Source organism: Micromonospora musae (genome assembly GCF_003626545.1).
In the GTDB taxonomy this organism is placed as follows: Bacteria; Actinomycetota; Actinomycetes; order Mycobacteriales; family Micromonosporaceae; genus Micromonospora; species Micromonospora musae.
On record NZ_RAZS01000001.1, the window covers coordinates 284,761 to 400,103 of the forward strand.

Sequence of the window (115,343 nt, forward strand, 5' to 3'; positions counted from 1 at the left end):
CGACCCGGTGGAGATCGCCCTTCCCGCCGGCACCGGTTTCACGCTGCGCGCGTACCGGTCGGCGCGGGACCTGACCCCGACCGACGTCGCCGAGCGGGACCAGGACGACCCGTTCCTCGCCCGCCGCCAGGTGATCGAGGAGGAGGAGGACGACGAGACCGTCGTGATCCTCGACGAGGAGCTGGCCGACGAGTTCGCGGCGAGCGACGAGGAGGACGAGCGCGGCCGGCGCGAGGCCGACGGCGAGGACGCCGACACCGCCGAGGAGGAGGCCGCCGAGGAGGCGGGCGACGAGGAGGTCCCGGTCTTCCTCTCCCACAAGGGGAAGCTGCTGCTCTTCAAGACCCCGGAGTCGCTGGTCAGTTTCATCCGATCCGGTGCGCCCAACGACCTGTCTCAACTGGACAGTTGGCAAGAACTGTCCGAACGGGTCGAGCCGGCCGACATCGCCCCGCTGGACGAGGACACCTACGAGCTCGACCTGGTGGTGGAGAACCTCCGCGGCGGGCACGACACCTGGGACCCGACGCTGCTGATCGAGGCCGGCGAGGCCGCCCGTGACCTGTCGTACGCCCTGCGCCTACCGGCCGTACTCGACATGCTCTCCGCCGGCTCCAGCCTCGATGACCTGGACGAGGCGCTCCGGGCCTCGGTCAACGGCGGGGTAGGCGGATTCCTCGGTCGACGCCGACTCAAGAAAATCGGGGCACAAACCGCAAGCCTCGGTTGGCGCACCATTGTCGGCAAGATCTCTGCCGTCGTGGACTGGCGCGACTGACCCTTACCGGGGAGCATCAGTCTCTGGCAGAGGAACACCTGTCCCGGGAGGAGGACGACGCCGTGGCGCTCGTGCGCGTGTACTGCGGTCTGGCCTCGGCAGATCCGGCCGACCGACCGGCCTCGGCCGGCTCGGCGCTGACGTCCGCTGTGGTGGATGACGCGGGCCGTCTGCTGCATGTCTGCGAGATCAGCGACGACCCGGCCGGCTACGCCCAGCTGGTCGCGCTGCTCGTGGAGCGGTCGGGCGGGCCGAGCGGTGCCGCGATCGCCGCCGACAGCGACGACCACACCGTCACCTCACTGCTCAGCGCGGCCGGCCGTCCCCTCGCGATCGCGGACGACGACTCGGTGGACGACTTCGCCGAGCGATTCGCCGACGACGACTCGTTGGAGGAGATGCAGTCGCCACCGGCCGAGCGCCGCGCGGTCGGCCTGGCCCGGGCGCTGCAGGCCGGCGCGCTCTCCGCGGTGACCCTCCCCGCCCCTCGGGACCTCGCCGGCTACAAGCAGGTCCTCGCCGCGCACGCCGCGCTGGCCAGCGGACGCCACTCGGCCGCCGCGGCGCTGCGCGAAGTGCTCCGGGAGCTCTACCCGGCCGCGCTGCGCGCGTACCCCGATCCGGCCGAGCCGGTGCCGCTGGCCGTGCTCGACGCCCTGCCCGAGCCGAGCATGCTCGCCGGCACGGTCGGGCAGGGCCGGGAGATGTCGGTCGCCGCGGACGCCATCACCGCACACCTGGCGGCCGACGGCGTCGCCGACGAGGGCGAGATCGACGAGGCGGTGACCGCGCTGCGGGTCGCCATCTCCGAGACGCCCCGGCGGGCCACGGTGAACCGGGCCCTCACCGCCGCGGTGGCGGAGACGATCCGACAGGCGGTGGCCTCGGTCCGGGCCTGCGACGCGGGCTGCGACGCGCTCGTCGACGCGCTCAACGCCCGGGTCACCACGCCCGCCCCGGCCGCCGGCCGACGCGCCGCGGCCCGCCGCACCGAGCTGCCCGGCCTGACCGGCAACACCAGTGGCCTGCGCGCGATCCGCCCGACCACCACCGAGCCCACGCCCTCCGGCGGCGGCCGGCGAAGCCGTCCCGAGCCGATCTCCGCGGGCAGCACCCCGCTGCCGCCCCGACCGCTCGGGCCGCCACCGGTCGCGCCGGAACCGGTCGCGCCTCCGCCGGTCGCCCCGGCGCCGGTCACGCCGGCCGCGCTGGCCGGGCCGCCGGTCTCCGCGCCGCCCGCGTTCACTGAGCCCGCGGCGAGCCAGATCGACGCGCCCACCAACCGGCCCGTCTCCGCACCGCCTCCCCCGCCGCCCGGGATCACGCCGATCGCGCCCGCGCAGCGCGGCAAGGTGCCACCCGCCGAGGCCGGCGAGCCGTTCCGACCGACGTTGACCACCGCGGCGATCCAGAGCGCCCGGGCGGAGCGGCAGCGCACGGTGATTCCGCCGCGGCCGAAGACCAACGGGGGGGACGCCGCGCCGCCGACGGGCGGGTTCAGCGCCACCGACCTGAGTGTCCCGGTGCCCGCTCCCCGACCCGAGCAGGAATCCGCCCCACCCGGCTCGCGGGCCAACTGGCCGCTGGTCAACAACCCGGAGGACCCGTCCGACGGCCCGGCGGAGAACCCGGTCGCCTACCCGTACGGGGGTGGTCGTGGCGTCGACGCGCCGACCGACCCCGGCGCGGGCGAGGGCCGGGTCACCCCGCCGTGGCTCGCCGACGACCTGCCTCAGGAACCGCCGATGCTGCGGCTCGTCGAGCCGCCGCCGCTGGCCGACCGGGCGCTGCGCGAGAACACCGACCCGCAGCTGGAGCTGCCGTCGCTGCGCCTGGTGGACGGCGCGGACTCCGGCCGCAACGGACGCCCCGCCGCCCGGGCGGAACGCCCGCCCGTCGAGCACCGGCAGCCGCCGGCCGCCGAGCATCGGCCGACCCCGCCGCTCGAACAGCGACCGACCCCGCCGCTCGAACAGCGACCGACCCCGTCGCTCGAACGCCGACCGACTCCGCCGCTCGAACGCCGGTCGGCCCCGCCGCTCGAACAGCGACCGACCCCGCCGGTCGAGCACCGGCCGCCGCCGGTGGCCGACGAGAGCGGCGACGGCGATCTGCTGATCTTCGCCCAGGCCAGGTCCGCCTGGTTCGTGGGGCACGACGACGAGGTGGACCTGGACTGGGCCAGCCTGGCCGACACCGGCTGGCAGGCCGCCGAGCAGGCCGCCCAGCCCGCCGTCGGCTCCGAGACCAGGGCCGGGCTGCCCAAGCGGGTGCCGCAGGCCAACCTGGTTCCGGGGTCGCCGCTGCGGGAGGAGCGACCGCTGCGGATCGTCCGGGACGCGGCGAGCCTCGCCGAGAACACCACCGGTTACTTCCGTGGCTGGCGTCGAGGTCAGGAGATCGGCGGTTTCGCGGTGGGTGGCCGCCCGGGCCGAGAGGCCGCCGGCGGCTGGGACTTCAGCCGTGACCACGGTGACCGCGACGACGATCGGGAGTACGAGTACCGCTCGGCCGGGTACCGCTCCTAGATCCGCTGACGCAGCAGAGCCCCTGTTCCGACCCTCCGGGTTGGCACAGGGGCTCTTCGCTTGCCAGCGGCCCGCTCAGGGCGCCTGCCGGGGCCAGCGCGCGGGGCCGAACCGCGTGCCCGAGCACGACCAGGGCCGAACCGCGTGCCTGAGCACGAGCGTCGGTTCGCTCGCGAGATCAGCGGTGGTCGGCCGAGAAGCGACGAGCGCCCCGGCGCGGCCTCAGCCGCACCGGGGCGCGTCGACGGGTTGGTTGCCGGTCAGGCCGGCGTGACCGCGCGGGACCGCCGCATGGTGAGCACGTACTCGACGAGCGAGATCAGCACGTGCTTGGTCGACTCCCGGTTCCGGGCGTCACAGGCCACCACCGGGACGTCGCTCGAGATCGCCAGCGCGTCCCGGACGTCCTGCGGGTCGTGGTACTGCATCCCGTCGAAGCAGTTGATGGCCACCAGGTACGGCAGCCGCCGGTGCTCGAAGAAGTCGATCGCCGCGAAGCAGTCGGCGAGCCGCCGCGTGTCCACCAGCACGACGGCACCGATGGCGCCACGGACCAGCTCGTCCCACATGAACCAGAACCGGGTCTGACCCGGCGTACCGAACAGGTACAGGATCAGGTCACGGTCGATGGTGATGCGGCCGAAGTCCATGGCCACCGTGGTCGTCGCCTTACCCGGCACCTGCCGGGTGTCGTCGACACCCACGCCGGCGGAGGTCATGATCGCCTCCGTGGTCAGCGGCGTGATCTCCGAGACCGAACCGACCAGCGTCGTCTTGCCGACGCCGAATCCACCGGCGATAACGATCTTCGCCGACGTCACGCGCCCGCTTTGGGTCGGCGGGCGGTGCGACATGTCAGAGCCTGCGAAGTCCACTCAGCACCCTCTCCAGCAGTTCAGTGCCCACCGCGTCGTCCGAGTCGTCCAGGATGGTCGGCTCGTGGACTGCGACCAGGCCGTCCGTCGCCATGTCGGCGATGAGCACCCGGGCCACACCGAGCGGGAGCTGCATCCGCGCCGCGATCTCGGCGAGCGACTGGACGCGTCCGTCACACAGCGCGGCAATGTACTGGTGCTCGCGGCCCTGGCCACCACTGCCGTTCGCAGCGGCGGCCCGGCCGCGCACCGTCGTCTCGACGAGCGCCTCCAGCGCGATGTCGAGTCGGGGGCGGGTACGACCACGGGTCACGGCGTAAGGACGGACCAACGCTCCGGTCGGTTCGTCACGATCGGCCATGTCGCCGCTCACCTCCTTCGTACCCGGCACCGGCTCCACCCGGTGCAGCCCCACTTGTCGTCGTTGCTGCCCCGCCGACTTCGGTCAGCAGGTGTCAGCCCAGCATTCCCGCGGCAGCGCGCGGAGCCGGGGTGAGCGCGTCGCCCACCCGGTCGACGAGCAGTGCCATCTCGTAGCCGACCTGCCCCACGTCGGAGCTGCGGGCCGCCAGCACGGCGAAGGACGAGCCGTCCGAGATGGACATCAGGAACAGGAAGCCGTTGTCCATCTCCACGACTGTCTGCAGCACCGCGCCTCCCTCGAAGCAGCGGGCCGCCCCCTGGGTCAGGCTGACCAGACCGGACGAGATCGCGGCCAGCTGGTCGGCGCGGTCACGCGGAAGATCCCGTGACCCCGCGAGGAGCAGTCCGTCCGCGGAGACGGCGACCGCGTGCGCGACCCCCGGCACCCGGTCGGCGAAGTTGGCGAGGAGCCAACCGAGATCCTGCGTAGTAGTCATCGTTATTGCTCCTTCTGCCCGCTCCCGGCCACTGGGCCTGAGTCAGACTGCGAGGATTGCTGCCCACCCGGAGCCGCCTCCGGGTTGGTCGGGTTGCCCTCCGAGGGGTTGCTACGCCCCCGCTGCACGCCCCGATGGTAGGCCGAGAGCAGACCGCGGACGGCCTCCGGCGAGCGCCGTTGGACGGACGTGGTCGGCTTCTCCACCGCGCCGGGCACCAGCTGCGCCATCGGCGTGCGCTTCGGCAACCCGGTCGGGGTGGTCGAGCGTACCGGCACGTCGGTGGCGGCGGTGGCGGCCCGCCAGCCGTCGTCGGCAGCGGTCTCCCAACTGTTGCCCTGCTGAGTCGGCCGGCGGTTGGGCAGGCTCTCGGCGGCGGTCGGACGGCTGCCCCCGTTCGCGCCCAACCCGTTCTCCCGCGGCGTCGGTGTGTCTGCCATCGGTGCGTTACCTGTCGTCCCGGGTGTGGTCGTCTGAACGGCCGGACCGCTGGCGTCGACCGCGGCGAACTGCTGGGTCGGTGCCCCGCTCGTCGCCGCCGGTTTCGCGGCCCCGGCCGTCTCCTCCGGCCCCGGTCGGCGGGTACGGAACCAGGCCGATTCGAGCTCCCGGAAGATCGGCAGCTCCATCGTCTCGTCCGCGTACCGCTGCTGAGGCTGGGGCTGGGGCTGGGCCTGCGGGGCCGGCGCGGGCCGGTTGGGTGCCGGCGGCGCGGCCGGCGCGGGGGCCGGCTGGCTCTCCGGCCGGGGCACCCGCGGCAGTTCGGTCGTCATGTCCAGCGCGGCGGCGAGGCGCTCGGGCACCGGCGGCGTGGCCGCCTCTCGCTCCGTCTCGGCCACCGGCGGCCAGGCCGGCGGCGCCGACGGGCCGGAGTCCGGCCGGGACGGCAGTGGGTTGGCCGGAGCCGGCTGGCCGGCGAAGGGCGGCGCGGAGTACGGCTGCGGCATGGCCGGCGGCGCCGAGTAGGGCTGCGTCGAGTACGGCTGCCCGGAGGCCGGCGGCGCGGAGTACGGCTGCCCGGAGACGGGCGGCGCCGAGTACGGCTGTGCCGAGACCGGCGGACTCGTGTAGGGCGAGGCCGAGGTCGGCGGACCCGCGTACGGCGAGGACGAGACCGGAGCGCCCGAGTACGGCTGCGCGGAGACCGGCGAGCCGGAGACCGGGCCGCCGGAGACCGGCGGCGAGTAGGGGTTCACCTCGGGGCTGCTCGGCAGCTGCCGCGGGATCGCCGGAGGCTGGCCGCCGGACTGGTCGGCCTCGCCCCGACGCTGCGGCAGCGGGTCGATCGGCTGCCCGTTGGCGGCACGCGGGGTGAACGCGCCCGCACCGTTGGCCGGGGCGGCGCCGGTGAGATCCGACCAGGCGGGCATGCCGCGCCCGGGAGCGGCCGGCATCGGCGAACCCGAACCGTTCTGCGACGGCGGGTCGAAGGCGCGGCCGCCGAGGGTCACCTGGTTGCCGGACTCGCTCTGCCGGACGCCCAGCGCGGGCAGCGCGCCGAAGCTCGGCGTCGGGGCGGTCGGTGCCGGGGCACCGGCCGGGGCGGGCAGCGCCGGGGGCTGCTGCACCCGCCCGGAGAGCGCGCGAGGCACCAGCACCGAGGCGGGCAGCACGACCTCCGCCACGGTGCCCCGATCGGTGCCCGGACGCAGCTCCACCCGGACGCCGTGCCGGGACGCCAGGCGGGCGACCACGACCAGGCCCATCATCCGGGAGACGGCCACGTCCACCTGCGGCGGCGTGGCGAGCCGCTCGTTGAGTTCCTGGAGCTGGTCGGCGCTGATGCCGATGCCGCGGTCCTCGACGTAGAGCGAGGAGCGGTCACCGACCCGGCGGGCCTCGACCTGCACCTGGGAGTCTGGCGGCGAGAACGCGGTGGCGTTGTCGAAGAGCTCGGCGACCAGGTGGACCAGGTCGTTGACGGCGTGCGCGGCGATCTCGATGTCGCGGTCGATGACGCCGAACTCGATGCGGGTGTAGTGCTCGACCTCGGACTGCGCGGCGCGCAGCACGTCGATGAGGGCGGCGGGTTCCCGCTGCACGCGGGTGGAGTCGGCACCGGCGAGCACCAGCAGGTTCTCGTCGTTGCGCCGCATCCGGGTGGCGAGGTGGTCGAGCTGGAAGAGCTCGGCGAGCCGGTCCGGGTCCTCCTCGCCGCGTTCGAGCCGGTCGAGGTGCCCGATCAGGCGGTCGACCAGGATCTGCGACCGGCGGGCGAGGTTGACGAACATCGTCGCGACCGAGGCGCGCAGCGCCGCCTGCTCGGCCGCGGTGCGGACCGCCTCCAGGTGGACGGCGTTGAACGCCTCGGTCACCTGACCGAACTCGTCCTTGCTGCGCACCGGGAGCGGTTCGGCGATCTGGTTCGCCAGCTGGGACGGGGAGAGCTGACCGGTCACCTGCGGGTCGCGCAGTCGGGCCACCGCCTGCGGCAGGCCGTACTGGGCCACGGCGAGGGCGCCCTGCCGCAGCTCGCGCAGCGAACGGGCCATCGAGCGGGCGACCAGGTAGGCGAAGAGGATGGCCAGCAGGAGCATGCTCAGCAGGAGGCCGGTCTCCAGGAACACCTGTCGCTGCACGTCGGAGCGGATGCCCTCGGCCAGGCCGACCACGTCGCCGTCGAGCTTCGTCTCCACCGACCGGATCAGCTTCGCGTTGGCGACCATGGCCGCGTCCCACTGGTCGGGCCCGAAGGGGGCCCCGACCATGCTGCCGCTGGTGTTGCCGTTGATCCAGCCGATGTAGCGCTCGGCCTCGCGCCGGTCGCCGCCCGCGATGGTCTGGTCGTGGAAGCGGGCCTCGTCCTCGGTGGCCACCGCCTTGAAGTTCTGCGCGGCCTGGTCCTGGCCGGTGCCGCTGGCGATGTACTCGGTGCGCAGGGCCGGGGTCAGTTGCCGCTGTGCCAGCGCCTGGTGCACCACCACCCGGCGCAGGGAGAGGAACTCCTTCTCCCGCGCCACCGCGGCGGCGGCCCGCATCCGGTCGCTCAGGTTGTTGTCACCGGCGAGCTGCGTGGCCGAGTCGCGGATGGCGAGCAGGTCGGTGATCACACCCTCGTACGCCTGCGTCGCCTCGACCGGCCGGAGCTTGCCGTTGTAGACCTGGCTGCGGATGCCGGGCAGGTCGGTGAGGCTCCGGTCGATCTTGTCGAGCAGGGTCTCGAGCCGGCCCGGGAGCCCCTCGATCGAGGCGCGCTGCCGCAGGTAGGGGGCCTTCGACTGGTCGACCCGGGTGTTCACCCGGTTGTACGCCTCCTGGTACTGCGCTCTCGCCTGCCCCGGAGGTGACACCAGCAGCAGCACGGCGGTGGTCCGCTCGTCCTGCACGGTGTTGATCAGGTCACCCGAGTAGCCGGAGAGGTTGGCAAGGTCGCCGGCCCGGTTGGCATTGTTGAGTGTCTCCAGGTGGTCGACCAGACCGTTGGTTCCCACCACGACCGTGGCGATGGTCGGCACGATCATGATGAGACCGAGCTTGGACCAGATCGGCATGTCCCGAAGTCGACTGGCTGGCTGACGCAGCCGCGACAGGAAGGAGCCCGCCGTCTTCGGCCGTTTGCTCACGTCACCGTCCTCGCGATTTACAGCTTCAGCGCGTTGCCCCGGGCAACGCCCAGCGACCGACCCGGCGGGTCGGACCCCCGAGATTCCATCACGCCGCTCGACAAGAAGAAAGCCCAGGTTGGCTGGTGCCCATGGTGTGGTGAGATGTTGAAGGTTTTTGATAGCACACTGTCTGGCCGGAGTCACTCAAAGTAATGGATCATCCGCACCGCGTCGTACTGTTGGCCGGCCCGTCCGGCTCCGGAAAGTCGTATATAGCGCAGCGAACCGGGCTTCCGGTGCTGTGCCTGGACGAGTTCTACAAGGACGGTGATGACCCTACGTTGCCACGGCGAAACGGGCAGGTGGACTGGGAGTCACCAGAGTCCTGGGACACCGAGGGCGCGGTGGAAACGATCGTGCGATTGGCGCGCGACGGCCGGGCAGAAGTGCCCGTCTATGCGATAGGCGCGGATCGCCGGGTGTCCACCCGGACATTTGACCTAGCCGGATCGCCACTTTTTGTGGCCGAAGGGATTTTCGCCGCCGAGATCGTCAGGGAGTGCCGACGTCGCGGAGTGCTCGCCGGGGCGTACGCACTGCGCCGGCCCCGCGGCGCCACCTTCCTGCGCCGGCTCGCCCGCGACCTGTCCGAGCAGCGCAAAGCGCCGCGGGTGCTGGTCCAACGGGGGCTGGCGCTGCTCCGCAGCGAACCGACGGTGCTGCGCCGACAGACGAACCTGGGCGCGGAGGCGGCCCGGGGCCGCGAGGTGCTGCACCGGGTGGCCGGCCTGCTCGCCGGCCACCCGAGCCACCCGGATCAGTCCCGCAGCAGCGGCGCGTAGGCCGGCTTGATCACCTCGTCGATGATCTTCAGGCGCTCGTCGAACGGAATGAAAGCGCTCTTCATCGCATTGATCGTCAACCACCGCAGCTCGGCCCACCCGTAGCCGAACGCGTCGACCAGCAGCGCCATCTCCCGCGACATCGAGGTGCCGCTCATCAACCGGTTGTCGGTGTTCAGCGTCACCCGGAACCGGAGGTCACGTAGCAGGCCGATCGGGTGCTCGGCGATCGACGCGGCCGCGCCGGTCTGCACGTTCGAGGACGGGCAGAGCTCGAGCGGGATGCGCTTGTCCCGCACGTACGCGGCCAGCCGGCCGAGCACCGGCTCCGGCCCCTCGGTGCTGATGTCGTCCACGATCCGTACGCCGTGGCCGAGCCGGTCCGCCCCGCACCACTGGATCGCCTGCCAGATCGACGGGAGCCCGAACGCCTCGCCGGCGTGGATGGTGAAGTGGAAGTTCTCCCGCTGGAGGTACTCGAACGCGTCCAGGTGCCGGGTGGGCGGGAAGCCCGCCTCCGCGCCGGCGATGTCGAAGCCCACCACACCCGCGTCCCGGTGCCGGACCGCCAGCTCGGCGATCTCCTGCGAGCGGGCCGCGTGCCGCATCGCGGTGAGCAGCGTGCCCACCCGGATCGGGTTGCCGGCCTCGGCGGCCTCGGCGCTGCCCTCGGCGAAGCCGCCGAGCACCGACTCGACGACCTCGTCCAGGGTGAGGTCCCGCTCCAGGTGCTGTTCGGGAGCGAACCGCACCTCCGCGTAGACGACCCCGTCGGCGGCCAGGTCGAGCGCGCACTCGCGGGCCACCCGGCGCAGCCCGGACGCGGTCTGCATCACGGCCACGGTGTGCGCGAACGTCTCCAGGTAGCGCTCCAGCGAACCCGAGTCGGCCGCCCCGACGAACCAGCGCCCCAGCTCCTCGGGATCGGTGGCGGGCAGCTCGTGCCCCACCTCCGCGGCCAACTCGACTATCGTCGCCGGCCGCAGACCGCCGTCGAGATGATCGTGCAGCAACGCCTTCGGGACCTTGACGATGTCCTCGTACCGGATGTTCGCGACCATGCCAAGACCCTAGTGCGGCGTCCGGAGAACGGTCACCGGACCGCGCCGGACCCGGCCGGGTACGGACCGGCGCACCGACGGGTGGGCCTACCGTAGTCGACGTGGAGCTGCCCGATCGCGATCGCCGAGGCTCCGCGGTTGCCCTTCCGCCCCACCGCCACGACGGTGACCTCCGGGCACCCGCGGCGCCGACCAACCTGGACGCCTGACATGGACCCCCGCATCCTCCAGCGGCTCGTCTGTCCGGTCTGCGGCGAGCCGCTGAGCGAGACGCCCGCCGGCACCACCCGAGCGCTGCGCTGCCCCCGCGGGCACAGCTTCGACGTGGCCCGGCAGGGCTACGTGAACCTGCTCGCCGGCCGCGCGCCGCACCCGGGGGACACCGCCGAGATGGTGGCCGCCCGGGCCGATTTCCTGGCCGCCGGGCACTACGACCTGATCTCGGCGGCGCTCGCCGACGCGGCGGAGGCGGCGGTCGGGCCGACCGCCGGGGCGTACCCCCTGGTGGTGGACGCCGGCGCCGGGACCGGCCGGCACCTCGCCGCGGTGCTGGCGGCGCTGCCGGACGCCGTGGGGCTGGCGCTCGACGTGTCGAAGCCGGCGCTGCGCCGCGCCGCCCGGGCCCACCCACGGGTCGCGGCCGCGCTGGCCGACACCTGGCAGCGCCTCCCCGTCGCCGACGCGAGCGTCGCCCTGCTGCTGAACGTCTTCGCGCCGCGCAACGGCGCCGAGTTCCACCGGGTGCTCGACCCGGCCGGGGCGCTTCTCGTGGTGACACCCGCGGCGGACCACCTCGCGGAGCTGATCGGCCCGCTCGGGCTGCTCCGGGTCGACCCGGCGAAACAGGACCGGGTGGCCGGCAGTCTCGGCGGGCACTTCACCTGCTCCGAGGAGACGGTGCACCGCCGGGAGTTGACGCTCACCCGGCCCGAGGTGGCCACCCTGGTGGGTATGGGTCCGAGCGCCTGGCACACCGATCCGGCCGGACTGGCCGCGCGGGTCGCCGCGGTGGCCGAGCCGGTCCGGGTGACCGCGGCGATCCGGCTCGCCGTGTGGCGCCCGGTGCCGCGCTGACCGCGACCGGCCCGGCTCAGAGACCGTCGGAAAACCCCGGGTTCCCGGCGGTGTATCAGGTGGAGAGGTCGACCTCTTCCCAGCCGGGCGGCTCGTCGTGGTACGGCCCGCGCAGCACCACCGCCCACTCCAACGCCCACCGCCGCTGACCGATCGCGTTCGCGTCGACCAGCCCGGGCGGCCGGTGGCCGGCCCGCTCCAGCTCCAGGTACGCCCAGTCCAGGCAGTAGTGCAGGTCGAGCAGGGCGGCCGCGTCGGCGGGGTGCTGCGGCGCGGCGAGGATGCGGGAACGCCACTGGGTGAAGCTCTCCCCACGGGCGATGTCCGGCATCCGCTCGATCAGCCGCTCGTCCACCGGCAGCGTCGGGTCGAGCAGCTTGGTCAGGCCGAGCACCCACGCCAGCGAGAAGAGCGCGTCGTGGTGCAGCACGAAGGAGCGGTGATCACCCTTGCTGCCGGTGACGAACTGCCACTCGGGCGGGGTGACCATCTCCACCAGGTGGGAGGCGAGCAGCCAGCTCATCGCGTCCTGCGGCGGCATCCCGAAACAGCGGGCCAGGATCAGGTGCAGCACCGCGATCCGTGCCTCGATCTCGGTCGTGGGCCGCAGCTCGATCAGGTCGCCGGGCTCCCAGACCAGCGGGAACTGCGGCGGTGGCAGGGGGAGGCCGAGCCGGGACAACTCGTCCAGGCTCGCCTCACGCACCTCACGTGGGTCGGGGGCAGGTACGGTCACGGCGATTCCCTTGCTTGCAACGGCTCAGCGCCGGTTGTCCCCCCTGGCCAGGGAGAATAGCGATCCCAGCTGGGCTGCACCATGCCGCCCCGCCCGATGCCGGGTCAGCCGATCCGCTCGATGACGAGGGGCCGGTCGACCGGTGGCGTCGACGAGATCCGCACCGCACCGGCGGCCTCGGCCATCGCCGGGGGGATCCGCTCGGCCTGCTCGGCCCGCAGCTCGTAGAGCACCTCACCGGCCCGCACCGAGTCGCCGGGACGCTTGCGCAGCAGCACCCCGGCCGGGGCGCTCACCGGGTCCTCCTTGCGCGCGCGACCCGCGCCGAGTCGCCACGCCGCCACCCCCATCGCGTACGCGTCGATCGCCTCGACGTAGCCGTCGGACTCCGCCCGGACCGTCTCGATCTCCGGCGCGGTCGGCAGTGCCGCGTCCGGGTCGCCGCCCTGGGCGCGGATCATCGCCCGCCACACGTCCATGGCGCGGCCGTCGCGGAGCGCCACCTGCGGATCCATGTCTTCGAGGCCGGCGGCGTCGAGCATCTCCCGGGCGAGGGCCAGGGTCAGCTCCAGGACGTCGGTCGGGCCGCCGCCGTCCAGCACCTCCAAGGACTCGGCCACCTCGATCCCGTTGCCGATCGCCAGGCCGAGCGGGGTGGACATGTCGGTGAGCAGCGCGACCGTACGCACCCCGTGCGCCCCGCCCAGCTCGACCATGGTGTGGGCCAGCTCGCGGGCCTGCTCGACGGACTTCATGAAGGCACCCGAGCCGACCTTGACGTCGAGCACCAGCGCGCCGGTCCCCTCGGCGATCTTCTTGCTCATGATCGAACTCGCGATCAGCGGGATCGCCTCGACGGTGCCGGTCACGTCACGCAGCGCGTACAGCTTCCGGTCGGCGGGCGCGAGCCCGGCGCCGGCCGCGCAGATCGCCGCGCCCACGTCGCGCAGCTGACCGATGAACTCGTCGTTGGTCAGCGTCGCCCGCCAGCCCGGGATCGACTCGAGCTTGTCCAGCGTCCCGCCGGTGTGCCCGAGCCCCCGGCCGGAGAGCTGCGGCACCGCGGCCCCGCACGCCGCCACCAGCGGGGTCAGCGGCAGAGTGATCTTGTCGCCGACGCCGCCGGTGGAGTGCTTGTCCACGGTCGGCCGGTCGACGGCGGAGAGGTCCAACCGCTCGCCGCTCGCGATCATCGCGGCGGTCCACCGGGCGATCTCCGGACCGGTCATGCCCCGCAGCAGGATCGCCATGGCCAGCGCGGACATCTGCTCGTCGGCGACCCGCCCCCGGGTGTACGCGTCCATCACCCAGTCGATCTGGTCGTCCGACAGCACGCCCCCGTCCCGCTTGGTCCGGATGACGTCAACCGCAGTAAAAGCGCCACTCATCAAAGATCTCTTTCCAGTCGTTGCAGATACCGCCCCGCGGCCGGTGACCACGACGGGCCGGGGCCGACCGCGCCCGGCGGAGGGATCAAGCCTGACCGCCCGGAGCCGGGCGCGGTCGGCCCCGGCTCTCAAGCTGAACCACGATCAACCCCAGCGGACCGGTATCTCCATCGGTGGCTCACCCTCGCCGGCCCAGAAGATGGTGCCGCTCGCGTCGACCACCACCACCCGGGGCGTACGGGCCAGCCCCCAGGTGATCGCCTCGGCCGGGTCGTCCCAGCTCGGCCCCTCCTCCAGCACACCGGTCTCGGCGCCCGCGTCGTCCCCCGCCGACCGCTCCCAGTACGCCGTCCAGACCTGCTGGCCGGCGGAGAGGTCCGGATGGACGAAGACGGTGCCCCGACCCCGCCAGGCGGCCAGCCGCTCCGGCACCACCGGCAGCGGGGTCTCCCCGACCACCGACTCCAGGTCCTCGACGCCGAACGCGTGCGGCAGCAGCTCGGCCATCCGCAGCGGGCGCCCCTTCGTCTCGATCAGGCACTCCGGGCCACCGTTCTCCCAGAGCAGCTGCCGGCACCGGCCGCAGGGCATCAGCGGCTCCCCCGTCGCGTCGACGCAGGAGAGCGCCACGAGCCGGCCACCGCCGGTGGCGTGCAGCGAGGAGACGACGCCGCACTCGGCGCAGAGCACCACACCGTACGCGGCGTTCTCCACGTTGCACCCGACCACCACCCGGCCGTCGTCGACCAGGCCGGCCGCGCCGACCGGGAACTTCGAATACGGGGCGTACGCGTGCCGCATCACCTCGGTGGCGGCGGCCCGCAGCCCCGTCCAGTCGATCTCCGTCACCCCTACATTGTGCCGAACCGCTGGTCGGAGGCGGCGAGGACCACCCGGGCCGGCCGGTTCAGCCGAGAAGTGCGGCCAGCTCCCGCGGCGACACCTCGACCAGCTGCCCGGCGGCCGCCGCGACGTCCAGGTCGGGTACGTCGACACCGGGGCTGACCAGCACCAGCGCGTCCCCGCGGCGGAGCAGGTGGACGGGGTGACCGTTCTCGCTGCGGAGCCAGTGGTCGGCCGCGAACCGCTGACACGGCCCGTTCGAGGGCGGCAACGAGACGGTGCCCCGCAGCGACACCTCGACCGCGCTCGGCCCGCACCGCTGCGGCGGGGCGAAGTCCGCTGGCACGCGGATCGTGTCGACGGAGAGCCGGAGTGGGCCGTCCGCCAGCACCAGCGAGAGCTGACCGCCGGCCGGGTCGGCTCGGGCCGCCACCACCCGGTACGCCCCGACCTCGGGCACCAGCAGCGGCAGGCCCAGCCGGGCGAAGTTCTCGACCCGTCGGTCCCGCGTGCTGCTCTCCTTGATCGTGGGGAAGAGGACCACCGGAACCGCCAGGAGCACGGCGAGCGCGGCGCGGAGCGCGACCGGCATCCGGAGGCCGGCCACGACGACGCCGACGGTGAACCCGAACGCGGCGAAGAGCGCGGCGAGCGGAACCGAGGGTGGCCTCCAGCCGCTCTGCCCGGCCTGGTGCAGCAGCGTCACGCCCGCCGTGGCGAGGACGCCCAGCGACGTGGCGAGCAGCGGTCGGGCGGCCCCGGCGGCCCGCAGCACCAGCCAGCTGCCGACGGCCACGACGACCGGCCCGAGAAGCAGCACCGGGATCCGCCAGCTCAGGCAGGCGCCGATCGTCTCCGGCCGGCACCCCGACTGGAAGGTCAGCTCCGCGCGCCAGAGGCCGGCCAGCACGGCGCCTCCGATGGTGGCGGGGACGACGGCGGCGACGCCGCGTGGTTCGGTCATTGCCGCTCACCCGCCTTCCGGTAAGGCCCCGCGGGGCCCGACCGCCGGCCGGGCCCCGCGGGAGGTTCTACCACCGATAGCCGTACACATTCATGTACGTGTTGACGATCCGCGCGTAGGCCCGGCTCCCGTCCTTGTTGGGATGCAACGACTCCATGCTGAACAGCTGCTTCGGGTCACCGTCGTCGCCCACCACGGCGTCGCCGGCCTTCAACCCGTTGAGATAGAGGTCGTCGCCGCAGAGGCTGTGCCCGGTGAACTCGCTGCGCGGATCCATGCCGTGCACGCCGTGCGCCGCGTCCGACGGCAGCGCCTCGTTGACCAGCAGGTCACCCAGCTCGTTCAGGAAGATCGTCTCGTCCCACGAGATGCCGACCGTGATGCCCGGCAGCACGGCGCCGTACTCGCACGGCGTCTCGAACAGGTGCGGGTAGCCCATCACGAAGATCCGGGCGTTCGGAGCCCGCACCCTGATCTGCCGGACCACCTCCTGCAGCGACGACTTGACCGGGCCGGTGATCAGATCCCGCTCGGCGTCCCGCAGCGGCTTGCTGTCGCCCTCCATGTAGTAGTCGGGGGCGCTGCAGTCGTACCCGAACCCACAGGACTTGCCCACGTCGGTGAAGCGGGCGTCGTTCCCGCCGATCGAGAACATCACGGCTGTGGTGTTCTCGTTCAGCGAGCCCTGGTCCAGCTGGGCGATCTCGCCGTACTGGCCCTGCGGCGCCTTACCGAGCCACTTGCCGTCGGGCAACAGGGCCGGGCTGAGCATGTTGAGGGTGGTCGCGCCGCTGCACGCCACGAACTGTGCGTCGATCTCCTCGTTGTTCCCCTCGGCCAGCGCGGCGATCGTGCCCGGCGCGTCGGGGATGGTGGCCTGCTGCGACCAGGCGTTCGGGCTGCGCCGGCAGGAGTTCCGCGAGGCGGCGTCGTCGCCGTACTGGTTGCTGACGCGGGTGTAGTCCCCGGTCCCCTCGCCCGAGGAGTACGAGTCGCCGAGCGCCACCACGAAGTGCCGGGGCTTCTGGGTCAGCGGCTGGACGGCGAGGGCGTCCCAGGCGATGTCCTGCACCCCGGTGCCGTCGAGGGTGAAGTTGCTCAGCTCCACCTTGGGCGTCCCCGCGCCGGTGAAGTCGAAGACCCCCAGGTTGACCCAGCTGTTCGACTCCAGTTGGGTGGGGATGATCCGCCTCTCCGTCGCCCCGTTCGGCCGGCGGATCACGTACGTCGCCTGGCGGGTGTGCGCGCCGTGGTCGGGCAGGTGCACCCAGACCCGGGTCCAGGCGTTGGTCGGATCGATCGTCCACGTGCCGGTGACCCGATAGCTGGGTTCCTCCGCCTGCTTGTAGGTGTGGGTGAACCAGAAGTGACCGCCGAAGCCCGCGCCGATCTGGTGCAGGTCCACCTTGCCCGGCGTGACCACGTCACCGTCCGGCTGGGTGTGGGTGGCGAAGTTCAGCGCGAATCCGCCTCCCCTGGTGAATTTCGGCGTACAGCCCTCCGCACCGAGCGGCACCGAGGTGCGGATGTCGTCGATGATCCGTACGTCGTCCGGCAGGCCGGAGACGCGGCAACTGCCGTCGCCGTTCACCGGGGTCGGGTGGATGTTGTCCCCGTCCTCGGCGTAGGGCCGCGGCTCGACCGAGGTGTACTTGCGGCTCTCGAGACCGCAGTGGGTCGCACAATCGGTCCAGGTCACCGGGCCGTGCCACCAGCACCTGAGGTCGTCGCGCTGGCAGGCGCCCGGCTTCGTGTCCGGGAAGTCGCGCGGCACCTTCGGCGGCAGCTTCTCGTCGCAGTCGTTGACCTGCGGTTCACAGAAGGTGTAGCGGGCGGCGTGGGCGATGTCCGGGTTCCGTGCGGTGGCCGTCGCGTAGGTCCTCGAGTACGCCCCGGCCCGGTAGTTGTACCGGATCAACGAGGTGTACGCGAAGCCGATCACGCACTCCGGGTACGACCAGTGGTTCGGGTGCTTGGCGTTGTCGTAGCCGACCACGTCGTCGATGTCGTCGTCGGTGCCCGGGAGGTCGACGTCGAGCGGAGCGGTCAGGAACCGCTTCCGGTCCGCCGGGTAGTCGGTGTTCGCCGGGTTGTTGGCCCACCCGACCCCCCACGGCTCCGACGGGTTCTGCGGATTCTGCGCGTAGAACCCGGTGTTGTACGCCCAGACGGCGAACCACCAGTTCTCCAGGTACCGCGGGTCGCCGTCGTTGGCGATCAGGCCGGCGCCGCGGGTCTGGTTCCACTTGTCCTGCAGGATCCGCAGCCCGGCCGCCACGTTCGTGGCGTAGTCGGTGGCGACCGCCTTCTGCTTCGTGTAGTTCCAGGTCACCCCGGCGATGGTCTTGCCCCGGTCGGAGACCCGCATCCCGGAGGTCACCTGACCGGCCCCGTAGCCGCAGTCCGGGTGCGGGTCGACGTCCTCGTCGAAGTTGATGTCGTTGAAGTCGGGATCGAGGAGGTCCAGGCCGTAGTAACCGAGGCTGGTCAGCGGATTGCCGACCGAGGCGTCGACGGCGTGCCGGCTGGCCTGCCAGAGGTTCGACTCCTGGGCGAGGATGCCCAGGAAGATCTGCGCGGGCACGTTACCGCCGCCGGAGAGCGCCGCCGAGGGGAAGAAGCCCTGCGGTGAGTAGGCCGCCATGCCGTTGTTGTTCCAGTTCGCCGGGCGCTGGAACGTCAACTGGTTCCGTACCGCCAGATCGGCCGCCCACTCCATCTGCGCCACCGTCGGCTGGTAGACCTGCAGCTCCGGGTCGTTACGGGACACTCCGCAGGCCGCGTCCGGCTCCCACGACAGGTCCGGATCGGCCGGGTTCTTGGCGGTGCGTGCGCCCGGCGACCGGGTGGACGCCGCACGCCGGGCGACGGTCGGCGACGGCGCACGTCCGGCGTCGTCGACCTGCGGTGCCACCGAGAACGTCAACTCCTGGCCGCCGGCCGTCCGGTTGGACCGGATCTCCACCTGGTCGGGCAGGCCGTCCGTCGGGCGCTCGGCCAGCTGCCCGGCCGCCTCCCGGCCCGTGGTCGCCCGCTGCACCACCAGCGCGCCGGTGGTCGAGACGTCCGCGTCGGGCAGCCCGTCGACGGCCCGCCAACCACCCGGCAGCCGCGCCGTCAGCGTGGACTCGGCGCGACCGCCCACGGCGAACACCCGGCCGCCCGCGCCGGGGCGCAGCTTGACCTGTCCCAGCGGGACCGATCCGTGGTCGGAGACCCTGCCCGCGGCGAACCGCTTGAACTCGGTCCGCCCATCGCGAGCGATCTGGAACGCCACCGCGTCCCGGCCGTCGGCGAGCATCCGGAAGGGAGTGCCGGGCGTCTGCGCCAGCCGGGTCAACCCGCCACCGGCGCCGACGCGTACCAGGCTGTTGCCCTTCGCACCGATCAGGTCGTCGCCCACCGGCAGCACCGAGGAGACCTGACCGGCGGCGCGGACCGTCCGTACCGCCGCGGCCGGCCGGCTCGTGTCGACCGTGCCGAGCCAGGTGTGTGCCACCTGGCCGGGCTGCGCCGCCACCTCCAGGCGGGACAGCACGACCTTCTCGCCGCTGCCGCAGCCCGGGTTGTGGTACGCCAACGAGACCCGCTCGGGCAGCTTCGTCACCGCGCCGGTCTTCAGGTCCACCACTGCGGCGAAGCCGCCGCGCTGCATGAGCACTTCCCGGTTGGTGAAGGTTCTGGGGGCGTAGACCACCACCGCGCGCCGCCCCGACCCGGTCACGCACGCCTGGCCGATCCACTGGTCGGTGTCGAAGCCGGGCTCGGCGAGGGTCGCCGCGGTCCGCCAGGCGTAGGCGGCCGACTCGTCGGCGACGAGGACGTGCAGGCCGGTGGCGTCACCGGAGGTGGTGACGGCACGGTCGGTCGAGGTACGCCAGGCGGGGCCGAGCCGGGCGTCGGGATCCGTCACCCGATCGGGCCCCCGGCGCGGCTCGTCATTGTCGGCGGTGGCGGCCGGCGGATCGCTGGCCGACGGAGTTCGTCCGGGGGCCGGTCCGGCGGTGGCCACGGACGGGGACAGGAGGATCACGGCGAGCAGTGCCGCGAGCGCGGCCAGAGGCCGTTTCATGGGTCACCTCACGCAGACGGGGGAGAACTGCGTGGAGCGTGACCATCGTCGTCATCGGCGGGTCATCGCAGGATCATCGGGTCGGCACGACGGAGGATCATCGGGTCGGCACGACGGAGGATCATCGGGTCGGCACGACGGAGGATCATCGGGTCGGCACGACGGAGGATCATCGGGTCGGCACGACGGAGGATCATCGGGTCGGCACGACGGAGGATCATCGGGTCGGCACGACGGATGAGGCCCGGGACGATCCGCGGATCGTCCCGGGCCTCCTGGCGCCGACGGGCTGTCAGCCCTTGACGTACGGCTTGCCGTCCGCGGCCGGTGCGCGTACCCGGCCGACCAGCCCGGCGACGGCCAGGATCGTCGCCAGGTAGGGCAGCATGGCCAGGAACTGGCTCGGGATCACGCTGTTGATCGCGCCCAGGTAGGTGGCGAGCTGGTCGGCGAAGCCGAAGAAGAGCGCGGCGAGCAGCGCGCCCGTCGGGTTCCACCGCCCGAAGATCAGTGCGGCCAGGGCGATGAAGCCCTTACCGCCGATCATGTTCTTGGTGAAGGAGTAGAGCGCCAGCGTGTAGGAGGCGCCACCGATGCCGGCGACCACCCCGGCCAGCAGCACGTTGCGGTAGCGCACCCGCAGCACGCGTACGCCGAGGGTGTCGGCGGCGGTCGGGTGCTCGCCGACGGAGCGGGTACGCAGCCCCCACCGGGTACGGAAGAGCCCGATGTGGATCACCAGGACGAGCAGCAGCCCGAGGTAGAGGAAGATGTTGCTGCGGAACAGCGCCGGACCGAGCACCGGGATGTCCTTGAGCAGCGGGATCTCCCAGTTACTGAACCGGGGTGCGCTGTTGTAGCGCTCCGCGTTGGTCTGCATCAGCCGCTCGTAGAGGAAGCCGGTGACGCCCACCGCGAGCAGGTTCAGCACGATCCCCATGACCGTCTGGTCCACCAGGTAGCGGATGGAGAAGACGGCCAGCAGCAGGGAGATGAACGCGCCGCCGATGGCGGCGGCGACCAGGCCGACCCAGACGTTGCCGGAGATGCTGCCGAAGAGGGCGCCGCTGAACGCGCCCATCAGCAGCTGCCCCTCGATCGCCACGTTGACCACGCCGGAGCGCTCGCAGAGCACGCCGGCGAGAGCACCGAAGATCAGCGGCAGGGCCAGGATGAAGGTACCCCGGATGATGTTGACCAGCGGCATGAAGTTCTGCCCGGCCGGGGCCGCGGAGACCTGCCAGCAGAGGAACGACAGCACGAAGGCGACCAGCCCGACGCCGAGCACCAGGAGGAACCAGCGCTTCGGCACCGCGGCGAGCAGCGCCGCGCCGGCGGCGAGCGCGATGACGCCGAAGAGGATCGCGCCGAAGGTTCCGTTGATCTCCAGCGCGGTCCCGGCGGCGTCCTCGCTGAGGGTGAACCGGGCCTGCTGGTCGGTGGCGAGCGCGCCGAAGAGCACCGCGGCCAGCAGGCCGAGCACCAGCAGCACGAGGCCGACCTTGCGGTTACGGGTCCAGAAGCCCTGGTCGACCGCGGCGACCGCCACGTCGGGGACAGCCATGGTGGACATGAGTTACCAGCCCTTCGCCAGGCTCGTCTGCAACCGGGCGGCGCGCGCGGCCCGGAGCTGGAAGATCGCCTTCACCAGGGCCGGCGCGGCGATGAAGATGACGATCAGCGCCTGGAGCACGGTCACCAGCTCCAACGAGATCCCCGAGTAGGACTGCATGCGGTTGCCGCCGGCCTGCAGCGCGCCGAAGAGCAGCGCGGCGAGCGCGACCCCCCACGGCTTCAGGCGGCCGAGCAGCGCCACCAGGATGCCGTCGAAGCCGATCTGCGCCACCACCAGCGGCGTGAGCGCACTGGCGGTCGAGCCGAGCACCATGTTCGCGCCGCCCAAGCCCGCGAGGAGCCCGGCGAAGACCATGATGAGGACGAAGGTCCGGGCGACGCTGATGCCGGCGGTACGGGCCGCGTCGGGGTTGGCGCCCACGGCCCGCAGCTCGAAGCCGAGCGTGGAGCGGTTGAGCAGCCACGCCACCGCCCAGGTGGCCAGCACGGCGAGCAGGATGCCGGCGTGCACCCGCAGGTTGTCACCGAGCAGCCGGGGCAGCTGGGCCGACGGGTCCACGGCCTTGCTGATCGCGTCCGTGCGGTTCGGGTCCTGCACCCCGTTCTGGACGATCAGCCAGGTGAGCAGGTAGGTCCCGATGTAGTTGAGCATGATCGTGATGATCACTTCGTGGGCGCCGGTACGCGCCTTGAGGATGCCCGGGATGAAGCCCCAGATCGCGCCGCCGAGGGCACCGGCGAGCACCGCGACGAGCAGGTGCAGGCCGGGCGGGAGCGGCAGCGCGAAGCCGGCCAGCGCGGCGAGCACCACGCCGACGGTGGCCTGGCCCTGACCGCCGATGTTGAAGAGGCCGCCGCGGAAGGCGAGCGCCACCGAGAGGCCGGTGAAGACCAGCGGCGCGGTGTAGGTGAGCGTCTCGGAGATCGGGGCGAGGACGGCCTGCCAACCGTTGCTGCCGTTCAGCCACCCGCTGAACGCCTCCGGGTCGAAGACCGAACCCTTGAAGAGGTTCGCGTACGCCTCACTCACCAGCGTCCAGCTGGCGTTCAGCGCGTCCGACGGGCGAGCGGTGATGTACGAGTAGGTCGAGAGGACCTCGGGATCAGAAATGATCATGAGGATCGCGCCGACCACGATCGCGAGCACCAGCGAGAGCACGGTGACCGTGACCGTGTTCGCGGCCCAGAGGTTCGCCACGAAGAGTCGCCCGAGGCTGGGCTTCGGCTCCGCCGCGTCACCGGGCGTCGCCGTGGCCGATCCCGCCTGCGGCGTGGTGGCATCCTCGGCCCGCTCGGTGTTGTCGAGCGATTCCTGCGCCGCCTGCGCCTCGCTCGCCGGTTCCTTGTCCGGCGACCCCGACTGCGGATTGGGGGAGCTCATGCCGTCACCTCGCTGCGCTCGGCACCAGCATGAGGCACCACGCAGCTGTACCGATGATTCGCTCGCTGGCGCTCGCTCATGCCGTCACCTCGCTGACGCTCGCTCATTCCTCTTCCTCGCTGGTCGGCGCGTCGCCATCGGTCGCCGGCCGCGCCTCGGCCTGCTCGGTCGCCGCCTCCGGGGTGATACCGGCCATCAGGAGGCCGATCTCCTCGCGGGGGGTGTCCGGGCCGACGATGCCGATGATGCGGCCGCGGTACATCACCGCGACCCGGTCGGCCAGCCCGAGCACCTCGTCGAGTTCGCTGGAGACCAGCAGCACGGCGGTGCCGATGTCCCGCTCGTGGATGACCTGGCTGTGGATGAACTCGATCGACCCCACGTCGACCCCACGGGTCGGCTGGGCGGCGATGAAGAGCTTCAGCGGCCGGGACAGCTCCCGCGCCACGATGACCTTCTGCTGGTTACCGCCGGAGAGGGTGCCCACCGGCATGGCCGCCGAGGAGGTCCGGACGTCGAACTGCTCGATCCGCTCCTTCGCCGAGGCCGCGATGGCGTCCCGCTTCAACGCGAGCCCACCGGCGAACGGCGGACGGTCGTAGATGTCCAACACCAGGTTCTCGGCGACGCTGAACTCCTTGACCAGCCCGTCGACGCTGCGGTCCTCGGGAACGTAGCCGACGCCGGCGCGGAGCACCCGCTTCGTCGACCAGCCGTCGATCTGCTCCCCGTCGAGGGTCACCGAACCGGCGAGCGTCGGGCGCAGGCCCATGATCGCCTCGATCAGCTCGGTCTGGCCGTTGCCCTGCACACCCGCCACGCCGAGCACCTCGCCCGCGTGCACGGTCAGGTCCATCCCGTCGACCGCGCGGATCTGCCGGTCGTCGTCGACGACCAGGCCGGCGACCTCGAGCACCGGCTTGCCCGGCTTCGCCGCGGCCTTTTCCACCGTGAGCCGGACGTTGCGGCCGACCATCAGCGCGGCCAGCTCGTCCCGGCTGGCCTCCGGGGAGGCGGTGCCGACAGTCTTGCCACGGCGGATCACGGTGATCCGGTCGGCGATCGCCTTGACCTCGCCGAGCTTGTGGGTGATGAACACGATCGACTTGCCGGCCGCCTTGAGCGACCGCATGACCGTGAGCAGCTCCTCGGTCTCCTGCGGGGTGAGCACCGCGGTCGGCTCGTCCAGGATGAGCAGGTCGACGTCCCGGGTCAGCGCCTTGACGATCTCGACCCGCTGCTGGATGCCGACCGGCAGGTCCTCGATCACCGCGTCCGGGTCGACGCGCAGGCCGTACCGCTCGGAGACCTCGACGACCTCCCGGCGGGCGCGCCGACGGTCCAGGAAACCGGCGAGGCCACCGCGGGTCCGCTCCGCGCCGAGCATGATGTTCTCGGTGACCGTGAAGACGGGGACCAGCATGAAGTGCTGGTGCACCATGCCGATCCCGGCCGAGATGGCGTCGGACGGCCCGCGCAGCTTCAGCGGCTCGCCGTCGACCAGGATCTCGCCCTCGTCGGGCTGGTAGAGCCCGTAGAGCACGTTCATCAGGGTCGACTTGCCCGCGCCGTTCTCGCCGAGCAGGGCGTGAATCTCACCAGGCTCCACCGTCAGGTCGATGTGGTCGTTGGCGACCAGATCACCGAACCGCTTGGTGATGCCGCGCAGTTCGAGTCTCAGCGCAACCTCCCGGGAGTGCGAGCGATGGTGCAGCCTAGCGGGCGGCCGGCTGCCGGACGACCCGGCCGGGGACGGCGGTCTCCGTGGTGCGCGATCGGCCGCCCCGGCCCGGCGGGAGGTTCCGCGGAGCCGGAGCGGCCGGATCGGTCGTGCGTGTTGCCCGCCGGCCCCCCGATGTTCTCACCAGGGGGAACGGCCGGTCGTCACTTGGTCGGCTGAGCCTTCGAGGTGACGGTGATGGTGCCGGCGGCGATGTCCGTCTTGATCTTCTCGACCTCGGCCTTGAGCTCGGCCGGGACCTTGCTCTCGAAGTCGTGGAACGGGGCGATGGAGACGCCGGTGTTGGCCAGGTCGCCGACGAAGCCCGGCTTGGCCTGGAGCTTCTCGCCACCGGCGGCCTTCAGCACGGCCTCCTTGACGGCCTCCGGGATGTTCTTGACCACGGTGGTCAGGATCGCCGAGCAGTCCGGGGTGCTCTCGCAGCCGTCGACGTCGACCCAGATGACGCTGTACTTGCCGTTCGAGGCCTTGGCCGCGGCGGTGGTGCCGAGGCCGGAGCCGCCGGCGACCGGCATGATGATGTCCGCGCCCTGGGCGACCAGGGTGTCGGAGACCTTCTTGCCCTCGTCCTGCTTGGCGAAGTCGTTGGTGAAGGAGCCCTTCTGGCTCGCCTTGTCCCAACCCAGCGCCTGGACGTTCTTGCCCTTGACCTGGTTGTAGTAGGCCACGCCGTCGACGAAGCCGTCCATGAAGATGGTCACCGGCGGGATCGGCAGACCACCGTAGGTGCCGACCTTGCCGCTCTTGCTCATCCCGGCGGCCAGGTAGCCGGCCTGGAACGCGGCCTGCGCGGTGTCGAACTGCATCGGGTAGATGTTGTCCACAGCCGGGTCGGCGTCGACGATGCCGAACTGCTGGTTCGGGTTCGCCTGCGCGATCTTCTTCGTCGCGTCGCCCATCAGGCCACCGACGGCCAGGATGAAGTCGCACTTCTGGTTCACGAACTGCGTCAGGTTCGGCTCGTAGTCGGCCTCGGCCTTCGACGCCACGAACTTCGGGTCGATGTTGCTGTTGGCCGCCTGCGCGTCCTTCAGGCCCTGCCAGGCAGAGGTGTTGAACGACTTGTCGTCGATGCCGCCGACGTCGGTCACCATGCAGGCGCTGAACTTCTTGCCGCCGTCACCGGCGCCGTTGTTCTCGTCCGGCGCCTCACCACACGCGGCGGCGCTCAGTACGAGCCCACCCGCCGCCACGATCGAGGCGATCCGCATCCCACGCACCGAGCGCAAGACGTCTCCTTCCCATCGCACACCGCGCCTTGTGCGGTGGCTGCCCTTGAGCCGGCCTGCGATGTCGCGGCCGGCGTCCCACGTTACGGACGGGAGCGTACGCCCGCGCCCACCCACCGGCCGCCAATCGTGCACGACTGTTGAGTGCCTGTTACCCCTACGTAACCGTCCCGTGGGGGAAATCACTCTTAGTGCAGGTAGAGCTGCACCCCGGCGTCGTGAAAGTCCGATTTTCGAGCGCCTTCAAGGCTGACGTTACCGCCAGAAGACCGCTACTGCGGCGTTGACCAGGGTCAACCCCACAATTGCCAGGAAATGGCCGCGGTTGACCGTTTCCCGCTTCCGGGAGAAGAACACCATTACGAAGATCAGCAGCGCGATGACGCCCTTGGTCGCGAGCTTGGCCGGGGCCGGCTCGTCGCCGTCCCGAAGCGGCGCGGCGAGCCCGATACCGGTCACGAGCTGGATCACGGACCCCCAGAGCATGGCTCCGTTGATGCGTATCCGCCCGCTGATGTACTGGGCCAACGAACCGCCCAGCAGCAACGCGAACCCGATCAGATGGACGTAGAGAAGGATCAGCCTCAGAGCTTCCACGCGCCCCATCCTGCCCCATCAACGACAGTTCGTAGTAGGGGGACTCGCCCGACCGGTCGCTCCTGCGAGCCGACCCGTTCGAGTACCTGATACCTCTGGGGCATGTGGACGCCCCAGAGGTATCAGGTTTCTCCCCGACCGTCTCACGGCCGCGCCGCGGCGACCCGAGCCCCGCCAGGACCGCGGTCACGCGAGGCGCCAGACCTGGAAGGTCGGGCCGTCGCCGGGCAGCGCGACCGCGCCGCCCCCGTCGGGCCGCAGCGCGGGCGCGCCACCGTAGAGGTTCTCCCCGGCCGGCAGGCCGACGAGCCGCAGCGGCCTCCCGGCGGCCCGACGGGCCAGCACCAGCACGGTGCCGGCCGGCGACTCCCGCAGGAAGACCAGCGTCTCCGGGTCGTGGTGCACCCAGCGCAGGCCGCCGTGCCGCAGCGCCGGCTCGTCGCGTCGCAGCCTGAGCAGCGCCCGGTACGCGGCGAACGTGCCCCCGTCCCAGCGCTCCGGCCGGTGCCACGGCATCGGCGTACGCGAGTCCTCCCCGTTGATGCCGGTCAGACCCAGCTCGTCCCCCGCGAAGATCATCGGGAGGCCCGGCATGGTGGCGAGCAGTCCGACGGCCACCTCGTGCCGGGCCGCGTCGCCCACCACCGTGCGGATCCGGGCCGAGTCGTGCGAGCCGAGCAGCTGCCACGAATGGGTGTACGAGCGCCACGAGACCAGGCTGCGATAGGTGTCCATGGTCGCCAGCACCGCTGCGGCGTCCCGACGTCGGACCCCACCCGGCGTCCCGAGGAAGTTCGGCACCGGCTGCTCGCCGTGGCGCAGCCAGGACCAGACGGGGTCGGTGAAGCCGACGTAGTTCATGGTGCCGTGCCAGCCGTCGCGGTCCAGGTCGCCGGTGTGGTCGTGCCCGTGCTCCGCCATCAGCAGGGCGTCCGGCCGGGTCTGCGTCACGACGGTTCGCAGCAGCGCCGCCACCTCATGGGTGTACGCGTCCGCGCCCCGCCGGCCGGTCATGTTCGCCACGTCGACCCGCCAGCCGGCCAACCCGTACGGCTCGCGCAGCCAGCGCCGCAGCACCGAGTCGGGCGCGGTGGCGAAGCGGCGACGCAGCTCCGCGCTGCCCCAGTTCAGCTTCGGCAGCGACCTGACCCCGTTCCACGATTCGTACGACGGCTCGATTTCGCAGCGCGGCGAGCCGGAGTTGTCGCGGCCGGTCAGCTCGTCGAAGTAGTACAGCCCCCGCTCCGGCGCGTCGACGTCGGCGACGGCCGCCGCGAACCAGCGGTGCGCGTCCCCGGTGTGGTTGCTCGTGATGTCGCCGAGCAGTCGCCAGCCACGGGCGCGTACCGCGTCGGCGAGCCGGGCCAGCGCGGCGTCCCCGCCGAGCAGCGGATCCACCCGGTCGAAGTCCGCCGCGTCGTAGCGGTGGTTGGAGCGGGCCGGGAAGATCGGCGTCAGGTAGACGGTGTTCACCCCCAGCCGGTCCAGGTGGTCCAGCCGCTCGGCGATCCCGTCCAGGTCGCCGCCGTAGAACTGGTACGGCGTCTCGGGCCCGCGGCCGACGACCGGGGTGTCCCAGTCGCAGGGGATCGCCCAGTCCGGCAGCGCCCGCCCGTCGGCCCCGGCCGAGCGGGCGAACCGGTCCGGGAAGATCTGGTAGATCACCGCGTCCCGGGCCCAGGCCGGCGGCGGGGCGTGGCTGACGAGCTTGAAGTCGCCGTGATCCGGCACGTCGTGCCCGACCGTTCCGGCGGCGTTGAGCCAGCGCTGGTCGCTCGCCCCGGTGAGCAGGAACCGGTAGTTGCTCACCGGATTGCGGACCTCGACCGGGGCCCGCCACCAGACGTCGTCGCCGTCGACCCGGTCGACCACCGCCTCGGTGAACCGGGGCTCGCCGTCACCGGTGGTACGCACGTGCACCTGGCGTACGTCCGCACCGGCCGGCACCCGGACGAAGACGTCGACGGTGTCGCCGAGCGAGGGGGCCTGCTCGGGGACGTAGCGGGCGGAGCCGTCGTGGTGCGGTTGCAGCGGCATGCGCCCGCTATCCCTTCACCGCCCCGGCGGTGAGGCCGGAGACGATGTAGCGCTGGAGGAACTGGAAGACCACCACCGTGGGGATCGCGGTGAGCAGGGTGGCGGCCGCGAAGATGCCGAAGTTGTTGTTCCGCTCGTCGCCCTGCAGCAGGCCGTACATGCCGACCGCGAGGGTCTTCGACTCGGTGTCGGTCAGGAAGACGTTCGCCATCAGGAACTCGTTGACAGTGCCGATGAAGGCGAGCAGGCCGGTCACCGCGAGGATCGGCGCCACCAGCGGCAGCATGATCCGGAAGAAGATCTGGGTGTGCGTGGCGCCGTCCATCGTGGCCGACTCGTCGAGCTCCCTCGGCAGCGTGTCGAAGAAGCCCTTCATCAGCCAGGTGTTCACGCCGAGCGCGCCGCCCAGGTAGAGCAGGAGGAGCCCCCACGGGGTGTTGAAGCCGATCGCCGGCCACAGGTCGGTGATGGTGGCGAAGATCAGGAAGATCGCCACGATCGCCAGGAACTGCGGGAACATCTGGATCAGCAGCAGCGAGAGCAGCCCGACCCGCCGGCCACGGAACCGCATCCGGGAGAAGGCGTACGCCGCCAGCGCCGAGAGGATGATCGAGGCGAGCGCGGCGAGACCGGCGATGAGCAGGGAGTTGACGAACCACCGCTCGAAGGCGGTCCGGCCGAACAGTTCGGTGAAGTTCCCGAACGACACTCCGGAGCTCGGCACCAGCGCCGTCGAGGAGAGGGTGCCCAGCGGATTGAGCGCGGCCGAGAGCACGAAGACGATCGGGAAGAGGCTGAAGAGCACGGCGAGCACCGCCACCCCGTGCCGCCAGCCCACCCGCACGAGCCAACGGCGACTTCGCCCGTTTCCGTTCCGGTCGGCGGGCAGGGCGCCGGCCGTGCCGCCGGTGACCGGGGTCCCGGTGAGCGCGGTCATGCGTACACCTCCTCCTGCTTGCGGGTGCGTCGGAAGCTGACCGCCGAGACGACCGCGACGATGGCGAAGATGAAGAGCGAGATGGCCGCGGCGAACCCGAACTCGGCGCCCTGCCCGCCGAACGCCAACCGGTAGGTGTAGGTGATCAGCAGGTCGGTCGCGCCGTTACTCGGGTTGTCGGCCGGGAACGGGCCGCCCTCGGTGGTCAGGTAGATGGCGTTGAAGTTGTTGAAGTTGTACGCGAACGACGAGATCAGCAGCGGCGAGAGCGCGACCAGCAGCAGCGGCAGGGTGACCGCGCGGAACGACTGCCACGGCGACGCGCCGTCCACCGAGGTCGCCTCGGTCAGCTCGCGTGGGATGGCCTGGAGCGCGCCGGTGGCCACCAGGAACATGTACGGATAGCCGAGCCAGAGCTGGACCAGCAGCACCGCGGCGCGCGCGGACCACTGCTCGCCGAACCAGTTGACGCCGAGCCCGAAGAGGTTGTTGATCAGGCCGAAGTCGGTGTTGAACATGTCCCGCCAGACCAGCAGCATCGCGAACGACGGCATGGCGTACGGCAGGATGAGCAGCACCCGGTAGAGGTTCGTGCCGCGCATCCGGGGCGAGTGCAGGGCGAGCGCCACGAACGTGCCCAGCATAAACGTGCCGCCGGTGGAGCCGACGGCGAAGGCGAAGTTCCAGACGAGCGTGCCGAGGAAGGGCCCGGAGATGTTCGGGTCGGTGAGCACCCGGGTGAAGTTGCGCAGTCCGACGCCGACCTTCCACCCCTGGGCGAGGCGCTCGCCGTCGTCGGCCACGAAGGATCCGGTGGACTCGTCCGCGGTCCACGTCCGGCCGGTCTCGCTGTCCCGCACGCAGTCGCAGGCGGCGTCGTACGCCCGAACCGCCTTGCCCTCGTAGGCGCGCGACAGGCCCGAGGAGCGCAGCGCGCCACCGGCGGTCGGCACCACCAGGTCGATGATCTCCTGGCTGCGGGCGCTCGCCTGGCCGAAGTTCAACACGGTGTAACCGCCGGCGGCGCTGACCTTTCCGCCGGGCGCCACGGTGACCTCGTCGGCGTCGAGCCGGCGCAGTCCGGTGGCGTCGCCGATCGAGACGGCGCCGTCGGCCGGGTCGGTGACCAGGAAGACCAGCGGGCCGGTGGCGGGGTCGCCCTCGGTGGCGACGGAGAGCGCGTACTCGGTGGAGCCGGGCACCTGCTCGACCGAGGCGGTCTGGATGGCGACGATCGCGCCCTGCTTGTCGCCGCGGTGCCCGTCGCCGAAGTTGGTGAAGGCCGTGCTGGCCGTGTAGAGCACCGGGACGATCTGGAACGCGATCAGGAAGAGCGTGCCCGGCACCAGGTACTTGGCCGGCACGTGCCGACGGGTGAGGTAGAGGTAGAAGAGCCCGGCCGTGGTGGCGACCAGCAGCGCCAGCCCGACCCACTGCTCCGCCTCGACCAGCGGGAAGGCCGCCCAGATCGCGATCCCGGCCACGAGGCCGAGCAGGATCACCTTGGCCCCGAGGCCGGTCAGGGTGATCGGCGTGTGCTCACCCGCGGTACGACTCTTCGCGGGCCGGGAGCCGACCGGCTCCCGGCCCGGGGCCCGCGTGGACCCCGGGCCGGACGACGGCGTGCTCATTACTTGATCTGGCCCGCGATGGTCTGGCCTGCGGAGGTGATGGTCCTGGCCGGGTCGGCGCCGCCGATGACGGCCGCCTCGGCCTTGCCGAACGGGTCCCAGATCGCGGCCATCGCCGGGATCGCCGGGAGCACCTGGCCGTTCCGGCCGGCCTCGGTGAACTTGGCGAGGTCCGGGTCGCTGCCCTTCACCTGGTCGAGTGCGGCGGTCAGCGCGGGCGGCCGAGGTTCGGCCTGGTACAGCGCCACGGCCAGGTCCGGCTTGGTCACGTGGTTGGCCACGAACTCCTGCGCCAGCGCCTTGTTCTTGCCCTTCGACGCGACGTAGAAGGCCTGCACGCCGACGAACGGTTGGGCCTCCTTGCCACCGGCGAAGCCGGGCACCGGCGTGATGTCGTACGAGATGCCGGCCTTCTTGACGTCCGCCACCGCCCACGGGCCGGAGACGAGGAAGGCGCACTTCTTGCCGGTGAAGGTGGCGATCGAGTTCTCCGGCGTGATGGAGCGCTTCAACGCACCCTCGCCCTTCTCGCCCAGCGCGCCGATCTTCTTGAACGCCTCGATCGACTCGGGCTTGCCGACGCCCAGGTCCTTCGGGTCGTAGTCGCCGTTGGCGGTGGTGCCGAAGAGGTAGCCGCCGGCCGAGGTGTAGAGCGGGTAGATGTGGTACGCGTCGCCGTTCTGGCCGGACTGGAGGCAGAGGATCTCGCTGGCCTTCTTCTCCGCCTTGAGCCGCTTGCCGGTGGCGACGAGCTCCTCGACGGTCTTCGGTGCCTCGGGGGCCAGCGCGGTGTTGCGGATCAGCGCGAGGTTCTCCATGGCGTACGGCACGCCGTAGAGCTGCCCGTTGAAGGTCACGGCCTTGATCGCGGTCTGGTTGAAGGCGCTCTTCTGGTCGGCGGTGAGCTGCACCGGGTCGATGGCGCCGTTCTGCACCATGTTGCCGATCCAGTCGTGCGCGCCGACGACGACGTCCGGTCCGCTGCCCTGCTGCGACGCGGTGACGAAGTTCGTCTGCAGGTCCTTCGAGACGGCCTGCACCTCGACGGTGACGCCGTTCTCCCGGCCGAAGGTCTCGGCGAACGGCTTCAGGGCGGCGGTCCGCTTGTCGTCGGCCCAGATCACCAGCTTGCCGCCGGCCGCCTTGGGGGATTCGTCGGTGGCCGGCTCGTCGCTGCCGCCGCCACAACCCGAGGCGGCGAGCGCCAGGGTGAAGACGGCGATCACACCCGCGGTACGGATGCGCATCGGTACTCCTGTCGTCGTGGCGGTGCGCCGGGGGAAGGGCGTCGTCCGCAAAGGGGGGAAGGTCGGAGGTTCGTGCCGAGCCGGCGCACGGATGCCGCGCCGCTGCGCTCCTGTGTTGCGGGGACGCTAGCAAGACGTTTCAAGGAATGGAAGAGTTTGCAACGTCGTACGCAAGAACTTGCCCTTGAGCTAGAGTGCCCGCCATGCGCGCTCGACTGTCCGACATCGCCCAACAGGCCGAAGTCAGCGAGGCCACGGTGTCGCGGGTGCTCAACGACCGCCCCGGCGTGGCCCCGGAGACCCGGCAGGCCGTGCTCACCGCCCTCGACGTGCTCGGCTACGAGCGCCCCGCCCGGCTGCGCAAGCGCAGCGCCGGCCTGGTGGGCCTGGTGGTGCCGGAGCTGGACAACCCGATCTTCCCCGCGTTCGCCCAGGTCATCGAGTCCACCCTGGCGCAGAGCGGGTTCACCCCCGTGCTCTGCACCCAGACCCCGGGCGGGGTCACCGAGGACGAGTACGTCGAGATGCTGCTGGACCGCCAGGTCTCCGGGATCGCCTTCGTCTCCGGCCTGCACGCCGACACCGCGGCGAACCACGACCGGTACCGGGCGCTGCTCTCCCGGCCACTGCCGATCGTGATGATCAACGGCTACGTGCCGGACGTGCCCGCACCCTTCGTCTCCTGCGACGACGGCGAGGCCGCCGAGCTGGCCGTCGCGCACCTGGTGGCGCTCGGGCACCGCCGGATCGGCCTGATCACCGGACCGGACCGCTTCGTGCCGGTACGCCGCAAGGTCGCCGGCTGGCGCGCCGCGATGACCCGGCTCGCCGGCCTCGCCGGGTCCGAACTGGACGAGCTCGCCGAGCTGAGCCTCTTCGGCGTCGAGGGTGGCGAGGCGGCCGCCGGACGGCTGCTCGACCGGGGCGTCACCGGCGTCGTCTGCGGCTCGGACCTGATGGCGCTGGGCGCGGTCCGGGCGGCCCGGCAGCGCGGCCTCTCCGTACCGACCGACCTCTCCGTGGTCGGCTACGACGACTCACCGCTGATGGCCTTCACCGACCCGCCGCTGACCACCATGCGGCAGCCGGTCACCGCGATGTCGGTGGCCGCCGTCCGGGCACTGGTCGACGAGATCAACGGGCACGGCGCCCCGCACTCCGAGTACCTCTTCCGCCCCGAGCTGGTGGTCCGGGGCTCCACCGCGGTCGCACCGACCCGGCCGCACGCGGCCGCCCGACCGGCCCCGGCCACGCTCGCCGCCACTGCCTGACGGCGGCCCGTTCTCGGCCGGGGAGCAGCCGCAAGCCTTACGCAAGGCCTGCTTGACTCTTGCAACACCCGACCGGCATTCTGCTCCCGCCCGCGCCCACCGGTGTGCCGGGTGCCGCCCTACCGCGCCTGAGAACGGGGATCGCACCGATGACCGCCAGCCACCCCACCCCGCCGACCGCCGACCCCGACTGGTGGCGGTCGGCGGTCGTCTACCAGGTCTACGTGCGCAGCTTCGCCGACGCCAACGGCGACGGCGTCGGCGACCTCCCCGGGATCCGGCAGCGCCTGCCGTACCTGCGGGACCTCGGAGTCGACGCGCTCTGGCTGACGCCCTTCTACACCTCGCCGATGGTCGACGGCGGTTACGACGTGGCCGATTACCGCGACGTCGACCCGAGCTTCGGTACGCTCGCCGACTTCGAGGCGATGGTCGGCGACGCCCACGCCCTCGGGCTGCGGATCATCGTCGACCTCGTGCCCAACCACACGTCGAGCGCGCACCCCTGGTTCGTCGCCGCGCTCGCCGCCGGACCCGGCTCGCCGGAGCGCGCCCGGTACCTCTTCGCCGAGGGCCGGGGCGAGCACGGCGAGGAGCCACCGAACGACTGGGAGAGCATCTTCGGCGGGCCGGCCTGGACGCGCGTCGCGGACGGCCAGTGGTACCTGCACCTCTTCGACCCGGCCCAACCCGACCTCGACTGGCGACACCCCGAGGTCCGCGCCGAGTTCGAGGAGATCCTGCGGTTCTGGCTGGACCGCGGCGTGGACGGCTTCCGCATCGACGTGGCCCACGGAATGATCAAGGCGGCGGGGCTGCCCGATGTCGGGTTCAGCACGATGACCACCGGCCGGCGTCAGGTCGAGCTGCTCGGCAAGGGCCGGCTCCCCTACTTCGACCAGGACGAGGTCCACGAGATCTACCGCGCCTGGCGGCCCATCCTGGACAGCTACCCGGGCGGCCGGATGGCGGTGGCCGAGGCGTGGGCCGAGACGCCGCAGCGGCTGGCCCGCTACATCGGCCCGGACGAGCTGCACCAGGCCTTCAGCTTCGACTTCCTCGACGCCACCTGGTCGGCCGAGTCGTTCCGCAAGGTGATCGACACGGCGCTCGCCGAGGCGACCATCGTCGGCGCGCCGACCACCTGGGTGCTCTCCAACCACGACAAGCAGCGGCACGTCACCCGCTACGGCGACGGTCCCGACGGGCTGCGCCGCGCCCGCGCCGCCGCCCTGCTGATGCTCGCGCTGCCCGGCTGCGCGTACCTCTACCAGGGCGAGGAGCTGGGCCTGCCCGAGGTGCTCGACCTCCCCGACGAGCTGCGCCAGGACCCGGCGTTCCGGCGCACCGGCGAGAGCCGGGACGGCTGCCGGGTGCCGATCCCGTGGAGTGGTGACCTGCCCCCGTACGGCTTCGGGCCAGCGGGGTGCGAGTCGAGCTGGCTGCCGGCCCCCGCCACCTGGGCCGCGCTCTCGGTCGCCGCCCAGGTCGGCGTACCCGATTCGACGCTGGAGCTCTACCGCGACGCGCTGCGGATCCGGCGTACCCATCCGGCGCTGGCCGCCGACGGCGGCATCACCTGGCTCGACACCGAACCAGGCGTGCTCGCCTTCTCCCGCTCCGCCGGCGACACCGAGCTGACCTGTGTGGTCAACATCAGCGGCGCGCCGATCCCGGTCAGCGGGTACGGCGAACCGGCCGTCGCGAGCGAACCGCTCGCCGCGGCGAGCGGGGGCCATCTGCTACCTGTCGACTCGGCTGCGTGGTTCGAACGGCGCTGAGCGGGTAACCCGTAAGCGACCTGGTCGTCCGTCGTGCTCCGCGCCGGCGGGCGGCTGGGGCACCGACCCCTTGTGGTGGGGTGAGGTGATGCCGGCGTCTCGCGGAGTCCGCTCCGCGGGGCGCCGGTGACCTTCCCGCCGAGCACAGTGGGCGGTGGGTGCCAGCTACTGAAGATCTTGGAACGGTTGCGCCCTCGGCGGGGCCGCGAAGTTCCAAGATCGCGGAGACCGTCGCCGCGGCGAGGGTGGGAGGTGTCGAGATGGTGGTACGGGTGGCGCAGTACACCGTCGACGTCGAGGAGGTCGACGTCATGGCGGCGTTCTGGTCCGCCGCGCTCGGCTACCGCGTCGAGCAGGGCGGGGACGGCAGCGCGAAGCTCTACCCGCAGGCGGCCGGCGATGGACCGACCGTGTGGCTGCAGGGCTCGGGCACCGCCAAGCGTGGCAAGAACCGCCTCCACCTCGACCTGGTCAGCGACCGTGACGCGGACACGGAGGTACGGCGGCTCGTCTCGCTCGGTGCGCGGCGGGCAGACGTCGGGCAGACCGGCGACGAGCAGTTCGTGGTGCTCGCCGACCCCGAGGGCAACGAATTCTGCGTGCTGGACCAGGCACCGAGCCGACCCTGATCGCCCCAGGTCAGGAGCCCTTGGCGGTCAGGATCTCGGCGATCCGCCGGAACCCGGCCCGCAGCTCGGCCTCGGTCGGTGGCACCGTCGGCTCGCCCCGGCCGGCCTCGTCCGCCGCCGCGTCCAACTCCTCGTCGATGATGTCCTCGAAGTCTCCGTAGAGATCGGCCTGGTCGACCTGGGTGGCCTCGTCGACCGCGGCGATCTGCGCGGCGGCGATCTCACTGCGGATCTCCTCGGCCGAGAGCGCCGGCAGCAGCGGCTCGACCACCGCCATCAGCTGCTCCTCGGCCACCACCGCCTCGGCCAGGGCGAGGGCGTGCGGCCGTTCGTACGGGCCGCAGACCACCGGCTCCCACTCGTCGACATCGCCGAGCGGGCCGAACGTGATGATCCACGGGAGACCGAGCATCGGCGAGTCGCTCGGCAGGTCCAACGTCACGAGTGCCCCCACCGGCCCATCATGGTCCGTCACCGTGGGCCGCCGTGCGGCATTCGCCCGATCCTCCCTCTCGCCCCGCCTCGCACCGCGCTCCGTCGACCTGGCGGCTCAGCCGGGGCGGGACGCGTCCAGGGCGGCGCGGACCAACGCGAGCGCCGCACCGGGTGGCACACCGAGCCGGCGGGCCGTGAGAGCGTACTCGGCGGCCGAGCGCTGGAGCCGGTCGATCGCGTCGTCCCGCCCCGGCGCCACGAACGTGCCGTTACGGCCCCGCGTCTCGAGCAGCCCACTCCCCTCCAACTCCCGGTACGCCCGGGCCACCGTGTTCGGGGCCAGCGTGAGATCCGCGGCGAGTTGCCGCACGGTGGGCAGCCGGGTGCCCACCGGGAGCCGCCCGTCCCCGATCATCTCGGCGAGCTGAGCGCGCACCTGCTCGTACGGCGGCACCGACGAATCCAGATCGACGGAGATCAGCATGTCGGTCTCCCTGTCCTCAACTGGCACCTCCGGGGGTGCCGGGATCGACCTGCTCGTCGAGGTCCGCCGGCGCCGGGCCCTCCGCCAGGTCGACCACCCGGCCCCGGGAGCTGGTGGCGGCGAGCGCCGCGCCGAAGAGCAGTAGCTGGTTGAGCAGGTAGAGGTAGAGCAGCAGCCCGACCGCGCCGGCCACCACCGTGTACGCCGGGCTCCGCTCGGTGCGGACGACGTAGTAGCGGCCGACCGTGTTGAGCAGCGTGATGCCGATCGCGACGAGCAGCACCACCGGGCGCAGCCGCGACCGGCTCATCCGCAGCCGGGGCACCGCGACGAGCAGCAGCGCGGCGAGGACCGCGTTGACCACCACGCTGAGCACCGCGCTCAACGTGGTCAGCCCGAACGACCCGGTGCTGCGCAGCAGGAAACGCAGCACCGACTCGAGCGTGTCGACCGCCGCCACCGAGAGGCCGAGCAGCACGAAGACGAGGACCATCACGCCGATGTCGACCAGCCGGCGGATCACCAGGTTGCCGGGCTGCTGGTTGAACCCGTAGATCAGCCGCTGGGAGGAGCGGATCGCCTCGATCCAACCGATCCCCGTGAAGGTCAGGATGATCAGACCGACCACACCGACCGTGCCGCTGCTGTCGGCGATCTGCGCCGGGTCGAGGAACGGCAGGTTGTCCCGGAGGAAGTTGCTCGCGGCCACGCTGAACTCGCTGTTGTCGTCCAGGGTCGCGCCGAAGATGGCGTACACGACGAGGGCGAGCGCGAAGACCGCGAAGAAGCCGTAGTAGGCGATCGCGGCCGCCAGCCGACCGCCGAGCACCTCCGCGTAGCGCGCACCGGCGCGCCACACGTGGTCGAAGACCGCCGACCGGCGCCGGCCGGCGCTGACCCAGCGGTCGATGCCCGCCTCGATCCGGCCGATCACGTTCACGCCGTCATCCTCGCCGATGTCGCCGCGCCGTGGGGGTAACCCTCGCGGGCGCGCCCGCCGGCCGACCGGTCAGCCGCCCAGCCGGAAGTCCCGTCGTGGCTGCCAGCGGGCCTGCCCGCTGTGCAGGAACAGGGTGAACGACGCCACGTCGAACATCGCGGAGAAGTCGGCGAGGTCCTCGTACACCTTGTCCAACGCCTCGGGCGCGACGTCCTGCGCCACGGTGACGTGCGGGTGGTAGGGGAAGCGCGCTTCGCGGTGCAGCTCCGGGGCGGCGCTGATCGCGGCGGCGAGCAGCTCGCACTCGCTGATCCCGGCCGCCACCGCCACGAAGACCACCTGCGTCACCGGGCGGAACGTGCCGGTGCCGCGCAGGTGCAGGGTGAACGGCAGGTGGGCGGCGGCGACCTCGGCCAGGTGCCGTTCCACGGCGGGCAGGGCGGCGGCCGGTATCTCGGTCGGGCCGAGCAGCGTCACGTGGGCGGGGATGTCCGCCGCCTGGGGGTCGCCGGCCTCCGCGCGTCGCCGGGTGAGCTGAGCGCCCCACGGCTGCGGGATGTCGACCGCGACCCCGATCTGGATGAGGTCGCCCGCTGCGGGCGCCCCGCCCCTGCGATCCACGCTGCGCGCCACCTCTCCGGCCACCGGCCCGTCTCCACCCGTCCCGCGCCGCGTCGCGGCGCTACTCGCCGCGCACCGGCGGGAAGAAACCGATCCGTTCGTACGCGGCCCGCAGCGTCGGGCCGGCCACCGCTCGCGCCTTCTCCGCACCGGCGGCGAGCAGCTTGTCCAGCTGGGCCGGGTCGTCCAGGTAGCCGTTCGTGCGTTCCTGGATCGGGCGGACGAACTCGGTGACCACCTCGGCCAGGTCCTTCTTGAGGTCGCCGTAGCCCTTGCCGGCGTACGCGGCGACCAGGTCGTCGATGTCCCGACCGGAGAGTGCCGAGTAGATGGTCAGCAGGTTGGCGATGCCCGGCTTGCCCTCGGCGTCGAAGACGATCTCCCGACCGGTGTCGGTGACCGCCGAGCGGATCTTCTTGGCCGTACGGGCCGGCTCCTCCAGCAGGTCGATGATGCCGGCCGGCGAGGACGACGACTTCGACATCTTCGCGGTCGGCTCCTGCAGATCAGTGATCTTGGCAGTGTCCTTCACGATGTGCGGCGCGGGCACGGTGAAGGTCTTGCCGAAGAGCGAGTTGAACCGCTGCGCGAGGTCCCGGGAAAGTTCCAGGTGCTGGCGCTGGTCCTCGCCGACCGGCACCGCGTCGGCCTGGTAGAGCAGGATGTCGGCGGCCTGCAGGATCGGGTAGGTGAAGAGGCCGACGCTGGAGCGGTCGCTGCCCTGCTTCTGCGACTTGTCCTTGAACTGGGTCATCCGGCTCGCCTCGCCGAAACCGGTGATGCAGCCGAGCACCCAGGCCAGCTGCGGGTGCTCGGGCACCTGCGACTGGACGAAGAGAGTGCTGCGCTCCGGGTCGAGGCCGAGCGCGAAGAGCTGCGCGGCGGCGACCCGGGACCGCTGCCGGAGCACCTTCGGGTCGTGCCCGGCGGTGATCGCGTGCAGGTCGACCACGCAGTAGAACGCCTCGTGGGTCTCCTGCAACGCCACCCAGTGCCGCAGCGCGCCCAGGTAGTTGCCGAGGTGGAACGAGTCGGCGGTCGGCTGGATGCCGGAGAAGACGCGGGGGCGGGCGGGAACGTCGGGCATGACGCCAATTCTGTCAGCCCGCCCGGGCGGGCGTCATGACGGCCCGGCGGGTCGCGCCCTGCCGGTCACCGTGGGCGTCGTCACCTCGCGTCGCTGCTCCGGCAGCCGGGCGACGGAGACCGCGATCCGGGCCGCCCGTCGCCCCTCCAGGGCGAGCACCCGCAGCAGCCACCCGCCGGGCGGGTCACCCGGCTCGCCGGCGCCGGCGTCGGCCGGGCCGGGCGCCACCGGCACCTCGTCACCGGCGATGGGCAGCCGGCCCAGCGCGGCCATCACGTATCCGCCGACCGTCTCGTACGGCCCCGGCGGCAGCGTGATCCCGGTGCGCTCGGCGAAGTCGGCGAGGTTGAGCCGCCCGTCCAGCACGGTGGGCAGCCCGGCGCGCACCGGGTCGAACGTGCCGTCGTACTCGTCGTGGATCTCGCCGACCAGCTCCTCGATGAGGTCTTCGAGCGTCACGATGCCGGCCGTGCCGCCGTACTCGTCGACCACCACCGCGAGGTGGTGCCCCTCCCGGCGCATCTCGGTCAGCGCGGCGAGCACCCGCTTGCTGCTGGGCAGCCGTTTCACCTCGCGGGCCAGCTCGCCCACTCCGACGCACGGGTCGGCCTCCGGCCGCAGCAGCACGTCCCGCAGGTGGACGAGGCCGACCACGTCGTCGTGGGTGCCGTCGGTGACCGGGTAGCGGGTGTGCGGCTCGGCCCGTACCAGCCGGGCCGCCTCCGCGATGGTCAGCCCGGCGGGCAGGAAGACCACTTCGGTGCGGGGCATCATCACCTCGCGGATCAGCCGCGCCCCGGCGACGAGCACCTCGTCGATGATCCGGCGCTCGTCGGCGTCGAGCAGGGTGTTCGCGGCCACCAGGTCACGCAGGTCGGCCTCGCTGATCCGCTCCCGGCCGGCCGCCGGGCTCGCGCCGAGCAGGTCGGTGACGCGGCGCGTGGCGGCGTCGGCGGCCCGTACCACCATCCGGGCCACGGCCCGGGCGAACGGCCCCGGGTCCCGGCCCGGCCGTCGCCGGGCGCGTCGCCGGCGCTCGGGGCCGCCCGCTTCCCGCATGTCAGAGATGGTAGACAGCGGGACGTTCCGGCACCGGGTTTCCCACCGGCCGTGGCGCGGCCCGCCGCCGTCCGCCCGCCGCCGTCGAACCCCCACACGTGTTCAACTCTGTTGGATCGTGAGAGTTTATGATGGAATCGGGTTGCCCGGTGGGAAGCGCCGGGTCGACCACCCGCCCGTAGGGTGAGCACCGACACCGGCCGCTGCGTGAGCCGGCCAGGCAGGAGGAGTCGACGTGAAACTGCTCGTCACCGGTGGCGCCGGCTACATCGGCAGTGTCGTGACCAGGATGCTGCTCGACGCCGGTCACGAGGTGGTCGTCCTCGACGACCTGCGCACCGGCTACCGCGTCGCGCTCGCCCCCGACGCCACCCACGTCGACCTGCCCATCCACGAGGCGGCGCAGGTGCTCACCCGGGAAGCCGGCTTCGACGGCGTGCTGCACTTCGCCGCGCTCATCGCCGCCGGCGAGTCGATGGTCAAGCCCGAGCTCTACTGGCACAACAACACCGTCGGGTCGCTCGCGCTGATCGACGCGGTCCGGGCCGCCGGGATTCCACGGATGGTCTTCTCCTCCACGGCCGCCGTCTACGGCAACCCGACCGAGCTGCCGATCCCGGAGACCGCGGTGAAGGCGCCGACCAACACGTACGGGGCGACCAAGCTCGCCGTCGACATGGCGCTCACCTCCGAGGCGATCGGGCACGGCCTGGCCGCCGTCTCGCTGCGCTACTTCAACGTGGCGGGCGCCCACCTCACCGGCGACGTCGCGCTCGGCGAGCGGCACGACCCCGAGACCCACCTGATCCCGATCGCGCTGGAGGTCGCCGCCGGCCGGCGGGAGAAGCTGCAGCTCTTCGGCGACGACTACCCCACCGCCGACGGCACCTGCGTCCGCGACTACATCCACGTCGCCGACCTGGCCCGGGCCCACCTGCTCGCCCTGGACGCCGCCACCGCCGGTCAGCACCGGGTCTACAACCTCGGCAACGGCAACGGGTTCACCAACCGGCAGGTGGTCGACGTGGTCCGCGAGGTGACCGGGCACCCGCTGCCGGTCGAGATGGCGCCGCGCCGCGAGGGCGACCCCGCCGAGCTGGTGGCCTCGTCCCGGCTGGCCCGCGAGGAGCTGGGCTGGGTGCCGCAGAAGCCGACCCTGCACGACATGGTCGGCGACGCCTGGACCTTCTACCGCACGCACCTCCTGGAGCAGGCATGACCGACGTCGCCGACCGCGCCACCGCCGGCTTCCGCCGGGAGTTCGGCGCGCCGCCGGCCGGCCAGTGGGCGGCCCCCGGACGGGTCAACCTGATCGGCGAGCACACCGACTACAACGACGGCTTCGTGCTCCCCTTCGCGCTGCCCCTGCGTACGGTGGCGGCCGCCGACCGGCAGGAGGGCGCGCGCTGGACGGTCTGGTCGGAGCTCTCCGGCGAGACGATCGACTTCGGCGCCGACGAGGTCGACGAACCCGGTCGGGTCGCCGGCTGGGGCGCGTACGTCGCCGGGGTCGTCTGGGCGCTGCGCGAAGCGGGGCACGACGTGCCCGGCGCGCGCCTCGCCATCACCTCCGACGTGCCGCTCGGCGCCGGGCTCTCCTCGTCGGCGGCGCTGGAGGCGGCGGTGCTGACCGCCCTGGTCGACCTGGGCGGCCTCGACCTGCCCGCCGAGCGGCAGCCCCGGCTCGCCCAGCGCGCCGAGAACCACTACGTCGGCGCGCCGACCGGGATCATGGACCAGTCGGCCTCCATCCGCTGCCGCGACGGGCACGCGCTCTTCCTCGACTGCCGCAGCGAGGGCGTCGAACACATCCCCTTCGACCTGCGGGGCGCCGGGCTCGCCATGCTGGTCGTCGACAGCCACGCCCCGCACCGGCACGCCGACGGCGAGTACGCTGCCCGCCGCAAGTCCTGCGAGGCCGGGGCCGAGCGGCTCGGCGTGCCCGCGCTACGCGACGTCACCGTCGACCAGCTCGACACCGCGCTCGCCCGCCTCGACGACCCGGAGACCCGCCGCCGGGTCCGGCACGTGGTCACCGAGGACCAGCGGGTGCTCGACACCGTGGCGCTGCTGCGCGCCGGCCGGGTCCGCGAGATCGGCCCGCTGCTCACCGCCTCGCACGTCTCGATGCGCGACGACTTCGAGATCACCGTGCCCGAGATCGACACGGCGGTCGAGGCGGCGCTCGCCGCGGGCGCGCTCGGTGCCCGGATGACCGGCGGCGGCTTCGGCGGCTGCGTCCTCGCCCTCGTCGAGGCCGACGCCGCCGACCCGGTCGCCGACGCGGTCACCGCCGCCTACGCCGAGCAGGGCTTCCGCGCCCCCGACCACCTCACCGTGCTCCCCGCCCCCGGCGCCGTCCGCCTGACCTGACCCCGTCCCCCTCCTTCACCGAAAGAGTGGCTCTCCGACGCTGGACAGCCACTCTTTCCGTGAAGGAGCCCGCAAGCTGTTCGGCGGTCCGGCCGCTGGACCGTCCAGCAGCGACTGTCGATATGGTGTCGCCCCGGAGCAGAGGAGGCGACGTGACCGACGTCGGATTCGCCGCACAGCAGCGCGCGGGGGCGCTGATGGACCTCGGGCGGCACGACGAGGCGGTGACGGTGCTGCGCGGTGTGCTGGCCGGGCAGCCCCAGCACGCCGGGGTGCTGTTCATGCTGGCCCGCTGTCACCGCGTCCTGGGCCAGTACGCCGAGGCCATGCGCCTGATCGACCAGGCGCTCGGCTTCTCCGTCACCCAGGAGCACCTGCTCGTCGAGAAGGCCCGGATCCTGCTCGCGGCCGACCAGCCCGCCTATGCGGCCTCGGCCGCGCACGCCGCGCTGGAACGGTCGCCCGGCTCCTGGGAGGCGCACACCCTGCTGGCCGAGACGCTCCTCGCCCTCGGCAACCCCACCCGCGTCGTGGTCGCCCGTCGGCACGCGGACAACGCGCTGGAGCTCGCCCCGCAGGTCCCCACCGCGCACCTGCTCGACGCCCTGCTGCACATCCGCATGGGTCGGCTGCGCGCCGCCCGCGCGGCCTGTGGTCGGGCGTTGGCGCTGGACCCGTCGTTCGAGCCGGCCCTGCACCAGCTCGCCCTGCTCGACGCCGGGCAGGACCGCACCGGCCGGGCCGCCCGCGGCTTCACCGCGACGCTCGCCGCCGATCCGCAGGACGGGCCGGCGGCCGTACGGCACGCGGTGACCGCCGCCGCGCTGTGGTGGCGGCTCTTCGACGCGGTGACGCTCGCCGCCGTGGCGCACTGGGCGCTCTTCGCGCTGCTCACCGACGTGGGCCGCCCCGTGCGGCTCGGCACCGCGCTGCTCGTCCTGCCGGTGCTGGCCGCGGCGGCGCTACTGAACCGGCGACGGCAACCGGCGGCGCTGCGGTGGCAGCTGCGCCGGCAGCTCGGCTCCCGCACGGTCGTGGTCTGCCTGGCGCTGACAGTGCTCGCCGCGGCGGGGCTGCTGGTCAACGGTCTCGCCACCGCGACGGAGAGCCCGGCCGGCGCAGTGGCCGGCCTGCTCCTGGGCCCGGCCGGCCTGGTCCTCGTCGTCCGCCTGGTGCGGCAGCTGGGCCGCCGGGCCGGCCCAGCGCTCCGCTGGCTCGGTTACCAGGTCTGGACGAGGCTCGCCGCCCGCACCACCCTCACCGTCGCCGCCGACCCGAGGCGCTGACCGTCGGCGCCCCGGACCGCTGCCTCAACCCGCCTCGACGATCATGCCGGCGCCGACCGTCCGGTTGGTCGTCTCGTCGATGATGACGAAACCGCCAGTGGTGCGGTTCCGGCGGTACTCGTCGGCGAGCAGCGGCACCGTGGTCCGCAGCCGGACCCGGCCGATCTCGTTGAGCCGCAGCTCACCCGCCGACTCGTCGCGGTGCAGCGAGTTGATGTCGAGCCGGTAGTGCAGGCCGCGCACGATCGCGCGCGCCGAGCGGGTGGTGTGCTTGATCGCGTACTTGCCGCCGACCTGCAACGGGCGGGTCTCGTCCATCCAGCAGACCATCGCCTCGATGTCCTGCGCCACTGCCGGCGCGTTGTTCGGCCGGCAGATCAGGTCGCCCCGGGAGATGTCGATCTCGTCGGTCAGCCGTACCGTGACCGACATCGGCGGGAACGCCTCCGCGACCGGCCCGTCGGCGGTCTCCACCGACGCGATCCGGCTGGTGAAGCCCGACGGCAGCACCATCACCTCGTCACCCGCCTTGAGCACCCCCGAGGCGACCTGACCCGCGTAGCCCCGGTAGTCGGTGACGGTGGTGGACTGCGGACGGATCACGTACTGCACCGGGAACCGCACGTCGACCAGGTTGCGGTCACTCGCGATGTGCACCCGCTCCAGGTGGTGCAGCAGCGCCGGGCCCTCGTACCACGGCATGTTCGGCGACCGGCTGACGATGTTGTCGCCGTTGAGCGCGGAGACCGGCACCACCGTCAGATCCGGCACGTCGAGCTTCGCGGCGAACGCGGTGAACTCGTCCGCGATCCGCTCGAAGACGTCCTGGGAGAAGTCGACCAGGTCCATCTTGTTGACACAGAACACCAGGTGCGGCACGCGCAGCAGGGAGCAGAGGAAGGCGTGCCGGCGAGACTGCTCCACCAGGCCCTTGCGGGCGTCGACCAGGATCAGCGCCAGGTCCGCCGTGGACGCCCCGGTGACCATGTTCCGGGTGTACTGGATGTGCCCCGGGGTGTCGGCGATGATGAACTTCCGCCGCGGCGTGGCGAAGTACCGGTACGCCACGTCGATGGTGATGCCCTGCTCCCGCTCCGCCCGCAGGCCGTCGGTGAGCAGCGCCAGGTTCGTGTACTCGTCGCCCCGTGCGGCGCTGACCGCCTCCACCGCGGCCAACTGGTCCGTGAAGAGCGACTTCGTGTCGTAGAGCAGCCGGCCGATCAGCGTCGACTTGCCGTCGTCCACGCTGCCCGCGGTGGCGAAGCGCAGCAGGTCCATGCGTCGGGGGGCGGGTTCGCCACCGGTGGCGGCGTCCGCGCCGGGCGACGCGGTGGTCTCGACGGTCATCAGAAGTAGCCCTCCCGCTTGCGGTCCTCCATGGCGGCCTCGCTGACCCGGTCGTCACCACGGGTCGCGCCCCGCTCGGTGATCCGGGTCGCCGCCACCTCCTCGATGACCTTCTCCACCGTGTCCGCGTCGGAGCGCACCGCTGCCGTGCAGGACGCGTCGCCCACCGTGCGGTACCGCACCCGCTCCTTGAACAACTCCTCGCCGGCCCGCGGCCGGAGGAACTCGTTGACCGCGTAGAGCATCCCGTCGCGCTCGATCACCTCGCGCTCGTGCGCGTAGTAGATCGCCGGCAACGGGATCCGCTCCCGCGCGATGTAGTGCCAGACGTCCAGCTCCGTCCAGTTGGAGAGCGGGAAGACCCGGATCGACTCACCCGGATGGTGCCGGCCGTTGTAGAGCGCCCACAACTCCGGACGCTGGTTCTTCGGATCCCACTGGCCGAACTCGTCACGGAAGCTGAACACCCGCTCCTTCGCGCGGGCCTTCTCCTCGTCGCGCCGCGCGCCGCCGAAGAGGGCGTCGAAGCGGTGCTGCTCCACCGCCGCCAGCAGCACCGGGGTCTGGATCCGGTTCCGCGTCCCGTCCGGCGACTCGCGGACCACGCCGCGCGCCAGCGCCTCCGGCACGCTCGCCACCACCAGCTGCAGCCCGAGCTCCGCCACCCGCTGGTCGCGGTACTCCAGGACCTCCGGGAAGTTGTGCCCGGTGTCCACATGCATCACCGGGAAGGGCACGTTCGCCGGGGCGAACGCCTTCTGCGCCAGGCGCAGCATCACGATCGAATCCTTGCCGCCCGAGAAGAGCAGCACCGGCCGCTCCATCTCGGCGACCACCTCACGCATCACGAAGATGCTCTCCGCCTCCAACGCGTCCAGGTGGGAGACCTGGTAGGCGGGCGCGGTCATGACCCGGGCTCGATTCGCTCGCTCATCCGATTTCCAGACCTTTCCGGTCGGGGAAGTCAAGAACTGGGCACAGGCTACCCGGAATGCCTCTGCAGCGCCGCAAGCAACCGGGGGGCGAGATCCCGACGACACACCAGCAGGTCGGGCAGGCGTGGATCCGCTTCGTTGTATTTCAGCGCAGAACCGTCGATCCGGGAAGCGTGCAGTCCGGTGGCCGTCGCCACAGCGACCGGCGCGGCCGAATCCCACTCGTACTGGCCACCCGCGTGGATGTACGCGTCCACCTCACCGGTCACCACCGCGGCGATCTTCGCGCCCGCCGAACCCATCGGCACCAGGTGCGCCCCCACGTCGTCGGCCAGATCGGTGAGGAACACCGGCGGCCGGCTCCGGCTCGCCGCCAACCGGATCATCCGGCTACCGGCCGCCGCCGCCTCCACCGTCATCGGCGGGTACGCCGGCGGGTAGTCCGTGGCCAGCACCCGCTGCTGCGCGGGCAACCCCACCGCGCCGGCCACCAGCCCGTGCGGGCTCGCCGCGGTACGCGACCAGAGCGCCACGTGCACCGCCCAGTCCGACCGCCCGTCCTCGGCGTACTCCCGGGTGCCGTCCAGCGGATCGACGATCCACACCCGCTCCGCGGCCAGCCGGGACACCCCCTCGGGGGTCAGCTCCGCCGCCCAGGCCAACCGCGACCCCTCGTCCTCCTCCGAGAGCACCGCGTCGCCGGGACGCCACTTCGCCAGCTCGGTGCGGATCAGCTCGTGCGAGACCTTGTCCCCCGCCGACTTCAACGCGCCCGGATCGGCGAAACCCAGCTCCGCGCGCAACGCCAGCAGCGCCTGACCCGCCCGGGCCGCGAGCCACCGGGCGAACGCGCCGTCGATCGTCGGAGGACTGTCCATGGTCCGCTCCCGTCGCCTCGCCACGGCCCGGTTCGTCCCCCGCGACCCGCGCCGCCGGTCGCCACACATCGAAAGGCGCAGACTACCGGCCCGCAGCCGCCGAACGGGTACGCCCCGCCCGCGTCAGGCGCCGTGGTACAGGTTCTGCGTCGGCTCCACGCCTCGGGTGACGACCGACTCCACCACGTCAGCGGCCCGATCGACCAGGAACTCGAGTTCCTTACGCTCGACCGCGCTGAAATCCGACAGTACAAAGTCGGCCGGATCCTGCCGTCCCGGTGGCCGGCCGATGCCGAACCGGACCCGGACGTACTCCTTCGTACCGAGCGACTTGGTCATCGAACGCAACCCGTTGTGCCCGCCCTCGCCGCCGCCGCACTTCACCCGCAGCTGCCCGTACCCGATGTCCAGCTCGTCGTGGACCGCGACGACCTGCCCCGGCACCACCTTGTAGAACTGGGCCAAGGCCGCCACCGGCCCACCGGAGAGGTTCATGTAGGTCAACGGCTTCACCAGCACCAACCGGGGACCGCCGAAACCGAGCCGACCCTCCGCGACCTCCGCCACGGCCCGCCGGTGTCGACCGAACTTCGCACTCACCCGCTGCGCGAGCAGCTCCGCCACCATGAAACCGACGTTGTGCCGGTTACCGGCGTACTCCCGACCCGGGTTGCCCAGGCCGACCACCAGCCACGGCCCCGCCTCGTCCGTCACGACCCAACCTTTCCACGTCCCACCGACCCGACCGCGATACGCCGACAGGCGCCCCCGAACGCGGGGACGCCTGTCGCACGTGAAAACCGACCGGATCAGGCCCCGGTGCGCGCCTCGGCGTTCTCCTCGCCCTCGGCAGCCGGAGCGGCCTCGGCGCCCTCCGACGCCTCGGTGACCTCGCCGACCTCGGCCTCGGCCTCCTCGGTGGCCTCCTCGACCTCGGGCAGCGTCGCCTCGAGCTGCTCCGCGGTCGGGGCGGCGGTCACCGTGGCGACCGGCAGCTCCGGGTCGGCGGCCAGCTCGACGCCCGCCGGGAGGGTCACGTCGCCCGCGGTGACCTGCGCACCCGGCTCGGCGCCCTCGATCGACGCCTCCAGGTGGTCCGGCACCTTGGTGGCGTCGGCGGTCACCGAGAGGGTGTCGTGGTCGTGCACGATCAGCGTGTCCTTCGCGGCCTCGCCGGTCAGCTCGACCGGGACCTCGACGGTGACCTTCTCGCCGCGGCGGACGAGCAGCAGGTCGACGTGCTCGAAGGTGTCCTTGATCGGGTCACGCTGAATCGCCTTCGGCAGCGCCAGCACCTGGGTGCCGTCGCTCACCTCGATCGCGAAGAGCTGGTTCGCGCCGCCCTTGCGGATCGCGGCAGCGAACTCGCGGGACGGCAGCGCGATGTGCTTCGGCTTCTCGCCGTGGCCGTACAGCACGGCGGGCACCTTGCCGGCCCGGCGGGTACGACGGGCACCACCCTTGCCGAACTCGGTACGGGGCTCGGCGCTGATCTTTACCTCGGACACGGGGAAACTCCTGATGCTTCGCTGCGGCGGTTTGTCGACTGGCGGTGCTGGGGCGAGGGGCTCGCTGGGGCTCATGCGTCATGAACGACTGCCCGGAGCACCGCGTCGATGACGGTGCCTCCGTGCGGCGCTTCCTCAGCGGCCCGCCGGGCACCCTCGCCGTGGCAACCGCACTAGTCTACCCGAGCGAAATCCCGGCTCTCCGCCAGTCCCCACATCACCGCCGGCTACGCCTCGCAGGTCAGCTCCGTCGGCTCCGGCGGCCGGCCACGACGACCGCCGGAGACGCGACAGAACTCAGCTGAGACCGCCGAAGAGCGTGGTCACCGAACCGTCGTCGAAGACCTCGCGGATCGCCCGGGCGAGCAGCGGCGCGATCGACAGCACGGTGATCTTGTCGAGCTGCTTCTCCGGCGGCAGCGGCAGCGTGTTGGTCACCACGACCTCGCTGATCGGGCTGTTCTTCAACCGCTCCGTCGCCGGATCGCTCAGCAGCGCGTGCGTCGACGCGACGATCACGTCGGCGGCGCCGGACTCCTTGAGGATGTCCGCCGCCTTGCAGATCGTGCCGCCCGTGTCGATCATGTCGTCCACGATCAGGCAGACCCGACCCTCGACGTCACCGACCACCCGGTTCGCCACCACCTGGTTCGGCTTCAGCGGGTCCCGGGTCTTGTGGATGAAGGCCAGCGGACAACCGCCCAGCCGGTCCGTCCAGCGCTCGGCGACCCGCACCCGGCCCGAGTCCGGCGCGACCACCGTCATCGGCCGGCCGGCGTACTGCCGCTCGACGTACTCGGCCAGCACGTCCATCGCGAAGAGGTGATCGACCGGACCGTCGAAGAAACCCTGGATCTGCGCGGTGTGCAGATCCACGGTGAGGATCCGGTTCGCCCCCGCGGTCTTCAGCAGGTCGGCGATCAACCGGGCCGAGATCGGCTCCCGGCCCCGGTGCTTCTTGTCCTGCCGCGCGTACGGGTAGAACGGCAGGACCACGGTGATCCGCTTGGCCGAGCCGCGCTTCAGCGCGTCGATCATGATCAGGGTCTCCATGACCCAGGTGTTCACGCCGTGCGTGACGGACTGCACCACGAAGGCGTCCGAACCACGCACCGAGTCGCGATACCGGACGAAGATCTCGCCGTTGGCGAAGTCGTACGCGTCGGTGGGCGTCGGTGCGACGCCGAGCACCTCACCGATCTCCTTGGCCAGCTCCGGAAAGCCACGTCCGGTGAAGAGCATCAGGCTCTTGCGGTTTTCAGCGACGATGCTGCCCATGGGCCCGTCTGCTCCCGTTGGTCGGTGATGCCCGGCGCGCGGTGATGGTGGGCCGGGGCCTAGTCGGTTGCAGTATCTCCCTCGGATGATTCCCCGCCCAGCGCCCGGCCATCCCCGTGGATTGCCTCACCTTCGCTTGCCGCCACGGTCCCCGCCGACGCACCCTCCGCGGCACGCAGCGCCCGCTCGGCCGCCGCCGCCGACACCGTGCCGGGGCGCTTGCGCGTCACCCAGCCCTCGATCTCGCGCTGCGGCGCCCGGGTGACCCCCAACGCCCCCGGCGACACGTCCTTGCTGATCGCGCTGCCCGCCGCGATGTACGCACCGGCACCCACCTCGACCGGCGCGATCAGGCTCGTGTCGCAGCCGATGAACGCCCCCTCGCCGACGATCGTCCGGTTCTTGTTGACCCCGTCGTAGTTCACGAAGATCGTCGCGGCGCCGATGTTCGCCTTCGCGCCGATCGTGGCGTCCCCCACGTACGACAGGTGCGGCACCTTCGCGCCCGGCCCCACCTCGGAGTTCTTCACCTCGACGAAGGTCCCGACCTTCGACTTCTCCGCGAGGCGCGCGTCCGGACGCAGGTACGCGTACGGGCCGACGCTCGCGCCCGGACCGACCTCCGCACCCACCGCGTGGCTGCGCAGCACCGTCGCGTCCTCGCCCACCACCGTGTCGATAAGCGTCACGTCCGGGCCGACCACGGCGCCGGAGCCGACCACGGTGGCGCCGCGCAGCTGGGTGTTCTGGTCGACCACCGCGTCCCGGTCCAGCGCGACCGTCACGTCGATCCAGGTGGTCTCCGGGTCGAGCAGACTCACCCCGGTACGCATCCAACCCTCGTTGATCCGGTCGCGCAGCAGCCGGCGCAGCGCCGCCAACTCGACCCGGTCGTTGCAGCCCAGCGTCTCCACGTGGTCCGACGCGACGTGCACGGCCACCGGCTCCCCCGCCGAGTTGAGCAGGCCGAAGACGTCGGTCAGGTACTCCTCGCCCTGCTCGTTGTCGGTGGAGAGCTTGCCCAGCGCGTCCCGCAGCCGCACCACGTCGAACGCGTAGCTGCCGGCGTTGATCTCCCGGACGGCGCGCTGCGCCGGGGTGGCGTCCCGCTCCTCGACGATCTGCTCCAGCCGACCGTCGGCGGACCGCACGATCCGGCCCAGGCCGGTCGGGTCGGGCACCTCGGCGGCGAGCACCGTCGCGGCGGCGCCGGCCTGCTCGTGCGCGTGCACCAGCGCGCTCACCGTCTCCGGGCGCAGCAGCGGCACGTCACCGTTGATCACGACGACCGTGCCGGTGGCGTCCGGTACGGCCTCCAGCGCGATCCGCACCGCGTGACCGGTGCCGAGCTGCTCGGCCTGGAGCACCGGAACGACGTCCGGCGCGATCTCGGCGAGGTGCCCGCCGACCTGGTCGGCGCCGTGCCCGACCACCACCACGGTCCGGTCCGCGCCCAACGGCGCTGCGGCGCTCAACACGTGGCCGAGCAGCGTACGTCCGAGCAACGGGTGCAGCACCTTGGGCAGCGCCGATTTCATCCGTTTGCCCTCACCGGCGGCGAGCACGACGACGGTGCGATGGTGGGCCTGGGACACGACCGGTCTCCCGTCGGGACGGCGACACTTCCGCGGTCATGCTAACCAGACGTCGACGGCCGGTTGGCGCGGCCACGGCGAATGCGCCATGACCTGCGTGAGCTGGGGTGCCTGGATTCGAACCAGGAGCTCAAGGCTCCAAAGGCCTGCGGGTTGCCGTTACCCCACACCCCAATGAATGTCAAGCCTAACGGTCCACATTTTCGAGGCCCGCGCCGCCTGATTTCCGGAACAGCTCGGAGATCATACCTTCGATCCGCCAATAGAGCTCGCGACTGCGCGGCACATTGATCACGAGGCAGCCGTGATAGTCGGCCCCGGTGTTCTGGCGGGGAGTGCCCGGCTTGTGCGTCTTCAATGTCGGCCGGCGGAATCGATCGATCGGCAGGGCGAGTCGCGCCGCCCACCAACCGGTCGCGGCGTCGGCGTCGGCGGTCTCGTGGATGCTCACCCGATACGTCGGCACCGATCGGTCGACGCCACAGGTCGACAGGAAGAGCAGGAAGACCGCGAGCAGGCCGGGATCACTGTTGATGAGCTGCAGGTGATCGTCGCGTCGCCACGGCTTCGACTTGGTCCCCTCGCACCAGTAGATCGCCGCACCGAGGAGCAGGATGTCGCGATCGTCGATCCGGCCGACGGCCGCGACGGCCGCCGTGTGCTGGTCGGCGCGGGCGGCGTCGCGAGCCGCCCGGTGCGCCGCCCAGCGAGCCTCCGACATCGACTTCGCGTGGCTCTTCCGACGCGCCCGGACCGCATCGTCCCCCGCGGCGAGTGGCACGTCCCGGACCCACTGGGACGCCGTCGACTTCGCGATCCCGGTACGTGCGGCGATCTCCGACAGCGAGCAACCACTCGCCCGTAGCTCGATCGCTCGCGCTCGCAGTTGGTCCTTGGCGTTCGGTCGACGGGTCCAGGCCGGGGGCGGCACGCCGCGCAGCAGCTCGTAGACCCGATCACGACCCAGACCCGTGCGAGCCCGGATCTCGCGCACCGAGAGCTGTTCGACGGCGCGGAGTCGGCGCACCTCTGCCGCGAGCGGATCCGTCATGGGTCGACGCTAGGGGGGCGGTACGACAAAGCCTCTCGCGAACTTCCCCGTGCGATCTACGGTTGCGTAAGTTACGGTGACGTAGGCGTAGCTTGCGTTGTTCCCCTACTCCCCACTGCTGCGAGGTGCCATGTCGACCACCCTGCTCGAACCGAAAGCATCCGGACCGAAGCCACTCACCCAGGGCGTGCAGTCACCTGGCATTCTCGTCGCGCTCTGGCTCTTCGTGGTGATCCCGTTCGGGGCCCTCGTCGCCGCCGTGCCGGTCGCCTGGGGTGGCTGGCTGAGCTGGACCGACGTGGGCATCGCGGCGTTCTGGTACGTGATCTCCGGGCTCGGCGTGACGGTCGGCTACCACCGCTACTTCACTCACGGCTCCTTCAAGGCACGGCGCGGCCTGCGCGTCGCGCTGGCGGTCAGCGGCTCACTCTCGGTGCAGGGCGAGATCATCCAGTGGGTGGCCGACCACCGTCGTCACCACGCCTTCTCCGATCTGGAGGGTGACCCGCACTCCCCGTGGCGGTTCGGCGAGAGCGTCTGGGGTCTGACCCGTGGCCTCTTCCACGCGCACCTCGGCTGGATGTTCAGCCGGGAGCTGTCCAACCGGGAACGGTTCGCGCCGGACCTGATCGCCGACCGCGACATCAGGCGGGTCGACCAGCTCTTCCCGCTGCTGGTGGCGATCTCGATCCTCGGCCCGGCACTGATGGGCGGCCTGCTGACCTGGTCGTGGCAGGGCGCGCTGACCGCGCTCTTCTGGGCCGGGCTGGTCCGCATCGCGCTGCTGCACCACGTCACCTGGGCGATCAACTCGGTCTGCCACGTCTACGGCGAGCGGCCCTTCGCGATGCGGCAGGGCGACCGGGCGGCGAACTTCTGGCCGCTGGCGATCCTCTCCTTCGGCGAGAGCTGGCACAACCTGCACCACGCCGACCCGACGTGCGCGCGGCACGGCGTACTGCGCGGTCAGGTGGACATCTCGGCCCGGGTCATCTGGTTCCTGGAGAAGTCCGGAGCGGCGTACGACGTGCGCTGGCCGAAGCCGGAGCGCCTCGCGGCGAAGATGGTGTCACCGTCGGCGGGATGATCCGGGGAATGGACTCGACGGTTACCTGGCAGTATGGCCCGGTGACCGAACCAAGCGGGGGGAATGCCGCGCGGCACGGCGTCAGGGGGGCCGGGCACGCGGCGGGTACGGTCGGACGGCGCTCGTGCGCCTTCCGGCCGTACGCCAGTGAGGCGGCGGAGTGAGCGGGTACAGCGGAGGCACCATCCCACGGCAGGGCGTCACCGAGCGCCGGCGAGGTGACGAGATGGCGGATGTCTTGGGCAGCGAAGGTGGCACGAGCCGGCGAAGGTCGGCGGGCACGGCTGGCGGCAAGCCCTCCTCCCGGGTCCGCATGTCGGCGGCCCAGCGCCGGGAACAGCTGATCGCGATCGGACGGCAGCTCTTCGCCGAGCGCGGTTTCGACGCGACCTCCGTGGAGGAGGTGGCGGCGCGGGCGAAGGTGTCGAAGCCGGTGGTCTACGAGCACTTCGGCGGCAAGGAGGGGCTCTACGCGGTGGTGGTGGACCGGGAGGTCCGGGCTCTGCTGGACCGGATCACCACGGCGTTGACCGCGGGCCACCCGAGGGAGCTGCTGGAGCAGGCGGCGATGGCGCTGCTCAGCTACATCGAGGAGGAGACGAGCGGCTTCCGGGTGCTGGTCCGCGAGTCGCCGTTGATGGCGGCGACGGGCAACTTCAGCAGCGTGCTCAACGACGTGGCGCATCAGGTCGAACACATCCTGGGTGCCGAGTACAAGAGCCGGGGGTACGACCCGAAGCTGGCCGAGCTCTATTCGCAGGCGCTCGTCGGGATGGTGGCGTTGACCGGTCGCTGGTGGCTGGAGGTCCGTAAGCCGCGCAAGGAGACGGTCGCCGCGCACCTGGTGAACCTGGCCTGGAACGGGTTGTCGCACCTGGAGTCGAAGCCGACCCTCATCTCCTCCCGGAAGCGCTGAGCCCGCGCCTCGGGCGGGGGCGGTCGGGTCGGGTCAGGGCGTGTTCGCCTCGGAGATCTGCTTGTCCCGGTGGCGTTGTTCCGCCTCGGCGAGCTCCGGTGGGCCGACCTTGTCGTAGAGGCCGGTGCCGAGCAGCACCAGGCCGAAGAGCATCGACACGATCACTGTCGACATCGAGAAGTTCAGGAAGTTCGCTCCGGTCTGCAGCACCGACATCATGAGGATGCTGGTGACGAGGAAGACGATGCCGGCGGTCAGGTTCATGTAGTGGCCGAGGTTGGTGCGGCGGGAGGCACCGATCAGCAGGAAGGCTCCGAAGATCACCGACGCGATGGAGAACGCGAGGTTGGTGCGGAGGCCGAGCACCCAGTTGCTCTCGCGGGCGAAGAGGAACTGTCCGGCGGTCTGCGCGATTCCCCAGGCGCCGAAGACCAGGATGTAGAGCCCGATGAGCCCGGAGAGGACGCGGTAGATCGGTCGCGCCGGATGGTTCACCGGAAAATGCGCCATGAGCCTCTCCTCCGCCCGAGTTGACCGGTTCCGGAGGATTGTCGCCCGCAGGACGACCGACTGTCCGGCGAACAGACTGGTCTGCCCACAAACACGAAAGGTCCCGCGCATCCGCCAGGAACGGCCGGACGTAGCGGGACCAGGAACGGGTTTCGCCGGAGCCCGACCCGCGGAGGGATCAAGCCTGACCGCCCGGAGCGGGTCGGGCTCCGGCGAAACCAGAAGCGCAAGCAGAGAGGCAGCAGCGCGACCAGAAGATCAGAGCACCAGGCGGGCCTTCTGCCACGCCTCCTGCTCCTCGTCGGTACCGACCTTGCCGTACATGCCGGCGACGAGCAGCACCAGGCTGGCCGCCATGAAGACGATGACGGTCGGGATGTTGAAGTTGAAGAAGTTCGCGTCGGTCCGGATGAAGGCGAGGCCGCCGAGGCTGACGATCATCATCAGGTACGCCAGCCACTGGTCGATCACCACGTCGATGTTGCGGCCGAGCGCGGTACCGGCCAGCACGATCAGCCCGAGCACGATGCTGACCAGCGAGAACCCGAGGTTCGTGCCCTGGCCGAGGACCTGGGTGCCGTCCTGGGCGAAGAGCTCGTCGCCGGCGCTCGTGATCACGCCGAGCGCACCGAAGACCACCAGGTACAGACCGGTCAGCCCGCCGATCGCCCGGTAGATCGGCCGCGCGGGGTGGTTGACGGGGGTATGGGCCATGTCTGAGTCTCCAACGCCGTTCGGGTGAGGGTCGACGACGATTGTCCCGCACGTCGGAGTGTGACGCGGCACACGGGGGCCCACCTGGGGTGGCGGCCACCGGCCGGGCCGCCACCGTCGATGGCGGAGCGGCCGGTTCAGTCGGCGGGCAGCTCCTCGGCGAGCGCCAGCCAGGTCTCCTCGGTCCGCTCCCGCTCGGCCCGCAGGTCCTTGAGCTGGCCGTCCAGCTCGGCGACCTTCGCGTAGTCGGTGGCGTGCTCGGCGAGCTGGTCGAGCAGCGCCGCCTCGCGCTGCTCGAGCTTCCCGATCTGGCGTTCCAGCCGGGTCAGCTCCTTGCGCGCCTGGCGCACCTCGGCGGCGGAGAGCCCGGTGCGGGCCGGAGCCTCCGCCGCGGTGGCGGGCACCGCCTCGGCGCGGGTGGAGCCGGGGCGGCCGGCGGAGCGAGCAAGGTACTCGTCCACGCCGCCGGGCAGGTGCACCAGCCGTCCGTCGCCCAGCATGCCGTAGACGACGTCGGTGACCCGCTCGATGAGGTAACGGTCGTGGCTGGCCACGATCAACGTTCCCGGCCAGGAGTCGAGCAGGTCCTCCAGCCCGGCGAGGGTGTCGGTGTCGAGGTCGTTGGTGGGCTCGTCGAAGAGGAGCACGTTCGGCTCACCGGCGAGCAGGCGGAGCATCTGCAGTCGACGGCGTTCGCCACCGGAGAGGTCGCTGACCGGCGTCCAGAGCCGCCGGTCGTCGAAGCCGAAGATCTCGGCGAGCTGGGCGGCGGAGATCTCCCGATCACCGAGCTGCACGCGCCGGGCGACCTCCTCGACGGCCTCCAGCACGCGCAGCTGCCCGGGCAGCTCGGCCAGCTCCTGGGAGAGGAAGGCCGGTCGGACGGTGGAGCCGGTGACGAACCGGCCGCCGTCGGGGCGGGTGACACCGGCGAGCATCCGCAGCAGGGTGGTCTTGCCGGCCCCGTTGGCGCCGAGGATGGCCACCCGGTCGCCCGGGCCCACCTGCCAGGTGGTGTCGCGCAGGATCTCCTTCGGGCCGGCCTTGAGGTTGACCTGCTCCAGGTCGTACACCTGCTTGCCGAGCCGCGCGGTGGCGAGCCGTTGCAGCGACATGGTGTCGCGCGGCGGCGGTACGTCGGCGATCAGCGCGTTGGCCGCGTCGATCCGGAACCGCGGCTTCGAGGTCCGGGCCGGCGGGCCGCGACGCAGCCAGGCGATCTCCTTGCGGAGCAGGTTCTGCCGGCGGGCCTCGGTGGCCGCGGCGACCCGCTCCCGCTCGGCGCGGGCGAGGGTCCAGGCGGCGAAGCCGCCGTCGTAGGAGCGGACGGTCTGGTCGGCGACCTCCCAGGTGGTGGTGCAGACGGCGTCGAGGAACCAGCGGTCGTGGGTGACGACGACGAGGGCGCCCTTGCGGCCGAGCAGGTGCCGGGCCAGCCAGTCGACGCCGCCGACGTCGAGGTGGTTGGTGGGCTCGTCGAGGATCAGCAGGTCGGAGTCCCGGACCAGCAGCGCGGCGAGGGCCACCCGGCGGCGCTCGCCGCCGGACATCGGGCCGACCGGCTGGTCGAGGCCGAGGTGGGGCATGCCGAGGCCGTCGAGGATGGTTCGTACTCCGGCGTCGCCGGCCCACTCGTGCTCGGCGCCCATGCTCTCGGCGAGCCACTCGGTGCCGAGCACCACGTCCCGGACGGTGGCCTCGGGGGCGAGGGTGAGGTTCTGCGGCAGCCAGGCGACCCGCAGGTCGCGGCGGTGGGTGACGCGGCCGTCGTCCGGTTCCTCGCCGCGGGTGAGCAGCCGGAGCAGCGTGGACTTGCCGGCGCCGTTGAGGCCCACCACGCCGATCCGGTCGGCGTCGTCCAGGCCGAGGGAGACTTCGGTGAGCAGCGGCCCGGCGGCCCCGTAGCCCTTGGACACCCGGTCCAGGTTGACGATGTTGGCCACGACCTACCTTTCATGATCAAGGCGTCCGGTGCCGGCGGGCACGGGACGCCTGGCCCTCCAGCGTACGCGGCGCTCGGGGCGCGGCAGGCTCCCCGGCGGCCCGACGGGTCTCGGGGTGGTGGCGGGCGTCAGACGATCCGCGCGCCGGCTACCGGGCCGTGGGCCACCCGGACCTCACGGCACACCTCGGCCGCGGTGAGTTCGGCGGCGATCCGCTCGGCTCGCGCGCCGTTCTCGGCGAGGAAGACGCAGGTCGGTCCGGATCCCGAGACGAGGCCGGCGAGCGCACCGGCCGCCTCGCCCGCCTTGAGCGTCTCGGCGAGGGCGGGGCGCATGGCGAGGGCGGCGTCCTGCAGGTCGTTGCCGAGCGTCGCGGCGAGCACCCGCGGGTCCCGCTGGCGCAGCGCGGCGAGCAGCGCGTCGGTGGCGCCGAGCGGCGGGCCGGCGGTGCCGGCCTCGCGGAGCCGGTCCAGTTCCCGGTAGGCGGCCGGAGTGGAGAGACCGCCGTCCGCGATGGCGACGACCCAGTACCAGGAGGTCGGGCGGGCCAGCACCGGGCTGACCGCCTCGCCGCGCCCGGTGCCCAGCGCCGTGCCGCCGTGGATCAGGAACGGCACGTCCGAACCGAGGTCGGCGGCGATCCCGGCCAGCTCGTCACGGGTGAGCCCGGTGCCCCAGAGTGCGTCGCAGGCCACGAGGGTGGCCGCCGCGTCGGCGCTGCCGCCGGCCAGACCGCCGGCGAGGGGGATCTGCTTGCGCAGGTGCAGCCGGGCGTGCGGGAGCACGCCCGCGTACCCGGCGAGCGCGTGGGCGGCCCGCATCACCAGGTTGGAGTCGTCCAGGGCCAGCTCGCCGGTGCCCTCGCCCTCCATGGTGAGGGTGAGGGTGTCGCCGCGGCGGGCGGTCAGCTCGTCGTAGATGGAGATCGCGTGGTAGACGGTGTTCAGCTCGTGGTAGCCGTCGCGGCGCAACGGGCCCACGCCCAGGTGCAGGTTGACCTTGGCGGGCACCCGGACTTTCACCGGGCCCATGGCCCCGCGCCGCTCGTCCTCGCCGTCCGGTCGCCAGGCCTCGGTCACGGGGCGATGTCCCGCAGGCTCGGACGGATGTCGAACGGCTTCTCCACGATCAGCTCCTCGGCAGCGTCGGCGACCGGCTGGTACCGGCCGTCGACCAGGTCGTACGCGTAGACGTGCAACGGATCCTGCTCGATCCTCGAGTGGTGCGGCAGGCCGGCGGGCACGGCGCCCAGCCTACTGCCCGGCGCCTGCGGCGGCCGGAGCCGACGCGGCGATGGCGGCGAACTGCTCGACGGTGAGCGCCTCGCCCCGCGCCCCGGGATCGACGCCCGCGGCGGTGAGCGCGGCGGCGGCCCGGTCGGCGCCGCCGGCCCAGCCCGCGAGGGCGGCGCGCAGGGTCTTGCGCCGCTGGGCGAAGGCCGCGTCGACCACGGCGAAGACCCGTTCGCGGGTCACGTCGGCCCGGGGCGGTTCGCGCCGGGTGAAGCCGACCAGGCCGGAGTCGACGTTCGGCACGGGCCAGAAGACGTTCGGCGGGACCCGACCGGCCGCCCGGGCCCGCGCGTACCAGGCGAGTTTGACCGACGGGATGCCGTACACCTTGGAGCCGGGGCCGGCGACCAACCGGTCGGCGACCTCCTTCTGCACCATCACCAGGCCGTGCCGCAGCCCGGGCAGCTCGGCGAGCAGGTGCAGCACCACGGGCACGGCGACGTTGTAGGGCAGGTTCGCCACCAGCGCGGTGGGGGCCGGGTCGCCGAGGTCGGCGGCGGTGACACGCAGCGCGTCCGCGTGGTGCACGGTGAGCCGGGCGGCGTCCGCTCCGGCATGCCGGGCGGCGGTCTCCGGTAGCGCGCCGGCCAGCACCGGGTCGATCTCGACGACGTGTACGTGCGCGGCGACCGGGAGCAGGGCCAGGGTGAGCGAGCCGAGCCCGGGGCCGACCTCCAGCGCCACGTCGTCGGGCGCGAGCCCGGCGGTGCTGACGATCTTCCGCACGGTGTTCGGATCGTGCACGAAGTTCTGCCCGAGCTTCTTCGTCGGGGCGACACCGAGCCGGGCGGCCAGGTCCCGGATCTCCGCCGGGCCGAGGAGACCGCTCATGGGCAGCAGCGTAGGGGGCGCGGCCGGGCGCTCCGGAAGCACCCCGGGTCGCAGCTCTGCTCCGGCACGGAGCTCACCACGGGCCGAAGACCCGGTCGCCGGTGGCGGAGATCGCGGCGCAGAGCTCGTCCAGGTCGGCGCCGGTCGACGCGGCGAGCGCCCGGACGGTCAGCGGGATGAGGTACGACGCGTTCGGGCGGCCGCGGTGCGGCGTGGGGGTGAGGTACGGGGCGTCGGTCTCCACGAGGATCTGGTCGAGTGGGGTCGACGCGGCGGCCTCGCGCAGCGCCGCGGCACTGGCGAAGGTGACCGTCCCGGCGAAGCTGAGGAGGTAGCCGCGGCGTACGCACTCCTCGGCGAACTCGGCGTCGCCGGAGAAGCAGTGCAGCACCACGGTCTCCGGCGCTCCCTCGTCGTCGAGGATGCGCAGCACGTCGGAGTGCGCGTCCCGGTCGTGGATGACGAGCGCCTTGCCGTACCGCTTGGCGATGGCGATGTGCGCCCGGAAGCTCTCCTCTTGGGCGGCGCGCCCCTCGTCGCCGGTGCGGAAGAAGTCCATTCCGGTCTCGCCGACGCCCCGGACCCGGTCGTGGGCGGCGAGCGCCTCGATCTCGCGCAGCGCCTCGTCCAGGTCGGGGAGGCGGGGGGCGTCGTTGGGGTGCAGCGCCACGGTCGCCACCACCGCCGGATACCGCTGCGCGGTCTCCACCCCCCAGCGGGAGGAGGGAACGTCCACTCCGACCTGCACCAGACGGTCCACCCCGACCCGGTTGGCCACCTCGATGGCCGTTCCGATCGGGTCGTCGGAGGGGCCGCCACCGGGAACACCCGCCTCACTGACCGTTATGTCCAGATGAGTGTGGCTGTCAAGCACCGGACGGGGCAGCGGTTGCGGGGCAGGCGGGAACTCTCCGGCCCGGCGGGCGGCACGGGCGCTGCGGGACTCGCTTGCGTCGATCGGCTGTTCGGTTGGCTGGCTCATCACCCAAAGGATCACACACCGAGCCGGTCCACCCGCCCGCCACCTGCTGTTCACCTCGATTACCGAGGGCGATTCTACGGTCGCCCGGTGAGCGAGCGGAACGCAGCGAACCACTGGGAACAGCCGCGTGGCGCTCGCGCCGACGCGCAGCGGCGACGCGAGTGGGTAGATCGCGGGTACGACGGCACGGTGATCCGATGAGCGTCGCGCCACAGACCAGCGGCGAGGCCGACGGGCGTACCGGACTGCGGGTCACGTACGGCGGAGGTGTCTACCCCGCGGAGGAGATCGCCCGGGGCGCGGCGTACGAGTTGTTCAGCGCCGACGAGGTGCCGGGGTTCGAGTGGGCGCCCCGACCCGGCACGGCCCTGCCCTGGCGCCGGTTCGTACACGTCACCGAGGTGGCCGCGGTGCACGGCGGGAACGAGCCGCCGGAGGAGCCGGAGCCGGCGCTCATGATGCCGGCGCACCGGGAGCGGGGCTGGGCGTACGTGCACCAGCTCAGTCAGCGGCCGGACGCCGCCGGCGACCCGGTGCTCGGCGTGGTGCGCGGGTCGGCGACCCTCCGGCGGGGCACCCGGATGGTGAAGATGCTCTCCGCCCGGCAGCTCGCCGGGTACGTGCGCGGGTGGCTACCGCACGGCTTCTGCTACCGGGAACACGACGTGGCGCACCTGCGCACGCCCGCCACGGCGTCACTGCTGCGCACCGACGGCGACGCGGACCGGGACGGGGTGGAGGTGGCGTACGCGCTGCGCTGGCGGGCCTCCGACCCGGGCGACTACGACGTCCCGGTGGGCGAGGCGCACCGCGGGCTGACCACGCTGCCGCCACGGGACCGGCTGGGTCCTCCGGTGCTCGGCACCGGTTTCGTGCCCAGCAACAGCCAGCTGATCCCCGAGTTCGTCACCCGGGACTTCGCCGACCTGCCGATGCCGGCGAACGCCAGCCTGCTCGCCTACCCGACGGAGGGCGTCGAGGTGGTGTTGTACACCTACCAGGCGGAGCAGCGCGGCTGGCTGCGGATGGTCGGGCCACAGTGGCGGCACCTGCTCGCCGCGGTGCCGGGGATCTCCCCCGACCAGGAGTACCTGCCCGTCGGTGAGGCTCCCCGCTCCACCCACCTGGTCGGGGCGTACGGCGGGAACGAGTACGAGGCCGTCGCCGACCTGCCCGGCGGGTTCCGGGTGCTGGCGATGACCCGGGCGGCCCGCTACCCGGTCGAGGCGGCGGCCCGCCGACTGCGGATCGGTCAGTGGCGGGGCGTGCCCTGCGTCGTGCTGCGGGAGGAGGCGGGCTGGCTGCGGCTGCGCCTGCGCCGGCCGGATCCGGACGCGGTGGCCACCACCGGGGCACAGTGCCACGACCGGGGCGTGTACGAGGTCTGGGCACCGGGCCCGGAGGTGACGGACGTCCAGGTGGTGGACTTCCCGTACCACCTCTGAAGGGGACGAACGGGCGCACGGCCGGGCACGACGCCGGGCAGGGCGAGGCGGGCGGGGCATACCGGCGGAACGGACGGGAATGCGCCGGGCGAGGAGAGAACCCGAGCCCGACTTCAGGAGAAGAGCATGCCGTTCATCACCGTGGGTACGGAGAACTCCGCGCCCATCGATCTGTACTACGAGGACCACGGCTCCGGCCAGCCGATCGTGCTGGTCCACGGCTTCCCGTTCAACGGGGCGACCTGGGAGAAACAGACCCTTCCACTGCTGAACGCCGGATACCGGGTGATCACCTACGACCGGCGCGGCTTCGGCAGCTCGGCGCAGCCGACCATGGGGTACGACTACGACACCTTCGCCGCCGACCTCGACGTCCTGCTCTCCGAGCTGGACCTGCGCGACGTGATCCTGGTCGGCCACTCGATGGGCACCGGCGAGGTGACCCGCTACCTCGGCGCGTACGGCTCGCAGCGGGTGAACCGGGCGATCATGCTGGCCCCGCTGGCGCCGTTCCTGGTGCAGAGCCCCGACGACCCGCAGGGCGTCGAGAAGAGCAAGTTCGACGGCTTCCAGCAGGCGATCCTGCAGGACCGGTTCGCCTTCCTCACCCAGTTCTGCAACAACTTCTTCAACTGGGACGAGAACAAGGGGAAGCTGGTCAGCGAGGATGCGTACCGGGCGCACTGGGAGATCGGCGCGCGGGCGTCGGCCAAGGGCACCTACGACTCCGTGGACGCCTGGCTGACCGACTTCCGGGGCGACCTGCCGCAGATCGACGTTCCGGTGTTGATCGTGCAGGGCGACAAGGACAACGTGCTGCCGTACGCGGTCACCGGCCAGCGGTTGCAGCCGATGCTCGCGGGCAGCCAGCTGGTCACCCTGAAGGGCGCGCCGCACGGCATCCCGTGGACGAACGCCGACGAGGTCAACAAGGCGATCATGGACTTCATCGGCGCGCCGGCGATGAGCCGCGCCTGACGTCCTCCGCGGCCCGCGCCCGGTGCGGGGCGCGAGCCGGACACGATCGGCCCGCCAGGCCGGTCGGTTGGGGTGCGGCCCGGGGATGCCCCGGGCCGCACCGCCGTGTCCGGACCGGGCCCGCCGCCGGTGCGGTGGGCTCGGTCGTCAGGCGCCGAGCCGGGCCAGCTCCTCGTCGACGATGGACGGGTCGAGCTTGCGGAAGACCGGCTTCGGCGCCGCGAGGGGCCGCCCCACCGTCAGCGCTACGGACTCCCAGCGCGTGCCCTGCGTGTAGTCGCCGGTGAGCACCGGGTACGCCGGCCCGCCGTCGAGGTCCTCCACCTCGGTGATCTGCGGCATCGGCGCGTGCACGCCGGTGCCGCCGAGCAGCTCGTGCACCTTCTGTGCCGAGTGCGGCAGGAACGGGGTGAGCAGCGTGTTGGCGTCGCTGACCACCTGGAGGGCGACGTGCAGGATGGTGCCCATCCGCGGCTTGTCGGCCTCGTCCTTGAGCTTCCACGGGGCCTGGTCGGAGAGGTACTTGTTCGCCTCGGCGACCACCTTCATCGCCTCGCCGATCGCCTGCTTCTGCCGGTGCCGGCCGATCAGGTCCCCGACCACGGCGAAGCCGGCCCGGGCGGTGGCGAGCAGCGCCTCGTCGGCCTCGGTGAGGCCGGCCGGGTCGACCGGCGGGACCGCGCCGAAGTTCTTCGCCGCCATCGAGATGGAGCGGTTGACCAGGTTGCCCCAGCCGGCGACCAGCTCGTCGTTGTTGCGGCGGAGGAACTCCGCCCAGGTGAAGTCGGTGTCGTTGCTCTCCGGGCCGGCGGCCGCGATGAAGTAGCGCAGCGCGTCGGCGTCGTAGCGCTCCAGGAAGTCGCGGACGTAGATGACCACCCGGCGGGACGAGGAGAACTTGCGCCCCTCCATCGTCAGGTACTCGCTGGAGACCACCTCGGTGGGGAGGTTGAGCCGCCCGAGCTCGCCCGGCTCGCCGTCGCGCGCCCCCTCGCCCGAGTAGCCGGCGAGGAGCGCGGGCCAGATCACCGAGTGGAAGACGATGTTGTCCTTGCCCATGAAGTAGTACGTCCGGGCGTCCTTGCCCTCCCCGTCGGTGGACCACCAGCGGCGCCACGCCTCGGGGTCGCCGGAGCGGCGGGCCCACTCGATGGAGGCGGAGAGGTAACCGATGACCGCGTCGAACCAGACGTAGATCCGCTTGTCGGACCGGTCACGCCAGCCGTCGAGCGGGATCGGCACGCCCCACTCGAGGTCCCGGGTGATGGCGCGGGGCTGGAGGTCGTCGAGGAGGTTCTTCGAGAACCGCAGCACGTTGGGGCGCCACCCCTCGCGGGCGTCCAGCCACTGCCGGAGCACGTCCGCGAGGGCGGGCAGGTCCAGGAAGAAGTGCTCGGTCTCGACGAACTCCGGCGTCTCCCCGTTGATCTTCGACTTCGGGTTGATCAGGTCGATGGGGTCGAGCTGGTTGCCGCAGTTGTCGCACTGGTCGCCGCGGGCGCTGTCGTAGCCGCAGATGGGGCAGGTGCCCTCGATGTAGCGGTCGGGCAGCGTCCGGCCGGTGGACGGGGAGATGGCTCCCATCGTGGTCTTCGGGACGATGTAGCCGTTGCGGTACATCCCCTCGAAGAGCTCCTGCACCACCGCGTAGTGGTTGCGGGTGGTGGTGCGGGTGAACAGGTCGTACGAGAGCCCCAGGCCGTGCAGGTCCTCGACGATCACCCGGTTGTAGCGGTCGGCCAGCTCGCGCGGGGTGACCCCCTCGGCGTCGGCCTGCACCTGGATCGGCGTGCCGTGCTCATCCGTGCCGGAGACCATGAGCACGTCGTGACCGGCCATCCGCATGTACCGGCTGAAGACGTCGGAGGGAACGCCGAAACCGGAGACGTGGCCGATGTGGCGCGGGCCGTTGGCGTACGGCCAGGCAACCGCCGCGAGAACGTGACTCATGACCAGCAAGCCTAATGACCCGTGCCGGGCAGCTGCGAACCAATACGGGTGCCCGGCACGTCGTCCGGGTCGGCGGACCGGCCAGACCCCCTCGACCGATGGTCCGATTTGTCGCCGACACGCGCTTTTGCTGCCGGATCGGGGCACCGGACGGGTGTGCAATGAACGTCGTGGCTGGTCGACGAGCGCAGCGCGAACCGGACGAACGCCCTTCGCGGGCGGCGCTCGCCGACGGGCTGGACGTCCCCGCCGGTGACGGCCGGCCCCGGCCGGACGGCGAGGGGGAGATCTCCCCGGACGACGAGGCCCCGGGCGACGGGCCACCGCCACCCCGGCCGGTACGCGGGCCCGGGGTGGCCCCGCAGCCCCGGCCGGTGCCCGGCGACGACGCCACACCGGCGGTCGCCGTCGGGGACGAGCCCCGGTCGTCAGGAGCCGGACCGGCGACGCCGGCCGGGCGCGAGCGGGACCTGCCGCCGCGGACCGGTCCGGTGCCCGCGCCGGCCCGCAGCCGCCGCAGCCGGAGCAGGACCGCCAGGGAGCCGGAGGGAACCGACGGTGGGCCGCCCCCGCAGCCGGCGGGGGAGCGCCCGGGCCGGGCCGCCGCGCCACGACAGGGCGGCGAGTCCGCGCCGGAGCAGGAGGCTGACGGGCCCGAGCCCGCCGTCGCCGTCGAGGCGACGACCGGAGCGCCGGTGGACGCCCTGCCCAGCCGGGTGCCCGTACGTCAGCCGAAGCGCTGGCGCCGCCTGGTTCGCGGCACCGACGGCGACCCGGCGGAGGACGACCCGACGTTCTGGCCACCGATCGAGGAGGTGCACTGGGACGGCACCCCGATCCGGGCGGAGCCGGAGCGCGAACGGGACCGACCGGCTCGGGAGGCCACCCGCCGCCGGCGGCGCTCCCGCCGGAACCATCCGCCCGACCCGCTACCGGGGCTCGCCGCACTGTTGGCGCTGAGCCTGGTCGCGGCGTTCTTCGCCTGGGTGAGCGCCGGGCCGCTCTGGGTCGCGGTGGGTCACGCCACGCGCGGCACGTCGGTGATCACGGAGTGCGCCGGCAGCGGCTTGGCGCAGCGCTGCCGGGGCATCTTCACCGCCGAGGACCGGCGGTTCGTCGCGCACGGAGTGCGGGTCAGCGGGGTACCGGCCGACCGGGCCGAGACGGGTAGGGCGCTGCCGGCCCGGATGACCGGTCCGGACGGTGGGACGGCGTACGCCGACACCGGCGGAGCGACCCAGCACCTGCGCTGGCTGCTCGGCCTGCTGGCGGTGGCGGCCTGCGCCGCCGGGATCGCCCGCTGGACCGGCGCCACCCGGCTGAAGGGGCAGCGGGCCCGGCGCTGGGCGACAGGCGTCGCGTTCGCCGGTCCGGCGCTGATCACGGTCGGCTTCCTGGTGGCGGCCTGGTGACCGGCCCCGCCCTGGACAGCCCGCGCCCGGATCATCGCCCGGCCGGGGCCGGCGCGCCCTGCCCGCTCAGCGGTGCACGACGCCGTAGACGTCCCGGCGGCGCAGCCCGTACGCGGTGGCCACGTCGCTGATCGCGTCGCGCCGGGAGAGCCCGGCCGCCTCCCGGTCGGCGACGGCGGCGCGCAGCGTGTCGTCGTCGGGGCGCTCGGCGGCCGTCTCGGGCGCCCCGGCCACCACCAGCGTGATCTCGCCGCGCGGCTCCCCCTCGGCCGCCCAGCGGGCCAGCTCGCCGAGGGGGCGGCGCAGCACCTCCTCGTACGTCTTGGTCAGCTCGCGGCAGAGCGCGGCGGGCCGGTCCGCGCCGAACGCCTCGGCCAGGTCGGCCAGCGAGCTGGTCACCCGGTGCGGGGCCTCGAAGAAGACCAGCGTGCGCTCCTCGGCGGCGAGCGCCCGCAGGCGGGAGCGGCGCGCGCCGGGCGTGCGGGGCAGGAATCCCTCGAAGCAGAACCGGTCGCAGGGCAGCCCGGAGAGGGCGAGGGCGGTGGTGACCGCGCTCGGCCCCGGCGCGGCGGTGACCGGCGCACCGACGTCCAGCGCCGCGCGGACCAGGCGGTAGCCGGGGTCGGAGACGCTCGGCATGCCGCCGTCGGTGACCAGGGCGACGAGGTAGCCGGCCTGGATCACCTCGACCAGTTCGGGGGTGCGCCGCTCCTCGTTGCCCTCGAAGTAGGAGACGATTCGGCCCGGGATGGTGATGTCGAGGTCGCGGGCCAGCCGGGTGAGGCGGCGGGTGTCCTCCGCGGCCACCACGTCGGCGGTGGAGAGCACCTCACGGAACCGGGCGGAGGCGTCCGCCGGGTTGCCGAGCGGCGCGCCCAGCAGTACAAGGCGTCCAACATCCGACATTTCACCCACGGGGTCTGCCGCTCCTCGATCGACGGTGGTGGCGGGGATCGGGGACGACTGACGCCACCGGCCACCACCGCAGCCTACGATCGCCGGGTGACGAGTGCGTCGACAGCACAGAGCGCGAGCGCTACCCGGGTCGATTCGGAGCGTACGGCCGACGCCGGGCCGCACGCCGGTGGCGTGGTTCCAGGCATCGTCCGGGCCCGGCTGGCCACGGTCGAGGCCCGGTTCGACAGGTGGTCCTGGCTGGCCACCGGCGTGGTCGTGTTGATCGCCGGCATCCTGCGCTTCGTCGGCCTCTCCGGCCCGAAGGGCAAGATCTTCGACGAGACCTACTACGCCAAGGACGCGTTCGGGCTGATCTCGCGCGGCGTCGAGTGGAACTACAAGGACGGCAACGCGTCGTACGTGGTGCACCCGCCGCTGGGCAAGTGGCTCATCGGGCTCGGCGAGTGGGCGTTCGGCTACCAGGACGCGGAGAGCCGGATCTCGGTGCCGGGGCACCTCGTCACCACCGCGCCCGAGTTCGGTTGGCGCTTCTCGGCGGCGGTCGTCGGCACCCTCTCGGTGCTGCTGCTGGTGCGGATCGGACGCCGGCTGTTCCGGTCCACGGCGCTCGGCTGCGCGGCCGGCCTGCTGCTCGCCCTGGACGGCTTCCACCTGGTGCTCTCCCGCACGGCGCTGCTCGACATCTTCCTGCTCTTCTTCGTGCTGGCCGCGTTCGGTGCGCTGGTGCTGGACCGGGACGCCCGGCGGCGGCAGTGGTCGCGTGCGCTGGACGCCGGACTGGACCCGACCCGGCCCGGACGGGCCGGCCGCCCGGCGAACGGGTGGCGCGGCTGGCCGTGGTGGCGGCTCGCCGCGGCGGTGCTCTTCGCCGGCGCCTGCGGGGTGAAGTGGAGCGCGCTCTACTTCCTGCCGGCCTTCGTGCTGCTGGTGCTCGTCTGGGAGGCCGGCGTCCGGCGGTCGGCGGGCGTACGCCGACCCTGGCGCAGCGCGCTCGTCGACGAGGCGCCCTGGCTGGCGCTGGCCGGCCTGCTCTTCGTCGTCACCTACCTGGCGACCTGGTCCGGTTGGCTCTTCACCGACGACGGCTACTACCGCGTCGCCGCGAACTATCCGGGCGCCCCACTCAGCGACACCCCGGTGATCGGGCCGCTGATCAACCTCTTCGAGTACCACAAGGCCGCGTACGGCTTCCACACCCATCTGGACGACGGGCACAAGTACCAGTCCTGGCCGTGGCAGTGGCTCTTGCTGGGCCGCCCGGTGGCGTTCTACTGGTCGGGCAACGGCCCGTGCGGGGCGGAGAACTGCGCCGCGGAGATCCTGCTGCTCGGCACCCCGCTGCTCTGGTGGTCGTTCCTTCCGGCCCTGGTGGCGACCGCCTGGCTGGGCCTGGCCCGCCGGGACTGGCGGGCGGGCGCCGTCCTGCTGATGGTCGCCGCCGGCCTGCTGCCCTGGTTCTGGTTCGCCCTGGACGGCCGGACGATGTTCTCGTTCTACACCGCTCCGGCGCTGCCGTTCATGGTGCTGGCGGTGGTGTACGTGCTCGGCGCGATCGTCTCACCGGGGACGGCGCGGGCCGGGGCGGCACGCGCGGTCGGCCCGGGCGACGCGGGACACGACCGCCGGTTGATCGGTGCCGTCGTCGCGGGCGGCTACCTGCTGCTGGTGGCGCTCTGCTTCGCGTACTTCTACCCGATCTTCGTCGGCGAGGTGATGCGGTACGCGGACTGGTCGGCCCGCATGTGGCTGGGCGGTCGCTGGATCTGACGCTCTCGGCGCCGGGTCGGCCGCGCTCGCGTCGGCCGGCCCGGCTCGCCGCGCGTCCGGCCGCACGACGGCGACCGTGTGGGGTGCGGGGCCCTGGAGACAGAGAAGCGCGCCCCGATCGCCTGCCACGGGGGAAGCGGGCGATTGGGGCGCGCACGAGAAGCTTAACCACCGCGCACCACCGGCACAACGGGTCGACTTCGGTCAGATTTCTGACGGATACCCCTCAGGTCACCGGGACAGAACCGGCAGCTGACCGACGGTCACCGGCGCGAGGCCTCATCGCCGCCGACGCATGCGGCGCCGATGGCGGGCCGCTTCGGGACCGCGGCGGCGCGGAGCGGTCGACGCGGCCGGATCCCGCCGAACCTCGCGGGTGGAGGGGTCGTCGGCGTACGAATCGGGTCGACGCACCCCGATGATCATCCTAAGTGGACGTCACTACACTTCGCCCGGTGATCAACTTAAGACGTTCCACCACCGTCCTCGCCGGACTGGTGGTGATCCCCGCGCTGCTCGGGCCGGTGCCGGCCATGGCCGACGAGCCGGGCCCCGCCGAGCCGCCCCGGGTGGAGCTGGTCCTCGACGTCAGCGGCTCGATGGGGGCCCGGGACATCGAGGGCCGGAGCCGGATCTCGGTGGCACAGCAGGCGTTCAACGACGTCGTCGACGCGCTGCCGGAGACGACCCAGCTCGGCATCCGGGTGCTCGGCGCGACGTACAAGGGTGAGGACAAGAAGGTCGGCTGCCGGGACACCCAGCAGATCGTCCCGGTGGGCCCGGTCGACCGGTCCCAGGCGAAGGACGCGGTCTCCGGGCTGCGGCCGACCGGGTTCACCCCGGTCGGGCTCGCGCTGCGCGAAGCCGCCAAGGATCTGGGCAGCGGCGCCACCACCCGCCGGATCGTGCTGATCACCGACGGCGAGGACACGTGCGCGCCGCCGGACCCGTGCGACGTCGCCCGGGAGCTCGCCGCGCAGGGCACCCGCCTGGTCGTCGACACGCTCGGCCTCGCCCCCGACGAGAAGGTACGCCGGCAGCTGCTCTGCATCGCCGGCGCGACCGGAGGCACGTACACCGCGGCGCAGAGCACCGACCAGCTGACCAACCGGATCAAGCAGCTGGTCGACCGGGCCCAGCAGACGTACACCCGGACGCCGACGGTGGTCGGCGGCGGCTCCGTCTGCGAGGGCGCCCCGCTGCTCGCCCCCGGCGTCTACACCGACCGGGAGAAGTTCTCCGAGCACCGCTGGTACCGGGTGCCGGTGCGGCCGGGCCAGGAGCTGCGCGCCTCGGTGAGCGTGGCGCTGGACCGGCCGCTCAACCCGGACTACGGCGTACTGCTGCGGGCCGTCGCGACCGACGGCCGGGAGCTGGTCCGTGGCGTGGACGCGGGCAGCGGCCGGGCGGACGTCGTCTCGGCCGGCCTGCGCTGGTCGGACGACCGGGAAGACGCCGACGAGCAGGACGACGCCGATGGCGGGGCCAGCGCCGAGCCGACCGACCCGGCGCTCCTCCCCCCGACCACGGTCTGCCTGGTGATCGCCAACTCGTTCGCGCCCCGCGCCGGAACCGAGGCGAGCCCGGGCCTGCCGGTGGAGCTGACCGTCGACGTGGTGGCCGCGTCGCCCACGCCGCGAGGCCCGGATCTCGGTCGCGGTTGGGCGCTGCTGGCCCTGCTGACCGTGGCCGGCCTGATCACCGGTCTACTCGCCGGCCTGCTGACCCGCTGGTGGGTGGCCACGTGGAGGGAGAAGTGAGCGTGCGTACGACTCTGACCCGGTCGCTGGCGGCGCTGGTCGCCGCCGCCGGTCCGGTGCTGCTGCCCGCCACGGCGCTCGCCGCCCCGACCGACGGGCCGTCGCCGTCCCCCGGCGCCACGACGGTGACCCGTGCCGGCACCTCCTTCCTGACCGCGACCACGATCACCGCCGGTCAGCCGGTACGGGTGGACGCCTCGACGGGCGACTACCTGTACTGGTCGTTCACCGCCGAGGCGGGGCAGGTGCACGACATCGCCGCCTCCGTGTCGTTCCCCGCCGACCGCAGCGGCGCCTCCACCTGGACCGTCGAGGTCTTCGACGGGTTGCGTCGCCGGCAGGCGTGCACGGCGGGTGCGCAGACGCCGACCGTCGACAAGACGGCGAGTGAGGTCTCGCTCGGCTGCACGCTGCGCGAGGTGCGGCCGTGGGCCGAGCCCTGGTCGGCCGACCCGCTGCCCGGCACGTACTTCATCCGGCTCTCGGTCCTCGACGTGCCGGAGCCGGACCTGGGCGCACCGATCGAGGTCGGGCTGCTGGTCGGCGCCGACGGCGACGGCGCTCCCGCCGACGACGGCGAGCTGGCGGTGCCGCTGGTGCCGAACACCCAGGCCGGCGCGCTGCTGACCGACGAGCAGGCCGCCGCACCCCTGGACGACGCGGACGAGGAGAGCTGGTTCGACGGGCTGCTGCCCGCGCTGGGCTCGCGGTGGATCTGGACGAGCATCGGCGGCGTCCTGGCCGCGGTGGCCGGCGTGGTCGGCTTCGCGCTCACCCGCCGACCCCGGCGCGCCTGACCGCCCGCCGGCGCTGACGAGCCGGTCCCGTCCCGAGCCACGCAGGTCGGGACGGGACCGGCACGCGGGAAGACTCAGGCGTTCCGCGGCCCTCGGGGCAGCCACCCGATGAAGCGGTCCTGCAGGGACGTCACGGACACGTTGCGCAGGTCCTCGCTGGCGGCGGCGAGGCAGGAGCCCAGGTAGACGCTGAGCGTGGCGCGATCGCCGTACTCCTGAAGCAGCCGGCTGCGCTTCATCGCGCACGGCCAGTCCTCCCCGCAGGAACCACAGCTCCAGCCGGGCGGCTCCGGTGCGTGGTCATCGCTCACCGGGCCGGACGCTCCCGCACCACCGGTCATCGCACTCCCTCTCGGTTCCTGCCAGGGGCCGGACGCGTACGCCGACCCGAATCGATCACAACGGCGGTCGATGCCCCCCGTGCCGTGCTTGGGCTACAGCGCCTCGGAACCATCCGGTGTTACATAGTTGCGGTACTTTCGCCATTCATGGCAGTCAGAAAGTTGACGGACGGCCGTCCGTACCCGCGGCGCGGCCGGCGATCAGGGCACCCGCAGCCCGCGGCGACCGGCGATGCGTGACCTGCTGCCGCCGCAGGTCGCGGTGGCCGTGGCCGGGCCCGACGACTGGACCGGTCGACTCCTCGCCGAGGAGCTGGCCTGCCTCAGCGAACGGGCGGTGGAGAGCCGGCGGCGGGACTTCACCGCCGGGCGGGTCTGCGCGCGGCGGGCGATGGCCACGCTCGGGCTGCCGCCGGCCCCCGTGCCGGCCGCCGACCGGATCCCGGTCTGGCCGTCCGGCGTGGTCGGCACCATCACCCACACCCGGGGCTACTGCGCGGCGGCCGCGGCCCGCAGCGCCGAGGTCCGCTCCGTGGGGATGGACGCGGAGCAGCACAAGGAGCTCAATCCGGGGGTACGCCGGCTGATCTGCCTGCCCGAGGAGGACGAGCACCTGGCACGGCTGCCGGCCGGAACCTCCTGGCCGGCCGTGCTCTTCAGCGCCAAGGAGACCATCTACAAGGTCTGGCATCCGGTGGTCGGCACCTGGCTGGACTTCACCGACGCCCTGGTCGAGATCGACCCGGAGTCCGGCACGTTCTGCGCCCGGATCGCACCCGCCCGGGTCGACGCCGCGCCGGTCGCGACCGCGCCGAGGGCGGTGCACGGCCGATTCGCCGTGGCCGACGGTCTGGTCCGCACCGCGGCGGTGTTGCCCCTGCCCTGACGAGCGGCGGCAGGCCCCGGCGGGGCACAATCCGTCGCCCGGGCGCGGTAGCGTCGGCGCGTTCCTCCCCTCCCCCGCCACGATCCAAGGAGTACGGTGAGCCACCCCGAGCCGCCCGCCGGGCCGCACGATCCCGACCAGCCGCACCCGGAGCCGCCGACGCAGGCGTTCCCGACGGCCCCGATGTCACCGGTGCCGCACGGCGGACCGACGCCCGGCGACGCGACGGCTCCGCTGCCGCCGGCTCCGGCCGCTCCGACCGTGGCGATGCCGCCCGCCCCGATCGCTCCGGCCGATCCGACCCTTGCGATGCCGCCGGCCCCGTTCACCCAGGGCGGCGCCACCACCCCGATGCCGACCGCGCCGTTCACGCCGGGCGGCGCGACCACTCCGATGCCGCAGGCCCCGTTCACCCAGGGCGGCGCGACCACCCCGATGCCGGCGGCGTCGGCCGGGGCGACGGGTCCGATGCCGCACAACCCGTGGGCGCCGAGCGCCGGGGCCCCGCAACCGCCGGGCGAGCCGACCGTGCCCCAGCAGCCGGTCCCGGGCGCCGCGCAGCCGCCCGCCCCCGGCATGCCCCAGCCACAGGTGTCCGGCAGTCCCTGGGCCGCCCCGGGCGCACCCGAGCCGCCGGTGTCCGGCGCACCTCAGCCGCCCGTGTCCGGCGCGCCTCAGCAGCCGGTCTCCGGTAACCCCTGGGCCGCGCCCGGATCGGCCCAGCAGCCGACGCCGCCCGGGCCGTACCCGCCGGCGGGACAGCCCTACCCGACCGCGCCCAGCGGCTACCCGCCCGCCGGCTACCCGCCGCCCGGGTTCCCGCCGCCCGGGCAGCAGCCGCCGCAGAAGAAGTCGAACAAGACGGTGCTGATCATCGTCATCGTGGCGGCGGTGCTGGCCGTGCTCTGCTGCGGTGGCGGCGCCGCCGCGCTGATCTACGGCGCGAACAAGGCGGACGAGGTGGTCGACACCCTGCCCACCGCACCGGCGACCGAGGACGCCGACGAGCCGCCGGTCCTCACCCCGACCCTGCCGAGCAGCCCCGACGCGACGACCGACGGCGAGACCACGAACATGCCGGCCGGCGACACCCTGGTGATCACCGATGACGACGGCACCGTCGAGATCACCGTGTCGAAGTTCAGCACCAGGACGAAGGGGTGCAACGAGTTCGCGCCGGAGCCGGACAAGGGCATGTACCTGATCGCGGACGTCACGGTCGAGGTCACCAAGGGCACCGTCTCGGTGAACCCGCTCTACTTCCAGTGGGTGGCGGCCGACGGCACGGAGACGAACGCCATCGCCGGGCTCTTCGCCGGCTGCGGTGAGAACCTGGAGCCCGGCGAGGTCTCGGCGGGCCGCAAGCGGACCGGCACGGTGGTCTTCAACGTCGCGAACAAGAACGGGATGCTGGAGTACCTGCACCGCTTCCAGACGGCCGGTTCCTGGCGTCCGTAGCGATGACCGGGAGGCCGGCCGCCCGGCCGGCCTCCCACCGGTCACACCGCGCAGAACTCGTTCCCCTCCGGATCGGCCAGCACCACGTGATCGAGCCGACCGTCCACCTCGTCCTCCCGCAGCACCCTCGCGCCCGCCGCGACCAGCCGCTCGACCGCTGCGCGGACCCTCGGCGCCCGGACCTCCCACGGCACGCCGCGCCCCCCGCCGGCCTGAAGGTCGAGGTGTATCCGGTTCTTCGCCACCTTGGGTTCGGGAACCTTGAGGAACGAGATCCGGGGGCCGGCCCCGGTCGGATCCGCCAGGTAGGCGACGTCGCCCCACTCGTCGGCGGGTACGTCGTGGTGGCGGAAGAACGCCGGCCAGTCGGCGAAGCCCGCCGGGGGTTCCGCGTCGACGTAGCCCAGTGCGGTCTTCCAGAAGGCGGCCAGTGTCGGCGGGTCCGCGCTGTCGAACGTCATGGTCCACCGGGCGGCGTCGGCGGGTACCGGGCTCGTGCCGGTCATGACTGGTCCGCCGGCCTCGTCGCGCGCCAGGCGAGCAGCCGCCGGTAGGCGTCGAAGCCGTCCGGCACCCAGTCCCACTCGGTGAGCCGCCGCTCCAACTCCGCCTCGGTCAGGAACGCGTGCCAGGCCACCTCCTCGGGCTGCGGCGCGACCGTCGACGGGCAACGCACCTCGTAGACGTACGACCACCAACTGTGCTGCGGCGTCTCGTAGAGGAACTTGAAGAGCGGCACGGGCGCGGGCAGGCCGGCGACCCCCAGCTCCTCCTCGGCCTCCCGCAGCGCCGCCTCGTCGTACGACTCCCCCGCACCGACCACCCCGCCGACGAACATGTCGTAGAGCGACGGGAAGACGAGCTTGCGCGCGGTACGCCGGTGCACGAAGACGTGACCGTCGTCGTCGCGGGCCAACACGAACGCGCAGCGGTGCCGGAGCCGGTTCGCGTACACCTCGTCGCGCCGCGCCTGCCCCACCACCCGGTCGTGTTCGTCGACGACATCCAGCACCTCGTCGGCCGAGAGGGGTGACTGATCTTCCATGAACACAGCCTGCCACGTCGTTACCGACGAGTCAGCGCGGCAATCCAGAATGCGATTCCCGTTCACTTACACTCCCGGCTCACCCTTCTACGTGTTAGTAACATTGCTTCCGGCGACAATGGACGCACGAAAAGTAGAGTTCATTCTTGAATGGGCGACAGGAAAGGGATCGGCGAGTGGTGAGACCTGCGCAACTGTCGCTATTCCGTCCCCGCCGGCAATGGGGTCCGTAAACATCGTCAAGTACCGTCTCCTCTCGTGCCCGAAGCCCCCCGACGATTGATCGCTGATCGCTACCGACTCGTCCGTCCGCTCGGCCAAGGCGGGATGGGTCGTGTTTGGCAGGCCCTCGACGAAATGCTCCAACGGGATGTGGCCCTCAAGGAACTCGTGGCGCCACCCGGGCTGAGTGACGACGAACTGCACGAGATGCGCGAACGGTCCATGCGCGAGGCGCGCGCCGTCGCCCGCCTCGGCCATGTCAACGTGGTACGCGTCTTCGACGTACTGCTCGCCGACGGCGACCCGTGGATCGTGATGGAGCTGGTCCCGTCGCGCACGCTGCAGCAGGTGCTCGATGCCGAGGGGCCGATGCCGCCGGCCCGCGCCGCCCGGATCGGGCTGGCGCTGCTGAGCGCGCTGCGCGCCGCACACGAGGCCGGGATCCTGCACCGCGACGTCAAGCCCGCCAACGTGCTGCTCGCCGATGACGGACGGGTCGTACTGACGGACTTCGGGCTGGCGACCCTGCCCGGGGACCCGCGCGTCACTCGAACCGGCATGGTTCTCGGCTCGCCCGCGTACCTCGCCCCCGAACGGGTCACCGACGGTGTCGTCGGTCCGGCCGCCGACCTCTGGTCGCTCGGGGCGACCCTCTACTCCGCGGTCGAGGGGCGGACGCCGTACAGCCGCTCCACGCCGATAGCGACGCTGGCCGCGCTCGCCACCGAGGCGCCACCACCCCCACGGCAGGCCGGCACGCTCACCGAGCTGCTGGACGGGCTGTTGCGCCGGGATCCGCAGCAGCGGATCAGCGCCGAGGAGGCGGATCGGATGCTGGTCCGGGCCGTCGCCTCGGACGACCCCACCGCCGACGCCGGCCGGGTCGCTCCGGCGGAGCCGGACGGGCCGATCACCCGGGTCAACTCCGACGTCCGGCCCCGCCCGCGGATCGTGCCCGAGTTCATCGCCGCCGCCCCCGACTCCCCGGCGGAGGTAGCCGCGCCGCCCTCGGCCGCACCACCGTCAGCCACACCGCCGTCGGCCGCATCGCCCTCGGGTGCGTCGCCGTCAGCCATGCCGCTCTCGGCCATGTCACCCTCAGCCGCGTCGCCGTCCGCCACACCGCCCTCGGCCGCACCGTCGTCGGCTACGTCACCGTCAGCCGCGTCGCCGTCCGCCACACCGCCCTCAGGTGCGTCGCCGGCTGCCATGGCGGCCGGCACGGTCGGAGCCGACGGGCCCCGCGCGGCCACGGCGAGCGTCGCCGGTGGCGCCGACGCTCCCGTCGCCGCACCCACCGGCTCAGCAAAAAGACGGCGGCGCGGTCTGCTGGTCGGGTCGCTCGGCGTGGTGCTGCTGCTCGTACTGCTGCTGGGCGTGCCGCTGGTGAACGGTGCGCTCTCCGGCAGACCGGGCGACGACGGGGCCACGGCGGCGAACGCCAGCCCCTCCGCACTCGCCGACACGCCGGTTTCCCGGGAGCTCTCCCCGCCCCCCGTGGGCTGGCACTACCACCGCGACGACCCCCGCTTCCTCATCCCGGTGCCGGACGGCTGGCAGCTGCGACGCGACGGCGAGCGGCTCGAGTTCCGCGAGCCGGACGGCGCCCGCCTGCTCGTCGTCGGTGAACTCGACTCGGTCCCCAGCAGCGTGGTCGCCGAGCTGCGAGCACGGGAGCGGGCGGAACGCGAGCGGTACGACGACTACCGGAAGATCCGCCTCGCCCCGGTGAAGTACCAGGCGCAGGCCGCCGAGTGGGAGTGGACGTACACCGCCGGAGACGGCACGCGGCTGCACGCCGTGAGCCGCGCCTTCGTCGGCCACAACCGGCACGCGTACACCATCGGCTGGACCACCGCGGACGCCGAATGGTCGGCCAGCCGGAGCACCTTCTCGCTGGTCACCGATGGATTCCAGGGCCTTCCGCCGGTCACCGGCGAACCGTCGAGGTCCACGCCGGCCGGTCCCGGGCACGGGCAGGCCTCGCCCAGCACGGGCGGCAGCCCGACCACCGGCTCGACGGAGCCGGTGCGACCGCCCGCCTCGGCGGGCGCCCCGCCGCCCTCGGTTCCGGCCGCTCCGCCCGCCGGTGACCAGATCGTCAGCTTCGCCAGTAACCGCTGCATCGACATTCCGGGCGGCAACGCCACCGCCGGCGCCCGGCTGCGGATCTGGGATTGTCGCCGTACGGCCGGACAGTTGTGGACCTTCCCCGGCGACGGCACGGTCCGCTCTATGGGCAAGTGCCTGGACGTTGCCGGACACTCGACGGAGAACGGCGCCGCGATCCAGTTGGCCGACTGCACCGGCGCGAGTTCGCAACGGTTCAACCTGAACAACGCCCACGACCTGGTGTACGTACGAGCGGACAAGTGCGTCGACGTAATCGACGCCAACCCGAACAACGGCGCCCGGTTGCAGCTCTGGGACTGCAACGGCGGAGCGCACCAGAAGTGGCGGCGCGGCTGACCCACCCGGCTGCGGTGCCGACCTCTCCGACCAGCCAAGGAGTGATCGCATGCGCCCCTCACCGTCCCGGACGTTCGCGGCGATAGCGACGGCCGACCAGCCGACCGACACCAGCGTCGTCATGCGACGTGCGGTCGTGCTCGGCGGCAGCATCGCTGGGCTGATGGCCGCCCGGGTGCTCAGCGACCACGCCGAGGAGGTGCTGATCGTCGAGCGGGATCCCTCCGAGGCGGACCACGGGCCCCGGCCCGGCGTACCGCAGGGCAGCCAGGTGCACGCGCTGCTGCCCGCCGGTCAGGTGCAGTTGGAGCGCTGGTTCCCCGGCATCGCCGAGGAGGCGCTCGCGCTCGGCGCGCCCTTGCCACCGGCCCCGGACGCCACCGCGAAGACCTTCGTGAACGGGGTGCTGGGCGTGCCGCCACCGGCGACGGCCACCGGGCCGATGCTGATCACCACCCGACCGTTCCTGGAGGCGCTGGTCCGGCGGCACACGCTCGCCGTGAAGAACGTCCGGATGGCGTACGGCCGGGCGGACGGCCTGGTCTACGCCGACGGGCGGGTCACCGGCGCGCGATACGTGCCGCAGGACGGCGCCGAGGCGGTCGTCGAACCGGCGGATCTGGTGGTCGACGCGATGGGACGGTCCAGCAGGCTGAGCGACTGGCTGGCCGGCGACGGGTGGCCGCGCCCCCCGATGCAGCGAATGCCGATCAAGTTGAACTACGCGACCGCGCTCTTCAAGCGGGACGAGAAGGTCAGCGACACCTGGGTGGTGGTCTACCAGACCATGGCCGGCAAGGGCCGCACCGCCCGCATCGGCGGGATCAACTCGGTCGAGAACGACCGCTGGATGATGCTGGTCGCCGGCTACGACGACGACCGTCCCAGCCGCGACGTCGCCGACTTCACCGCCCGCTGCCGCAAGCACTATCCGGAGATGTTCGGCGACATCGCCGAGCGTGGGGAGATGCTGGGCGAGGTGATCACGTACCACCAGGCCGACAGCCGGCGTCGGGACTTCCACAAGCTCGACCGGTTGCCCGCGGGCCTGGTCGCCGTCGGTGACGCGGTCGCCTCGTTCAACCCGGTGTACGGCCAGGGCATGACCTCCGCGATGCTGCACGCCTCCTGCCTGTCGGCGTACCTTCGCTCCGGCCCGAGACCCCACGAGGAGCCGGCGCACGCCTACTTCGACCAGGTCCGGGTGATCGTCGACGCCGCCTGGCAGATCTCGACCTCGGCCGACATCGAACTGCCACACGTCGACGGGCCGTACCCGCGCGGGTACAAGCTCGCCAAGTGGTTCGGCAACCTGGTCTTCCGGGGTTCGCAGATCGATCCGGTGCTGAGCGCCCGACTGAGCCGGGTCACCACCATGCTCGAGCACCCGGCCGCCCTGAGCCGGCCCGGCACGCTGCTCCGCGCACTCCGGATCGGCCTGCGGCACCGTCGCTGACCGGCCGACGATCGCCGCCTCCGGCACGTCGACGGACTGCGCACACCACACGGCCCTGTCGCTGACCTTCCGCACCGGCTGTCGGGATCCGGCCGACACTGGCGGGTTTCCACCACTGGCGGGCGGGGACGCGAGACAGGAAGTGGAACCTGGCTCTCGCCATGACCACAGGGAGGCGACATGAGCTTCGAGAGGGCGACCGGGAACGTCGAGAAGCTGGCCGGCCCGGCCCGCGCGCGGCTGGGCGACATGGCCCAGGAGGAGCGGGCACGGGCGGAACAGGTGGCGCAGCGGGACGAAATCCGGGGCAGACAGCCTGGCGAACATGTCCAAGAGGACGCGCGAGACGCGAAGGACGATTTCACCCGCTGATCCCTCGGACGGCGGCGGCCCGGTCCGGAGGCCGGGGCGCCGCCGTCCGGGTTAGCCGACGCCTGAGGTTTGCGGGTCGTTCCGCCTGGACAACATCCATACCGCGTACGGGTGGCCAAGCCGACGGAAATGGCCAATGCCTTTGAGCGGACCCGAGGGTCGGGCGTCGAAGAGCGGAATCAGATCGCCCTCTCGTCCCTCGGCGAGGGCTTCGTCGAGTCGCAGGTAGTACGCGAGGAAGGCATCGAACGTCGGCACCGCCTGATCCGACAATTCCTGACCGACCACAGCCCCGCACGCCTCGGCCTCCTCGACCGACCGGATCGCCCACCGGTCGTAATCGTCGGAGTGACGGGCGTCTGCGGTGAGCCGCGCCCACCATTGAGCCACCGACGCCGTGGGCCGGTCGCGGCGGTTCCCGCCCAACCGCTCCTGTTTCCAGTCGAGCCAGGAGGCGGTGGCGACACCGAGGTTGACGTAGAAGAGCGAGGTGCTGTCCCAGCTGCTCGTGGAACCCTGGAACTCGATGACCGCCGCGTGGCCGGCATCGGAGATCCGGCGGAAGGTGCCGTGCGACCGCCTGAAGCCGTGCCCTCGCAGCACCGGCCCGACCTGCTTGGCGATCATGTCAAGGTACGCCTGCCGCACTGGACGCTTCATTCAAGGAAGCGTATTGGGGGGTACGGCAAGACAGACGAACCGTGACCGGCTGCTGACCCCTGCCGCCCCGGAGTCGAAAAGGCCGTCCCCGACTAGCGGAAACGGCCTTTGAACTGGGTGGAGCTGAGGGGATTTGAACCCCTGACCCCCTCGATGCGAACGAGGTGCGCTACCGGTCTGCGCCACAGCCCCTCCGCCGGCTGACCGGCGTCGGTCCCACCCGGCTTACACCGGGCGGGCCGGCGCCAAGGCTAACAGGTTCACCACCCCGGGGGCGAATCCACCCCACCCCGTCACGCCCACTCGGACGATCATCCGGCCGCCGTCACCGGCAAAAGCACCATACCCGCATCAACCGTACGCGGCGTGGTCGGCGCCCCAGCATGATCGACTCGACTTCCATGATGTCGGGGCGTCCCGACGCCTCGGACACCCCGACATCAATGACCCCGAGTTGATCATGCGGCCGGGCGCGGCCGGGCGCGGGCGGGGACCGGGCACGGGCGGCCGGGCGCGGGCGGGAACCGGACGCGCGCAGCCACGCGGCGTGGCCGGTGGTCAGGCGGTGTGCGAGCCCCGGCCGGCCTCGTAGGCGCGGCCACGGAGGCCACCGGCGCGCCGGTAGGAGACCGAACCACCACTCGCGGCGGGCGGCAGGTCGGCCGGCCGGTCCAGGCCCATGGCCGCTCGGCGTACCACCTCGCGCTGCGCCGCGAGCCGCCGTTGCGCCTCGCGGCGGGCGGCCGCGCGGCGGGCCTGCTCGCGCCGCACCTCCGCCTGGCGGGCGGCGAGCCACGCCGCCTCCCGGGCCCGGGCCCGACGCCGACGCTGGTCGGCGATGGCCCGCTGCCGCAGGTGCGCGACGTACGCCACGAGCAGGGTGCCGGTGACCGAGAAGCTGATCCAGAACCCGGGGCCGACCACCAGGACGCCGATCAGCTCGACGCCGTTGAGCAGCAGCAGCGCGGCGAGGACCCGACGCCGTCGGTAGACGGCCGGGGTGTGGCGGCGCGGCGGACGGCGGCGGGCCTTCTTCGGGGCGGGGGGTACGGCGCTCAGCCGGCCCGAGCGGCGCCCCGCCGCGGGTGGCGCGGAGACCGGCCGCTGCAGACCACCGGTAGTCACATCTTCACTGAGAGTCACGATGAGGTGACGGGGTGCGCGTAACGGCTGCCGTCCCGGCACAGTGCGACGGCGGCGTCGGCGCTGGAGCACCCGCGCCGTCGACTGCGCCCGCTCCGCCACCAGCCGCTCGGTGGCGTCGTACCGGCGGACCAGCGCCGGAGCGAGTGCGAGCAGGCCGGCGGCGGCGAGGACGGCGAGGAGCACCGAGGTCGGCACCCTCACCCCTCCCGTCACCGAATTCGGAGCAACCGCTACTGAACCGTAGGATCTTCCATCGATCAGCGCCGAGAGCGTCGATCGTACGGCGAGCAGCGTTTGCCACAGCTTGCGATTACTTGAGGTTACGGGCGACGGAGCGTGATGCCGACGCGCCGCGCCGATCCCGTGGGTGGGACGGTCACCTGGTCGCGGCGCGCACCCGGTGCCAGCGGGCCAGCAACCCGCCCTCGGCGGCGATCTCCTCGCTGGTCATCGCGTATCCGATGTGGTCGCGCCAGGCACCGTCGATGTGCATGTAGCGCACGTGGTACGACTCCTCGCGGAAGCCGAGCTTCTCCACCACCCGGCGGGACGGCCGGTTCTCGGGCCGGATGTTGACCTCGATCCGGTGCAGCCCACCCGGGCCGAACGCGTGGTCGACGGCGAGCGCCACCGCGGTGGGGATCACTCCTCGACCGGCGACCCGGTGGTCGACCCAGTAGCCCGCGTACCCGGAGCAGAGCGCCCGCCGGACGATGCTGCCCACGTTCAGGTGCCCGACCAGCCGCTCCCGCCCGTCCTCCCGCAGGCAGACGGCGAACGGCATGCCGTCCCCGGAGCGCGCCGAGCGCTGCTGGTCCCGGTAGACCCAGCGGAAGGCGGACGGCGAGTTCAGTTCGTCCCACCCGCCGGGCAGCGACGACTCCCAGGGCGCCAGCCAACTCTGGTTGGCCCGCCGCACCTCGGACCAGGCGGCGGCGTCCGATCGCCGGTACGGGCGCAGCACGACGGGGCCGTCCACAAGGACCACCGGCCAGCCGGGCGCGCGACCGGCTCCGAAGAGGCTCACGGGGCGGACCCTACGCCCGTCGACACACCGGCCGCGAGGCCACTCCGGACGGGACGGCCGCACCGGCCAGAGCCCGCCGCACCGGCCGCGAGGCCACTCCGGACGGGACGGCCACACCGGCCAGAGCCCGCCGCACCGGCCGCGAGGGCACTCCGGACGGGACGGCCGCACCGGCCAGAGCCCGCCGTACCGGCCGCGAGGCCACTCCGGACGGGACGGCCGCACCGGCCGGAGGTCGTCGCGGGCACCGCGGAGGGAGTCGGCGCGTAGCCCGCCGGGCGCGGCCCACGCACGCGGGTGGGGCCGGCGGGCGTGCTCGTCACCGGCGGCGGTCCAGCAGGAGGACGTCCACCGTGGAGCCGGCGGCGGCCGTGGTGACCCGCTCACCGAGCACCAGGAGGCCGTTTGCCTCGGCGAGACCGGAGAGGGTGAACGGCCCACCGCTGAGCGGCTGGACCGTGTAGCCGCCGCCGCGCCGCTCGGCGACGTGCGCGGGGCGGAACTCGCGCAGCCCGCCCGGTGAGGAGACGGTCTCCAGCAGGTGCGCCCGGACGCTGGGCCGGAAGACCGGCTCGGCCCCGGCGAGCAGCTGGATCGCCGGGCGGGCGAGCACCTCGAAGCCGATCAGGGCCGCCCCAGGATCGCCCGGCAGGCAGACCACCGGCACCTCCTCGGCGCCGACCGTGCCGAAGCCGAGCGCCGTGCCGGGGTAGAGCGCCACCTCGGTGAAGGTGACCGGCCCGGCTCGGCCCCCCTCGCGGCGGGAGAGGATCCGGCGGACCATGTCACCCGGACCGGTGCCGGTGCCGCCGGTGGTGATGATCAGATCGGCCCGCAGGGTCTGGTCCTCCAACAGCCCGCGCAGCCCCTCCGGGTCGTCGTCGCAGATCCCGACCCGGTACGCCAACGCGCCCGCCTCGGCCGCCGCGGCGGTCAACGCGTGCGAGTTCGCGTCCACCACCTGACCGGGCTGGCTGCCCCGGCCCACGTCGACCAGTTCGTCGCCGGTGGCCACGACGACCACCCGCGGGCTGGGCCGGACCACCACATGCCCGATGCCGGTGGCGGCGAAGACCGCGACCAGGGCAGGCGTGACGTACGTGCCGGCCCGGGCGAGCAGCGTTCCGGCCGGCAGCTCGTCCCCGGCCCGGCGTACCCCGTACCCCCGCTTGGGGGTGCGGTAGATCTCCACGGCGGCCATGCCCTGGTCGGTCCACTCCACGGGCACCACCACGTCGGCGGCGACCGGCAGGGGCGCCCCGGCGGCCACCGAGAAGCAGGAGCCGGGCGTGAGCCGGACCGGTCGCCAGCTGGCCGCGCCGAGGTCACCGACGACGTTGAGCCGGACCGCCCGCCCACCGGCGGCCCGGCCCGCGCCGGAGATGTCCTCCCAACGCGCGGCGTACCCGTCAACGGCCGACTGGTCGAAGGCCGGGAACGCGTGCGGCGCGACGACGTCCTCGGCGAGGACGTTGCCGTACGCCTGGGTGAGGTCGAGGTCGAGCGGAGGCAGCGCGCGTAACCTGCGCAGCACACTGCCCAGGTAGTCGGCGAGCGGCGTCAACTCGTTCGCGGCCGCCTCGGCGTCGGCCGTAGCGGTCATGTATTGGGACCACCCGACACGTTGGAGTTCACGAAGTCGGTGAGCCACTTGCGGAACTCGGCGCCGAAGTCCTCCCGCTCGACGGCGATCTGCACCACCGTCTGCAGGTAACCGAGCGGCATGCCGGTGTCGTAGCGGGTGCCCCGGTAGACGATCGCGTGCACCGGTGTCCCCTCCGTACGCAGCAGCTCCATCGCGTCGGTCAGCTGGATCTCACCGCCGCTGCCCGGCTTCGTACGCCGGATCGCGTCGAAGATCTTTCCCGGCAGCACGTACCGGCCGAGGACCGCCAGGTTGCTCGGCGCCTCCTCCGGGTCGGGCTTCTCGACCATGCCGGTGACCCGGACGACCTCGCCGATGTCGGTCAGCTCGGACTCGGCCGGCTCGACCGAGGCGATGCCGTACCGCTTCGTCTCGGCCGGGTCGACCTCGAAGAACGCGAGGACCACCCCACCGGTTCGGGCCTGGAGTTCCAGCATCGCCGGCAGCAGCGGCTCGTCCATCTTGACGAACTCGTCGCCCAGCAGCACGGCGAAGGGCTGGTCGCCGACGTGCGACTCGGCGTACCCGACGGCGTGGCCGAGGCCCAGCTGTTCGGGCTGCCGGACTGTGTAGATCTCGGCCAGTTCGCTGGGGCGCTGCACCGCGGCCAGGATCTCCGGCTTCTTCTCCAGCCGGGCCTCCAGGTCGGGGCGGCGGTCGAAGTGGTCCACCATCGAGGTCTTACCCCGTCCGGTGATCAGCAGCACGTCGCTGATGCCGGCCTGGGTGGCCTCTTCGACGATGTACTGCAACACCGGCCGGTCGACCACCGGCAGCAGCTCCTTGGGCACCGCCTTCGTGGCGGGAAGGAAGCGGGTGGCGAGACCGGCGGCCGGGATGACGGCCTTCACCGCGCGGGGGCGGCCCGTGGCGGCCGTCGTTGAGGAGTTCGCTGAGTGCACCGACATGTCGCGAGACTATCGGCCACGGCTCTGCCGCGGCGGGTGTGGCCCGGAAGACGCGCCGCCCCCGGCGGCGGTGCGCGGGGAGCCGGGCCCGGCTCGGGCGATGTCCGGGCCGGTGGTTGCCGGGGCCGTCGGCTCGGTGGCGCCTCCGGGAACCGGGGTCGTCTCGTCGGTGCAGGTCGCGGCGGCCGGCTCGGTGCGTACGGGCACGGCGGCGCGGCCCGCGCGCGGCATTCCGTCGGTCGGGGTGACCGCCGCCGCCGGCACCGGCAGCTCGCGTGCGGCCGACTGCCGCGGGGCGCTGACCCGGTAGGTGTCCCGGCCGGCCGCCTTCGCGGCGTAGAGCGCGTCGTCGGCCGCCTCCAGCACCTGCTGCCCGGTGTCCGCGTGGTCGGGGTAGACGGCGATGCCGATGGAGACGGTCACCCGTACCGGGACAGGTGAGCCGGCGTGCGCCTCGACCGGCATCGACGTGTCCCGGATCGCCGCGCCGAGCCGCTCCGCGACGATCGCCGCGCCCCGCGCGTCGGTCTCCGGCAGCAGCAGGACGAACTCCTCGCCACCCTGCCGGAACGCCAGGTCGACCTCGCGGATCTCGTCGCGCAGCCGGCGGGCGAACTCGGCCAGTACCGTGTCACCGGCCAAGTGCCCGTAGGTGTCGTTGACGTCCTTGAACCGGTCGAGGTCCAGGGCGAGGACGCTCAGCATCCGGCCGAAGCGGCTGGCCCGCTCGACCTCCCGCCGGATCGACTCGCGCAGGTAGCGGTAGTTCCACAGCCCGGTCAGCGGGTCGGTGAGCGACAGCCGCTGCGCCTCCTCGTGCCCACGTACGTTCTCCACCGCCACGGCCGCGTGGCTCGCGAACGTACGCAGGGTGACCAGGTCGTCGTCGTCGAACTCGTCCGTGCCGAGCCGGTCGTAGAGGGCGAGCACCCCGAGCGCCGCCGCCGGCTCGGCGCCACTCGTGGCCCGACCACCGGACCCGGTGACGGCGCCGCCGGGCAGCTCGACGGTCGGGAAGTCGTCGGACGAACCACCCGCCGGGGCCCGGTCCCCCTCCGGCGAGGTCGCTTCGGCGACCGCCGGGCCGCCGGGTCGCGCGGGGCCGGTGACGGGCGCCGGGCCGGTGGGGGCGGCGAACGGGACCGCGATGTACGTCCGGCACCGCGGCTCCCCCGGCGGTACGTCGGCCGGGTCCATCCGGCCCCGCTGTGGCATCCCGGTCGCCGCGACGGCACCCACCACCCCGCTGCCGACGGGCACCCGCAGCGTCGTCGGCGCGTCCCCCTCCGGCCAGCGCCCGTCCAGACCGTCGGTGCACTGGGCGACGAGCGCCCCACCCGACTCGACCAGGAGTACGGCGCCGGCCCGCGCACCGGTCGCCGCGATCGCGCTGTTCAGGATCACCCGCAGGATGCGCTGCAGATCGTGTGTGCTCGCCAGGGTGTCCCCGAGCACGGCGAGGTGCCCGCGCAGCTGATCGCGGCTGCTGGTCAGCGCGGCCACGTATGAGCCGGTCTCCCGGGTCATCCGGTTGAACGCGCCGGCCAGGCGGCCCAGCTCGTCGCGGGTGCGTACCGGAACCCGGGCGGTCAGGTCACCGTCCGCCACCCGGTCGACGGCGGTGGCCAGCTCGACCAGCGGGCGGGTCGTGACCCGGGCCAGGCGCCAGGCGGCGAGCACGGCGAGCAGCCCGGCCAGCACCACCGCCCCGATCAGCGCCGTGTTCAGCCCGGGAGGTTGCTCGCTGGGCACCGAGAGCACCAGGGGCAGCGGCTGCCCGGACGAGGGACCGATGCGGCGGACGTACCGCCCGTCGGCCGTCTCGGTGACCTGCTCGTCGTCGAGCGTGCCGGCGGCCGCGAGCACGGCGTCGCGTACCTCGCGCGTCTCGGTCGTGTGGGTGACCCGCGCGGGGGCGGCGCCATCGTCGAGCAGGGTGACCGCGACGCCGGTCACCGCGGCGAGCCGGGTCACGAACGCCGGGTCGACCGGCTGGGCCGCGGCGACCGTGCCGAGCGTCGTCCCGGCCTGGTCGCGCAGGTCGACCCGGGCGGTCAGCGCGGTGACCGGCCCGCTTGCCACCGTGCCGGCGCACTCCTGCCAGGGGGTCGACGGCGCGCCGGGGGTGGTGTAGGTGACCCGTCCCGCGACGTCGCTCAGCATCACCGCGGCGGCCAGGCCGCGCCTCACCACCTGGCCCGCGGCGCTCGCCGGGTCGCCACGGGTCAGCGCGACCGCGTCGGCCGCGGCCCGTAGCTGCTGGCAGAGGGCGTCGACGGAGGTACGCACGGCGGCGGCGGCCACGGCGAGCCGCTCGGCCGAGCGCCCGCGGTCGACGGTGTTCAGGGTCGAGGCCACGAAGAGAGCGCCGAGCAGGACCGGGCCGAGGACCACCGTGAGGAAGGCCGCCGTCAACCGTCCGCGTAGCGTCACTCGGTTCCCCCCGAAAGTTCCGCCTCCCTTGTTGCGATGCTGACACAGAGCAACCGTGGGAGTGGCGTTGCGTCAGGAGTGTTGCGTGCCGGAATTTTCTTATGGAGCTGAAGTGACTCATGTGGCGAAACGGGACATGCGGGCGAGGTTGCTCGCCCGCCGCCGGGAGCTGACCGCCGACGCCCGGTCGGTGGCCGCGGCCCGCGTGCAGGCCGAACTCGTCTCGTTGGTACGCCGACTGCGGCCGATCCGGGTGACGGCCTACGTGCCGGTCGGCTCGGAGCCCGGCGGCCCGGAGCTGCCGGAGGTGCTGCGGGCGGCGCTGCCGGCCGACGGCGAGCTGCTGCTGCCGGTGCTGCTGCCCGACCTCGACCTGGACTGGGCCCCCTACGACGGCCCCGAGGCCCTCGTCGCGGCCGGGCGGGGGATGCGCGAGCCCACCGGGCGGCGGCTCGGCCCGGACGCGATCGTGGACGCCGGGCTGGTGGTGCTGCCGGCGGTCGCCGTCGACCTGGCCGGAGTGCGACTCGGCCGCGGCGGCGGCTCGTACGACCGGGCGCTGGCCCGGCTCCCCGAGGCGGCCCTGACCGTGGTTCCGCTGCACGACGGCGAGCTGGTCAGCGTGCTTCCCGCCGAGCCGCACGACCGTCCGGTCCGCGCCGTGGTCACCCCCGCCGAGGGGCTGCGTACGCTTGATGCCGCCCCGCCGTCCGGTCGGGGTACGCCGCCGGGTGTCGCGCCCCACACGTCCGCTGGACGAACCCGGGGGGAATGACGCAACATTGGCACTCGAAGACGTCGAGTGCCAACCGGCCGAACCCGATCCGGAGGAGAAAGTGCCCACGTACCAGTACGCCTGCACCTCGTGCGGTCGCCAGCTCGAGGCGGTGCAGTCCTTCTCCGACGCCCCGCTGACCGAGTGCCCGGAGTGCGCGGGACGGCTGCGCAAGGTCTTCAACTCGGTGGGCATCGTGTTCAAGGGCTCGGGCTTCTACCGCACCGACTCGCGCTCGTCCGGCTCCGACACCGTCTCCGCCTCGTCCGACGGCGGCAAGTCGACGAAGTCCGACTCGTCCAGCAGCGCGTCCAGCTCGACCAAGTCGTCCGGTTCGAGCGGCTCGTCCGGTTCGAACGGCTCGTCCGGTTCGAGCGGCTCGTCGTCGAACGGTTCCTCGTCGAGCAAGACGCCGGCCGCCAGCAGCAGCAACACCAGCAGCTCTTCCTGACCGCCCTCGTCGGCGTCCCCTGACCCTGCGCGCCGGTACGCCCCTCGTCGGGGCGTACCGGCGCGTTCTCGTCGGGGCACACCGCCTGCTCAGGCCGGCTGCTCCTCGCCGGCGCCGCACCGCCGCGGCCCCGGCTGCTCCTCACCCGCACTTCTCCGCCATGCCCCCGGCTACTCCTCGCCGGCACGGCACCGCCGTGGCCCTGGCTGCTAGCAGATCCACGCCGCCGACGGCGGTTGTCCACAGGCTGCCTCGTTGTCCACAGGCTGTGGACAACGGCCCGCGATGCGCGCCGCAGCACTCCTAAGCTCGCAGCCGAGGGGGCCACGTCGGCGCCCACCGGCGAGGGGCGGAGGCGTGATGGCGGAGACGGGCACGGCGACGGCACTGCGTCCGCTGCGCCGACCACGCCTGCCGCGCCGCGGCACCCTGCTCCGTGCCGCGCTCGTCGCCGGGCTGCTCGGCCTGGCGGCGGCCGTCCTGCACACCCCGCCCGGCTGTTCACCCCCGCCGGCGTCCGCCCCGGCCCCGTCGACTCCGCGCCCCGGTCCGGGTGACAGCCCCGCCCCCTCGGCGGCGGCGGTGCCGGGCCTCCCCACCGAGCGGGACACGATCCCGGCGACCAGCGACCCGCACCGGGCCGAGGGGAGGTTGCCCATCCCCGCCGGCAGCGTGGGCGTGCCGATCCGGTTGGCCGAGCCGGCCGCGCTCGCCGTGGTACGCCCCGGCGCCCACGTGGACCTGCTCGCCGCGCCGGCGGATGGCCGAGGCGCCGCGCCCAGCCTGCTCGCGAGCGGCGCGCTCGTGCTCGACGTCGTGGGCGCCGGCGAGACGGACGGCTCGGCCGCGCTCTACCTCGCCCTCGACCCGGACCAGGCACGGCGGACCGTCGGACAGCCGGAGGGGAGCCGGTTCGCGGTCGTGGTACGCGGATGAGCCCACCCGGCCGCGCCGGCGCGGTCGGCTGGTGTTCGCCTGGCGGGGGTCGTCGCAGCAGGAGACCGGCGCCGCGCAGCCGGGATACGGGAAGGGAGACGCGGCGACGCGGGCGGCGACCCGCGGAGGCGGGCGGCGATCCGCGAAGGCGGGCGGCGATCCGCGAAGGCGGGCGGCGACGCGGGGAGGAGATCAGTCCCAGTGCGGAGGTCGCTCGGCGTGCAGCCAGTCGTCGTTGCCGGTGGCGCGCTCGCCCCAGCCACGGTCCGTGTCGTCGCTCGTCTGCTCAGGCAGCACCACGAATTCGTCGCTCAGGTCGACGGTGCGATCGTCGTCGCGGCGGAAACCCGGGTCCTCGGTGCTCACGAGCCGCAAGGGTAACGCAGCTCCGGGCCCGGTGCCCCGTTTGTCGCCCCCGGCGCTCGCCCCCGCCGCTCGCCCCCGCCCCGACCCTCGCCCTCGCCCCGGCCTCGCCCCACCCGCGCGCCGCCCTCGCTCCGGCCCCGCCCCGCTCCGACCCTCGCCCGGCCCCGCCCGCGCGCCGCCCTCGCCCTGGCCCCGCCCGCTCCGACCCTCGCCCTGGCCCCGCCCGCGCGCCGCCCTCGCCCTGGCCCCGCCCGCTCCGGCCCTCGCCCTCGCCCTGGCCCCGCCCGGCCCCGGCCGGCCTCGGCCTCGGATTGATCGACTCGACTCCCGGGAAGTCGTGGTGTCCTCGCGGCGGGAGAGCCCGACTTCACTGATCCCGAGTCGATCAACGGTTGGAGAGCGGCCGGACTAAGCACCAGCGGCCCCGATCCGACCCGGCCGGTCGGTCGCGTCCTGCGGTCGAGTACGGCGCGCATTGGTAGCGTCGGACGGCGTGACGACCCCCAGCGGCGGCAGCTCCCCGGACGACTTCTGGCGGCGACCTCCGTCCGGCGGCGAAGGGCTGCCGGACCGAGCGACGGCACCGATCACCGGCGACGGCACGCCCCCCGCCGGAGGCGCCGCTCCCGGCGCGAACGTGGGGCCGGGCGGCGCGACGTACGGCGGGTACACCGGCCCACCGCCGAGCACACCACCACCGGCGGGTTGGCGGCCCCCCATACACCTGCAACCGGCCGCCCCGCGCTCCCTGCCCCCGCAGGACATGGCCGCGCTGGACCAGGCCGAACAGCGCGCACAGCGCGTCACGTACTCGATCGGCGCGGTCGCCGCCGTGGTGCTGGTGATCCTGGTCTGCCTGCTCTGCTCACGGCTCCTCCGCTGACCCGCCGGGCCGTCGGGCTCGGCCGGCCGGGACCAGGTCCGCGCGCGGTACCCGGCGCAGCCCGCCGCCGCAGGCAGGCTCGGGCCCGGGCGCCGCGCCCCGGCCGGATCGAAGTCAGCGCTCGGGCAGCGTCAGCGCTCGGGCAGCGTCAGAGCGTGGTACCCCAGACGGTCTCGGCACCGGAGTGCCCGGTCAGCCAGACGTAGACCAGCGCGGCGACGGAGAGCCCGACCACCGCGACCGCCAGCACCGGGGTGACCAGCGTGGGCAGCTTCGGCACCCGCCGGTGGCCGCTCGTCGATACCAGCAGCAGGAGCACCACGATGCCGAGCGGGACGACGATCCGGAACAGGATGTCGCCGTAGCGCGAGTGCTCGAAGATCTGGTCGAGGATCGGTCCCTGGAAGCCGCGCGCGACCAGCGCGTCGTTCAGCGCCTCCCCCGACTTGACCGCCACGAACGCGGTGATCGGAGCGAGCACGGCGAGGATCGCCACGGCCCAGTCCAGCCGGCGTCGCCAACGGGGCAACGCGACGTACGCCACGGCGAGCAGCGCCAGCAGCGGCACGAAGACCACGACCGCGTGCACCACCAGGACGTGGACGGGCAGGCCCAGTATCTGCTCGAACATCGGCACCTCCGGAAGGCCTTCGACCGCGGACTGCCAGCGTACGGGCAGGCCCGTCGCCGTCAGACTTCTCGATCGACTACACGCAGCCACCCCGCTCCCGGTTCACCGCCTTCCGAACGGAGCCGGGTCCGGTGGCCCTCGACACGGCCCGGTTGTCGACCGCGTTGACGCGTGCTGTCATTGGCTCATGTCAGCTGGCGAGGAGTTGCTCCGGTCGAAGGGTCTGCGGGTCACCCGCCCGCGCCTCGCCGTGCTCGACGTGCTCGCCGGCGGTGGCCACCTCGAGGTCGACGAGATCACCCGTCGGGTGCGGGACCGCCTCGACTCGGTCTCGACCCAGGCCGTCTACGACGTCCTGGGCGCGCTCACCCGGGCCGGCCTGTCCCGCCGGATCGAGCCGGCCGGCAGCCCCGCCCGGTACGAGGCCCGGGTCGGCGACAACCACCATCACGTGGTCTGTCGGGGCTGCGGCGAGATCGCCGACATCGACTGCGCGGTCGGCGAAGCACCCTGCCTCGACCCGAACACCACCCCGCACGGCTACGAGGTCGACGAAGCGGAAGTGACCTTCTGGGGGCTCTGCCCGACCTGCCAGGCCCGGCGCAGCGTCGACGAGTGAGACGTCGCCGGCCTGATCGGCTGACGAGCGGGACATCGCCGCCCGTGCATGGCAGGCTGGGTCGGTGGACTCCGATGACCTCGGCCTCTTCGGTCCCGGTTCGGTCACGTGGAAGGTGCACGCCGAACCGGTCCTGATCGTCGCCGGTCTCCGCGCGCTCTACCTTCAGGCGCTGCACCCGCGGGCGATGGCCGGGGTGGCGCAGAACAGCGACTACCGCACCGACGCGTGGGGGCGCCTCGTGCGCACCGCCACCTACGTCGCCACCACCGTCTACGGCACGACGGCGCAGGCCGAGGCGGCGGGCGCCCGGCTGCGCCGGCTGCACGAGCGGCTGCGGGCGACCGACCCGGTCAGCGGCGAGCAATTCCGCGTGGACGAGCCGGAGCTCCTGCGCTGGGTGCACGTGACCGAGGTGGAGTCGTTCCTCGGTACCGCCCGCCGGGCCGGTCTGCCGCTGACCCCCGCCGAGGTGGACGGCTACTACCGCGAGCAGCGCCGAGCGGCCACGCTGGTCGGCCTGGACCCGGAGACGGTCCCTGGCACCGCCGCCGAGGTGGGCGAGTACTACCGCCGTGTCCGGCCGGAGCTTCGGATGACCCGCGAGGCGGCCGAGACCGCCGTCTTCCTCACCGCGCCGCCGCTGCCGTGGAAGCTGAGTCTGCCGTTACGACTGGGGCTGAACCTCGGGCCCCCGAGGTGGGCGTACCTCGGGGTCGCCGGCACCGCGCTCGCCCTGCTGCCGGCCTGGGCCCGTCGGATGTACGGCGGTCTGGGGCTGCCCACCACCGCGCTCTCGGCGGACGTGACCGTGCGGGGTCTCCGCCTCGTACTCGCCGCGCTGCCCCGGAACTGGCGGGAGGGCCCCTTGCAGCAGGCCGCCAAGGAGCGGGCGGCCCGCCTCGCCGGTGCGCCGGCGAGGCGCTGACCCGGGCGGCTCACCCCTGCGCGGGCGTGCCCTCGGCCGGCTGCTCGACGGCCGCCCACGGATCCTTGCCCGGCGTCTGGCTGCCGGCCGGGCAGGTGCGCCGGTAGTCGCACCAGCCGCACCGGGGACTCGGGTCGGTGGGGAAGGCGTCGTCCGGATCCGCGCCGTCGGCGATCGCCTTCTCGGCGGCCATGATGTCGTGCGCGGTCTCCTCCGCCCGGCTCAGCTGCCGGGCGAGCGACTCGACGGTGTGTTCGTGGGCGGCGACCGTGCCGGTCGGCAGGTGGTGCAGCTCGACCCGGCGGCACGGCCGGCGGAACGTCCGCTCGGCGGCGTACGCGTAGAGCGCCAGCGCCTGGGAGCCTCGGGCGTCGTCGCTGTCGAGCCCGGTGCGCCCGGTCTTGTAGTCGACGATGACCAGCTCGGGACCGTCGGGGCCGGGTCGGGAGTCGATCCGGTCGGCTCGGCCGTTGAAGGCGAGCACCGCCGTCTTGACCGCCACCACCCGCTCCACACCGAGCGGTTCGGTATCCGGCTCCAGCGTCTCGACGTACGCCTCCAGCCAGCCCAGCGCCCGCCGGTAGGCGGCCCGCTCCTGCTCATCGTCGCGGTAGCCCTCCCGCACCCAGGTGCCGCGCAGCAGCCCGGTCAGCGCCTCCGGGCGGCGTCGCTCCGGCGCCAGCGCATACCAGCTGCGCAGGGCGTTGTGCACGCTCGCGCCGAGGGAGTTGTGCGCCCACGGGGGCCCCTTCGGCGGGGCGGGACGGTCGACGTAGGAGTAGCGGTAGCGACGGGGACAGTCGGCGTAGGCGCCGAGCTTGCTCGGCGTACAGACGAAGAGCCGCTCGGGCATCCCCTCGAAGCCGAGCTGCTCGGCCTGCTCCGCCCGGGGGCGGGGCGCGTGGCCGCCGGTGGAGGAGGGTCGGCCGGCTGAAGAGGGTCGTCGCACACCCGAGATCCTGCCATCGGCGTACGACAGATCTGTCGCCGCGCTCACACCATGTGCGTGTAGTGCCGCACGAACGCGGCGATCGCGTCGGCGATGAGCTGCACCGCGATGGCGGCCAGCAGCAGGCCCGCGATCCTGGTGAGCACCTCGATCCCGCCCGGCCGGAGGATCTTGACGATCCCGCCGGAGAACCGCAGGACGATCCAGACGGCGATCATCACGGAGAGGATTCCCGCCGCGATGGCGGTGTAGTCGCTCAGCCCCTCCGCCTGCTGGACGAAGAGCATCGTCGCCACGATCGCGCCGGGGCCCGCGAGCAGCGGGGTGCCGAGCGGCACCAGCGCGATGTTCGAGGTGGACTGGCCGCTCGGCTCGTCGCCCTTGCCGGTCAGCAGCTCCAGCGCGACGAGCACCAGCAGCAGCCCACCGGCCGCCTGCAGCGCCGGAAGATCGACGTGCAGATAGTCGAGGAGCGTCTGTCCGGCCACCGCGAAGACCACGATCACACCGAGCGCCAATGCGACCGCCTGCCACGCCGCCCGGTTCCGGTCCCGCGCGGGCAGCGGACCGGTCAGCGCGACGAAGATCGGCATCATGCCCGGTGGGTCGGTGATCACCAGCAGGGTCACGAAGACCTCGCCGAGAAGCTTCAGATCCACCTGATCAAGGTAGCCGCGCCCTCACGAGCCGAAACGCGGATCAGCCGGAAGCGATCCCGGTCACCCTGCCGGCACCGGCCACGATCCGTTCGTACGCCTCCGGGCTGGTGGTGAAGGCACCGAGCCGGACGGTCTTGTGCGTGCCGTGGAAGTCCGACGAGCCGGTGAAGAAGAGCCCGAGCTCGGCGGCGAGGCCCCGGACGTGGGCCCGTTCCTCCGGCGAGTGGTCCTCGTGGTCGGCCTCCAGCCCGGCGAGCCCGACGGCGGCCAGCTCGGCGATCAGCTCGTCCGGCACCACCCGGCCCCGGCGGGTGGCGCGCGGATGGGCGAAGACCGGCACACCGCCGGCGGCCCGGACCAGCCGGACCGCGTGGAAGACGTCGATGTCCTCCTTCGGCAGCCGGTAGCGCTCGCCCAGCCAGTCCGGCCCGAACGCCTCGGTGGTGGTGGCCACCAGACCGGCCCGGATCAGCGCCTGGGCGATGTGCGGTCGGCCGACCGTCCCGCCGCCCGCGCCGGTGAGGATCTCCGCCCAGTCGACGTCGATCCCGTCGGCCCGGAGCAGGTCCACGATCCGTTCGCCGCGCACCTCCCGGGCGGCCCGCACCCGGGCCAACTCGGCGACCAGCTCCGGATCGTCCGGATCGAAGAGGTACGCGAGCAGGTGCAGCGGCACCGGCGGGTCCGCGCCGAACCAGCGGCAGGAGAGTTCGGCGCCGCGGACCAGCCGCAGCCCGGCCGGCAGCGCCGCCACCGCCGGCGCCCAGCCGGCGGTGGTGTCGTGGTCGGTGATGGCCACCACGTCGAGTCCGACGTCGGCGGCGGCCCGCACCAGCTCGGCCGGGCTCAGGGTGCCGTCGCTCGCCGTCGAGTGGGCGTGCAGGTCGATCCGGTGGCCCGGGCCGCGGTCGGAGGTCATCGCCAGACGCTACCGTTCCGCCCGACCGCCACCGGGCAGCCGGGCCCGCGGCGGGTGGGCCGCGCCGTCACCCCGGCGTCGAGCCCGCAGCGGGGTGGCCGCAGCGCCGGTGAGCGGCGGGGCATGGACGGGGGCCGCGGACGGCGCGCCGCCCGCTCAGGAGCCGGTCACCACCACCGGGCGGTTCGCGGCGTCCGCCCCGGGTACCGTGACGGCCGCGCCGGCCTCGCCGACGTGCACCCGGCCCGCCGTGAGCCGTACCAGTTTGCCCGATTCGTCGATGTAAGCCGCCTCGTCGACCGCGTTCCAGGCCACCGAGCCGGTCAGCGGCGGCCCGGCGTGCCCGGCCACGAGGGGGCTGCCCGGACTGGTGACGCCGATGCGCGCCACGTCCACCAGCAGCGCGCCGGCCTTCTTGCCGGACGCTCCGTTCAGCAGCAGCCATCGTCCGTCCGGGGAGACGGCGCCGAGCCCGTCCTGGCTGAGCGTCGGACCGCACGCGGTCTCGATCGGGGTCAGGGTCCGGGACGGGTCGAGCAGGGCCAGGCAGGGCTGGTCGGTGCCCTTGCTGGACACCTGGCCGACGAGCCGACCGTCCGGGAGCGCCCCGTAGACGTTCAACGTGATCCGGTCCACGCCGGTGTCCAGCGGTGCCGTGGCCGGGCTCCAGAGCGCGTGGCCGGGCCGGGCCGGGTCGAGCCGGACCAGGACGGCGTTCCCGACGAAGCCCACCGGCACGGCGCCGGCCGGCGCGGGTGTGCGTACGGGGGCGATGAGCTGGGTGCGGACGAGCCCGGCGGCGGCGATCTCGTCGCCGTCGCGCCAGGCGACCTGCCGGCCGTCGGTGGCGACCACGATCGCGTCCGCGCCGTTTAGCAGCACCTGTGGGGTGCCGTCGCGGGGCACCGCCCAGAGCGTCCGGCCGGCCGTGGTCGGCGCCCCGATCACCAGCCATCCGGCGTTCTCCGGCAGCCGCTGGGCGCGCTCCGCCGGACCGATTCCGGCGACCGCCACCCGCTCGCCGTCGGCGCCGAGGATCGCGCCGGCGAGGAGTACGTCGGGGCCCGCGTCGGGGGCGACCGGTGGCACGTCGACGCCGCCGGTCCCCGACGGCAGCGGCTCGGGCCGGACCTGGTTGGACGGGTCACCGAGTACGACCGTCGGGGGCTGGGTCGGTCGGCGCGTCACGTCCCCGAGCTGGACGATCCCGGCGCTGACCGCCACGGTCGCCACGGCGGCCAGGGCCAGCCCGGTCGTGGTCCGCTTCCGCTGGGTCCGCCGGGCGCGACGGATCGCCGCCCCGGCCGGATCCGCCGCGCCCGGACGGGGGGCGGCGACCTGCTGGGCGAACGTCTCCCGGACCGCCCGTTCCAGCTCGTCCTGCGTCACGTGCTTTGGACGCGCCGGAGCCCCGCTCAGGTTGTCACGCCGGGAGGAATTCACCCCTGCTCCCCGGCGGCGACACCGGCCGGCGCCGGCACTGCGGAGAGCTGGGCCACGACGGGGCCCGGGTCGGCGTCCCGTGGCGTCGGGAGCCGCCGCGCCACGACTGCCGGCTGCTCGTCTTCGCTCCCGGTCGCTGCGACCGGTCCCGGCTCGTCGGCGCTCGTCGGGCCGGCCGGGGTACCGGCGAGAACGGCCGCCGCCTCCACCGGATCGGCCGCGGTGACGAGTGGCCCGGCCTGTTCGAGCCGGGCCGGCAGGCCGCCCGAGCGGGCTGACCGGCTCGGCCGTGCCGGTTCGGCGGCCCGCTCGCCGGCAAGGTCGAGCGCCGCCTCGGCGCCCATCCGGCGGCGCAGCGTGGCCAGGGCGCGCGCGGTCTGACTCTTGACCGTTCCGGTCGAGATGCCGAGCAGGGCGGCCGTCTGCGCCTCGGACATGTCCTCGTAGTAACGCAGCACCAGGACCGCTCGCTGCCGGTTGGGCAGGGCGCGCAGGTGCCGCCAGAGCAGGTCCCGGTCGAGCTGCCGCTCGACCTCGTCGGCGCCGGCCCGCTCCGGGAGCACCTCGGTGGGGCGCTCCCCGTGCCAACGCCGACGCCACCAGCTGGTCGAGGTGTTCACCAGCACCCGCCGGGCGTACGGCTCGATCGCCTCGATCCCGCCGAGCCGCCGCCACGCGAGGTAGGTCTTCGTCAGGGCGGTCTGGAGGAGGTCCTCGGCGGTGGCCCAGTCACCGGCGAGCAGGTACGCGGTGCGCAGCAGGGCGGCGGAGCGAGCCGCGACGAATTCGCGGAACTCCTCCTCCGACTGGTCCCTGCCGCCCACTGGACACCTCCTGAAAGCCCGGACCAACCAGGCTGCCATGGGCAGGTGGGCCGGGGCGAGACCCGAAGGTGTGCAGTTCATCCCATGTTCGGGGGAAACTGTCAGGCGCCGTCGTCGGCCTTCGCCTCGTCCGCCTCCTTGCCGAGCCGAGCCTCGACCGCCTGCGGCTCGTACATCTCCTCGACCACACGCAGGTAGAGCTCGTTCGGGTTGGGCAGGTTCTTGATCTCCCGGAGCGCCTGCTCCTGGCCGGCGGACTCCAGCACGAAGGTGCCGTAGTTGAGCGCACGGCCGGTCGGGGTCTGTTCGTACTTCATGTCGGTGACCCGCACCAGGGGCATCATGGCGACCCGCCGGGTGATGATCCCGTTGACCACCATCACCCGCTTGTTGGTGAGGATGAAACGGTCATACCACCAGTCGGCGACCCGCCAGGCCACCCAGCCCATCACCGCGAACCAGAGCAGCACCGCGACCGTGGTGAGCGCGCCGACGTCCTGCCCGGCGAGGAAGCCGGAGAGGTAGCCGAGCACGAACGTGGCCGCGATGCCGATGAGGATCGGGGTGGCGAGGTGGATCCAGTGCCGCTTCCACTCGCCCCGGTAGCGCTCGGTGGGGAAGAGGTAGCGGGCGACCAGCGAGCTGGGCTCGTCCTCCAGCGGCAACACCCGTCGAGGCGTGTTGCCGGCCGCGTCGGCGCGCAGCCCGGCCAGCTCGTCCTCCGAGATCACCGGCTGCTGGTAGCCACCCTCCGGGTCGCGGATCCAGGACCGGCCGGATCGGCCTTCCCCCGCGTAGCCGGGGCCGTCGCCGTAGCCGGCGTCGTCCGAAAAGGAGGGACCGTCCGAGAGGCCGGCGCCGGATCCGTAGCCGGGACCCTCGTCCGGAGGGACCCGTGGGATGGGCTCCGTGTCGCGTTCCCGCCGCTCCCGGTCGGGATCGTCGGGGTCGAACGGCGGACCGGGGGGGCTGCCCATCGGCGGTCAGGCCACCAGGCTGGTGAAGAAGTCGCCGAAGCCTTGGGCGATGTCCATGATCCCGCCGCCGAGCGACTTGAACACGTCCGCGGCGGAGTTCGGCCGGTACGCAACAAAGAAGATCAAGAATGCGATACCGGCCCAGGTGAGGACCTTCTTGACCATGGCGGGCCATCCTCTCGCGCGGCGCCGGGTCCCATTACCGCAGCGGCACCCAGAGTATCAGTGTGGTGTCGTACAGTGAATATCTGCGTCCGTTCTCCGTCATTCCGGCCGGCTTGTCAAGCCCTCCCGTGCAGATACGGAGATGGTGCGCCGTACACGAGTTCGGGGGGAGTCCACTCGGTCAGGTCGTGCAGCACGACATCCTCCGCGAGCAGGTGCCCCGCACTCGCCGGCCAGGCTATCGCATGGAGCCACAAACCCCGAGCCTCGCCGGCGTACGCGCTTCGATCTGCGGGAGAGCTCACCAGCCACAGTGGAGTCGGGTGCCCGGCCACCTTGATCCGGGCCTGCCCGACGTGCTCGGGGTGGCCCGGTCCGGGGTCGCTCAGCGCCTCCGCCAGCTGCGGTCCCGGATCGGGCCCGGCGATGGCGGCGAACCGGTTGCCCAGCCCCACGCCCGGCTCCTCGGCGATGAAGACCAGGTCGGCCGGGCCACCACCGAGCGGGGCGGGGCCCGCGCAGGCCACCGCCGTGGCGCGTACGCCGCTGCGGTCGTCCCCCGCGTACGCCACGCCGGTCATGGTCCAGCCGCTCGGCAACGGCCACGGGCACCACAGCGGCGTGCTCTGCCGCCCGGGCGGGTCGGCGTCGGCGACGATCCGCTCCACCACGCTGGCGACGATCTCGGCTCCGACGTGCTCGGGCACGTGCAGCGGCGGCACCGGTCCGCACCGGGCGCACCGTGATTCGGAGTGCATGAGGTCGGGTGGCCGTACGGGCCCACCACAACGTGGACAGCTGACCGCGACACTCACCTCTCCACCGTCACCCCGTACGGCGACGCCGTCAAGCGGAGCGGCCGCATCCGTCCCATCGCGACAACGGAGGGCGTGACACGCCGAGCCGCGTCACCCGGACGTGGGCGCGGCGAGCGGGCGGGTCACTCCGGGGGCGCTCCGGCGTGCGTCCGGATCCAGGCGTGCATGGCGATGCCGCTCGCCACCCCGGCGTTGATCGACCGCGTCGAGCCGTACTGCGCGATGGAGTAGACCTCGCCGCAGGCGACGCGCGCCGGCTCGGAGAGGCCGGGCCCCTCCTGACCGAAGAGGAGCACGCAGCGACGCGGCAGCGTGGCGGTCTCCAGCGGACGCGAGCCGGGCAGGTTGTCGATGCCGACGACCGGCAGATCTCGGGCGGAGGTCCAGGCCAGGAACTCCTCGATCGTCTCGTGGTGCCGGACGTGCTGGTAGCGGTCGGTGACCATCGCGCCGCGCCGGTTCCATCGCCGCCGCCCCACGATGTGCACCTCGGCGGCGAGGAAGGCGTTGGCGTTGCGGACCACCGTGCCGATGTTGAAGTCGTGCTGCCAGTTCTCGATCGCCACGTGGAACTGGTGGCGGCGCCGATCCAGGTCGGCGACGATCGCTTCCCGGCCCCAGTAGCGGTAGCGGTCGACGACGTTGCGCCGGTCCCCCTCCGCGAGCAGCTCGGGGTCGTACCGCGGGTCGGTCGGCGGGTCGCCCGTCCAGGGGCCCACGCCGACGTCGAGCTGGTCACCGGTCACGATCACCAGAGCGTACGGGTGCCGGGCCGGCACCAGCGGGCGGGTGGGCGGTTCAGCGCAGACCGAGCGCGTCGCCGAGACGGTCCAGGAAGCGCAGGTCGGCGGGGGCCGGCGGCTCCCCGACCGGCCGCACCTGACCGGGCGGGGGCACCCGGCAGACCCGGGCCGCGACGGACTGCGCCCACTGGCGGTACGCGGCCGAGTCGGCGGGGTCGGCGCGGCGGTCGAGCACCCGCACGGCTTCCCGGCAGGCGGCGAGGAGGTCGACCAGGTCGGTGTCTCCGGCGCCGGCCACCGGCTGGCCGTCGGGCCGGGCGTAGATCGTGCTCACCACCGCACGGACGAGGTCGCTGTCGAACGAGCGACCGGCCGTCAGCGCCTCCAGGCCGGCGAGCCCTTCGCTCAGCCCGCGGCGCGGCCGGCCCGGACCGGGCGCGGTGGCGGCCACCAGGATCCGGGCGGGCAGGCTCGTGAGCAGGTCCCACTCGGCGGCGGAGTAGACGGCGGTGGTCAGCGGTGCGGCGCGGCGGCCGGCAGAGGGCGGCTCTCCGGCGACGGAGTGGCTCATGCCGCCGCTCCGCTTCGCTCCGCGGCGCCATGAGGCACCGACGCGCTGAGCCTGCTGGTTCGCTCGCTGCGCTCGCTCATCGCGGGACCTCCGGCGTCAGCATATGCCCCGAATCACGAAAAGAGCCCCTTCCCCACCAGAACCTGGGGAAGGGGCGAGCCGACAGGTGTGCGCCACCCGGGCCGGCACCGCGAGATCGGTCAGCGCGGCTCGGGGAAGCTCGGTCGCTCCGGGTCCACGCCCTCGGGCACGTCGCTGAGGGCGTACTCCCGCTTGGGGACCATCACGCGGCGGCGGAACACGCAGATCAGGGTGCCGTCCTGCTTGTAGCCGCGGGTCTCGACCGAGACCACGCCCCGGTCCGGCTTGGAGGCCGACTCGCGCTTGTCGAGCACGGTCGTCTCGCCGTAGACGGTGTCGCCGTGAAAGGTGGGCGCGACGTGCCGGAGCGACTCGACCTCCAGGTTGGCGATCGCCTTGCCGCTGACGTCGGGGACGGACATGCCCAGCAGCAGCGAGTAGACGTAGTTGCCGACCACCACGTTTCGCTTGAACTGGGTGGCCGACTCCGCGTAGTGGGCGTCCATGTGCAGCGGGTGGTGGTTCATGGTGAGCAGGCAGAACAGATGGTCGTCGTACTCGGTGACGGTCTTGCCGGGCCAGTGCCGGTAGACCGCGCCGACGTCGAACTCCTCGTAGTAACGGCCGAACTGCATCCTGGTCCCCTTCGACGGGCGGCGATGGAGTTCGGGACAGCATGCCTTACCGATCGATAAGGTGCCGCTCACGACGGGGGCCAGGCGGAAATGTCACACCGGCCACATCCGGGGGGAGACGCAATGAGCGGCGGGGCCCTCCCCGGCACCCGCCGCCCACGCTCTGATGTGACAGATTCTGCCGTACGCTCGTCCGGTTCGAACAGAGAGCCAGATCACATTTATTCTTTTGTTACAACACTCTCCGTGTTCGTACGGACCCTCGGAGACGATCTCTGCAGTAGAGATACTCCTTGTCAAGCCCCCACTTCCCGATTCGTGTCGGTCAATCACGCGAACTCCCCCGGGAACGCTCCCATCACGCTTCGTCACGCAACTGCGACATGCACTTGCGTTCCGCAGGGCGGACACTGACAGACGCGGGTCGATGACCCGCCGTACGCCGACCGGCCCGGGCGGGTGCCCCGTTTCGACACCCGACGAGCGGGAATGCGATGCGGTCCACCCTGGTTCTACGGGGCGTACGTATAGCGCGCTGATCGGAGACTTCAATGGCAACCGTCGAGCTGACCACGGCGAACTTTGACGAGATGACCGGCAAGGACGGCATCGTCCTCGTCGACTTCTGGGCCGACTGGTGTGGCCCGTGCAAGCGGTTCGCCCCCGTCTACGAGCGCTCCTCGGAGAAGCACGAGAACATCGTCTTCGGCAAGGTCGACACCGAGGCGCAGCAGGAGCTGGGTGCCAAGTTCGACATCCGGTCCATCCCGACCATCATGGCGATCCGGGACGGCGTGATCGTCTTCGCGCAGCCCGGCGCGCTGCCCGAGTCGGCGCTGGAGAACCTGATCGAGCAGGTCGAGGCGCTCGACATGGACGACGTCCGCCGGCAGCTGGCCGAGCACAAGCACTGAGCCGGTGGTAACCGGTTCGACGGCCGGGCCCCCACCAGGGGAGCCCGGCCGTCGGCCTGTCTGCCGGCAGTCCGCCGGCTGAGCCCGGCTGGTCGGCGCGCCTGTCGAGCACGGCGGGTCGGCCCGCCGGTCGAGGGACCCTGACCGTCGGAGGGACCCATTTCGGCCCTTCCTTCCCGTAGGGTCACGATCCGATGGAGACCTTGACCCGCCGGGGACGGGCGGCCCGGGTCGGCGCGACGGCGCTCGGCCTGGCCGTGCTGTTGACCGGCACGCTCTGGGGCAGCGACGACGACTTCCCGTTCGGCCCCTTCCGGATGTACGCGACGTCCAACCCGCCGAACGCGCCCGCCCCGGACACCCGGGTCGAGGGCGTCGACCGCACCGGAACCGTGGTGAGCCTCGGCGAGGACGCGACCGGCCTGCGCCGGGCCGAGATCGAGGGCCAGCAGAGCCGGTACGTCGCCGACCCCGCCCGGCTCGCCGTGGTGGCCGACGCGTACGCCGAACGGCATCCGGACGCGCCCGCGCTGGCCGAGGTCCGCATCGTGATCCGCTGGATCGGCATCGAGGACGGACGCCCGACCGGCCGGTACACCGACGAGACGGTGGTCAGCTGGCAGGTGCCGGCATGATCCGCTGGTTGACCGAGCCGGTGCCGCGCGGCCGAGTCGCCGCCTTCCGCACCGTGATCTACCTCTTCGTCGCCGCCGACCTGATCTTCTTCACCCCCTGGGTACGCACCCGGGTCAGCGTGCCCGGCGAGCTCTACCAGCCGCTGCTGGCCGGTCGGCTGCTGCACCTGCCGACGCCCACTCCGGAGCTGGTGGCGGTGATCTTCTGGGCCCTGCTGGGGCTCGCCCTGCTCGCGGCGACCGGGCGGGCGCCCCGGCTGCTCGGCTGGTCGGTCTTCGCGCTCTACCTCGAGTGGATGATCGTCGCGATGAGCTACGGCAAGGTCGACCACGACCGGTTCGGGCTGCTCGTGGCGTTGGCCGTGCTCCCCACCGTCGGGCGGGCCCGGCACGGCGACCCCACCCGTTCCGAGGCGGCCGGCTGGGCGCTGCGGGTCACCCAGATCGCCGTCGTCTGTACGTACTTCCTGGCGGCCTGGGCGAAGCTGCGCTTCGGCGGCCTGGACTGGCTGACCGGCTCGGTCCTCGCCCGGGCGATCATCCGGCGCGGCACGGAGCTGGCGGACCTGATCGCACAGGTGCCCTACCTGCTGATCGTCGCCCAGTTCGGCATCATCGCCTTCGAGCTGGCCAGCCCGGTGGTCTTCCTGCTACCCGCCCGGTGGCGGTCGCTGACGGTCGGCTTCTTCTACTCGTTCCACCTGGTCACCTTCGCGACCATCACCATCTCGTTCGCGCCGCACCTCGCGGCGATGACCGCCTTCCTGCCGCTGGAGCGGGTCCGGCCGATCCACTGGCTGCGCGGACTGCGGCGGTCCGGATCACCGGCCGCCCTCGGCCAGCTCGGCGAGCATCCCCTCACAGCTGCGGACGACGACCTGCGCCCCGCGCCGCTGGGCGAGCCGGAGCAGGGGGTCCTCGGCCCGGTCCCGCCAGCGCCACTGGGCCTCGGCGGCGGCCTCCCAGAGCCGCCGCACGTCGGCGTCGTGCTCGACCCCGAGCCGGGTGGCCAGGCCGACCCCGTCCCCGCCGACCAGCCGGCGCGCCTCCGCGGCAACCTCGGCGTCGAACCCGAGCCGGGTGTCGCGTAGCGCGGCGAGCAGCCGCAGCTCCCGGAACTCGTGTGCCCCGGCGAGGATCTGCTCGACGGTCGCCAGCAGCTCGGCGGTGCCCCGCCCGGGTTCGGCCCGCAGCAGCGCCTCGACGGCCGCCAGCGCCGAGCGGGACTTGAGCGTCTCCCGGCGATCGACAAAGAACCGGCCGACCGACTCGCGCAGCTCGGCCAGGCCGCTGCGGCGGATCAGCTCGCCGGAGAGGGCCGCCCGGCCGTCACAGCCGGTACGCACCAGAGTGGTGGCGAGCCGGACCCCGAACAGCCCGAGCCGGTCCAGCAGCCCCACGCGTACCTCGGCGTCCAACGGCACCGGCAGCTCACTGCGCAGGAAGCGGTCGGCGGAGAGCAGGTACGCCTCCAGCTGTGGCCTCGGCACCGCGGCGAGTTGGGCGAGCGCCGCGAAGTCTGACTCGCTGAGCACCCGGCCGGCGAGCCCGATCAACCCGCTGCACGCCACCACGGTGACGCCGAGGGCGTTCACCCGTGGATCGCGATGCTGGCGACGGGCGAGCTGGCGGGCGCTGAGCAGGGCGTCGATCTTCCCGCCCCCGGTCTCGTCGGCGCGGGCGAGCACCACGATGGTGTTGATCGGGGCGGCCTGCCCGACGGCGCTGTCCCGGCCGGACTCCAACACCCGCAGGTCGGTGCCGCGGCCGTCCCGGGTCAGGTAGAGAACCGCGTCAGCGTCCCGCAGCACGCGGTCCATCACCGGCGACCGACCATCCTCCACCGGGGCGGTGATCGCGGGAGTGTCGAGGAGAGTCACCTGCCGCAGCGCGCGGGTGGGCCAGCGGACCACGATGTCGCGCAGCTCGCCGGCCCGCCAGCCGACGAGGTCCACCCGCATCCCGGTCGCCGACTTCACCATCGTCAGCTCCTGCGGCGGCTGGTCGGCCGAGTACGCGGTCGCCCGTGGCTGCGGGCCGTCCTCGTACCAGGTGAAGACGGCACTGCCGTCGGCCCCGGCCACCGGCGCGACCTCCTCGCCCATCATCGCGTTGAGCAGCGTCGACTTGCCGGCACGCCAGGGGCCGGCGATCGCGACCCGCAGCGGCTGCTCCAGCCGGGCGAGCTGGTGCCGCAGGTGGCCGGTGGCCCGGGGATCGTCCCGGAACAGCTCGAGGGCCTGGTGCAGCAGCCCCCAGACCGCCTCGTCCAGGCGGAGCCCGACGGTCATGCCCGCGGCTCCAGCGGCGCCGCCGCCGGCCGGCCCGCGGTCAGCTGCTGGGCCTGGTCGTAGAGCGCGGCCAGCCGGGTCATCTTCAGCTTGATCTCCCGCTGCCGCTGGTCGCGGGCGGCCGCGTCGGTGTCGGCCGCCTGCTTGGCGGTACGCAGCGACTGCACGATCGCCTCCTGCAGCTCCTCGGTCAGCGCGGCGAAGTGGTCCCGCAGCATTCGCTGCACCTGACGGGCCGTGTCCCGGCAGTCCTTGACCACGCGTACGAAGTAGTCGTCGACGTGGCGCTGGATGGCGGTCTTCGCGGTGGCCTGCCGGCGGCGCAGCAGTTGCTTGCTCTCGTCGCGGATGCTCTTGCCCCCGAAGAGCGCGCCCGCGCCGATCGAGACCGGGTTGATCATCGGCATGCCGGCGAGGGTCATGGCCAGCCCGAACATCAGCAGGCCCCCGTACGAGCCCTTCATGCCCGTGATCACCTTCTGGCTGACGGTGAAGCGGTCGACGTTGGGCTGTTCGATCTCCGGCGTCCGGCCGGCGAGGTCCTCGGGCACCGTCATCGACCAGGGCGGCAGCACGTCGTAGCCGTACCGGGCGAAGTGGCCGGCGACCCGGCGGGCGACGAAGTCGCAGCGCTGGGCCAGCCACTCGTGGTTGGCCTCGGCCGCCTCGGTGAGGTTGCGCGACAGCCACTCCTGGAAGGTGTCCCAGGCGACCAGCGGGTCGGCCGTGTCGAACGCGTCGTCGACCTCGCGCAGGATCTGGCGGGTGCGTTCGCGCAGGTCGTACTCGATGTCGGAGAGCAGGTCGGCCATCTCGTCGTTGAGCGTGTTCTGCCACCGCACGGAGCAGCGGCGCAGCTCCTCGACCTCGCGTTGGGCGGCGTGCAGCCGGGACATCGGTCCGGACTGCTCCTCGGCCTGCTGGCTCTCCAGCTCGGCGCGCAGCGGCGCGGCGAGCTGCTCGACCACCGTCCGGGCGGCCAGGCCGACCGTGGCCCGCGCCAGCACGTCGGCCTTGCCGGCCAGGTCCCGGTGCAGCCGGGCGACCAGCGCGGGGAAGCCCGACTCGGCGTTGAGGTCTCGGTCGTCGGCGGCGGCCGCGCGCAGCCGCAGGGCCGCCGAGACGGGGATCAGGGCCGCCGGCACGCCGGCCTCGGCGAGGTGTCGCTGGTTGCGTTCCGCCACCGCCCGCCAGTCCGGCACCAGGTCGATCTTGGTCTGCACGACGAGCACGTTCGGGTGGGCGCGGGTGACGTGCAACAGCACGTTCAGCTCGGCCACCGAGAGCTCCCGGGTCGAGTCGGAGACGAGCAGCACGGCGTCCGCCCGGTTCAGCGCGGCGACGGAGGCCACGCCCGCGGGTGTGCCGATCTCGTCGGCGCCGGGAGTGTCCACGAGGACCAGCCCGGCGCCGAGCAGGGCGCGCGGGAGTCCGATCTCGACATACGCGGGACCACCTCCGGGCCGGCGGCCGTACGAGCCGGCGACGCCCGCCGGAATCTGCTCCACCGGCACCGGGGTCCGCTCCACGGTGCCGGGCAGCGCCGTCCCCGGTGACCGGCCCGGTGTCGGCGGTGGCACCTGGACCACGGCCGCCGCCGCGACCTCGGCGTGCTGCACGACGGTCGGCAGAACCGTGGTACGGCCGTCGCCCACCGGACAGACCGGTGCGTTGACGATCGCGTTCACCAGCTGGCTCTTGCCCTGGTTGGGCTCCCCGATGACCAGCACCCGCAGGGTCGGATCGAGCAGCTGCGCGCGCTTCTGCCGGACCGCCTGGAGCAGATCGCCACGTCCGTGTTCGCGGCACGTACGGGCGATCTCGTCCAGCACGTCGAGCCAGATCCCCGCCATCACCGCACCAAGTGTGCGGATTTCGGCTCAATTATCAAGAGGGGGGCGGAAGAAGGGGGAAGAAGATGGAGGGCCGGGCCGCCACCGCGACCCGGCCCTCCTGCTCCGACCGAGGGAGGTCAGAGCAGACCGTCGGTGATGCCCAGCAGACCGCCGCCGTGAGACGCCGAAGCGTCCCCGTGGACCCCGGCGTCGCCGGTCACCCCGTCGGTGACGCCACCGGTCACGCTGCCCACCGTGCCGGTAACGCCAGAAAGAAGCCCATCCACCTGGTGCGTCACACCGCCCACCGTGCCCGGCACGTCGACCGGCGGGACGACCCCGCCGCCGCCGTGCAGGCCCAGCCCGCCCAGGGTGTCGCCGACGCCGAGCGAGTCGACGAGGCCGTCGACCTGGCCCGTGGTGCCGGAGAGCGTGCCGCCCAGCAGGCCGTTCGAGCCGCCGAGCAGGTGCTCCGGGGTACCGAGCAGGCCGTGGTCGGTCGCGTCGAGCACCGTCGTCGGGCTGCCGAGGGTCCCCGTCACGTCCCCGACCACCGGGTCGGCGACGGAGTCCACGGCACCGACCACGTCGGCGTCGAGGGTGTGGGCGACGTCGTGCACCCCGGTCAGGTCGGTGCCGAGGCCGCCGGGGCCGACGCCCAGGCCGATACCGGGCAGCACCGTCACCCCGGCGGCGACCGACGTCGGGTCGACCGCGATGGCGCCCAGCACGCCGGCCTTGACGTCCACGCCGTTGTAGCCGTTGGTGACCGAGATCTGCTGCGCCACCTGCTGCAGCTGACCGACCACATCGGTCGCGTCGGTCACCAGCGGCTCGGCGCCGAGCTCACCGAGGACCGGGGCGACCGGGGCGAGCCCCTGCACCGGCGCGTAGTCGACCACCAGCGGCACCACGTCCTGCACGTCCGCGGCCGTGATGTCGGTGAGGCCGGCGGCCCGCAGCGCACCCTCCGGGTCGAGGTCGAACGCCGACCGGGCGTCGACGTCGGTGAGCAGGTTGAGCACGAAGTCATGCAGGGTCTGGTCCATGTGCCGCTTCTCCTCGGATGTGGGCGTCGGCGACCGCCGCTCGTCGACAGCGACGCTATGACCACCCTGCGGGACCGGGCATCGGGGAACGGCCCGCAATCCGTGGTGCCCGGTTAGGGTCTTTTCCGCATCGTCCGTTAGGGGGAGTGGGGGAATCGGGGCGGCCAGATTTAGGGTCCCGATGCCGGAGCGATCTCTGGTACGAACGTAGGAGCCCACGGGGATTCGCCGGGGGTGGGTCGTTCACCCCGTGGGAAACCCGCGGTGCGGCGACCGGCCGACTCCGGCGAAGGAAGAAGGCGCATGCCGTACGTCCTGGGGATCGACATCGGGAGCACGACCACCGCGGCCACCGTGGCCCGGCGCCGCGGCGCCAGCTGGGCCCGTCCCGAGACGGTCGCACTGGACACCGGCGCCGCCACCGTGCCGTCGGTGCTGCACCTCGGCGTCGACGGCACGCTCGTCGTCGGGGAGTCCGGCACCGACGACGGCAGCCGGACGGCGCGGGGATTCCTCCACCGGGTCGGCGACGACGTGCCGCTGCTGCTGGCCGGAGAGGCCTGCCCACCGCACCTGCTCACCGCAGTGCTCGCCACCTGGGTGGTGGAGCGGGTCCTCGCCCGGGAAGGGGAGCCGGCCGACGCCGTCGTGCTCAGCCACCCCGCCGGCTGGGGACGGCACCGCCGCGAACTGCTGCACAACTCCCTCTGGGAGCTGGGCATGTCCAACGTGACGCTGCTGCCCCGTACCGTCACCGTCGCCGAGGGCCACGCCGCCCGGGGATTCGCCGGCAGCACCGCCGTGGTGTACGCCCTCGGCGGGGAGAGCTTCGAGGCCGCCCTGGTCCGGCGCAACGCGCACGGCCGGTACGAGACCCTCGGCCTCCCGCAGGGGCTGGACTGGATCGGCGGCTCCGACTTCGACGAGGCGCTCGCCGAGCACGTACGGACCACGCTGGCCCGGGAACTCGCCGCCGCCGGCCGCCGGGAGACGTACGCGACCCTGCGCGCGCTGCGGCCCGAGTGCGAACGGGCGAAGCGGGAACTGACCGTCGGCACCGAGACCGACGTACTGCTCAACCTGCCGGCCGGACCGACCCGGGTTCCGGTGACCCGGGCCCAGTTCGAGGAGATGATCCGCCCGGCCGTGCAGGCCACAGTGGATTTGCTGCTGCGCACCGTGCTCTCCGCCGGCCTGCGCGCCGCCGACCTCGACGCGGTCCTGCTGACCGGCGGCTCCACCCGGATCCCACTCGTCGCCGAGCTGCTCACCGCCGCCCTCCCGGTGCCGGTCGAGGTGGAGCCCGATCCGCAGCTGACCGCCGCCACCGGCGCGGCGTTGGCCGCCTGCCAGGTGGTGTCGCCGCGGCCGCGACCGTCCGAGCCACCGCGCGCACCCGCCCCCACCGCGGACGCACGCCACGACGTCGTACCCGGGCCGCACCGGCATCCCGGCCCCGCAGTGCCTGCGCCCCGACGCCCCGACCACGACCGGATGCACCACGCCGAGCCGCCACCCCGGCCCCCGATCCGGATCACCCCGCTGGAGCTGCCGAGGGCGTCGCGCCTCGTGCTGTCCCGGGGCCGGGGACGCGAAGGATGACCCCGATGACCATCAGCGCCCTCGCCGGCAACCGGCTGGTCCTCGACCGTGCGGCCCGGGACCTGCTCGACCGGGTCGCCGCCGACCCGGCGGAGCCGCTGCTCGCCGCGGTGACCGGCCCCGACGGGCACGGCCGCAGCGCGTACCTCACCGAGCTGGCCCGGCTGCACCGGCGGGCCGGCGGCGCCGTGCAGGAGACCGCACCGGAGCGGGTCGACGCGGTCGACCCGGAGAGCGTCCTGCTCGTCGACGACGCGCACCTGCTCGACGACGCCCGGCTGCGGGTGCTGCGCGAGCTGGTGGACGGCCGGCGGCACCGGCTCGTCGTCGCGTACCGGCCGTGGCCACGGTCCACCCCGCTGGGCGACCTCGCCGACGCGGTGAAGCGGGAGGGACAGCTGATCCTGCTCACCCCGTTCGTCCGCGAACAGACCGCCGCGTACCTCGCCGCCGTGCCCGAACTCGGCCGACGCCCCGACCTGATCGATTTCGTGCACGGCCAGACCGCCGGGGTGCCCCGCGACGTGGAACGGCTGGCCCGGGCGCTGCGCGGGCAGGAGCCACGACCCGGTGCCCCGGCCGAGCCGCCCCGGCAGGCCGTCCTCGAGTTCGGCCCGGACCTCGACGACCTCTCCCCCGACGTCCGACGACTGCTGCTCGCCGTCGCCGCCGGCGTACCGCTGCCGGTCGACCTGCTCGGCGCGCTGCTCGGCCGCGAACCGGCCGAGGTGGACGCCCTCGTCGCCGCGACCCGCGCCGCCGGCCTGCTCGGCCCGGACGGGCGGCTCGCTCCGCTGGTCCGCCGGGCGGTGACCGCCCTGAGCCCGGCCGCCGAGCGCACCGCGGTCTGGCGTCGGCTCAGCGAGGTCCAGCTCGCCCGGGGCGGCTCGGTGTTACCGCTGGTCCGCGCGCTGCTCACCGCCGGCGTCGCCGCGGACTGCCCGGCCGGCACGCTGGAGGCCGCCGCCGAGGAGGCGCTCGCCACCGAACCGGCCCTCGCGGCGGAGCTCTTCGCGGCGGCATCGACCGCCGGCCGACCGGTCGCCGCCCGCCAGGCGGTCGCCGCGGCTCTCGCCGGCGACCTCGACGTCGCGCTACGCCTCGCCGACCGGCTGCTCGCCTCGGCCACCCCCACCGAGCGGGCCGAGGCGGCGCTGGTCGCCGCGACGGCGCTCGCCCATCGCGGTCAGGTCGGCCGCAGCGTGGAGCTGTACCGCTGGTCGGCCGCGGCCCCCGCCGCGGCGTTCGCCGCCATCGGCGCGCTCGCCGCCGGCGACCTCGCGGAGGCCGGCAGCGATCGGACGGGCGAGCGGAACGGGCCGCCGACGCTGCATGCGAGCGCCGCCCGGCTGATGGCCGAGGGCGTACGGGACAGCCTCGGCGGGACGCCCACGTCGGCGCTCTCCACCCTCGTCCAGGCGACGGCGCTGCTCGAACCGGACGGCCGGGCGGTGCTCCTGCCGGACAGCCCGGCCGCCCTCGCCGCCCTGACCGCCGTACACGCCGGTGAACTCGACATCGCGGAGCGGGTCCTCGACCGGGCGGCGGCCAGCGGCATCGGCGGCCCGCTGATGGCCCGCCGGCACCGGCTGCTCCAAGCCTGGATCCTGATGGTCCGGGGCCGCACCGCCGACGCCGCCAACCGGCTCGGCACGGTCACCGGCCGCGGCCGGCCGCTCGAATCGCGTGACCAGCTCTTCGCCACCGCCCTCGAGCTGGGCATCGCCCGGCGCAACAGCGACCTCGGCGCGCTCCAGCGCGGCTGGGGGCATGCCCTGGAGGCCGTCGTACGCCACCCGGTGGACCTGTTCACGCTCCTCCCCCTCGGCGAGCTGGCCATCGCCGCGGCCCGCCTGGGCGACCTGGACCGGCTGGCGCCGCACCTGCACCGCGCCCGGTCGCTGCTGGCCCGGCTCGATGACCCACCGCTGTGGAGCACGCCGCTGCACTGGAGCGGTCTGCACGCCGCGATCCTCTCCGACGAGCCGGCCGTCGCCGACGAGCACGTGGCCGCCCTGCTGACTGCCGCGCCGCACAGCCGGTACGCCACAGTGGTCGCCGCTGCCGCCGCCAGCTGGGTCGACGTGCTGCGCGGCGTGGTCGACCCGGCCCAGGTGGAAGCCGCGGCCCGCGGGCTGCACGACGCCGGACTCTGCTGGGACGGCGCCCGCCTCGCCGGCCAGGCCGCCATCCGCACCCCGGACCGGCGGGCGATGACCGCGCTCCTCGACTGCGCCCGGACGCTCCAGGGCCGCCCCACCGGTGCCCGCACGAGCCAGCCGACCACGGCCGACGGTGACGGGCAGGTCGCCGACGCCCTCGCCGCACCCGCGGCGCACCGGCTCAGCGACCGGGAACGGGAGGTGGCCGAACTGGTGCTCGCCGGGCTGACCTACCGGGAGATCGGCGACCGGCTCTTCATCTCGGCGAAGACCGTCGAGCACCATGTGGCCCGGATGCGGTCCCGGCTCAACTGCGCCAACCGGGCGGAGCTGCTGGCGCTGCTGCGCACCATCGTGGCGCAGCGACCGGACACGGCGGCCGGGCAGCCCTGGCCCGGACGGGCGGCCCGATGAGCGGGCCCGAGGCGACGACTGCGCAGCGGGCCCGGCGACTCTTCGCCGGCACGGCGGTCATGCTGATCGTGCTCTGGTCGTACGCCGCGTACCTGACCGGCCGGGACGCCGCCGACCTGTTCCGGGTCCAGGCATTGTCGGAGACCGTGGGCCAGCCCACCGACCGGCTGATCCGCGACCTGCAGACCGAACGACGTCACACCGCCGGCGCGATCGCGGGTGAGCCACGGGAGACGGACACCCTCGCCGACGCGCGCAGCGGCACCGACCGGAGCGTGGCCGCCCTCCGCGACGCCATCGGCGGCACCGACCTGCGGCTGCTCACCGCCGGCGCGGTACGCGACCGCGCCGACACGCTGCTGCGTCGGCTCGACGGGCTGACCGACCTGCGCGCCGAGGCGGACGCCGGCCACGCCGAGGCGGTCACCGGCTACGACCAGCTCATCGACCTGGCCTTCGCCGTCTACGGCCCCGAGTGGGGTGCGCGGGAGAGCGACCTCGCCGCCGAGACCCGGTCGGTCGTGGCGCTCGCCCGCACCCGTGAGCTGCTGGCCCGCGAGGACACCCTGCTCACCGCCGCGCTCACCGGCGGCCGGGTCACTCCCGACGACCGGCGCCGCCTCAACGAGCTGATCGACGTCCGGCGGTACGCGGGCGCCGAGGCCGTCGCCGGACTGCCCGGCAGCGACCAGGACGCCTACCTGGCCCTGACCCAGGGCCCCCGGTTCGCCGCGCTGCGCTCCCTCGAGGAACGGCTGCTGGACCCGGCCGGCGCCGGTCCGGAGCCCGGCGCGCAGGAGTGGCAGGAGGCGTCCGGGGCGGCGCTCGCCGCGCTGGACGACCTGGTCAGGTCCACCGCCCGGGAGAGCGTCCGGCGGGCCACCCCCGGCGCGGCCCTGCTGCTCGTGCGTACCGGGGCGGTGCTGGGTCTCGGCCTGATCGCGCTGGTCACCCTGGTGCTCGCCGGGGCTCGCGCGGTGCGCCGACCCCGGGCGACCACCCACCGCGCCGTCCACACCGGAGCCCCCGCGCCGGCCGGTGCGCCGCTCAAGCCACCGCCCGTCGACGAACGCACCCGGCCCCCCGCCGCCGGCCGCAACGGCGGCCCGTCCGGAGCCGCCGGCCGGGACGATCGCCTGCCCACCGGGCCGGGTCGCGGGGACGGCGCTCCGGTGGTCGCCCGCCGTGACGAGCAGGCCGTCGCCGCGGCCACCCGGGAGCTCTTCCTCCGCCTCACCCAGCGCAACCAGGTGCTGCTGCGCGAGCAACTCAACCTGCTCGACCTGATGGAGCGCCGCGAACACGACGCGGAGGAGACCGCCGAGCTGTTCCAACTCGACCACCTCGCCACCCGGCTGCGCCGCAACGTGGAGAAGCTGGTCACTCTCGCCGGGGCCAGACCGGCCCGGCGCTGGCGACGACCGGTGCCGCTGCTCGACGTGGCCCGCGGCGCCGTCGCCGAGGTCGCCGACTACCAACGCGTCCTGGTCGCCCCGCACTGGCCGTGGCACCTCGCCGGACCCGCGGTCACCGACGTCACCCACCTGCTCGCCGAACTCGTCGAGAACGCCCTGGTCTTCTCCTCGGCGGAGACCACGGTCCGGATGACCGGCGAGCAGCGGCCGGGCGGCTGTGCCGTCGTGGTCACCGACGACGGGCCCGGCCTCGATCCGGCCGGCCTCGCCGCGGCGAACCGAATGTTGACCGATCCGCCGATGGCGGGTCCCCCGTCCGGCCGCACCGGCCTGTACGCTGCTGCCCTGCTCGCTACCCGTTGCGGTGCCCGGGTCTCGCTGCAACCCGGTCCTCGTGGCGGAACGGCGGCGATCGTGCTGCTCCCGACCGCCCTGGTCACGCCGACGGGGCCGGACGGTGCGGCGCCCGGGCCGGGTGGCCCCCGGCCCGGCCCGTCGGCACGGCCACCGGCCGGGCCCGGCGGCGTCGGCGGCCTGCCGGTGCGGACCCGTCACCCCGGGTCCGGTCAGCCCACGCCGGTCAGGGCCGGCACAGACACGGTTGAGATACCGGCCCCCAGAGCAGCGAGAGGACGCTCATGACGCATTCAGTGGTCACCACCGACGGCCTGACCGAGGCCCTGAACGACTTGGTCGACCGGGTGCACGGCGCCGAGTTCGCGGTGGTGCTCTCGCCCGACGGGCTGCTGCTCGGCGCCAGCCGTGAGGTCCACGACGACCTGGC

General features: G+C 73.0%; 102 protein-coding genes, 2 tRNA genes and 1 pseudogene (2 of these 105 only partly in view). 36 read left to right on the forward strand and 69 right to left on the reverse strand.

What is annotated here, in order from left to right:
- Both D7147_RS01335 and D7147_RS01340 read left to right on the forward strand, forming a co-directional pair.
- A protein-coding gene (locus D7147_RS01335; protein WP_120673399.1) for a DNA primase crosses the window boundary here: on the forward strand, positions 1-778 show its 3' portion. 170 nt of this gene lie to the left of the window's left edge; the window shows 778 of its 948 coding nt (coding positions 171-948); the start codon falls outside the window, past its left edge; the stop codon is at positions 776-778.
- Positions 779-816: 38 nt separating this feature from the next.
- On the forward strand, positions 817-3,306 hold the full coding sequence (locus D7147_RS01340; protein WP_120673932.1) for a transposase: 2,490 nt from the start codon (positions 817-819) through the stop codon (positions 3,304-3,306).
- 260 nt (positions 3,307-3,566) lie between these two features.
- On the opposite strand, the gene D7147_RS01345 is transcribed toward D7147_RS01340, so the two are convergent.
- From D7147_RS01345 to D7147_RS01360, 4 genes are all read right to left on the reverse strand, one after another.
- On the reverse strand, positions 3,567-4,160 hold the full coding sequence (locus D7147_RS01345; protein WP_120673400.1) for a GTP-binding protein: 594 nt from the start codon (positions 4,158-4,160) through the stop codon (positions 3,567-3,569).
- Position 4,161: 1 nt separating this feature from the next.
- Positions 4,162-4,542 (reverse strand): DUF742 domain-containing protein, encoded by a 381-nt coding sequence (locus D7147_RS01350; RefSeq protein WP_120673933.1) that lies wholly within the window; start codon positions 4,540-4,542, stop codon positions 4,162-4,164.
- Positions 4,543-4,636: 94 nt separating this feature from the next.
- A complete protein-coding gene (locus D7147_RS01355) occupies positions 4,637-5,041 on the reverse strand; it encodes a roadblock/LC7 domain-containing protein (protein WP_120673401.1) in 405 nt (134 codons plus the stop codon).
- Between the two features lie 2 nt (positions 5,042-5,043).
- Positions 5,044-8,604: a sensor histidine kinase gene (locus D7147_RS01360; RefSeq protein ID WP_120673402.1), complete on the reverse strand. Its 3,561-nt coding sequence runs from the start codon at positions 8,602-8,604 to the stop codon at positions 5,044-5,046.
- Positions 8,605-9,107: 503 nt separating this feature from the next.
- Between D7147_RS01360 and D7147_RS32830 the strand changes: the two genes are divergently transcribed.
- Entirely contained in the window at positions 9,108-9,428 is a 321-nt protein-coding gene (locus D7147_RS32830) for a hypothetical protein (protein WP_233562861.1), read from the forward strand.
- Here the strand turns inward: D7147_RS32830 and D7147_RS01370 are convergent.
- On the reverse strand, positions 9,404-10,489 hold the full coding sequence (locus tag D7147_RS01370; RefSeq protein WP_120673404.1) for an adenosine deaminase: 1,086 nt from the start codon (positions 10,487-10,489) through the stop codon (positions 9,404-9,406). The two genes, D7147_RS32830 and D7147_RS01370, sit on opposite strands and share 25 nt — an antisense overlap.
- A 210-nt stretch (positions 10,490-10,699) precedes the next feature.
- Here D7147_RS01370 and D7147_RS01375 point away from each other — a divergent pair, with 210 nt between their 5' ends.
- A complete protein-coding gene (locus D7147_RS01375; protein ID WP_120673405.1) occupies positions 10,700-11,563 on the forward strand; it encodes a putative RNA methyltransferase in 864 nt (287 codons plus the stop codon).
- A 55-nt stretch (positions 11,564-11,618) separates the two neighbouring features.
- On the opposite strand, the gene D7147_RS01380 is transcribed toward D7147_RS01375, so the two are convergent.
- The 14 genes from D7147_RS01380 to D7147_RS01445 form a co-directional block, all read right to left on the reverse strand.
- Positions 11,619-12,299, reverse strand: a complete 681-nt coding sequence (locus D7147_RS01380; protein ID WP_120673406.1) for a DUF4272 domain-containing protein — start codon at positions 12,297-12,299, stop codon at positions 11,619-11,621.
- Between the two features lie 104 nt (positions 12,300-12,403).
- Positions 12,404-13,687 (reverse strand): thymidine phosphorylase, encoded by a 1,284-nt coding sequence (locus tag D7147_RS01385; protein WP_120673407.1) that lies wholly within the window; start codon positions 13,685-13,687, stop codon positions 12,404-12,406.
- Positions 13,688-13,831: 144 nt separating this feature from the next.
- Positions 13,832-14,536: a cytidine deaminase gene (locus tag D7147_RS01390; protein WP_120673408.1), complete on the reverse strand. Its 705-nt coding sequence runs from the start codon at positions 14,534-14,536 to the stop codon at positions 13,832-13,834.
- A 58-nt stretch (positions 14,537-14,594) separates the two neighbouring features.
- The gene (locus D7147_RS01395; RefSeq protein WP_120673409.1) at positions 14,595-15,494 is read right to left on the reverse strand and encodes a hypothetical protein; all 900 of its coding nucleotides are present in this window, start codon (positions 15,492-15,494) and stop codon (positions 14,595-14,597) included.
- 67 nt (positions 15,495-15,561) lie between these two features.
- Entirely contained in the window at positions 15,562-19,566 is a 4,005-nt protein-coding gene (locus tag D7147_RS01400; RefSeq protein WP_120673410.1) for an SGNH/GDSL hydrolase family protein, read from the reverse strand.
- 292 nt (positions 19,567-19,858) lie between these two features.
- A complete protein-coding gene (locus D7147_RS01405; RefSeq protein WP_120673411.1) occupies positions 19,859-21,139 on the reverse strand; it encodes an ABC transporter permease in 1,281 nt (426 codons plus the stop codon).
- 3 nt (positions 21,140-21,142) lie between these two features.
- Entirely contained in the window at positions 21,143-22,522 is a 1,380-nt protein-coding gene (locus tag D7147_RS01410; RefSeq protein ID WP_120673412.1) for an ABC transporter permease, read from the reverse strand.
- Between the two features lie 103 nt (positions 22,523-22,625).
- A complete protein-coding gene (locus tag D7147_RS01415; protein ID WP_325050634.1) occupies positions 22,626-24,236 on the reverse strand; it encodes an ABC transporter ATP-binding protein in 1,611 nt (536 codons plus the stop codon).
- 170 nt (positions 24,237-24,406) lie between these two features.
- On the reverse strand, positions 24,407-25,474 hold the full coding sequence (locus tag D7147_RS01420; RefSeq protein ID WP_120673413.1) for a BMP family lipoprotein: 1,068 nt from the start codon (positions 25,472-25,474) through the stop codon (positions 24,407-24,409).
- A 273-nt stretch (positions 25,475-25,747) separates the two neighbouring features.
- On the reverse strand, positions 25,748-26,089 hold the full coding sequence (locus tag D7147_RS01425; RefSeq protein ID WP_120673934.1) for a hypothetical protein: 342 nt from the start codon (positions 26,087-26,089) through the stop codon (positions 25,748-25,750).
- A gap of 186 nt (positions 26,090-26,275) precedes the next feature.
- Positions 26,276-28,126, reverse strand: a complete 1,851-nt coding sequence (locus D7147_RS01430; RefSeq protein WP_120673414.1) for a glycoside hydrolase family 13 protein — start codon at positions 28,124-28,126, stop codon at positions 26,276-26,278.
- Positions 28,127-28,133: 7 nt separating this feature from the next.
- Positions 28,134-29,063 (reverse strand): sugar ABC transporter permease, encoded by a 930-nt coding sequence (locus tag D7147_RS01435; RefSeq protein WP_120673415.1) that lies wholly within the window; start codon positions 29,061-29,063, stop codon positions 28,134-28,136.
- A complete protein-coding gene (locus tag D7147_RS01440) occupies positions 29,060-30,694 on the reverse strand; it encodes an ABC transporter permease subunit (RefSeq protein WP_120673416.1) in 1,635 nt (544 codons plus the stop codon). Before D7147_RS01440 ends, D7147_RS01435 begins: the two co-directional genes overlap by 4 nt.
- Positions 30,694-31,941 carry a sugar ABC transporter substrate-binding protein gene (locus D7147_RS01445; RefSeq protein ID WP_120673417.1) on the reverse strand — a complete coding sequence of 416 codons (1,248 nt, stop codon included), beginning with the start codon at positions 31,939-31,941 and terminating at the stop codon, positions 30,694-30,696. The genes D7147_RS01440 and D7147_RS01445 overlap by 1 nt, the downstream gene beginning before the upstream one ends.
- Positions 31,942-32,144: 203 nt before the next feature.
- On the opposite strand from D7147_RS01445, the gene D7147_RS01450 reads away from it, so the two are divergent.
- The 3 genes from D7147_RS01450 to D7147_RS01460 all read left to right on the forward strand — a co-directional run bounded on the left by D7147_RS01450 (position 32,145) and on the right by D7147_RS01460 (position 35,622).
- Positions 32,145-33,212, forward strand: a complete 1,068-nt coding sequence (locus tag D7147_RS01450) for a LacI family DNA-binding transcriptional regulator (protein ID WP_120673418.1) — start codon at positions 32,145-32,147, stop codon at positions 33,210-33,212.
- A 149-nt stretch (positions 33,213-33,361) separates the two neighbouring features.
- Complete coding sequence (locus D7147_RS01455; protein WP_120673419.1) at positions 33,362-34,993, forward strand: glycoside hydrolase family 13 protein; 1,632 nt, start codon at positions 33,362-33,364, stop codon at positions 34,991-34,993.
- A 260-nt stretch (positions 34,994-35,253) separates the two neighbouring features.
- The gene (locus tag D7147_RS01460; protein WP_120673420.1) at positions 35,254-35,622 is read left to right on the forward strand and encodes a VOC family protein; all 369 of its coding nucleotides are present in this window, start codon (positions 35,254-35,256) and stop codon (positions 35,620-35,622) included.
- A gap of 10 nt (positions 35,623-35,632) precedes the next feature.
- On the opposite strand, the gene D7147_RS01465 is transcribed toward D7147_RS01460, so the two are convergent.
- From D7147_RS01465 to D7147_RS01490, 6 genes are all read right to left on the reverse strand, one after another.
- Positions 35,633-36,076 (reverse strand): hypothetical protein, encoded by a 444-nt coding sequence (locus D7147_RS01465; protein ID WP_120673421.1) that lies wholly within the window; start codon positions 36,074-36,076, stop codon positions 35,633-35,635.
- A 96-nt stretch (positions 36,077-36,172) separates the two neighbouring features.
- Positions 36,173-36,541: a GntR family transcriptional regulator gene (locus D7147_RS01470; protein ID WP_120673422.1), complete on the reverse strand. Its 369-nt coding sequence runs from the start codon at positions 36,539-36,541 to the stop codon at positions 36,173-36,175.
- A gap of 16 nt (positions 36,542-36,557) precedes the next feature.
- Positions 36,558-37,481, reverse strand: a complete 924-nt coding sequence (locus tag D7147_RS01475) for a YihY/virulence factor BrkB family protein (RefSeq protein ID WP_120673423.1) — start codon at positions 37,479-37,481, stop codon at positions 36,558-36,560.
- A 69-nt stretch (positions 37,482-37,550) separates the two neighbouring features.
- The gene (locus D7147_RS01480) at positions 37,551-38,126 is read right to left on the reverse strand and encodes a 2'-5' RNA ligase family protein (protein WP_120673424.1); all 576 of its coding nucleotides are present in this window, start codon (positions 38,124-38,126) and stop codon (positions 37,551-37,553) included.
- 37 nt (positions 38,127-38,163) lie between these two features.
- Complete coding sequence (trpS, locus tag D7147_RS01485; protein ID WP_120673425.1) at positions 38,164-39,189, reverse strand: tryptophan--tRNA ligase; 1,026 nt, start codon at positions 39,187-39,189, stop codon at positions 38,164-38,166.
- Positions 39,190-39,222: 33 nt separating this feature from the next.
- Positions 39,223-40,248 carry a hemolysin family protein gene (locus D7147_RS01490; protein ID WP_120673426.1) on the reverse strand — a complete coding sequence of 342 codons (1,026 nt, stop codon included), beginning with the start codon at positions 40,246-40,248 and terminating at the stop codon, positions 39,223-39,225.
- A gap of 235 nt (positions 40,249-40,483) precedes the next feature.
- Between D7147_RS01490 and galE the strand changes: the two genes are divergently transcribed.
- The 3 genes from galE (at position 40,484) to D7147_RS01505 (ending at position 43,907) form a co-directional block, all read left to right on the forward strand.
- A complete protein-coding gene (gene galE / locus D7147_RS01495) occupies positions 40,484-41,467 on the forward strand; it encodes a UDP-glucose 4-epimerase GalE (RefSeq protein ID WP_120673427.1) in 984 nt (327 codons plus the stop codon).
- Positions 41,464-42,621, forward strand: a complete 1,158-nt coding sequence (gene galK, locus D7147_RS01500) for a galactokinase (protein ID WP_120673428.1) — start codon at positions 41,464-41,466, stop codon at positions 42,619-42,621. The genes galE and galK overlap by 4 nt, the downstream gene beginning before the upstream one ends.
- Positions 42,622-42,773: 152 nt before the next feature.
- On the forward strand, positions 42,774-43,907 hold the full coding sequence (locus tag D7147_RS01505; protein ID WP_158609255.1) for a tetratricopeptide repeat protein: 1,134 nt from the start codon (positions 42,774-42,776) through the stop codon (positions 43,905-43,907).
- Between the two features lie 24 nt (positions 43,908-43,931).
- On the opposite strand, the gene D7147_RS01510 is transcribed toward D7147_RS01505, so the two are convergent.
- The 9 genes from D7147_RS01510 to D7147_RS01550 form a co-directional block, all read right to left on the reverse strand.
- Positions 43,932-45,254 (reverse strand): sulfate adenylyltransferase subunit 1, encoded by a 1,323-nt coding sequence (locus D7147_RS01510; protein WP_120673430.1) that lies wholly within the window; start codon positions 45,252-45,254, stop codon positions 43,932-43,934.
- A complete protein-coding gene (cysD, locus tag D7147_RS01515; protein ID WP_120673431.1) occupies positions 45,254-46,162 on the reverse strand; it encodes a sulfate adenylyltransferase subunit CysD in 909 nt (302 codons plus the stop codon). Before cysD ends, D7147_RS01510 begins: the two co-directional genes overlap by 1 nt.
- A 74-nt stretch (positions 46,163-46,236) precedes the next feature.
- On the reverse strand, positions 46,237-47,067 hold the full coding sequence (locus D7147_RS01520; RefSeq protein WP_120673432.1) for an inositol monophosphatase family protein: 831 nt from the start codon (positions 47,065-47,067) through the stop codon (positions 46,237-46,239).
- A gap of 123 nt (positions 47,068-47,190) precedes the next feature.
- The gene (gene pth / locus D7147_RS01525; protein WP_120673433.1) at positions 47,191-47,781 is read right to left on the reverse strand and encodes an aminoacyl-tRNA hydrolase; all 591 of its coding nucleotides are present in this window, start codon (positions 47,779-47,781) and stop codon (positions 47,191-47,193) included.
- A 95-nt stretch (positions 47,782-47,876) separates the two neighbouring features.
- Entirely contained in the window at positions 47,877-48,575 is a 699-nt protein-coding gene (locus D7147_RS01530) for a 50S ribosomal protein L25/general stress protein Ctc (RefSeq protein ID WP_120673434.1), read from the reverse strand.
- A gap of 297 nt (positions 48,576-48,872) precedes the next feature.
- Positions 48,873-49,853, reverse strand: a complete 981-nt coding sequence (locus D7147_RS01535) for a ribose-phosphate diphosphokinase (protein ID WP_120673435.1) — start codon at positions 49,851-49,853, stop codon at positions 48,873-48,875.
- A 59-nt stretch (positions 49,854-49,912) separates the two neighbouring features.
- Positions 49,913-51,448 carry a bifunctional UDP-N-acetylglucosamine diphosphorylase/glucosamine-1-phosphate N-acetyltransferase GlmU gene (glmU, locus tag D7147_RS01540; RefSeq protein ID WP_120673436.1) on the reverse strand — a complete coding sequence of 512 codons (1,536 nt, stop codon included), beginning with the start codon at positions 51,446-51,448 and terminating at the stop codon, positions 49,913-49,915.
- Between the two features lie 102 nt (positions 51,449-51,550).
- Positions 51,551-51,622: transfer RNA gene (locus tag D7147_RS01545), tRNA-Gln, on the reverse strand.
- 13 nt (positions 51,623-51,635) lie between these two features.
- Positions 51,636-52,499, reverse strand: coding sequence for a helix-turn-helix domain-containing protein (locus D7147_RS01550; RefSeq protein WP_120673437.1), 864 nt, complete (start codon positions 52,497-52,499; stop codon positions 51,636-51,638).
- Positions 52,500-52,629: 130 nt separating this feature from the next.
- Here D7147_RS01550 and D7147_RS01555 point away from each other — a divergent pair, with 130 nt between their 5' ends.
- Positions 52,630-53,586 carry an acyl-CoA desaturase gene (locus D7147_RS01555; RefSeq protein WP_120673438.1) on the forward strand — a complete coding sequence of 319 codons (957 nt, stop codon included), beginning with the start codon at positions 52,630-52,632 and terminating at the stop codon, positions 53,584-53,586.
- 226 nt (positions 53,587-53,812) lie between these two features.
- On the forward strand, positions 53,813-54,502 hold the full coding sequence (locus tag D7147_RS01560) for a TetR/AcrR family transcriptional regulator (protein WP_120673935.1): 690 nt from the start codon (positions 53,813-53,815) through the stop codon (positions 54,500-54,502).
- Positions 54,503-54,535: 33 nt separating this feature from the next.
- Here the strand turns inward: D7147_RS01560 and D7147_RS01565 are convergent, their stop codons facing one another.
- The 7 genes from D7147_RS01565 to D7147_RS01595 all read right to left on the reverse strand — a co-directional run bounded on the left by D7147_RS01565 (position 54,536) and on the right by D7147_RS01595 (position 60,777).
- Positions 54,536-55,012: a DUF4383 domain-containing protein gene (locus D7147_RS01565; protein WP_120673439.1), complete on the reverse strand. Its 477-nt coding sequence runs from the start codon at positions 55,010-55,012 to the stop codon at positions 54,536-54,538.
- Between the two features lie 258 nt (positions 55,013-55,270).
- On the reverse strand, positions 55,271-55,726 hold the full coding sequence (locus D7147_RS01570) for a DUF4383 domain-containing protein (protein WP_120673440.1): 456 nt from the start codon (positions 55,724-55,726) through the stop codon (positions 55,271-55,273).
- A gap of 137 nt (positions 55,727-55,863) precedes the next feature.
- Complete coding sequence (locus D7147_RS01575) at positions 55,864-57,669, reverse strand: ABC-F family ATP-binding cassette domain-containing protein (protein WP_120673441.1); 1,806 nt, start codon at positions 57,667-57,669, stop codon at positions 55,864-55,866.
- 128 nt (positions 57,670-57,797) lie between these two features.
- Positions 57,798-58,748 carry a 4-(cytidine 5'-diphospho)-2-C-methyl-D-erythritol kinase gene (locus D7147_RS01580; RefSeq protein WP_120673442.1) on the reverse strand — a complete coding sequence of 317 codons (951 nt, stop codon included), beginning with the start codon at positions 58,746-58,748 and terminating at the stop codon, positions 57,798-57,800.
- Entirely contained in the window at positions 58,745-58,912 is a 168-nt protein-coding gene (locus tag D7147_RS01585) for a Uma2 family endonuclease (protein ID WP_233562862.1), read from the reverse strand. Before D7147_RS01585 ends, D7147_RS01580 begins: the two co-directional genes overlap by 4 nt.
- 10 nt (positions 58,913-58,922) lie before the next feature.
- Positions 58,923-59,792 carry a 16S rRNA (adenine(1518)-N(6)/adenine(1519)-N(6))-dimethyltransferase RsmA gene (rsmA, locus tag D7147_RS01590; RefSeq protein ID WP_120673444.1) on the reverse strand — a complete coding sequence of 290 codons (870 nt, stop codon included), beginning with the start codon at positions 59,790-59,792 and terminating at the stop codon, positions 58,923-58,925.
- Positions 59,793-59,865: 73 nt separating this feature from the next.
- Positions 59,866-60,777, reverse strand: a complete 912-nt coding sequence (locus D7147_RS01595) for a TatD family hydrolase (protein ID WP_120673445.1) — start codon at positions 60,775-60,777, stop codon at positions 59,866-59,868.
- 194 nt (positions 60,778-60,971) lie between these two features.
- On the opposite strand from D7147_RS01595, the gene D7147_RS01600 reads away from it, so the two are divergent.
- Complete coding sequence (locus D7147_RS01600; protein ID WP_120673446.1) at positions 60,972-62,219, forward strand: hypothetical protein; 1,248 nt, start codon at positions 60,972-60,974, stop codon at positions 62,217-62,219.
- A 126-nt stretch (positions 62,220-62,345) separates the two neighbouring features.
- Positions 62,346-63,197 carry an alpha/beta fold hydrolase gene (locus D7147_RS01605; protein WP_120673447.1) on the forward strand — a complete coding sequence of 284 codons (852 nt, stop codon included), beginning with the start codon at positions 62,346-62,348 and terminating at the stop codon, positions 63,195-63,197.
- 147 nt (positions 63,198-63,344) lie between these two features.
- Here the strand turns inward: D7147_RS01605 and metG are convergent, their stop codons facing one another.
- Positions 63,345-65,147, reverse strand: a complete 1,803-nt coding sequence (metG, locus tag D7147_RS01610) for a methionine--tRNA ligase (RefSeq protein ID WP_120673448.1) — start codon at positions 65,145-65,147, stop codon at positions 63,345-63,347.
- Between the two features lie 170 nt (positions 65,148-65,317).
- On the opposite strand from metG, the gene D7147_RS32835 reads away from it, so the two are divergent.
- On the forward strand, positions 65,318-66,559 hold the full coding sequence (locus D7147_RS32835) for a hypothetical protein (RefSeq protein ID WP_233562863.1): 1,242 nt from the start codon (positions 65,318-65,320) through the stop codon (positions 66,557-66,559).
- Between the two features lie 66 nt (positions 66,560-66,625).
- Here D7147_RS32835 and rsmI read toward each other — a convergent pair whose 3' ends face one another.
- Positions 66,626-67,474 carry a 16S rRNA (cytidine(1402)-2'-O)-methyltransferase gene (gene rsmI / locus D7147_RS01620; RefSeq protein ID WP_120673449.1) on the reverse strand — a complete coding sequence of 283 codons (849 nt, stop codon included), beginning with the start codon at positions 67,472-67,474 and terminating at the stop codon, positions 66,626-66,628.
- 87 nt (positions 67,475-67,561) lie between these two features.
- Here rsmI and D7147_RS01625 point away from each other — a divergent pair, with 87 nt between their 5' ends.
- The 3 genes from D7147_RS01625 to D7147_RS01635 all read left to right on the forward strand — a co-directional run bounded on the left by D7147_RS01625 (position 67,562) and on the right by D7147_RS01635 (position 71,801).
- Complete coding sequence (locus D7147_RS01625) at positions 67,562-69,244, forward strand: dolichyl-phosphate-mannose--protein mannosyltransferase (RefSeq protein ID WP_120673450.1); 1,683 nt, start codon at positions 67,562-67,564, stop codon at positions 69,242-69,244.
- Between the two features lie 455 nt (positions 69,245-69,699).
- Positions 69,700-71,004: a VWA domain-containing protein gene (locus D7147_RS01630; RefSeq protein WP_148481505.1), complete on the forward strand. Its 1,305-nt coding sequence runs from the start codon at positions 69,700-69,702 to the stop codon at positions 71,002-71,004.
- 2 nt (positions 71,005-71,006) lie between these two features.
- Complete coding sequence (locus tag D7147_RS01635; protein WP_120673938.1) at positions 71,007-71,801, forward strand: peptidase; 795 nt, start codon at positions 71,007-71,009, stop codon at positions 71,799-71,801.
- A gap of 74 nt (positions 71,802-71,875) precedes the next feature.
- Here the strand turns inward: D7147_RS01635 and D7147_RS01640 are convergent, their stop codons facing one another.
- Positions 71,876-72,112, reverse strand: a complete 237-nt coding sequence (locus D7147_RS01640; protein ID WP_233562864.1) for a hypothetical protein — start codon at positions 72,110-72,112, stop codon at positions 71,876-71,878.
- A 262-nt stretch (positions 72,113-72,374) separates the two neighbouring features.
- Here D7147_RS01640 and D7147_RS01645 point away from each other — a divergent pair, with 262 nt between their 5' ends.
- Together D7147_RS01645 and D7147_RS01650 are read left to right on the forward strand one after the other, a co-directional pair.
- Positions 72,375-73,028, forward strand: a complete 654-nt coding sequence (locus tag D7147_RS01645) for a 4'-phosphopantetheinyl transferase family protein (protein WP_120673452.1) — start codon at positions 72,375-72,377, stop codon at positions 73,026-73,028.
- A gap of 96 nt (positions 73,029-73,124) precedes the next feature.
- Positions 73,125-74,486, forward strand: coding sequence for a DUF4352 domain-containing protein (locus D7147_RS01650; RefSeq protein WP_233562865.1), 1,362 nt, complete (start codon positions 73,125-73,127; stop codon positions 74,484-74,486).
- A 41-nt stretch (positions 74,487-74,527) separates the two neighbouring features.
- Here the strand turns inward: D7147_RS01650 and D7147_RS01655 are convergent, their stop codons facing one another.
- Both D7147_RS01655 and D7147_RS01660 read right to left on the reverse strand, forming a co-directional pair.
- Positions 74,528-74,992 carry a VOC family protein gene (locus tag D7147_RS01655; protein WP_233562866.1) on the reverse strand — a complete coding sequence of 155 codons (465 nt, stop codon included), beginning with the start codon at positions 74,990-74,992 and terminating at the stop codon, positions 74,528-74,530.
- Entirely contained in the window at positions 74,989-75,531 is a 543-nt protein-coding gene (locus D7147_RS01660; protein WP_120673941.1) for an NUDIX domain-containing protein, read from the reverse strand. Before D7147_RS01660 ends, D7147_RS01655 begins: the two co-directional genes overlap by 4 nt.
- A gap of 258 nt (positions 75,532-75,789) precedes the next feature.
- Here D7147_RS01660 and D7147_RS01665 point away from each other — a divergent pair, with 258 nt between their 5' ends.
- The 3 genes from D7147_RS01665 (at position 75,790) to D7147_RS01675 (ending at position 80,050) form a co-directional block, all read left to right on the forward strand.
- Positions 75,790-78,222: a serine/threonine protein kinase gene (locus tag D7147_RS01665; RefSeq protein ID WP_158609256.1), complete on the forward strand. Its 2,433-nt coding sequence runs from the start codon at positions 75,790-75,792 to the stop codon at positions 78,220-78,222.
- A 49-nt stretch (positions 78,223-78,271) separates the two neighbouring features.
- The gene (locus tag D7147_RS01670) at positions 78,272-79,678 is read left to right on the forward strand and encodes an FAD-dependent oxidoreductase (RefSeq protein ID WP_120673453.1); all 1,407 of its coding nucleotides are present in this window, start codon (positions 78,272-78,274) and stop codon (positions 79,676-79,678) included.
- A gap of 180 nt (positions 79,679-79,858) precedes the next feature.
- Entirely contained in the window at positions 79,859-80,050 is a 192-nt protein-coding gene (locus tag D7147_RS01675; RefSeq protein ID WP_120673454.1) for a general stress protein CsbD, read from the forward strand.
- A 51-nt stretch (positions 80,051-80,101) separates the two neighbouring features.
- On the opposite strand, the gene D7147_RS01680 is transcribed toward D7147_RS01675, so the two are convergent.
- From D7147_RS01680 to D7147_RS01710, 7 genes are all read right to left on the reverse strand, one after another.
- Positions 80,102-80,710 (reverse strand): DUF4304 domain-containing protein, encoded by a 609-nt coding sequence (locus D7147_RS01680; RefSeq protein WP_120673455.1) that lies wholly within the window; start codon positions 80,708-80,710, stop codon positions 80,102-80,104.
- A 118-nt stretch (positions 80,711-80,828) separates the two neighbouring features.
- Positions 80,829-80,902: transfer RNA gene (locus D7147_RS01685), tRNA-Ala, on the reverse strand.
- Positions 80,903-81,268: 366 nt separating this feature from the next.
- Positions 81,269-82,057, reverse strand: a complete 789-nt coding sequence (gene sepX / locus D7147_RS01690) for a divisome protein SepX/GlpR (RefSeq protein ID WP_199734050.1) — start codon at positions 82,055-82,057, stop codon at positions 81,269-81,271.
- A gap of 175 nt (positions 82,058-82,232) precedes the next feature.
- Positions 82,233-82,883 carry a GNAT family N-acetyltransferase gene (locus tag D7147_RS01695; protein ID WP_120673457.1) on the reverse strand — a complete coding sequence of 217 codons (651 nt, stop codon included), beginning with the start codon at positions 82,881-82,883 and terminating at the stop codon, positions 82,233-82,235.
- Between the two features lie 319 nt (positions 82,884-83,202).
- Entirely contained in the window at positions 83,203-84,486 is a 1,284-nt protein-coding gene (locus D7147_RS01700) for a molybdopterin molybdotransferase MoeA (protein WP_120673458.1), read from the reverse strand.
- Positions 84,483-85,436, reverse strand: a complete 954-nt coding sequence (locus tag D7147_RS01705; protein WP_120673459.1) for a UTP--glucose-1-phosphate uridylyltransferase — start codon at positions 85,434-85,436, stop codon at positions 84,483-84,485. Before D7147_RS01705 ends, D7147_RS01700 begins: the two co-directional genes overlap by 4 nt.
- A 9-nt stretch (positions 85,437-85,445) precedes the next feature.
- Entirely contained in the window at positions 85,446-87,869 is a 2,424-nt protein-coding gene (locus D7147_RS01710; RefSeq protein WP_199734051.1) for a diguanylate cyclase, read from the reverse strand.
- An 85-nt stretch (positions 87,870-87,954) separates the two neighbouring features.
- Here D7147_RS01710 and D7147_RS01715 point away from each other — a divergent pair, with 85 nt between their 5' ends.
- The 3 genes from D7147_RS01715 (at position 87,955) to D7147_RS01725 (ending at position 90,031) form a co-directional block, all read left to right on the forward strand.
- Positions 87,955-88,644, forward strand: coding sequence for a 5-formyltetrahydrofolate cyclo-ligase (locus tag D7147_RS01715; RefSeq protein ID WP_120673460.1), 690 nt, complete (start codon positions 87,955-87,957; stop codon positions 88,642-88,644).
- A 7-nt stretch (positions 88,645-88,651) separates the two neighbouring features.
- Positions 88,652-89,095 carry an FmdB family zinc ribbon protein gene (locus tag D7147_RS01720; protein WP_233562868.1) on the forward strand — a complete coding sequence of 148 codons (444 nt, stop codon included), beginning with the start codon at positions 88,652-88,654 and terminating at the stop codon, positions 89,093-89,095.
- A 360-nt stretch (positions 89,096-89,455) separates the two neighbouring features.
- Complete coding sequence (locus D7147_RS01725) at positions 89,456-90,031, forward strand: flagellar biosynthesis protein FlgA (protein ID WP_120673462.1); 576 nt, start codon at positions 89,456-89,458, stop codon at positions 90,029-90,031.
- Between the two features lie 192 nt (positions 90,032-90,223).
- On the opposite strand, the gene D7147_RS32570 is transcribed toward D7147_RS01725, so the two are convergent.
- On the reverse strand, positions 90,224-90,397 hold the full coding sequence (locus tag D7147_RS32570; RefSeq protein WP_199716840.1) for a hypothetical protein: 174 nt from the start codon (positions 90,395-90,397) through the stop codon (positions 90,224-90,226).
- Positions 90,398-90,890: 493 nt separating this feature from the next.
- On the opposite strand from D7147_RS32570, the gene D7147_RS01735 reads away from it, so the two are divergent.
- On the forward strand, positions 90,891-91,280 hold the full coding sequence (locus tag D7147_RS01735; protein WP_199734052.1) for a hypothetical protein: 390 nt from the start codon (positions 90,891-90,893) through the stop codon (positions 91,278-91,280).
- Between the two features lie 148 nt (positions 91,281-91,428).
- On the opposite strand, the gene D7147_RS01740 is transcribed toward D7147_RS01735, so the two are convergent.
- A complete protein-coding gene (locus tag D7147_RS01740) occupies positions 91,429-91,911 on the reverse strand; it encodes a DUF2231 domain-containing protein (protein ID WP_120673465.1) in 483 nt (160 codons plus the stop codon).
- Between the two features lie 187 nt (positions 91,912-92,098).
- Here D7147_RS01740 and D7147_RS01745 point away from each other — a divergent pair, with 187 nt between their 5' ends.
- Together D7147_RS01745 and D7147_RS01750 are read left to right on the forward strand one after the other, a co-directional pair.
- Positions 92,099-92,530, forward strand: coding sequence for a Fur family transcriptional regulator (locus D7147_RS01745; RefSeq protein ID WP_120673466.1), 432 nt, complete (start codon positions 92,099-92,101; stop codon positions 92,528-92,530).
- A 64-nt stretch (positions 92,531-92,594) separates the two neighbouring features.
- A complete protein-coding gene (locus D7147_RS01750; RefSeq protein ID WP_120673467.1) occupies positions 92,595-93,458 on the forward strand; it encodes an oxygenase MpaB family protein in 864 nt (287 codons plus the stop codon).
- A gap of 10 nt (positions 93,459-93,468) precedes the next feature.
- On the opposite strand, the gene D7147_RS01755 is transcribed toward D7147_RS01750, so the two are convergent.
- The 11 genes from D7147_RS01755 to D7147_RS01800 all read right to left on the reverse strand — a co-directional run bounded on the left by D7147_RS01755 (position 93,469) and on the right by D7147_RS01800 (position 102,242).
- Positions 93,469-94,311 (reverse strand): RecB family exonuclease, encoded by an 843-nt coding sequence (locus D7147_RS01755; RefSeq protein WP_407663305.1) that lies wholly within the window; start codon positions 94,309-94,311, stop codon positions 93,469-93,471.
- Positions 94,312-94,451: 140 nt separating this feature from the next.
- A complete protein-coding gene (locus D7147_RS01760; protein ID WP_120673469.1) occupies positions 94,452-95,066 on the reverse strand; it encodes a MarC family protein in 615 nt (204 codons plus the stop codon).
- A 40-nt stretch (positions 95,067-95,106) separates the two neighbouring features.
- On the reverse strand, positions 95,107-95,985 hold the full coding sequence (locus D7147_RS01765) for a PHP domain-containing protein (RefSeq protein ID WP_120673470.1): 879 nt from the start codon (positions 95,983-95,985) through the stop codon (positions 95,107-95,109).
- Positions 95,986-96,141: 156 nt separating this feature from the next.
- Positions 96,142-97,374, reverse strand: a complete 1,233-nt coding sequence (locus D7147_RS01770) for a hypothetical protein (protein ID WP_120673471.1) — start codon at positions 97,372-97,374, stop codon at positions 96,142-96,144.
- Between the two features lie 50 nt (positions 97,375-97,424).
- A complete protein-coding gene (locus D7147_RS32840) occupies positions 97,425-98,252 on the reverse strand; it encodes a SigE family RNA polymerase sigma factor (protein WP_233562869.1) in 828 nt (275 codons plus the stop codon).
- A gap of 101 nt (positions 98,253-98,353) precedes the next feature.
- Positions 98,354-99,229, reverse strand: coding sequence for a PH domain-containing protein (locus D7147_RS01780; RefSeq protein WP_120673472.1), 876 nt, complete (start codon positions 99,227-99,229; stop codon positions 98,354-98,356).
- A 6-nt stretch (positions 99,230-99,235) separates the two neighbouring features.
- Positions 99,236-99,394, reverse strand: a complete 159-nt coding sequence (locus D7147_RS32575) for a hypothetical protein (protein ID WP_007455302.1) — start codon at positions 99,392-99,394, stop codon at positions 99,236-99,238.
- Between the two features lie 116 nt (positions 99,395-99,510).
- Positions 99,511-100,209, reverse strand: coding sequence for a DUF6758 family protein (locus D7147_RS01785; RefSeq protein ID WP_325050628.1), 699 nt, complete (start codon positions 100,207-100,209; stop codon positions 99,511-99,513).
- 125 nt (positions 100,210-100,334) lie between these two features.
- The gene (locus D7147_RS01790) at positions 100,335-100,958 is read right to left on the reverse strand and encodes a TrmH family RNA methyltransferase (protein ID WP_120673943.1); all 624 of its coding nucleotides are present in this window, start codon (positions 100,956-100,958) and stop codon (positions 100,335-100,337) included.
- Positions 100,959-101,010: 52 nt separating this feature from the next.
- Entirely contained in the window at positions 101,011-101,526 is a 516-nt protein-coding gene (locus tag D7147_RS01795; protein ID WP_120673474.1) for a hypothetical protein, read from the reverse strand.
- A 200-nt stretch (positions 101,527-101,726) separates the two neighbouring features.
- Positions 101,727-102,242 carry a MaoC family dehydratase gene (locus tag D7147_RS01800; protein WP_120673475.1) on the reverse strand — a complete coding sequence of 172 codons (516 nt, stop codon included), beginning with the start codon at positions 102,240-102,242 and terminating at the stop codon, positions 101,727-101,729.
- A gap of 551 nt (positions 102,243-102,793) precedes the next feature.
- Between D7147_RS01800 and trxA the strand changes: the two genes are divergently transcribed.
- The 3 genes from trxA (at position 102,794) to D7147_RS01815 (ending at position 104,882) form a co-directional block, all read left to right on the forward strand.
- A complete protein-coding gene (gene trxA / locus D7147_RS01805) occupies positions 102,794-103,156 on the forward strand; it encodes a thioredoxin (RefSeq protein WP_120673476.1) in 363 nt (120 codons plus the stop codon).
- A 194-nt stretch (positions 103,157-103,350) separates the two neighbouring features.
- Positions 103,351-103,791: a hypothetical protein gene (locus tag D7147_RS01810; RefSeq protein WP_120673477.1), complete on the forward strand. Its 441-nt coding sequence runs from the start codon at positions 103,351-103,353 to the stop codon at positions 103,789-103,791.
- Entirely contained in the window at positions 103,788-104,882 is a 1,095-nt protein-coding gene (locus D7147_RS01815; RefSeq protein ID WP_233562870.1) for an HTTM domain-containing protein, read from the forward strand. The genes D7147_RS01810 and D7147_RS01815 overlap by 4 nt, the downstream gene beginning before the upstream one ends.
- A 696-nt stretch (positions 104,883-105,578) precedes the next feature.
- Here the strand turns inward: D7147_RS01815 and D7147_RS33475 are convergent.
- The 3 genes and pseudogenes from D7147_RS33475 to D7147_RS01830 form a co-directional block, all read right to left on the reverse strand.
- Positions 105,579-106,082 (reverse strand): annotated as a pseudogene (locus D7147_RS33475) (hypothetical protein); the annotation flags it as partial.
- Positions 106,079-107,935: a dynamin family protein gene (locus D7147_RS01825; protein ID WP_120673479.1), complete on the reverse strand. Its 1,857-nt coding sequence runs from the start codon at positions 107,933-107,935 to the stop codon at positions 106,079-106,081. The gene D7147_RS01825 and the pseudogene D7147_RS33475, both read right to left, overlap by 4 nt.
- 119 nt (positions 107,936-108,054) lie before the next feature.
- The gene (locus D7147_RS01830) at positions 108,055-108,966 is read right to left on the reverse strand and encodes an IniB N-terminal domain-containing protein (RefSeq protein ID WP_120673480.1); all 912 of its coding nucleotides are present in this window, start codon (positions 108,964-108,966) and stop codon (positions 108,055-108,057) included.
- 303 nt (positions 108,967-109,269) lie between these two features.
- Between D7147_RS01830 and D7147_RS01835 the strand changes: the two genes are divergently transcribed.
- The 4 genes in view from D7147_RS01835 to D7147_RS01850 are tightly spaced (at most 5 nt apart) and all read left to right on the forward strand, a layout consistent with a single transcriptional unit that may run on beyond the window.
- Positions 109,270-110,568, forward strand: a complete 1,299-nt coding sequence (locus tag D7147_RS01835; protein WP_120673481.1) for an Hsp70 family protein — start codon at positions 109,270-109,272, stop codon at positions 110,566-110,568.
- A gap of 5 nt (positions 110,569-110,573) precedes the next feature.
- Positions 110,574-113,144: a helix-turn-helix transcriptional regulator gene (locus D7147_RS01840; RefSeq protein ID WP_120673482.1), complete on the forward strand. Its 2,571-nt coding sequence runs from the start codon at positions 110,574-110,576 to the stop codon at positions 113,142-113,144.
- Positions 113,141-115,201 (forward strand): nitrate- and nitrite sensing domain-containing protein, encoded by a 2,061-nt coding sequence (locus D7147_RS01845; protein ID WP_120673483.1) that lies wholly within the window; start codon positions 113,141-113,143, stop codon positions 115,199-115,201. The genes D7147_RS01840 and D7147_RS01845 overlap by 4 nt, the downstream gene beginning before the upstream one ends.
- Positions 115,198-115,343 carry the 5' portion of a roadblock/LC7 domain-containing protein gene (locus tag D7147_RS01850; RefSeq protein WP_120673484.1) on the forward strand. The gene runs 301 nt beyond the window's last position, so only the first 146 of its 447 coding nucleotides appear in the window; its start codon is at positions 115,198-115,200; its stop codon lies beyond the right edge, outside the window. Before D7147_RS01845 ends, D7147_RS01850 begins: the two co-directional genes overlap by 4 nt.

Bases quoted from the DNA above. Each gene is read 5' to 3' on its own strand.
- D7147_RS01345 (WP_120673400.1), bottom strand. From the start codon at position 4,160: ATGTCGCACCGCCCGCCGACCCAAAGCGGGCGCGTGACGTCGGCGAAG.
- D7147_RS01350 (WP_120673933.1), bottom strand. From the start codon at position 4,542: ATGGCCGATCGTGACGAACCGACCGGAGCGTTGGTCCGTCCTTACGCC.
- D7147_RS01355 (WP_120673401.1), bottom strand. From the start codon at position 5,041: ATGACTACTACGCAGGATCTCGGTTGGCTCCTCGCCAACTTCGCCGAC.
- D7147_RS01370 (WP_120673404.1), bottom strand. From the start codon at position 10,489: ATGGTCGCGAACATCCGGTACGAGGACATCGTCAAGGTCCCGAAGGCG.
- D7147_RS01375 (WP_120673405.1), top strand. From the start codon at position 10,700: ATGGACCCCCGCATCCTCCAGCGGCTCGTCTGTCCGGTCTGCGGCGAG.
- D7147_RS01385 (WP_120673407.1), bottom strand. From the start codon at position 13,687: ATGAGTGGCGCTTTTACTGCGGTTGACGTCATCCGGACCAAGCGGGAC.
- D7147_RS01395 (WP_120673409.1), bottom strand. From the start codon at position 15,494: ATGACCGAACCACGCGGCGTCGCCGCCGTCGTCCCCGCCACCATCGGA.
- D7147_RS01400 (WP_120673410.1), bottom strand. From the start codon at position 19,566: ATGAAACGGCCTCTGGCCGCGCTCGCGGCACTGCTCGCCGTGATCCTC.
- D7147_RS01405 (WP_120673411.1), bottom strand. From the start codon at position 21,139: ATGTCCACCATGGCTGTCCCCGACGTGGCGGTCGCCGCGGTCGACCAG.
- D7147_RS01410 (WP_120673412.1), bottom strand. From the start codon at position 22,522: ATGAGCTCCCCCAATCCGCAGTCGGGGTCGCCGGACAAGGAACCGGCG.
- D7147_RS01420 (WP_120673413.1), bottom strand. From the start codon at position 25,474: ATGCGGATCGCCTCGATCGTGGCGGCGGGTGGGCTCGTACTGAGCGCC.
- D7147_RS01430 (WP_120673414.1), bottom strand. From the start codon at position 28,126: ATGCCGCTGCAACCGCACCACGACGGCTCCGCCCGCTACGTCCCCGAG.
- D7147_RS01435 (WP_120673415.1), bottom strand. From the start codon at position 29,063: ATGACCGCGCTCACCGGGACCCCGGTCACCGGCGGCACGGCCGGCGCC.
- D7147_RS01440 (WP_120673416.1), bottom strand. From the start codon at position 30,694: ATGAGCACGCCGTCGTCCGGCCCGGGGTCCACGCGGGCCCCGGGCCGG.
- D7147_RS01445 (WP_120673417.1), bottom strand. From the start codon at position 31,941: ATGCGCATCCGTACCGCGGGTGTGATCGCCGTCTTCACCCTGGCGCTC.
- D7147_RS01450 (WP_120673418.1), top strand. From the start codon at position 32,145: ATGCGCGCTCGACTGTCCGACATCGCCCAACAGGCCGAAGTCAGCGAG.
- D7147_RS01455 (WP_120673419.1), top strand. From the start codon at position 33,362: ATGACCGCCAGCCACCCCACCCCGCCGACCGCCGACCCCGACTGGTGG.
- D7147_RS01460 (WP_120673420.1), top strand. From the start codon at position 35,254: ATGGTGGTACGGGTGGCGCAGTACACCGTCGACGTCGAGGAGGTCGAC.
- D7147_RS01470 (WP_120673422.1), bottom strand. From the start codon at position 36,541: ATGCTGATCTCCGTCGATCTGGATTCGTCGGTGCCGCCGTACGAGCAG.
- trpS (WP_120673425.1), bottom strand. From the start codon at position 39,189: ATGCCCGACGTTCCCGCCCGCCCCCGCGTCTTCTCCGGCATCCAGCCG.
- D7147_RS01490 (WP_120673426.1), bottom strand. From the start codon at position 40,248: ATGCGGGAAGCGGGCGGCCCCGAGCGCCGGCGACGCGCCCGGCGACGG.
- galK (WP_120673428.1), top strand. From the start codon at position 41,464: ATGACCGACGTCGCCGACCGCGCCACCGCCGGCTTCCGCCGGGAGTTC.
- D7147_RS01510 (WP_120673430.1), bottom strand. From the start codon at position 45,254: ATGACCGTCGAGACCACCGCGTCGCCCGGCGCGGACGCCGCCACCGGT.
- cysD (WP_120673431.1), bottom strand. From the start codon at position 46,162: ATGACCGCGCCCGCCTACCAGGTCTCCCACCTGGACGCGTTGGAGGCG.
- D7147_RS01520 (WP_120673432.1), bottom strand. From the start codon at position 47,067: ATGGACAGTCCTCCGACGATCGACGGCGCGTTCGCCCGGTGGCTCGCG.
- D7147_RS01535 (WP_120673435.1), bottom strand. From the start codon at position 49,853: ATGGGCAGCATCGTCGCTGAAAACCGCAAGAGCCTGATGCTCTTCACC.
- D7147_RS01550 (WP_120673437.1), bottom strand. From the start codon at position 52,499: ATGACGGATCCGCTCGCGGCAGAGGTGCGCCGACTCCGCGCCGTCGAA.
- D7147_RS01555 (WP_120673438.1), top strand. From the start codon at position 52,630: ATGTCGACCACCCTGCTCGAACCGAAAGCATCCGGACCGAAGCCACTC.
- D7147_RS01560 (WP_120673935.1), top strand. From the start codon at position 53,813: ATGGCGGATGTCTTGGGCAGCGAAGGTGGCACGAGCCGGCGAAGGTCG.
- D7147_RS01565 (WP_120673439.1), bottom strand. From the start codon at position 55,012: ATGGCGCATTTTCCGGTGAACCATCCGGCGCGACCGATCTACCGCGTC.
- D7147_RS01570 (WP_120673440.1), bottom strand. From the start codon at position 55,726: ATGGCCCATACCCCCGTCAACCACCCCGCGCGGCCGATCTACCGGGCG.
- rsmA (WP_120673444.1), bottom strand. From the start codon at position 59,792: ATGAGCGGTCTCCTCGGCCCGGCGGAGATCCGGGACCTGGCCGCCCGG.
- D7147_RS01600 (WP_120673446.1), top strand. From the start codon at position 60,972: ATGAGCGTCGCGCCACAGACCAGCGGCGAGGCCGACGGGCGTACCGGA.
- D7147_RS01605 (WP_120673447.1), top strand. From the start codon at position 62,346: ATGCCGTTCATCACCGTGGGTACGGAGAACTCCGCGCCCATCGATCTG.
- metG (WP_120673448.1), bottom strand. From the start codon at position 65,147: ATGAGTCACGTTCTCGCGGCGGTTGCCTGGCCGTACGCCAACGGCCCG.
- D7147_RS01645 (WP_120673452.1), top strand. From the start codon at position 72,375: ATGCGTGACCTGCTGCCGCCGCAGGTCGCGGTGGCCGTGGCCGGGCCC.
- D7147_RS01655 (WP_233562866.1), bottom strand. From the start codon at position 74,992: ATGACCGGCACGAGCCCGGTACCCGCCGACGCCGCCCGGTGGACCATG.
- D7147_RS01660 (WP_120673941.1), bottom strand. From the start codon at position 75,531: ATGGAAGATCAGTCACCCCTCTCGGCCGACGAGGTGCTGGATGTCGTC.
- D7147_RS01670 (WP_120673453.1), top strand. From the start codon at position 78,272: ATGCGCCCCTCACCGTCCCGGACGTTCGCGGCGATAGCGACGGCCGAC.
- D7147_RS01675 (WP_120673454.1), top strand. From the start codon at position 79,859: ATGAGCTTCGAGAGGGCGACCGGGAACGTCGAGAAGCTGGCCGGCCCG.
- D7147_RS01680 (WP_120673455.1), bottom strand. From the start codon at position 80,710: ATGAAGCGTCCAGTGCGGCAGGCGTACCTTGACATGATCGCCAAGCAG.
- D7147_RS01700 (WP_120673458.1), bottom strand. From the start codon at position 84,486: ATGACCGCTACGGCCGACGCCGAGGCGGCCGCGAACGAGTTGACGCCG.
- D7147_RS01705 (WP_120673459.1), bottom strand. From the start codon at position 85,436: ATGTCGGTGCACTCAGCGAACTCCTCAACGACGGCCGCCACGGGCCGC.
- D7147_RS01725 (WP_120673462.1), top strand. From the start codon at position 89,456: ATGGCGGAGACGGGCACGGCGACGGCACTGCGTCCGCTGCGCCGACCA.
- D7147_RS01740 (WP_120673465.1), bottom strand. From the start codon at position 91,911: ATGTTCGAGCAGATACTGGGCCTGCCCGTCCACGTCCTGGTGGTGCAC.
- D7147_RS01745 (WP_120673466.1), top strand. From the start codon at position 92,099: ATGTCAGCTGGCGAGGAGTTGCTCCGGTCGAAGGGTCTGCGGGTCACC.
- D7147_RS01755 (WP_407663305.1), bottom strand. From the start codon at position 94,311: ATGCCCGAGCGGCTCTTCGTCTGTACGCCGAGCAAGCTCGGCGCCTAC.
- D7147_RS01765 (WP_120673470.1), bottom strand. From the start codon at position 95,985: ATGACCTCCGACCGCGGCCCGGGCCACCGGATCGACCTGCACGCCCAC.
- D7147_RS01780 (WP_120673472.1), bottom strand. From the start codon at position 99,229: ATGGGCAGCCCCCCCGGTCCGCCGTTCGACCCCGACGATCCCGACCGG.
- D7147_RS32575 (WP_007455302.1), bottom strand. From the start codon at position 99,394: ATGGTCAAGAAGGTCCTCACCTGGGCCGGTATCGCATTCTTGATCTTC.
- D7147_RS01795 (WP_120673474.1), bottom strand. From the start codon at position 101,526: ATGAGCCACTCCGTCGCCGGAGAGCCGCCCTCTGCCGGCCGCCGCGCC.
- D7147_RS01800 (WP_120673475.1), bottom strand. From the start codon at position 102,242: ATGCAGTTCGGCCGTTACTACGAGGAGTTCGACGTCGGCGCGGTCTAC.
- trxA (WP_120673476.1), top strand. From the start codon at position 102,794: ATGGCAACCGTCGAGCTGACCACGGCGAACTTTGACGAGATGACCGGC.
- D7147_RS01810 (WP_120673477.1), top strand. From the start codon at position 103,351: ATGGAGACCTTGACCCGCCGGGGACGGGCGGCCCGGGTCGGCGCGACG.
- D7147_RS01815 (WP_233562870.1), top strand. From the start codon at position 103,788: ATGATCCGCTGGTTGACCGAGCCGGTGCCGCGCGGCCGAGTCGCCGCC.
- D7147_RS01825 (WP_120673479.1), bottom strand. From the start codon at position 107,935: ATGGCGGGGATCTGGCTCGACGTGCTGGACGAGATCGCCCGTACGTGC.
- D7147_RS01830 (WP_120673480.1), bottom strand. From the start codon at position 108,966: ATGGACCAGACCCTGCATGACTTCGTGCTCAACCTGCTCACCGACGTC.
- D7147_RS01835 (WP_120673481.1), top strand. From the start codon at position 109,270: ATGCCGTACGTCCTGGGGATCGACATCGGGAGCACGACCACCGCGGCC.
- D7147_RS01840 (WP_120673482.1), top strand. From the start codon at position 110,574: ATGACCATCAGCGCCCTCGCCGGCAACCGGCTGGTCCTCGACCGTGCG.
- D7147_RS01845 (WP_120673483.1), top strand. From the start codon at position 113,141: ATGAGCGGGCCCGAGGCGACGACTGCGCAGCGGGCCCGGCGACTCTTC.